This is a genomic window from Janthinobacterium breve (genome assembly GCF_051380895.1).
Classification (GTDB): domain Bacteria; phylum Pseudomonadota; class Gammaproteobacteria; order Burkholderiales; family Burkholderiaceae_D; genus Janthinobacterium.
The window spans coordinates 223,543-338,885 of the sequence record NZ_JBNYXY010000006.1 but is presented as its reverse complement, the minus strand read 5'-3'; the positions used below and the strand labels follow the sequence as shown (position 1 = coordinate 338,885).

Sequence of the window (115,343 nt, the reverse complement as noted above, 5' to 3'; positions counted from 1 at the left end):
GTAGCCCTGGTAGTCGCCCAGCGCGGCCTTGGCGGCGCGCGTGGAAGCCGAGGTGCCCGGATCACGGAAGCGTTCGCTGCGGTATTCGGCGCGCAGCCAGCCGTTCCACTCGCGCGAGATATCCCAGCTCAAGCGGGCGTTGACGGCGTGCTTGGGCGTGTCGCTCAGGGGCTTGCCGGCGTTGCTGCCGCTCTTCTGTTCGCTTTCCGTGTACGTGTAGTTGGCGCTGGCCGACAGCGTCTTGCCCAGCGGGAAACGCGTGTTCAGCTCGACGCCGCGCGTGACGGCCTCGTCCACATTGACCGACTGGCCAAACGCATCCACGTTGGGCCAGTTGCCGAAGCTGACGCAGCCGGGACGGTTCGGCGATGGACGGTAATCGCAGTTGACGAGGCCGGTGCCCGTGGTGATCTTGTCCTTGAATGTATTGTTGAACACGCTGCCGCTGGCGGTCCAACCGGCCAGGTTGTCGAAATACGCGCCGATTTCTGTTGTCGTGCTCGTTTCCGGCTTCAGGTTCGGGCTGCCGACGAGGGGAATCGTGCCCTGGCCGCCGAAACCGTTGATGCCTGGCGACAGTTGTTCCACGCGCGGCGTCTTGTAACCCTTGCTGACGCCGCCCTTGACGGTCCAGCTTGGCGTCGCGTTCCACACGGCATAGGCACGGGGGCTGGTCTGGCCGCCGAAGATGCTGTGATCGTCATAGCGGGCGCCGAAGGTTAGCGCGACATGCTCCAGCACCTGCCATTCATCTTCGAGGAACAGGGCTTTTTGCGTGAATTCGAAATTTTTCGGCGCCACGCCATCCGTCATTTCCGCTTTCCACCATTGCGCGCCGACGGTGGCCATGTGTTTGCCCAAAGGCATGACCAATTTGGTATCGAAGACCTGGCTTTCCACTTCCAGGGTGCGCGCGCTGCCGGTGACGGCGCCCGGCGTGCCTGGCGGGATCGTGCGGCCCAGGGTTTCCGTCTTGTTCACCATGTAGCTGCTGTCGAGCGTGCCGAAGCTGAAGCGGCCCGTGTGCGACAGGGTCCACTGGTCGCGCTTGTATTTCTGCTCGGGGCCGTAGCCGCCCTGCACGGTCTTGGTACCGAGTTGGCCGTTCGAATTGTCGTAGGTCTGGCGGCCCGCGTCGACGTCGAGGATGACGGTATGGAAACGGTTCGGCGTGTAGGCCAGGCGCGCGCCAAAGTTGGCTATGTCCGCACGCACGGGATTGGCGCCCATGGTGGCGGGAACCTGCACGCCGGCCGCGTTGCTGTAGCCGATGTCGGCCGCATCGCGGCGCTGCTTGCTGCCGCGCAGGGAGAGGCCCAGCAGGTCGGTGGCGATGGGGCCGCTCAGGTAGAAGCGGCCGCTTTTCACGTCGCCGAAGTCCGATTCTTCCTGCAAGGTGTAGTCGGCCGAGACGGAACCCATCCACTGCTTGCCCACCTTGCGTGTGATGATGTTGATCACGCCGCCCATGGCGTCCGAGCCGTACAGGGTGGACATGGGGCCGCGGATGATCTCGATGCGCTCGATGGCGGCCAGCGGCGGCATGAAGCTCGTCTGCGTGCCGCCGAAGCCGTTCGGCGTGACATTGCCGGCCGCGTTCTGGCGCCGGCCGTCGATCAGCACTAGCGTATAGTCGCTGGGCATGCCGCGGATGCTGATGTTCATGCCACCCGTCTTGTCGCCCGCCGCACCCACGTCGATGCCTTCCACGCTTTCCAGCGCCTGTGTCAGGTTGCCGAAGCGCTCCTTCGACAGCTCGGCGCGCGTCAGCACGGTGATCGATGCGGGCGCCTGCCTGATATCCTGTTCGAAACCGGAGGCGGACACGACCACTTCCGGCATGCTGGCAGGCGTGCCCGTCTGGGCGTAGGCCGGCAGGCAGGACAGGGCGGCCAAGGCCAGGGCCAGGGTGGTGGGGCGCGGCAAGCGCGGGTGGCGGGTGCTGTTGGACATGCAAACTCCTGGAGGGTTGATTAGTTATTGCTGTGTATTGTTTGGGTAATGGGAATCATGGGGGTAATAAGAATCATTTACAATTCTGGACCTGGCTTCCCAAAAAATATTTGGCTCCGGATCATGCGTAGAAGTTCTTAAGAGATTCTTAACAAGCTGGCAGGGAATGCGCGGCGCTGTGTCGTCGTCGGCTGCGGCGTCGTGCGCCTGGGCTGCGTGCCGTTGCCGGGCAAGCCGATAGCGATAAAACGTACAAGTGTCACGCGGAATGCGGTATCTTTCAGCTATGCACAGTCCAGACCAGCACATTTCTCCCGACCTCCCCCCTTTATCGCTGGCTGCCGCGCGCGCCTTGCACCTGGCCGCGCAGGGACTGCTGCAGGCGCGCCGCAAGAAGGCCGTGAAGGCCGACGTGCTGGCCGCCGTGCGCCAGATGGGCGTGCTGCAGATCGACACTATCCACGTGGTGGCGCGCAGCCCGTACCTGGTGCTGTGGAGCCGGCTGGGCGATTATCCGCAGCCGTGGCTGGAGCAATTGCTGGCCGAGGGCGCGCTGTTCGAATACTGGGCGCATGAAGCCTGCTTCGTGCCTATCGAAGACTATGGCTTGTATCGCCACCGCATGCTGGACCCGGCCGCCATGGGCTGGAAGTACTCTGTCAAGTGGATGGCCGAGCAGGGCGATGCCGTGGCTTCGGTGCTCGAACATATCCGCGCCAACGGCGCCGCGCGCTCGGCTGATTTTGAGCGCACGGATGGCCAGGCGGGCGGCTGGTGGAGCTGGAAGCCGGAAAAACGCTCGCTGGAAGTGCTATTTACGTCGGGCCTGCTGATGATCGCCAAACGCCACAATTTCCAACGCTATTACGATCTGGCCGAGCGCGTTTTGCCGGGCTGGCACGATGGTTTGCTGCCGCCCGAAGAGCAGGTGCGCCGGCGTCTGCTGCTGGCCAGCGTGAAGGCCCTGGGCCTGGCGCGGGCCGGCTGGATCAGCGATTATTTCCGCACCAAACAGTCGCGCGCCAGCCTGGCGCAGGATTTGCAGGCGCTGGTGGACGAGGGCGTGCTGCTGCGCTGCTCGGTGGCCGGCTGGATTGACGCCGTGTACGTGCATGCGGAACATGCAGAATTGGCGCGCGACGCGGCCGCCGGCAAGCTGGCGCCCACCCTGACGACGATATTGTCGCCATTTGACCCCGTCGTCTGGGACCGGCGCCGGGCGCTGGAATTGTTCGGCTTTGACTACCGGCTCGAATGCTACACGCCAGCCGAGAAGCGCCGCTATGGTTACTTTACCTTGCCGATCCTGCGCCGCGGCGCGCTGGTGGGGCGCCTGGACGCCAAGGCGCACCGCGCGCAGGGGCGCTTCGAGATCAAGTCGCTGGCGCTGGAAGAGGGCGTGCGCGTGAGTGCCCGCCTGGTGCAGGACGTGGCTGGCGCCGTGCAGCGCCTGGCGCTCTGGCATGCCTGCCCGGATATTGATATTGCGCAGGCGCAGCCGGCGCTATTTGGCGTGCAGTTGGCCGAGGCCCTGCATGACGGCGGCGCTGCCGCAAGGCGGGCCGCATGATGCTGCCACCGGCTCCGCCCGCGCTGCTCGACGCCGACGGCCAGCCCCGTTTCGGCCGCTACACGGGGCAATTGAACGCCTTCGACTGGGCTGCGCTGGCGCCGCCGCACGCGCGCGGCGCGCTCTGGCGCTTGTTCCACCACAAGCGCTGGCATTATGTGGCCTTGTCCACGCCCACGCTGTTCTGCGGCGTGGCCATCGTCGACCTGGGCTGGACCAGCACGGCGTTCGCGTATGCCTTCGACCGCCACAAGGGCAAGATCGTGGCGACCTTTTCGCAGGATGGCATTCCCGGCCTGTGCGCATCGGTGGCGCCGCATGCGGGCGCCAGCAGCTGCTTCCGCTTCCTGTCGCACACCATCGCCATCGAAGCACAGCCGCAGCAGCGTTACCGTTTGCAGCTCGACTGCGGCCATTTCGGCATCGATGCGGAATTCGGCCCGCCCGTGGCGCCCACCCTGCTGGCCGTGGGGCCCGTGGGCGAGGGCGGCAGCGTGCATGCCACGCAAAAATCGGGCGGCTTGCCCTTGTGGGGCAGCGTGCGCTGCGGCGCCGTGGGCTACAGCCTCGATGACGGCGTGGCCAGCTTCGATTATTCGAACGGGCTGCTGGCACGCGAGACGGAATGGCGCTGGGCCTCGGCGCACAGCCTGGACCTGGGTTTCAACCTGCAGGCCGGCTATTTCGGCGCGCATGAAAACGCGCTGTGGCTCGATGGCCAGTTGTATCCGCTGGGGCGCGCGCATTTCGACTTCAATCCCGACAACCCGCTGGCGCCATGGCATGTGTGGACCGATGACGATCTGCTCGACCTGCATTTCAAGCCCGAGGGTGCGCGGCGCGAAGATAAAAACCTGTGGATCGCCGCCAGCCGCTACATCCAGCCCATCGGCACTTTCAGCGGTTGGGTGCGTACCAGCGCCGAATCTCCCAAGCGCATCGTGGCGCAGCTGGCGGGCGTGACGGAAAGCCACCGCTCGCGCTGGTAGGTGCGCGCGGATTTTTTGCGAAACGCGCCACAAGGTCAAGTTTTTTTGGCAGCGCATCCTATACACTGGCGCGTAGCCGCTCCGGCAATCCATGAGGCCAGAACATGAGTATCCGTAATCTCGACAAGCTGTTCAAGCCGGCCTCGGTGGCCCTGATCGGCGCCACGGCGCGCGAACACAAGCTGGGCGCCATCGCGCTGGCCAACCTGCTGGGGGGCGGCTACCAGGGCGATATTTGGCCCGTCAATCCCAAGTACGACGAGTTGATGGGCCTGAAATGCTACCGCAAGCTGGCGCAACTGCCGAAAGCGCCGGACCTGGCCATCATCTGCACGCCGCCCGCTACCATCACGGCCCTGATCCGCGAACTGGGCGCGCTGGGCACGCGCGCCGCCATCGTCATGACGTCCGGCCTCGACCCCGTGCGCGAACAGTCGTTGCGCCTGGCCATGCTGAAAGCAGCCAAGCCGCATCTGCTGCGCATCCTGGGACCCAACAGCATGGGCTTGCTGGTGCCGAAACTGGGGCTCAACGCCAGCTTCGCCCACCTGGGCGCGACCAGCGGCAAGATCGCCTTCGTGTCGCAATCGGGCGCGCTGGTGTCGGGCGTGCTCGATTGGGCCAATGCGCACGGCGTGGGCTTTTCCAAGTTCATTTCTCTTGGTGGCAGCTATGACATCGATTTCGGCGACCTGCTCGACTACCTGGCCGGCGACATCGACACGGCCGCCATCCTGCTGTACATGGAAGACATCCAGGCGGCGCGCAAATTCATGTCGGCGGCGCGCGCGGCCGCGCGCAGCAAGCCCGTCATCGTCCTGAAAGCAGGACGCGAGGCGGAAGGCGCGGCCGTGGCGGCCTGGCACACGGGCGCGCTGGCCGGCTCCGACGCCGTGTACGACGCTGCCATCCGCCGCGCCGGCATGCTGCGCGTGTATTCGGCCGAGGAGCTGTTCGACGCCGTGGAAACGCTCACGCATATCCGCTCGCAGCGCGGCGAACGCCTGGCGATTTTGTGCAATGGCGGCGGCCTGGGCGTGATGGCCACCGATGCGCTGGTGGGCAGCGGCGGCAAGCTGGCCGAGCTGTCGCCCGATACCGTGATCGCGCTGGAAAAGGCCCTGCCACGGGGCTGGTCGCACGACAACCCCGTGGGCTTGCCAGGCGACGCGCCCGTGCAGCGCTATGTCGATGCCATCAAGCCTCTGCTCGACGAGCCGCAGGCGGACGCCTTGCTGCTGTTGCACGCGCCCACGGCCATGGTCTCGTCGATCGACATCGCCGAAGCCGTCACGCCGCTGATCAAGGCCACTTCGCGCACGGTGCTGTCGTGCCTGTTGGGCGGCACCACCGTGGCGCCCGCGCGCCAGGTCTTCAACCGGGCCGGCATTCCCACCTACGACACGCCGGAAAAAGCCGTGCATGGCTTCATGCAGATCGTGCAGTACCGGCGCAACCAGGAAACCCTGATGCAGGTGCCGGCGCAGCTGCCCATGTCGGCCACGCCGCGCCGCGCGCGCGTGCGCGAAATCGTCGCCGCCGCGCTGGCGGCCGGCCAGACGGTGCTGGGCGAATGCCGCTCGAAGGAAATCCTGGCCGCCTACGGCATTCCCGTGGCCACCACGCGCATGGCGGCCGACGTGGAAGAAGCGCTGGCCGTGGCGACGGACATCGGCTACCCGGTGGCGCTGAAAATCCATTCGCCCGACATCGCCCACAAATCCGACGTGGGCGGCGTGGCGCTTGACCTCGACACGCCCGACATCCTGCGCGCGGCCGCTGCCGCCATGCTCAAGCGCGTGCGCCGCATGCGCCCCGATGCGCTGATCGACGGCTTCACGGTGCAGCAGATGGCGCGCCGGCCGCAATCGCATGAATTGATCGTCGGCGTCACCACGGACGCTGCGTTTGGCCCCGTCATCCTGGTAGGGCAGGGTGGCATCGCCGTGGAAGTGACGGCCGACCACTCGATCGGCCTGCCGCCGCTGAACATGGTGCTGGCGCGCGACATGCTGGCGCGCACGCGCGTGTCGAAACTGCTGGCCGGCTACCGCAACCAGCCGCCGGCCGACATCGACGCCATCTGCTACACCCTGATCCAGGTGGCCGAGCTGGTGGCCGATATCGGCGAGCTGGCCGAGCTCGACATCAACCCGCTGGTGGCCGACGCCGACGGTGTGATCGCCCTCGACGCGCGCATCCGCTTGCAACCGGGCCAGAAGAGCGACCGCCTGGCCATCCGCCCGTATCCGCAGGAACTGGAAGAGCAGGTGACGTGGATGGACCAGTCCATCCTGTTGCGCCCCATCCGCCCCGAGGATGCGCCGCAGCACATGGACCTGTTCCACGCGCTGGACCCGGACGACGTGCGCCTGCGCTTCTTCACTTCCATGCGCGAGTTGCCCGTGTCGCAGCTGGCGCGCCTGACGCAGATCGATTACGACCGCGCCATGGCCTTCATCGCCACGCACACGGGCCCGGACGGCAAGCCGGAAACCCTGGGCGTGGTGCGCGCCGTGGCCGATCCGGACAATATCCACGCCGACTTTGCCATCGCCGTGCGCTCGGCCCTGAAAGGCAAGGGCCTGGGCCACATCCTGTTTGAAAAGCTGGTCGACTACTTCCGCAGCCGCGGCACGGAAGCGCTGGTGGGCGAGGCGATGGCGCGCAACAAGGGCATGCAGCGGCTGGTGAAAAGTTTTGGCGGCGAAGTCTCGCCGTCGGAAGAGCCGGGCGTGGTCAACCTGCATATCGGGCTGCGCACGCCCTGAAAGAAGCCGCTGCGGGTTTGTGCAGGATCAAACCCGACCCTGTCGGTAGTCTTTACACTTTCACTTCCAGGATGACACATCCAACGCGTTTTCGGGAGTGAGTACATGCTTACGGCAACATATATATTGGTTTCCCTGTCGGTGGAACAGGCAAGCATCCGCATGAGTTTGTTGGCATTTCAAAAATACATGCAGATGCAACTGCGCCAGCAAAGCAGGCTGAGCCTGGCGCAATTGCAGTACACGGGCGACTGGCTGAACCGGCTGTACCAGGGGGGCTACTGGCGCAAGGTGGAGATGTATCTTATCCCCGCCATTCGCCAGGCCACGCCGCATGCCGATGGCTTGCTCAATGAACTCAACGGCTTGAACCACGCGGCGCTGGAAAGCATCAATGTCGTGCAGCAGCGCGCAGGTGCCGCCCTCGACAGCTCCGAGCAGCAGGCCGAGCAGCTGTGCGCGGCCATCGACACGTTTTGCGCGGCCTTGCTGCAGCGACTGGAAAAAGAAGAGCGCGAACTGTTCGCGCTGGCGCGCAAGGTCATCGTGGGCGAAGCGTGGTTTGCCATCGCCTACCAGTTTCTCGCCCACGATGCGCGCGCGCAGGAAGCGCGCCGTGGCAAGGCGCAAGTGCTGCCCTTTGTTTTGCCAGTGCCCTTGCCGGCGCCGGGCACGCCAGCTGATGCCGCTGACACCACGGGCAGCGCCGGCACCGCTGCCACGGATGCCTTGCCTGGCGTGCCACAACCGCTGCGCGCGCAGGCTTGAACGGGTAGCGAGCGCACACCCCCGTGCGCCCGTTTGCGCCGGCTCCACGCCCCTGGTTTTGCGTTGGTGCCAGCATGGGAGACATGTTGCGTTACTCATTTGGTAACTTGTACAGACCTGTCCGATGCAATGCCCCGGCCTTTGTTATGATGGTGGTTTTGATCCACGCGAAACCCGTCATGTTCGAATTTCTTTTCAAGCGTTCTGCCAGCAAGCCTTCCGCACCAGACCCTGTCGTGGCAGAACAGGCCGCCGCCTCGGCGCAGAGCGCATCGCGCCGTGCCGAACAGGTTGCGCGTGCCCATGCCGTGGCGGGCGACGAAGCCGCCGCCGTTGAATTCATTGTGTCCAGCGAATTTGCCGATGCCCGTTTGATCGCCGCCGAACACGTCCATGCCTTGCCCCTGCTGGAAAAAGTCCACCAGGCCATGCGCAACACGGACCGCCGCGTCGCCAAGCTGATGCAGGGCCGCATCGACCTGATCCGTCACCAGGCGGCGGAAACCCAGCGCGCCCAGGCCAGCATCGATACCGCCCAGCGCCTGCTGAACGATGACAAGCTGAGCCCGAATCAGGTAGCCGAGCTGGACCGCCAATGGCAAGTCATCAAGGCCACGCCCGAACTGGCGGCCGCCTTTACCGCTGCGCGTGCCGCGCTGGCCGCTCGCCTGGAAGCGCAAGTGGTGTTGCAGCGCGCCGTGATCGACGCCGTCGCCGCCGCGCGCGCGCTGGCGAGCAATGGCCAGTCCGCCGGGGAACTGGCGCAGACGCTGGCCCGCCTGGATGCGGAACATGCGCAGCATGCGCAATCGCCCGAACGCGCTTCGCTGCCGAAACACCTGGAAAGCGATTTCATCCAGGCGCGCGAGCAGGCGCAGTCCGCCTTGCAAGCCTTGCAGCAGCACCAGGCCGTGTTCGACGCGCGCCAGGCCGCGCTGGCCGAATGGCAGGCGCAGGACGCCGCCACACTCGACGCGGAGACTCTGAAACGCGCGTGGCAATCCCTGCCGCGCCTGCCCGAGTCGCCGCTGTCCGACAGCCTGCAGCAGCAATTTGCAGTCGTGCTGGCCAGCGCCCCGGCGCCTGTCGCCACTGCCGCAGCTACGCCAGTGCATGCCGAAGCGGCGCCGCGCAAGCCGCGCCAGGAGCTCGCTCCCGTGTCGAAAGAAGCGACGGAGCAGTTCTTCAAGGTGCTCGACGCCATGGAAGTGGCGCTGCAGGATGGCTTATTGCACGTGGCTTCCGAGCATGACAAGACTTTGCGCGATAGCAAACACGGCCGCCTGACACCTGCGCAAGCGGATCGCCTGGCCCATGTGCGCGGAGAATTCAAGCGCCTGGCCGACTGGGCGCGCTGGGGCGGCAACGTGTCGCGCGAGGAACTGGTCAAGGCGGGCGAGGAATTGCCGGCGCAAGAATTGCCGATGGCCGAGTTGGCCAAGAAAGTGGGCAGCCTGCGCGAGCGCTGGAAGTCGCTCGATACCTTGTCCGGCCCCGCGCCCAAGTCCCTGTGGGAGCGTTTCGATGCGGCCTGCAGCCTGGCGTATGCACCGGCGGCCCAGCATTTCAAGCAACTGGCCGAAGAGCGCCACGGCAATGCGGCCAAGGCCCAGGAATTGATCGCGGAAACGGCGGCCCTTGCGGCCGAAGAGAGTACCGACTGGAAACACGTCGCCTCCGCCTCGCAGCGTTTGCGCCAGGCGTGGACGCGCCTGGGCACCATCGACCGCAAGGAAAAGAAACGCCTGGATACGGAATTTGGCGCCGCGCTGGACGCCCTGTCGAAGCCGCTGGACACGCAGCGCCAGATCGAGACGGCGCGCCGCGAACAATTGATCGTCGAAGTAGGTTTGCTGAAGCCGTCCGAGCGCAATACGGTCGACATGCTGAAAGCCTTGCAAGACAAATGGCAGGAACTGGCGAAAGCCTTGCCGCTGGAGCGCCGCGCGGAACAGGCACTGTGGCAGCGTTTCCGCGCCGCCTGCGACGATATCTTTGCCAAGCGCAAGGAAACGGCCCATGCGGCCGACCACGAGCGCCGCGATCACCTGCATGCGCGCGTAGCCCTGTGCGCTGCGCTGGAAACGGCCGTCGTGCCCGAGGGTGATGACAAAGCCCGCACGGCCTTCATCCACCACTTGCTGCGCGACACGCGTGCCGCCTGGAACGCCACCGGCCCCGTGCCGCGCGCCAGCGAAGCGAAGATCGAGCAGCGCTACCAAGAGGCTGTCGCCGGCGTGCAAGCGCAAGCGGACGCCATCGCCGAGCGCGCCGGTGCGGCCCAGGCCAATGCCCTGCGCGACAAGCTGCGCCTGACGCAGGCATTGGAAACGGCCTTGGTCGAAGGCGATGCTGGCGCCGATGCGGCGGCTTGGGTTCAGCGCTGGAGCGCATTGCCACCGCTCGACACCCAGTACGAACGCAGCCTGCAGCAGCGCTTTGCCGCCGCCCAAGCCGCACTGGGCGAGGGCAGCGCCGCCTACGTGCAGCAATTGCAGGCCAACCAGGAGCGCTTGCGTGATGAAGTGTTGCGCCTGGAAATCGTCGCCGGCGTCGACAGCGGCGCCGAATTTGCCCGCGACCGCCTGAAAATGCAGGTGGAAGTGTTGCAGTCGTCGCTGAAGTCGGGCCAGAAGCCGCTCACGCAAGTGTCGCAGCTGATGCAGCTGTGCGCGATTGCCGCCACCACCGATGCGCGCACGGCCAGCCGTATCGAAACCTTGCTGCGCCGCATCGGAGGCCACGCCAAATGAGCACTTCCGTCCGCGTCCAGCAGGCTGATTTTGACCTCAGTCAAGAAATTGCACAATTGCGTGCAGGCAACCCCAAGGTAGGCGCCGTCGTCGGCTTCGTCGGCACGGTGCGCGACATGAACGAGGGGCTGGACGTGGCCGCCATGGAGCTCGAGCACTATCCGGGCATGACGGAAAAGTCCATCGAGGCCATCGTCGAGCATGCGCGGGGCCGCTGGCCCTTGTCCGGCGCGCTGGTGATCCACCGTGTAGGGCCCCTGCTGCCGCAGGAACAGATCGTGCTGGTGGCCGTCTCGTCCGCCCACCGGGGCGAAGCCTTTGCCGCCTGCGAGTTCATCATCGATTACCTGAAGACGGAAGCGCCGTTCTGGAAGAAGGAAGACACGCCGGAAGGGGCGCGCTGGGTCGATGCGCGCGACAGCGATGAGACGGCGCTGGATAAATGGACGGCAAAAGCAAGCCCCATTTGAATCGTATCCGCCGCGCACGTTAGCATTTGCCCAAGTGCATCGGTTTTCTGCTTTGTGTATGCTTGAAAAGTACTGCCTCACCCCAATTTGGTTAACAACTAATTAACCGGGAGCGCTTTTCATGCGACAAGACAAACTCACTACCAAATTACAGGAAGCCCTGGCCGATGCCCAAAGCTTGGCCGTGGGCAACGACAACCCCTACATCGAACCAGTCCACCTGCTGACGGCCCTGTTGAACCAGGACGACGGCGGCGCCCGCTCGCTCTTGCAGCGGGCCGGCGTCAACGTGGGCGGCCTGTCCAAGGCCCTGGGCGCCTCGATCGAACGCCTGCCGAAAGTATCGGGCACGGGCGGCGACGTGCAGGTCAGCCGCGAATTCGTGGCCCTCTTGAATCTGGCCGACAAGGAATCGCAAAAAGCGGGCGACCAGTTCGTGTCCAGCGAAATGGTCTTGCTGGCCATGACGGACGACAAGTCCGACTGCGGCAAACTGGCGCGCGAAAACGGCCTGACCCGCAAGGCCCTGGAAGCGGCCATCGACGCCGTGCGCGGCGGTAACAAGGTCGATTCGCAAGAGGCCGAAGGCCAGCGCGAAGCCTTGAAAAAATACACGCTGGACCTGACGGAGCGGGCGCGCAAGGGCAAGCTCGACCCTGTGATCGGGCGCGACGATGAAATCCGCCGCACCATCCAGATATTGCAGCGCCGCAGCAAGAACAACCCCGTGCTGATCGGCGAACCGGGCGTGGGCAAGACCGCCATCGTCGAAGGCCTGGCGCAGCGCATCGTCAATGGCGAAGTGCCGGAGTCGCTGAAAGGCAAGCGCGTACTGTCGCTGGACATGGCCGCCTTGCTGGCTGGCGCGAAATTCCGCGGTGAGTTCGAGGAGCGCCTGAAATCCGTGCTGAAGGAACTGGCCATGGATGAAGGACAAACCATCGTCTTCATCGACGAGATGCACACCATGGTGGGTGCGGGCAAGGCCGAAGGCGCGATGGATGCCGGCAATATGCTGAAACCGGCGCTGGCGCGCGGCGAGCTCCATTGCGTGGGCGCAACCACCCTGGACGAGTACCGCAAGTACATCGAGAAGGATGCTGCGCTGGAACGCCGCTTCCAGAAAGTGCTGGTCGACGAGCCGACCGTGGAAGCGACCATCGCCATCCTGCGCGGCTTGCAGGATAAATACGCGCTGCATCACAAGGTGGAAATCACGGACGCGGCCATCATCGCGGCGGCCGAGCTGTCGCACCGCTACATCACGGACCGTTTCCTGCCCGACAAGGCGATCGACCTGATCGATGAGGCGGCGGCGAAGATCAAGATCGAGATCGATTCAAAGCCGGAAGTGATGGACAAGCTGGAACGCCGCTTGATCCAGCTGAAGATCGAGCGCGAAGCCGTCAAGAAGGAAAAAGACGAGGCATCGTTGCGCCGCCTGGGTTTGATCGAGGAAGAGATCGTCAAGCTGCAGCGTGAATACAATGATTTCGAGGAAATCCTGAAGGCGGAAAAAGCCGTGGTGCAGGGCAGTACGCACATCAAGGAAGAGATCGAGCAAGTCAAGTTGCAGATGGAGCAGGCCACGCGCGAGAGCAACTGGCAGAAAGTGTCGGAATTGCAATACGGCAAGCTGCCGCAGCTGGAAGCCCAGCTCAAGCAGGCTGACAGCGGCATCCCGAAACGCGATCCCGACCAGCCGAAATTGCTGCGCACGGAAGTGGGCGCCGAGGAAATCGCCGAAGTGGTGTCGCGCGCGACGGGCATACCCGTGTCGCGCATGATGCAAGGCGAACGCGACAAGCTGCTGCACATCGAAGAGAAGCTGCATGAGCGCGTCGTGGGCCAGGATGAAGCGATCACGGCCGTGGCTGACGCCATCCGCCGCTCGCGCGCCGGCTTGAGCGACCCGAACCGTCCTTATGGTTCCTTCATGTTCCTGGGACCGACGGGCGTGGGCAAGACCGAGCTGAGCAAGGCGCTGGCGACCTTCCTGTTCGATACGGAAGAATCGATGATACGCATCGACATGAGCGAGTTCATGGAGAAGCATTCCGTGGCCCGTCTGATCGGCGCGCCGCCCGGCTATGTTGGTTACGACGAGGGCGGCTACCTGACGGAAGCCGTGCGCCGCAAGCCGTACAGCGTGATCCTGCTCGACGAAGTGGAAAAGGCGCATGCCGACGTCTTCAACGTGCTGCTGCAAGTGCTCGACGATGGACGCATGACGGATGGCCAGGGCCGCACGGTGGACTTCAAGAATACCGTCATCATCATGACCTCGAACCTGGGTTCGCATAAGATCCAGGCCATGGAAAGCGATGATCCCGGTGTCGTGAAGCTGGCCGTGATGGCCGAGGTGCGTTCGCACTTCCGTCCCGAATTCGTCAACCGCATCGACGAAATCGTCGTGTTCCACGGCCTCGACGAGAAAAACATCGGCGCGATCGCGAAGATCCAGCTGAAGATCCTCGAAGAACGCCTGGCGCGCATGGACATGCAGCTGAGCTTGACGGACGCGGCCTTGCAGCAAATCGCCGAAGCGGGCTACGACCCGGTGTATGGCGCCCGTCCTTTGAAACGGGCAATCCAGCAGCAGATCGAAAATCCGCTGTCGAAGCTGATCCTGGAAGGCAAGTTTGGCCCGAAAGACGAGATCCGCATCGACGCCCGCAACGGCAACCTGGTGTTTTCGGGTGCGCAGGTGGGGCTGGACAAGGTGTAATGTTGGCAGGTCAGTCCCTGCTGGATTGGAAGCTACCCCATTGTGACCCCAGTTTTACGCTGTGGGCTGTTGGCGCAAGCTAACATCGGCATAATCTAAAGCAGGGCGCGATCAGGCTAGACCTGATCGCGCCCTTCTTGCTATCATCGTCACTATTTTCTGACTAATTCCGGAGGCGGTACGATGGCAAACACATGGCAAGCAGGGCGGCGCATTGGAGTGGGATTAACCTTGGCGGCGGCCATGCTGGCATTGCCTGCCCAGGTTCAGGCTCAGGAAGAAAAAGTACTGAACATCTATAACTGGTCGGACTATATCGGCGACGATACGATCAAGAATTTTGAGAAGGAAACGGGCATCAAGGTACGCTATGACGTTTTCGATAACAACGAAATCCTCAATGCGAAACTGGTGGCAGGCAAGTCCGGCTACGATATCGTCGTGCCGACGGCCCAGTGGGCGCGCCTGCAGATCGACGCGGGCCTGCTGCGCAAACTCGACAAGAGCAAATTGACGAACCTGGGCAACCTGGACCCCAACCTGCAGGCCAAGCTGTCGAAGATCGACCCGAACAACGATTACCTGGTCGACTGGCTGTGGGGCTACACGACGGTCGGCATCAACGTCAACAAGGTCAAGGCAGCGCTGGGCGGCATGCCCATGCCCGACAATGCCTGGGACCTGATCTTCGACCCGAAATATGCAGCGAAACTGAAGTCGTGCGGCGTGTCTTTCCTCGACTCGCCGTCGGAAGTGCTGCCGGCCGCCCTGCAATATCTGGGCAAGCCCGCGTACTCGAAAACGGCTGGCGACTACCAGGAAGCGGGCAAGGTGCTGCAAGCCATCCGCCCCTACGTGACCCTGTTCAGCTCGTCAGGCTACATTAATGACATGGCCAACGGCTCCGTCTGCGTCGCGCTGGGCTGGTCGGGCGACATCAATATCGCGCGCCAGCGCGCCATCGATGCGAAAAACGGCAATGTGATCCAGGTGCTGGTGCCGAAGACGGCCGCCCTGATGTTCGACACCATGGCCATCCCCGCCGACGCGCCGCACCCGAACAATGCGCACCTGTTCATTAACTACATCCTGCGTCCGCAAGTGCATGCCAGCCTGAGCAACAAGGTGTTCTACGCGAATCCGAATCCGGCCAGCATCAAGTATGTACGCAAGGACATCGGCGAGAACAAGGCTATCTTCCTGTCCGACGCCGACAAGCAGCGCATGGCCGCGCCGGAAGCGACCACGGCCGATATCCGCCGCCTGATGACGCGCATCTATACGAAGTTCAAAACGGGAGTATAAAAACAAGGATGGCGCGAGGGACGGGCTGGTGGCCGTCGCTGGCGCCATGCGATATTGCCGAAGTGAACACTACTCGTGGTAGCGGTCCATCAGCTTGTGGTGGCTGCCGCGCATTTCTTCGATCAGTTCAAAGGCGACGAAGCCGATGATAGCGGCGAAGATGGCGATGAATAGAAAAACGAGGACGGTTAACATGGTCTTTCAGCCGCCGTTGGACGGCTGTCCGCTGGGTTGCTCAAGGTGCCAGAGCAGAGCTCCAACACGTAGTTGATGCAATTAAACTCTAGCAGATCGGCAGCGCTTTGCAAGGCTGCCGAGTTGTAATTCATACTAGTATTTGTTCCAGCGCACTTTTTGCGCATATACCTGTTTCACCACCCCTATTTCACCACCAAGTCATGCGCCATCACGGCTTTTAAATAGACGCTGATCGGGTCGCCCGGCTCGCGCTGGGAGAACCTGTCCATTCTTGCACTGGCCTTGCGCATTTCGCTGCTTGAGCCCTTTTATTTCACCACCAGGTCATGCGCCATCACGGCCTTGAGATAAACGCTGATGGCATCGCCCGGCTCGCGCTGCGAAAACCACCACGCGCTGGCTTTGCGCATTTCCCACTCCTGCTCCTCGCCCGTCAACAGCAGGGCGGCCGCCTGTCCCAGCGTGGGCTGGTGGCCGACGATGAGCACGGTTTCCTTGCCGCCAGGCCAGTTGGCCGCCTTCAGGATGTCTTCCGCCTCGGCACCAGGCGCCAGTTCCGGCATCAGCTTGAACTTGCGCCCCAGCGCTTCCGCCGTTTGCAAGGTGCGCAGGGCGGGGCTGACGAGGATGCGGCAATTTTCCGGTAGTTGCGAAGCCAGCCATTCCCCCATGCGGCGCGCCTGTTTCTGGCCTTTGACGGTCAGGGCGCGTTCGAGGTCCGGCAGGCCCGGCTCGGCTTCTGCGTGTCGCCACAAGATGAGATCCATGCTGTGCTCCTCTGTGTAGAATTGCCTATTCGCCGACCTCCGCGCCCGGCGTGCCCAAGGTGTGCATCAAATACTGCTGGGCGCTGAACGGCGTTTGCTTGCCGCGCGGCTTGCGGCGCGCGTAGTGGCCTGTTGGTTCCAGTTCCCATGCATTCGTATTATCCTTCAAATACGGATTCAGGCCCTCGGCGATCACGCGCCGCTTCAGTGCCCGGTCCAGCACGGGGAAGGCCACTTCCACGCGGCGGAACAGGTTGCGGCTCATCCAGTCGGCGCTGGCCAGGTAGACATCGTGCGCCAGGTCGTTGCGGAAGTAATAAATACGACTGTGCTCAAGGAAACGGCCGATCACGGAGCGCACCTTGATGTTTTCCGACAAGCCAGGCACGCCCGGCTTCAGGGTGCAGGCGCCACGCACGATCAGGTCGATCTTCACGCCATCGGTCGAGGCCGCATACAGGGCGCGGATCACGGACTCATCGACGAGCGCGTTGACTTTGACGATGATGCGCCCGCGCCGGCCGGAGCGGGCGATCTTCGCCTCGTTGCGGATGGCCTTGATGATTTCGCTTTGCAGGCCGAACGGCGCCAGCCACAGGTGGTTCAGGTTGTGCGGCTTGGTCAGGCTGGTCAGGTGGATGAAGACTTCGTTCACTTCCACGGCCAGGTCCTGGTTGGCCGTCAGCAAGCCAAAATCCGTGTACAGCTTGGTGGTGGTGGGGTGATAGTTGCCGGTGCCCAAGTGGGCATAGAAGCGCAGCGCGCCTTCTTCGCGGCGGATAACGAGCGCCACCTTGGCATGGGTTTTCAGGCCCACCACGCCGTACACGACTTGCGCGCCCGCCTGTTCCAGTTTGTCGGCCCAGTTGATATTGGCTTCCTCGTCGAAACGCGCCATCAATTCCACGATGACGGTCACTTCCTTGCCCATCTTCGCCGCCGTGATCAGTGACTCCATCAAGTCCGAGTTCATGCCCGTGCGGTAGATCGTTTGCTTGATGGCGACGACGGACGGATCGTAGGCGGCGCTGCGGATGAAATCGATCACCGTCTGGAACGACTGGTAGGGGTGGTGCAGCAGGATGTCGTGCTTGTTGAGCGCGGTAAAGATGTCGCTGCCGATGGCTTTATGGGCCAGGCCGGGGAAGAAGGGCGGGAAGCGCAGCTCGGGCTGCTTGACATGGTCGATCATTTCCGACAGGCGCACCAGGTTCACGGGGCCGTTGACGCGGTACAGCCGGCTTTGATCCAGGCTGAACTGGTCCAGCAGGAACTGTGACAGTTCTGGCGGGCAATTGCGCGCCACTTCCAGGCGCACGGAGGTGCCGAACTGGCGCCCCACCAGTTCGCCCTTCAAGGCCTGGCGCAGGTTCTTGACTTCGTCTTCGTCCACCCACAGGTCGCTGTCGCGCGTGACCCGAAATTGCGAATAGGCAATTACTTCGCGTCCGGCGAACAGGTCCGAGATGTGGGCGTGGATGACGGAGGACAATAAACAGAAGGACACGCCATCGCCGGATATCTCGTCCGGCAACTTGATGACACGCGGCAAGACACGGGGCGCCTTGACGATGGCGATCGCCGTGCCGCGTCCGAACGCATCCTTGCCGCTCAGCGAAACGATGAAATTGAGGCTTTTATTGACCACTTGCGGGAATGGGTGGGCCGGGTCGAGGCCGATGGGCGTGAGCAGGGGGCGCACTTCGCGGTCGAAATACTGCTTGACCCACGCGCGCTGCGCCTCGTTGCGGTCGCTGTCGCGCAGCAAATGCACGCCCGCTTCGCGCAGGGCCGGCAAGACGTCGTTATTTAGTATCTCGTACTGGCGTTCCACCAGCGCATGGCATTCCTTGCCGATGCGCTCCAGATTGGCCGCCAGGGCAGGGTGGCCCGCCAGTGTACCGCCGATGCTGCCTGCCGCCAGCAGGCTGGCCACGCGCACCTCGAAGAACTCATCCATATTGCTGCTGACGATGCACAGGTAGCGCAGGCGCTCGAGCAGCGGAATGTTCGGGTCTTCCGCCTGGGCCATCACGCGCCGGTTGAAAGTCAGTTGCGACAGTTCGCGGTCAAGCAGGATGCCCGATTTGGTCACTTCCATGTGCAGTTCAGGTTTCATATTCTTTTGTCTTTGCAGATAGTTAATTCTAGCCGTATTTCATCATGTATGACGCGTTGTAAGTGTAATCATGAAATATGACGTAAGCGTGACATAAGCTGTCATAAAGCGTCGCCAGTCCTGTCATTTTTCGCCCCGGAAATGGCATTTCCCCGGGCGTAGGCAAATATTTCAGGAAAATTGGCGCATGTCATAAAGCTGTCATATTCGCTTGCTAGACTGCGCAGCATTCAACCGGGACTTTGAGCCCTAACAACCCTGAGGACTTGATATGCAAATGAAGCAAATGTTCAAATTTATCGTCGTGGGTGCTTCGGCAGCGATGGCATTTTCTTCCGCTTCCGTCATGGCGGCAGATATGACAGGTGCTGGTGCTACCTTCCCGTACCCTATCTACGCCAAATGGGCCGAGACTTACAAAGCCAATACCGGCAATGGCCTGAACTACCAGTCCGTCGGTTCCGGCGCTGGCATCAAGCAAATCAAGGCCAAGACTGTTGAATTCGGTGCCTCGGACATGCCTTTGAAGGCAGAAGAACTGGAAGAAGCTGGCCTGATGCAGTTCCCTGCCATCATGGGCGGCGTGGTCACCATCGTCAACCTCGACGGCGTCAAACCTGGCCAACTGAAGATGACGGGCAAGGTCGTTGCCGACATCTACCTGGGCAAGATCACCAAGTGGAGCGCGCCTGAGATCGCCGCCCTGAACACGGGCGTCAAGCTGCCGGACACGGAAATCACCGTGGTGCACCGTGCCGACGGTTCGGGTACGTCCTTCCTGTTCACCGACTTCCTGTCGAAAACCAACCCGGAATTCAAATCGAAAATCGGCGCTGGCTCGGCTGTGAAATGGGCCGTGGGCGTGGGCGGCAAGGGTAACGAAGGCGTCGCCGCCAACGTACAGCGTATCAAGGGTTCGATCGGCTACGTCGAGTGGGCTTATGCCAAGAAAAACAATATGTCGCACACCCAGTTGCAAAACAAGGACGGCAACTTCCTGCAGCCTGACGACGAAAACTTCAAGGCAGCAGCCGCTTCGGCACCATGGACGCAAACCCCAGGCTTCGGCGTGGTCCTGACCGACCAGGCTGGCAAGAACAGCTGGCCTATCACGGGCGTGTCGTTCATCCTGATGCACAAAGTCCAGGCTGACGCAGCCAAGGCTAAAGAAGTCCTGAAATTCTTCGACTGGGCCTACAAAAACGGTGGCGCCGCTGCTGTTGAACTGGACTACGTGCCGATGCCGGCATCGGTCATCAAACTGGTGCAAGAGTCGTGGAAAGCCAACCTGAAAGATGCTTCCGGCAAATCGATCTACTAATCGCATAGCCTGAGTCATTCATCCTTGTCCCCGCCAGCAGCACGGCGGGGCAGGGAGTTAGCCAGGACCGCCCGCAAGCCTTTGCAGGCGGTCCTGGCTAAAAAAGCAAGATAAAACAAGAGTTTCAAACAAGCAATACCTGCAGTACCACCCACATGGCACATTATGAGCGCACAATCTACCTCCTCCACGATCCCCATGCCAGGCGGCACCATGACCGATTCCATCAGTCACGCGCAAATGCTTTCCACCATGCGCAAGCAGCGTATCCAGGATTTCCTGTTCCACAAGGTGACGATGTTGTTCGCCCTGTCGGTGCTGGTCGTCCTGGTCGGCATCATCATTTCGCTGATCATGGAATCGATACCGGCCTTCAAGACCTTCGGCCTGCATTTCATCGTGTCGGCCGAGTGGGACCCCGTCAATGACCAGTACGGCGCCCTGATCCCCATCATCGGCACCCTGGTGACGTCGGTGATTGCCCTGCTGATCGCCTTTCCCGTCAGCTTCGGCATTGCCCTGTTCCTCACGGAAATCTGCCCGGCCTGGCTGCGCCGCCCGCTGGGCACGGCTGTCGAGCTGCTGGCCGGCGTGCCATCGATCATCTACGGCATCTGGGGCCTGTTTGTCTTCGCCCCCCTGTTTGCCGATCACGTCCAGCCCATCCTGAAAGCCACCCTGGGCAACGTGCCCGTCATCGGCCAGCTGTTCAGCGGCCCCATGATGGGCATCGGCTTGCTGACGGCTGGCCTGGTGCTGGCCATCATGATCATCCCCTTCATCGCTTCCGTGATGCGCGACGTGTTCGAGATCGTCCCTGCCGTGCTGAAGGAATCGGCCTACGGCCTGGGCTGCACGCGCTGGGAAGTGGTGCGCAAGATCGTCTTGCCTTACACCAAGACCGGCGTCGTCGGCGGCGTCATGCTGGGCCTGGGCCGCGCGCTGGGCGAAACCATGGCCGTCACCTTCGTCATCGGTAACGCCAACAAGCTGTCGTGGTCGCTGTTTGCCGCCGGTAACAGTATTACTTCCCTGCTGGCCAATGAATTCGGCGAAGCGCAATCCGAGTTGCACGTGGCTTCGTTGTTCTCGCTGGCGCTGATCCTGTTTGTCATCACCTTTATCGTCTTATCCGCCGCCAAGCTGATGCTGGCTGGCATGTCCCGCAAGGAAGGCACGAAATGAGCCAGCTCAGCCAAGTTAGCAGCCACGACGCTCCGGCCAAGCCGGCCATGAACCCTGTCTACCGCAAGCGTTTGCTGATGCACCGCATCGGCATCGCCCTGTCGGTGGCCGCCATGGCCCTGGGCCTGGCCGTGCTCGTGTGGATCCTGTTCACGCTGGTGGTCAAGGGTTTCGGTGCCCTGTCCGTCGACCTGTTCACGCAAACGACGCCGGCCCCCGGCAGCGAAGGCGGCGGCCTGATCAATGCCATCGTCGGCAGCGCCCTGATGGTGGGCCTGGCCACCGTCGTCAGCACCCCGATCGGCATCCTGGCCGGCATCTACCTGGCCGAATACGGCGAAGAAAACAAGTTTGCGCAAGTGACGCGCTTCGTCACTGACATCATGTTGTCGGCGCCGTCGATCGTCATCGGCCTGTTTGTGTATGCGCTGTATGTTTCCCAGGTAAAACATTTCTCCGGTTACGCCGGCGCCATCGCCCTGTCGCTGATCGCCGTGCCGGTGGTGGTGCGCACGACGGACAATATGCTGCGCCTGGTGCCGAACAGCCTGCTGGAAGCCGCGTTTGCCCTGGGTGCCCCGCGCTGGAAGGTTGCCACCCTGGTGCGTTTGCGCGCCGTCAAGGCCGGTGTCATCACCGGTGTACTGCTGGCATTGGCCCGCATCGCCGGCGAAACGGCACCGCTGCTGTTCACGGCCCTGAATAACCAGTTCCAAAGCTTCAACATGAATGCGCCGATGGCCAACCTGCCGTCCGTCATCGCATCGTTTGCCATGAGCCCGTACGACAACTGGCGCTCGCTGGCCTGGGGCGGTGCACTGCTGATCACTTTCAGCGTGCTGGCCTTGAATATCCTGTCGCGCACCGTGTTCAGCCAAAAAGTCCCTAATTAAACAGATATCGAGCGAAGCGAACCCATATGAATACGCAAATGAATCCAGCCCAAGACCTGGCACCAAAGAAAAAAACCATCGAGATTTCGGGCCTGAACTTTTTTTACGGCAAAACGCAAAGCTTGCATAACGTCAACCTGGACATCCACGAAAAGAAGGTGACGGCCTTCATCGGCCCGTCCGGTTGCGGCAAGTCAACCCTGCTGCGCACCCTGAACCGCATGTACGACCTGTACCCTGGCCAGCGCGCGGAAGGCTCCATCCTGTACCGCGGCCGCAATGTGCTCGACGCCGACCAGGATGTCAACATGCTGCGCGCCAAGGTTGGCATGGTGTTCCAGAAGCCGACGCCGTTCCCCATGTCCGTGTACGACAACATCGCCTTCGGCGTGCGCCTGTATGAAGACCTGTCGAAGGGCGAAATGGACGAGCGCGTCGAGTGGGCCCTGAAAAAGGCCGCGCTGTGGGGCGAAGTCAAGGATAAGCTGAGCAAGAGCGGCCTGTCGCTGTCGGGCGGCCAGCAGCAGCGTTTGTGCATCGCGCGCGGCGTGGCCGTGAAGCCGGACGTGCTGCTGCTCGACGAGCCGACCTCGGCGCTGGACCCGATTTCGACCTCGAAGGTGGAAGAGCTGATCAGCGAACTGAAACAGGATTACACGATCGCCATCGTGACGCACAATATGCAGCAGGCAGCGCGCTGCTCCGACTACACGGCGTACATGTATTTGGGCGAGCTGGTGGAATTCGGCGAAACGGACCAGATTTTCATGAATCCGGCGCGCAAGGAAACGCAGGATTACATCACGGGCCGCTTCGGCTGATCCGCCGCGCATCGCTATACACAAGACAACTGAATACGGAGAGACAGCATGATAGGCGAACATTCATCCAAGCAATACGACAACGAACTCGAAGCGATCCGCTCGAAAGTGCTCCTGATGGGCGGCATCGTTGAAACCCAGTTCCTCGACGCGATGACGTGCTTTCGCATCGGCAATCCGGAACGCGCCGACCGCGTGATGCGCGAAGACGACGTCGTCAACCAGCTGGAAGTGTCGCTGGACGATGCCTGCAGCCATTTGATCGTGCGCCGCCAGCCGGCCGCCAACGATTTGCGCACCATCATGGCCACCATCAAGGTGATTACCGACCTCGAGCGCGTAGGCGACGAGGCGACCAAAATCGCCCGCGTGGCGAAGAATCTGCACAAGCGGGGCAACGGCGTCGTCAACCATTACGAGATGGTGCGCGGCATCGCCAACACGGCCACCGACATGCTGCACGATGCGCTTGATGCATTCGCGCGCAACGATGGCAAGCAGGCCTTACAATTAATTGCACAAGATGCCATCATCGACCATGAGTTTCGGTCTATCATGCGCAACTTGATCACCTTTATGATGGAAGATCCGCGCACGATTTCGGCGGCGCTCGATACCCTGTGGGTGGCCAAAGCCATCGAACGGATCGGCGACCATGCGAAAAACATCGCCGAATACGTGATTTACGTGGTTGAAGGCAAGGACATCCGCCACACCAAGGTGGCTGCTCCCGCCATTTCCGAGGAGCTCCCTGAGTAAGCTTTATGGCATCTGATAAAACCACGGTATTGATTGTTGAAGATGAGCCGGCCATCGTTGAACTGGTGACCTATTCGCTGCGCGAATCCGGCTGGAATTGCTGTTCTGTACAAAACGTTGCCGATGCCTGGGAATTCATCCAGCACCGCACGCCGCACCTGATCCTGCTGGACTGGATGCTGCCGGATCAGACGGGCTTGCGCCTGCTGTCGCGCATCCGCGCCGACCGCAATTTCGCCGCCATCCCCGTCATCATGCTCACCGCCAAGAGCATGGAAGAAGACAAGCTGGCCGGCCTGAACAGCGGGGCCGACGATTACGTCACCAAGCCGTTCTCGCCGCGCGAGTTGCTGGCGCGCGCCAAGGCACTGTTGCGACGCAAGAGCCCGGAACACGCGCAGGCGCCCATGCGCGCCGGCAACGTGGCGCTGGATCCCGTCAGCTGCACCGTGATGATGGATGAACAGAAGATCGATATCGGCCATGCCGAATACAAGCTGCTGAAATTCCTGCTGGCCCATCCGGAACGCGTGTTTTCGCGCAGCCAGCTGCTCGACAAGGTGTGGGGCGACCATGTGGTGATCGAAGAACGCACGGTCGATGTCCACGTATTGCGCTTGCGCAAAGCCTTGAAAGAGGCGGAAAGCCTGATCAAGACGGTGCGCAGCGTCGGCTACATGTTGTCTGAAAAGTAAAGCCAGTCTCTTATGAATCCGAAATTGCTGTTCTGGGTACCGGCCGCCTTGCGCATGGTGCTGGCGCTGCTGGGCGTGGCCATCGTCTGGTATCTGTTTGGCGCCACGTATGCGCTGGGCATCGCCTTCGTGCTGATGGCCATGATGGTGTTCGTGCAGCTGTCGTATCTGTTCCAGCTGAGTAACTGGCTGGACAATCCGCAAAGCGCCAAGCTGCCCGACGGCTGGGGCGCCTGGACCAGCATCTTCGCGCGCCTGTACCGCATGCGCCGCGATGACGAGAAAAACCAGGCCGAGCTGACGGAATGGCTGGCGCGTTTCCGCCAGGCCATGCATCTGCTGCCCGACGGCGTCGTCATCATGGATGATGTGCTGTTCCTCGAATGGTGCAATCCGGCCGCCGAGAAACACCTGGGCCTCACGCACGAGCGCGACAAGGGCATGCGCGTGACTAACCTGATCCGCAGCCCCGAATTCATGGATTACATCATCCTGGGCCGCTACGACCAGCCGCTGACGATTACCTTCCGCAACCGCAAGCTGATCGTGCAGATCATTCCGTTTGAAAACCGCCGCCAGATCCTCGTCACGCACGATGTGACGGAAACGGAACGCATCGAAATGATGCGCCGCGACTTCATCGCCAATGCCTCGCACGAACTGCGCACGCCGCTGACGGTCATCGTGGGCTTCCTGGAAATCGCTTCAGCCGAGCTGGACCTGGATGCCACCACGCGCGCCGCCCACCTCAAGCTGATGACGGAGCAGGGCCACCGCATGCAGCATTTGATCGAGGACATGCTGACCCTGTCGCGCCTGGAATCGGTCGACTATCCGCTGCGTCCCGAGCCCGTGGATGTCAAAAAGCTCATGCAGCAGGTTTTGCGCGACGCCAAGGGTTTGTCGGCCGGCAAGCACGAGATCAAGTTGGAATGCAACGGCCCCGATGTGCTGGGCAGCTATGACGAGCTGTATAGCGCCTTCGGCAACCTGGCTTCGAACGCCGTGCGCTACACGCCGGCCGGTGGCAGCATCACGCTGCGCTGGCAGGATGGCCCGGCCGGACCGCAATTCATTGCGCAAGATACGGGCATCGGCATCAGCCCAGAGCATATCTCGCGCCTGACCGAACGTTTCTACCGCGTCGACAAGAGCCGTTCGCGCGAAACCCAGGGGACGGGCCTGGGTCTGGCCATCGTCAAGCACGTGCTGCTGCGCCACGGGGGCACTTTGGCCATCCAGTCCGTGGCCGACAAGGGCAGCAGCTTCATCGTCAGCATGCCCAAATCCGTCGTCACGCCGCTGCAGAGCGAATTGCTGGTCAAGTAGTCCGCAGGGGGCGATAGTTCCCCCTGGCGGCTGGTGCAATGTTGGCATAAGTCGTTACAATCAGGCCATGACTTTAATCAACGCCTCTTTTCGCCATGCCGGCGCGCAGCAACTGGCCCAGTCGCTGCAGGCTGCGCGCCAGGACACCCTGTCCCTGTTCGACTGTTATGTCAGTGCCGGGCTGGACGTGGTGGCGGGCCTGCCCCGCCATCCGCGCCTCAATCCGCCCTTATGGCAACTCGCGCATATCGCCTGGTTCGCCGAGTGGTATATCCTGCGCGAAGCCGCTTCCAGCCATCCGGCCGACGCCATCTACAATTCCCTGCTGACGCGCGGCGACGATCTGTTTGACGCCAACATGGTCGAGCACCGCGCGCGCTGGAAGCTGGAACTGCCCAGCCCGGGTGCCGTGAAAACGTATTGCCACGAAGTGCTCGACCGGGTCCTGGATAAACTGTCGCGCGAGCCCAATGTCGACACCGCCCTGGCGCCGTACCGGCTGGCGCTGGCGCATGAAGACTTGTGTGGCGAAGAAATGCTGGCCGGCTTGCAATGGCTGGGCCTGGAAGCGCCGGAGTCCCTGGCTGCCAGTCCCGCCTTGCCAGCAGCGGCGGGGGAGATCGCTTTTCCTGGCGGCACCATCGAACTGGGCTCGCCGCGCGGGGCCGGGTTTGCCTTCGACAATGAATCTCCACCTTATCGCTGCTACGTGCCGCCGTTTTCCATCGATGCTTGCGCCGTATCAAACGCCCAGTTTGCCGATTTCGTCGCCGATGGCGGCTACCAGAACCGCCAGTTCTGGAGCGTGGCCGGCAGCGCCTGGCTGATGCAGCAGGAGCGCTCGTCGCCTTTATACTGGTTGCGCGAAGCGACGCAGTGGCGCACCATGCGTTTCGGCCAGCGCACGACCTTGCCGCCAAATGAAGCCGTGCGCCACATCAACCTGTATGAAGCGCAAGCGTACTGCGCCTGGGCGGGGCGACGCCTGGCGACCGAGGCGGAATGGGAGTATGCTGCGCTGTCCGGCCATGCGCGCTTTCACTGGGGCCAGGTGTGGGAGTGGACGGCGACGCCGTTCGAGCCGTATCCGGGCTTTGCGCCCGATGCCTGGCGCGAGTATTCAGCGCCGTATTTCATGCAGCAGCAGGTGCTGCGCGGCGCCGCCTTCGCCACGCCGCCGCGCCTGCATTCGGCCCGCATGCGCGCCTTCCACGCGCCCGAGCGCGGCGACATCTTTGCCGGCCTGCGCACCTGCGCCTGGTAAGTCCGAGACAGCCAGCTGTTACCCTTTTCAGGAATACTTTTGAGTACAGATAACGCCCCGCAGTTCATTCCCAAACGCATCACGCCCACGTCGGAGCAGGTCGCCATCCAGACGGCGCAAAAGAAAGTGGTCTTGATTGACGCCAATGCCGGCGCGGCCAAGACGACGACCCTGGCCCTGCGTCTGGCCGAGGCGCTGCACCGCGGCCGCGCGCCCGAACGCATGCTGGCCCTCGTGTTTACCGAGGCGGCGCGCGTGGCCCTGCGCCAGCGCCTGCTGGAAGTGGGTGTGCCGCTGGGCGTCGTCAAGCGCCTGAGCATCGACACCTTCGACGCTTTTGCCGCCAAGGTGCTGCTGCAGCTGGAAAACATGCAGGTAGCATCCATGCGCAACGATGAAGAGCTGCGGCCCGTGGCCTGGGAAGCACTGGAAGTGGTCTCCGAGAAATATGCCGACCGTTACCCGCTGGAAATCAACACGACCAACGGGGCGATTGCCGAATTCCTGAAATTGCAATTGCGCACCAAGGCGCGCATGGATTTTCAGCATCCCGACTTCGAGAGCAACTCGCTGGACGACAATCTGGAAATGCTGGGCATGTCGCGCACGCATTATCTGTGGCTGCGCGAATACGAGGGCTTGCGCGGCGCCGACACGGGCGATATCCAGTTCCGCGCACCGTTCGACGCCACCTACGACCTGGTGCGCATGCTCGACGGCGACGAGCCGCTGCGCCAGCAATTGCCGGCCTTCCAGATCATCGTGGCCGATGAATTGCACGACTTGAACGAAGCGTCGTTCCGCCTGCTGACCATGCTGATACGCCGCGGCAACGCGTTTTTCTGCGGCGCCGGCGACAAGGATCAAGTGATCTACACGTGGTCGGGCGCCGACCACCGCTTTTTGCGCCAGCGCTTCGAGCAGGAGTTCCCCGCCTTGCAGCGCTTGCCGCTGACGGCATCCTACCGCTATGGCCCGCAGCTGGCGCAGGCCGTGGGCGTGCTGAAAAACAAGGCCAGCGTGTCGGCCCTGTCGCGCGCCACCCACATCGACGTGCTCGAGTATGACCATGCACAGCCGCAAGCGTGCAGCGCCCAGCTGATCGCCGCGCTGGAACACGCGCATGCGGGCACGACGGCCATTTTGCTGCGCGACCGCGACCAGGCGATCCGCGTGGAAACGGCGCTGTTCCAGAGCGGCATCGCGTATGGCCTGGTGGACATGAACAGCTATCTGCAGAGTCTGGAAGTGTTGATGCTGCGTGGCATGGTCGCCATCGCCCGCAAGGACTTGCACGCGATCAAGAGCGGCCCGCGCCGCGGCGAGATCCTCGAAGCCCTGGTGGCGTTTGCGGAAATCCCGTTTACGCGCGCTGAGCTCCAGCAAGCCAAGGCCGACGTGGCCAACTACCCGGACTTGCTGGAAGGCTTTTTGACGAATCAGCTGGCCAAGTCGCACAACCAGGACAAGGCGGCGCTGACCCTGGCCGCCGTCGACTACCTGCGTGCGCTACCCCCCGACGCTTTGGCGGGCGACGCCCTGCAGCACATCTTTGGCCTGATGCAGCTGGAACAGACGGCGCGCCGCATCTATGTCGACCCGGCCCAGGCGCGCGTGGTGGCCCGTTCCCTGCACGGCTTCATTGCCGTGTGCAGCGAAGCGGGTGTGGCGCTGGGCGGCTTTGCCGGCTGGCTGGGCGAGATGGAAGAGGCCGTGACGGTCTCGACCGGCAAGGCCAGGCTGGTCATCGCCTGCATCGACCAGATCAAGGGCCTCGAGTACAACCACGTGATCCTGCCTTACCTGGCCGTCGATGAATTCCCGCGCAGCAAGACTGATCCGCTGGAAGAAGAGAACCGTTTTTATGTGGCCGCCACGCGTGCGCGCGACAGGCTGACCTTGCTGACGCCGCAAGACCCCGCCTACCGGAGCCGCTACATCGCCGCCCTGCAGCTGAAAAACAAGATTGTTGCGCCCAAGGCATAGATCTTTTGCTGTGTGGCTGCTTTTTGCGAAAGACGAAAGCGGGCATACTTTGTTGGTGTGATTGATTGCAATCTGAACCAACAAAGGAGTAATGATGCGAGTATTTTTGACAGGCGCAGCAGGTTTCATCGGCAGTTCCATCGCGGCGGGCCTCGTGCGCGCCGGTCATCAGGTCACGGGCCTGGTGCGCAAACCGGAGCAGGTGGCCGAGCTGGCCACCATTGGCGTGCACGGTATCGTCGGCACCTTGAGCGAGCGCGAGTTGCTCATCGAGCAGGCGAAGGCGGCCGATGCCGTCATCAATGCGGCCAGCAGCGACCACCGGGGCGCCGTCGAAGCCATCCTCGAAGCGCTGGCCGGCACGAACAAAGTATTCCTGCATACAAGCGGCTCGTCCATCGTGGGCGACGCCTCGGGCGGCGAGGGCACGCAACAGATTTATGACGAAGACAAGCTGCCGGCGCCCACGGCCGACAAGGCGGCACGGGTCGCCATCGATGAGCTGGTACTGGCCAGCGCCGCGCAAGGCGTGCGTGCCAGCGTGCTGTGCAATACCCTGATCTACGGCCACGGCGCCTTGCCGCGCGACAGCGTGCAATTGCCCCGTTTGCTCAAGCAGGCGCGCAAGAGCGGCATCGTGCGCCACGTGGGGCCGGGCCGCAATATCTGGTCCAATGTGCATATCGATGATGTCGTCAGCCTGTATCTGCTGGCGCTGGAAAAGTCGCCCGCTGGCACCTTTTACTTTGTCGAGTCGGGCGAAGCGGCCTTCCGCGACATGACGGCCGCCATCGCCCAGGCATTGCAGCTGGGGCCTGCGCAGGATTGGCCGCTGCCCGAGGCGATTGCCGAATGGGGCTACGAGATGGCTTCCTACGGCCTCGGTTCCAACAGCAGCGTGCGCGGCCCCCGGGCGCGCACCCTGCTGGGCTGGCAGCCGCAGGGGCCATCGGTGCTGGAGTGGATCAGGAACGACATGCTCAATACACCGCACGCCATCGCCGTTTGATGCAGCTCAGCAAAGCCGCATCTGTGTGCGCTAGCGAACGGTGCTATGTGGTGATCAGGAGTATGATGGCTTTGCTTGGTTGAGACGCACTGCCGTGAAGTTGGCGGCATGTTCGATCTTCCAGCAGGTCAGCCGGTCGCCTCAAGGATCGGCACCAGATTTCCGCTGCCGGCGCGTTGGCGCCATGCGGCTGTGCACTGCAACTCCAGGTCGCGGTGTGTACTGCGAACCCCTTCAAGGCCGGCCTAGCCGGTCTTTTTTTGTCTGTTATTTCTGCCGCTGCGCCATTCACCGCTGCCGGTCCGCCATTCGCCGAAGCGGTGTTTTCGCGCGCCCGAAATCCGCGTATCTTTACGATCAACCAACTTCAAGGGGTGACCGTGAAACCTGAACCTGCTTATTGCCGCCGTACCCAGCTGCTGTGGGGCGTGCTGCTGATCGCCATCGGCTCCGTCGTCCTGCTGGACCGGCTCGATGTGATCTATCTCCACGATTACTATGCACTATGGCATTATTGGCCGCTGATACTGGTCGTTTTTGGCCTCAACAAGCTGCTCACGCCCGTCTCCGCCAAGCAGGTGCTGAGTGGCCTGTGGCTGATCTTTTTCGCTGCCTGGTGGTATGTGTCGTACGAAGAACTGTGGAATTTGACCTTCTACAATAGCTGGCCGGCCTTGCTGATCGCCTGGGGCGTGGGCCTGGTGCTGGAACCGCTGCTGAACAAACATTTTATTGCCTATCGGGAGTCCGAGCATGAAAAATAAACCGCCGCTGCACTCGCCATCGCAGATCGTGCTGGGTGTCATCGTCATCGGCCTGGGGCTGCTGTTCCTGCTCGATAACCTCGGTTTCATCAATGTGCGCTACACCTTCCGCTTCTGGCCCACGGCGCTGATCGTGTTTGGCTTGCTGAAACTGTCGCAAAGCCGCAGCGCGAACGGCTATTTGCTGGGCGGCATGCTGGTGCTGCTGGGCGTGGTCTGGACTCTCAAGCACATGGGCATCTTCTACCTGAACTGGGACTTGCTGTGGCCCTTGCTGATCATCGGCCTGGGCGTGGCCGTGGTGTCGAAGTCCTTGCCCGGCGCGCAGCAACGCCAGCGGCGCCGGCGTTTCGCCGCACAGCAAGACAGCACGGCAGCGCCTGATTCTTTCGGTCAGGCCAGGAATGGCGCCGTGTCGCTGGACAAGGACGCCGCCGATGCCACCGCAGCAGCCGGCGCAGACGGGCAGGCGGACGATGACAGCATCATCGAAGTGACGGCCATCCTGGGCGGCTATGTGCGGCGTGTGTCGTCGCAGCGCTTCAAGGGCGGCGATATCAATGTCATCATGGCCGGCTGCGAAATCGACTTGCGCCAGGCATCGATCGAAGGCGAGGCCGTGCTCAATGTGTTTGCCCTGTGCGGTGGCGTCACCATCAAGATTCCGCCCGACTGGAGCGTGGTGCTGCAAGGCACGCCCATCCTGGGCGGCTTCGAAGAAAAGACCATCGTGCCGCCGAACCAGAACAAGCGTTTGTACGTGACGGGCTACGCCATCATGGGCGGCCTGGAAATCCGCAACTAGGCGCGCATGTCCGGGCCCTTGTCTAAGCGGCGCGGCGCCGTGGCCGTGGTGGTGGTCTGCCTGGCGCTGGGCCTAGCCCTGGCCTTCATCCTGGCCAGGGTGGCCCATGCGCCCTGGCTCAACGCCGTCTTGCTGGTGGTGCCCGCCACGCTCGTGTATGCGATCGGTTCGGGTTTTTCCGCGTTTTACCTGTGCCGCGCTTACCCCCTGCACGCCCGCCATCCGCTCGCCATTGCCGGCGTGATGGGCGTGGCGGCCCTGTTTGCCGGCTTGCTGTGGGCCACCCTGCTGCAATTTTTGAACAGCGTCAGTCTGTTGACGGAGCTGCGCTGGCTGGGCGTGAACCTGACGCAATCGCTGCTGGCCCTGTTCTTCGGACTAGGCGTGCTGCTGTATTGCCTGGCTGCCGCCATGCATTATCTGTTGCTGGAATTCGTGCGCGCCAGGATGGCCGAGCAGCGGGGCCTGGAAGCGCAGCTGATGGCGCAGGAAGCGCAACTGCGCATGCTGCGCACGCAGATCGATCCGCATTTTCTGTTCAACAGCCTGAACTCCATCAGTGCCTTGACGTCCATCGATGCGGCGGGCGCGCGTCAGATGACGGTGCAGCTGGCCAATTTCTTCCGCCAGAGCCTGAGCCTGGAAGCGCACAAGCACATTACCGTGGAGCAGGAACTGGTGCTGATCCGCCACTTTCTCGCCATCGAGCAGGTGCGTTTCGGCGCGCGCCTGCAAGTGGCTGTAGCCATCGACACTGCCGCGCAGGCGTGTTTGCTGCCGCCCATGCTGATACAGCCGTTGGTAGAAAATGCCGTCAAGCACGGTATCTGCGGCTTGACGGAGGGCGGCCTGATCGATATCGAGGTGCGGCGCGCGGGCAGCCTGCTGCAGATTACCGTACGCAATCCCGTTGATGCGGATCAAGGATCCGCCCGAGGCAAGGGCGTTGGGCTGGAGAATGTGCGCCAGCGCCTGGCCGGCGCCTATGGCCACGAGGCCAGCGTGCACTGGGGCCGGCGCGATGGATATTTCGAAGTGATGATTTCCATGCCGGCGCAGACCGGCGACACGGAGGAGGCATGATGCAGGAAAAAATGCGGGTGGCCATCGTCGATGATGAATTGCTGGCACGTAGCGTGCTGCGCGAATACCTGGCGCGCCATGACGATATCGACATCGTGGCCGAGTGCGCCAACGGCTTCGAAGCCGTCAAGGCCATCGCGGACCTGGAACCGGAACTGGTGTTTCTCGACATCCAGATGCCGCGCCTGGACGGCTTCGAGGTGGCGGAGCTGATCGGCGCGAAGACGCGTTTGATCTTTGTCACGGCCTACGACCAATACGCCTTGAAAGCGTTCGAATGCCATGCCCTGGACTATCTGTTGAAACCGTTCAGCGAACAGCGCTTCGAGCAGGCGCTGGCCCATGCGCGCGCCAACCGCAGCACGCCCGAGACTGTGCTGACGGTGGCGCGCGAGGCGGCCACGCGCGCCGCGCCCCTGGACCGCGTGCTGATACGCGATGGTGCCAAGGTCCATGTGATCGCCAGCGCCAGGATCGATTACATCGAGGCGCAGGACGATTACATCAGCATCCGTTCCGAGGGCAAGTCCTACCTGAAAAGCCAGAGACTGTCGGAGCTGGAAACCCAGCTCGATCCTGCCAAGTTCCTGCGCGTTCACAGGTCGTATCTGCTCAATATCGACGGCATCCGCCGCATCGAGGCGGCCACCAAAGACAGCCACGTGGCCATCCTGCGCGATGACACGAGGATACCCGTGAGCAAGGCGGGGTATCAAAAACTCAAGATATTAGTTGGCTAGCTGCACATCCCACCAGGTGGGCAAGAGCTGGCGGATTTCCGGCCGCGAAAAACGGTCGTCGATCAGATACACGACGCCCTTGTCCGACTGCGTGCGGATGACCCGGCCGGCCGCCTGCACCACCTTCTGCATGCCCGGATACAAATACGTGTAGTCGTAGCCGGCGCCGAAGAGGTCGCCCATGCGCCGGCGGATCTGCTCGTTGACGGGATTGATCTGCGGCAAACCCAGGGTGGCGATGAAGGCGCCAATCAGGCGCGCGCCCGGCAAGTCGATGCCTTCGCCGAAGGCGCCGCCCAGCACGGCAAAGCCGATGCCGCGCGTGTCCAGGCCGAAGCGGCCCAGGAATTGCGCGCGCGCACCATCATCCATGCGGCGCGGCTGCTGCCAGAGGGGCACGTCAGGGTAGTGCTGGGCGAAGAGGGTGGCCGTCTTTTCCATGTAATCAAAACTGCTGAAGAAGGCCAGGTAGTTGCCCGGCGTTTCTGCGTACTGGCGCGCCATCAGCTGAGCGATGGGTAGCAGCGAGGCGGCGCGGTGCTGGTAGCGTGTGGAAATGGTGTCGGCCACGCGTACGGACAATTGTTCCGCCTGGAACGGCGATTCCACGTCGACCCAGGCCGTGTCGGCCGGCATGCCCAGGGTGTCGCTGTAGTAATTCCACGGACTCAGGGTGGCGGAAAACAGGGCCGTGCTGTGGCTGGCCGCGAAGCGTTCTTTCAAAAAGGGCGCGGGAACGATATTGCGGATGCACACGGTGGAGCCAGCGCTGGGTCCCGTATTCGTCTTGCTGACGTCGAACAGCGAATGCTCGCCAAAACTCTCTGCCAGGCGGTTGATCAGCAGTACGTCGAAATAAAAGCGCTGCAAGTCTTCATCGAGCGCCGCCGCGTGTTCGGCCAGGTAATCGCCGATGGCCGTGGCCACGCCTTGCAGGGCGCCAAAGAATTTGTCCGGCAAGGCCGCATGCACGTGATAGTCGCCATCCTGTTCCTTCAGCAAGGCCGTCCACTGGCGCGCGAGGCGGTCCAGCGGTTTCTTCAAGGCTTCCGGCGCGAACTTGCGCAGCAGCTTCAGATCGATCTGTGCCAGTTCGGCCGAATACATGCTGCGCGCGCGCGACACCATATTGTGCGCCTCGTCGACCAGCACATTGACTTTCCAGTCGTGGGCCAGGGTCATGCCGTACAGCATGGCGCTGAGGTCGAAGTAATAATTGTAGTCGCCGATGACGACATCGCTCCAGCGCGTCAGCTCCATGCCCAGGTAGTAGGGGCAGATACCTTGCTGCAAGGCGATGGCGCGTATGGCTTCCTTGTCCAAAATCAAGCCGCTGGCCAACGCGACTTCACGGGCCAGCGGCAAACGATCGTAAAAACCCTTGGCCAGCGGGCATGATTCGCCATGACAGGCCTTGTCAGGATGTTCGCAGGCGCTGGTCTTGGCGCTCAGTTCCAGCACGCGCAGGGGCAGCAGGGGCGCGCTATTTTTGAGGATGGCGCAGGCGTCGAGCGCCATTTGCCGGCCCGGCACCTTGGCGGCCAGGAAAAACAGTTTATCGAGACCATGCGCGGCCGTGGCCTTCAACATGGGAAACAGGCTGCCCACTGTCTTGCCGATGCCCGTGGGCGCCTGCGCCAGCAAGCCGCAGCCGCGGCTGCTGGCCTTGTACATGGCCTCGGCCAGCTGGCGCTGGCCCGGGCGAAAGTCGGCATGGGGAAAGGCCATGCTGGTGAGCTGCGCGTCACGGCTGGCCCGGTGCGCCATTTCCTGTTCGGCCCAGTCAAGGAACAGCGCGCAATGCTGTTCGAAGAACAGACGCAGCGCCTCGGCCGTGTATTCCTCGTGCATCACGGTTTCCTTCTGGCTTGCGATGTCGAAATACACGAGCGCGACGCGCAGCATGGGCAGGTTCAGTTGCTGGCACAGCAAGTGGCCGTAGATGCGCGCCTGCGCCCAGTGCAGCTGGCGGTGGTTGGCGGGCATGGCGTCCAGGTCGCCCCGATAAGTCTTGATTTCTTCCAGCTGGCGCCGCGCCGGGTCGTAGCCATCGGCGCGGCCCCGCACATGCAGGGGGCCGAAGTCGCCGGACAGGCTGATTTCGCGCTGGTAATCGTCGTCGCGCCGGCCAGTGACGGTAGCGTGACCTGCCATGCCTTCCTGCGCCGTGGGCGAGGGGGTAAAACGCAAGTCCAGGTCGCCCACCTTGGCGGTGAATTCGCACAGGGCGCGTACGGCGATCGTGTACTTCACGCGGCCTCCCACTGCAGGTAGCACACGCTGACGGGCATGGCGTGTTCGGCGCAATACGCGATCCAGCGCAGCTGGTTGTCTTGCAAGCGGTCGCCCGGACCCTTGACTTCGATCATGCGGTAGCGCTGCTCTGCCGGCCAGAACTGGATCAGGTCGGGCAGGCCGCTGCGGTTGCTTTTGATATCGAGCAAGATGCGTTCAAACGCCTTTTTCAGGTGGGCGGCGGGGATGCAAGCCAGCGCCAGATCCAGCAAGCCGCCGTCCAGCACGTCCCAGCTGACGAAGGGCGAGACGATGCCATGCTTGGCGGCATGCGTGGCGCGGATGGCTGCCTGATAGCTGCCGTCGTCCAGCTGCGCCAGGCAGGCGGCAAAGTCCAGGCTGCGGCGCTGGTAAAAGTCGGCGCTGTGCAAGTCGGCCGGGCCACGGTGGAATGGGTGGAAGAAGGCGCCCGGCATGGCTTTGAAAATGACGGGCCAGCACAGCAGGCCGAACAGCGAGTTGATCAGGGTGTTTTCCACGTAGTACACGGGCGCGTCATCCTGCATCAGGTGCTGCTGCACCACGCCTTCCACGTAGCACGCTTGCGCCGGATACGGCAGCAGCAGGTCGATGCGGTCCACGCTGGCCGCCGCGCTTGCCACCTGTTTTGCGTGGCCCAGCTTGCGCCGCAAACGGGGCGCCATGCGCAGCAGCAATTGCTGTTCCGCTTCGCTTTCCGGCGCGGCCAGGGCGATCATCAGGCGTTCGTAGGCCGCTTGCGGCTGCTCATCTTTTTCCAGCACGCGGATGGCGCGGCCCCGGGCGCCCGGATAGCGGCAATCGGCATAGGCGCGGTAGGCGGCGGGCCAGTCCTGGCATTTCTCCAGGTGCTGGGCGATCTGGAAGCGCAGCTTGTCGCGCCGGCTGGCCAGCCAGGTATTGTCCTGGGACAAGGGTAGCGCCGCCAGTTCCTGCAGCACTTCGTCTGCCGGCGCGCTGTCGTTGTAGCGTTCGCGGCACTGGTGCAGCACTTCGTAGTGCTCGATATCCTGGCGCGTGCGAAAGCCGCGCGATTGCGGCGAGAATTCCACTTTTTCATACTGGTACACACCGAGGTCGGACAGCACGAATTCCGACCAGTCCTGGTGATAGTTGCCAAAGTAAATCAGGCGTAGGCGGTCGCACAGGGGCTGCAGGCCGATGCGGTACAGCACGTCGGTGCAGGCCGGATGCCATACGGAAAATGGTTTCTCGTCCGCATGCTGTTCGCGCAAGGCGTCCAATTGCTCGGCCTTGCGCGCCGCCTTCAGGGGTGCGGCGAGGCGGAAGGCCTGGACGATTTCCCCTTTCAGCAATTGCTCGAACAGTGCATCGAGCGAGATGGCAGGATCGGCTACCACCCAGCCAGTGGCCAGCAAGGGCAGGGCGGCCGCGCGCGTGTCGCCGATTTCCGGATAATTGAGCTTGCTGGCGCGAAACAGACAGCCTTTGCGCATGACCAGGCGCACGAACAGCGCGCGCGAGGGTTGCGGCAGTGCGCCGAATCCGGCGATGAACTGTGTTTCCTCAAGACTCAGCAGATCGGCGTAACGGGCGCCTATCCAGCTCAGCACATCCTGGAAATTATCCAGATAATACAGGGGATTTTCCAGGACTCTCAGCATGGGGATGACAATAGGGCAAGTTGCAAGGTGATGGATTTTACTGTGTTTATATACAGTTTAAACCTTCATCCGCCGATTGCCCAGCGATTTATGTTCAGCCAGCCGTGCTGTAGGCAAAACAGCTGTCGAACTTTTCGTAAGGAATGAATTCCTCGCGCAGGCTGGCCAGTTCGATATCGGTCAGCAAGCCCCGGTGCGCCTCTTTTCTGCCTTTGGGCAGCACTACCTCGTAATCGACGATGTCCCTGGCCAGCAGCGCGGACAGGACCTGTGCCTGTTCCGACGAGAGGTAGCGCGCATGCGTGCCCAGGGTTTTTGCCAGTTGATCCTTGAAGTCCGCGTCGCTGACCTCGTTGTAGGTATCCTGGTCGGCCATGCTGTTCAACAACATGTGAAACATAAAATCTTGCAGATTTTTCGCCAGGTACTGGGCTTCATTCTGGTCGTGCCACAGCAGCACGATGGGCAGCTCGCCATCGTGCTGGCCTGACGCGAAAAAACAGTAGTGATCGCCCGCGCCCGTTTGCGCAAACGGGATGAACTGGAAGGCGGGGTCGTTCTGCCGGTAATCGTCCGCGTCCAGCAAGGTTTCCGCTGCTTCGGCAACGGCCTTGATATTGAGCAATTCGAAATCGTCCGCGTGCAGCAACAGGGTGGGCCGGTCTGTCAAGGTGGGATAGACCAGCTTGTACCAGTCGGGGCCATATTCGCCCACGGCCAGCATGCCGTCGCGCTCCAGTTGCCGGTACAGAGTGGGATAGGTAAAGCCGTGTTCGTGTTCAATTTCTGACAGTGTCATGTTTGCCCTGTTAAACGTGATTCATGGGGTAATGATAGCCGAGGCGATGGCTTGCACGGCAGCCATGAACAACGCAATTAATAAGCATTTTAGTTTACTAATGTGGCAGGGTCACGTAGTCTTGCCAGACAATATCCATCGAGCCCGCATGAAAAACATCATTTTAATTTCCGCCGCCTGTTTGCTGGCGCTGCTGTCGACCATCGGCGCCTCGCTGCCATACCCGATCCTGCCACCCCTGTTTGCCGCCGAGGCGCCGAAGGCCTTCAATAACTTCCTGGGCTTGCCGTCGAAACTGCTGTTCGGCCTGGCGCTGACCATCAACCCGCTGGGCTTGCTGATTGGCTCGGCCGTGCTGGGGCCCTTGTCGGACCGCTATGGCCGCCGTCCCTTGCTGATGCGCACGGCCGTGGGCGCCGCCATCGGCCACGCCATCACGGCCTGGGCGCTGGTGATCCAGTCCTATCCGCTGTTCATCGTGGCCCGTTTCATCACGGGTTTGCTGGAGGGAAACGGCGCCGTGGCGCGCGCCATGCTGGCCGACCAGTTGACGGGACCGCTGCGCCTGCGCGCCATGTCGTGGCTGAATGGCGCCTTTTACCTGGGCTGGCTGGTTGGCCCCATCTTGGCGGGCGCCACCCTGCATTGGGGCGTGACGGTACCGTTCTGGATCGCCGCCGCCGCCCTGATGCTCGTCGCCGTGCTGGTGGCCGCCGGTTTGCCGCGCGAAACGCCCTCGCTATTGACGACGTCGTGGTGGCAAGTGGCGCGCGACCGGCATTCGCTGAACCTGCTGCGCCATGAGGAGTTGCGCACCCTGTTCATCGTGCAGCTGGCGCTGACCTGCGGCGTGGCCAGTTTTTACGAGTTTTATCCGCTCTGGCTGGTCGAGACGGCCAGTTACCATGCGCAGGAGATTGCCTGGGTGAATGTGGGCCTGTGCGGTACGATGACCATCACTTCGCTGCTGGCGGGCGGTCCCAGCCGCCATGCGCCCTTGTTGCAGGCCAGCTGGTATGCCTGCGGCGTGGCGCTGGCCGTAGGGATTTTGGCGCTGGGCAATATCTGGGTGGGCATCGCCGCCATCGTGCTGTTCGGCATTCCGAATGCCTTGTACAACACGGTCATCCAGGGCTGGTGCGCCGAACGCTTCAGCGCGCACGGGCAGGGCGCCGTAATGGGCTTGCTGGCCACCACCTTTTGCATCGCCAACATCGTCGTCGCCCTGAGCGGCTCCGTGCTGACTCTGATCGACACGCGGCTGATCCTTGTTGCGGGCGCCGTGTCCGCCGCGTGGGCTGCCTGGCGCATGGCGGCCTGGCGCCGCCAGCTGGACGGCGCCGTTGACGCCAAGGCAGTGGCATGAACACGTCCGAGCAGACGCTGTTCCTGCTGAAGATGCGGGGGCCGCAGACGGCGCAGCAGTTGGCGACCTTGCTCGAGATCACCTCCATGGGTGCGCGGCGCCAGCTCGAAGCGGCGCAGGAGAAGGGCCTGGTGGCGCACGCGGACGTGGCCGACAAGGTGGGGCGTCCGTCGCGGCGCTGGGCGCTGACGCGCGAGGGCCATGCGCGCTACCCCGACCGCCATGCCGACCTGACCCTGGAATTGATTACGCAAGTGAAAACCCTGTTCGGCGATGAGGGGCTGGATAAATTGATCGGCGCGCGCGAGCGCAGCAGCGAGCTGGCCTACGGCAGGCTGGTCGACCCGCAGCTTGCGCTGGCGCAAAGAGTGGACAGTCTGGCGCGGGCGCGCGATGGTGAGGGCTACATGGCCCATGCCGAGCCGCAGGATGATGGCAGTGTCTTGCTGGTGGAAAACCATTGCCCGATTTGCGCGGCCGCCACGGCGTGCCAGAATTTCTGCCGCTCGGAGCTGGCCATTTTTCAGCGGGTATTGGGGGACGATTGCACGGTGGAACGCAGCGAGTATCTGCTGGAGGGGGGGAGGCGCTGCGTGTACCGGATCATGCCGCTGAAATGAACCCGGCAAAAAGCCGGGGTCGTACCCTGCTGGGTACGACCCCGGTCTCTGCACTTGGGGCTTGTTACTTTTTAGTCGCCTTCGGCTTGGCAGCCGGCGCCGCTTTTTCAGCCGCAGCGTGCACGCCTGCCGTGGCCTGTTCCGTGGCCTGCGCCACTTGTGCGCTGGCCTTGGCAATTTGATCTTCCACGGTTTTCACGGCTTGTTTGGTGGCCTTGGTGACTTGCTCGTAACCGAGGAAGGCATTGTCGATGGCGGCCTTGACGATGGCCACGGCGTTTTCCGAGCCTGGCGGCACGTTTTTCGTGACGTCGTATATCAGGGCGCTTAAATTGCTTTTCGCTTCGGCCACGTGGGCTTCGGCGGCCGTGGTGAATTCCGTGTGGATTTCCTTGATGATGTCGTCGAGTTGCTGTTTATACGCTTTTGCACCGGCCACGCCCGGTTGCAGCTGGGCGGCGGCGGCGGCCATGGCGGCCTTCGGATCCTTGGCCTGGCTGATTTCCTTGCCGGCGGCAAGGCCATCCTCGATGCCGGATTTGGCGGTGGCCATGTTCAGCGCCAGTACCTGTTCCACGCCTTGCACGGCCTTGGAGGTGAGGGTGTTGAAGGTCATCAGCTGGAATTCAAACAGGGCCTTGGTGGCCGATGCGAATTGTTCGGGATTCGTAAACATGTGGTCTCCTCGGTTTGAATAGATACGTTCTTATCGTTCCATACTCTTTCGACGCCGCAATGCCATCGCTTGATCTCAAGCCGGTGCCCCGTGTGGTCATGACCCCATTATTTAACAATCGCCGGTTTTTCGCAACGGCTATCTTTGTACGGTCCCGAGGCCAGTTCCCAGCCAAATCCCAGGGTGGACTGGGCGCACGACAGGGTGCCGTCGACCTTGCTGCGCCACTGGTACCAGGGCGCCGGTCCGGCCGAGGCGCACGCGCAGGCTGCCAGCAGGGCCGTGGCGATCAAGTATTTCATAAGTACTCCGAAAGAAAAGCCTGCGGGCATTGTAGCGCGCTTGCCGTTCAGGGAGGGGGCGATTGCGGCGCCGCAGCGGGCAGCTGCAGGGTGAAGGTGGTGCCGCTGCCGGCGCCGGTGCTGCTGGTGGCGTCGATATGGCCGCCCAGCACGCCCGTGACGATGTTGTGCGCCACGTGCAGGCCGAGGCCCGAGCCGCCCGAACCGAGCTTGGTCGTGAAGAAGGGGTCGTAGACATGCGCCAGGTCGTCGGCGGCGATGCCCACGCCCGTGTCGCTGATGGACAGGGTGATCGTCTGCCCGTCTTCGCTGCCGCGCGCGGAGATGGCGATATTGCCGCCGCTGCGGCCCTCGAAGGCATGGCGCTGGCAGTTTTCCAGCAGGTTGCTCAGCACCTGGCCCAGCGGACCGGGATAGCTGTCCATGGCCAGGCCGTCCGGCACGTCCTGCGTCAGGCTCAGGCCGGCGGCCTTGAGGGGCGTCGACATGGGCAGCATCAGTTCGGCGATGAACTGGCGTAGCAGGAAGTGGCGGCGCTGCGAGCTGGCGCGGTCGACGGCGATCTGCTTGAAGCTGGAGACCAGGTCGGCGGCGCGCTGCAGGTTGCGCAGCATGATGGCGTCGGCCTCGCTGGCCTGGGTCAGGTAGGCGCCCAGTTCGGAGCGGCGCAAGCCATCGAGGAAGCTGGCCTGGATTTCGCGCGTGCGTTCGGCCATGGTGGTGGCCACCACCAGACCGTTGCCGATCGGCGTATTGAGTTCATGCGCGATGCCGGCCACCAGCGCACCGAGCGCGGCCAGCTTGTCGCGGCGCACCAGTTCTTCCTGCGTGATGGACAGGTTTTCCAGCGCCGCGGCCAGTTCGCGGTTCGCCTGTTCGGAGTGTTCCTTTGCCTGTGTCAGAGCGGCCGTGCGTTCGTCCACCAGCTCTTCCAGGTGGGTGCGGTGACGCTGCAGCTCGCGTTCATGGCGCATGCGGCCGATGGCGATGCCGGCCAGGTCGGTGGCCGTGTCGATCAGCTCCAGGTCGCGCGCATCGGGCTTGCGCACTTCGCGGTAATACATGGCGAACGAACCGAGGACGGCGCCATCCTGGCCGAAGATGGGGCGCGACCAGCAGGCGCGCAAGCCGAACGGCGCCGCCAGCTCGCGGTAGGGTGCCCACAGCGGGTCGCGCATGATGTCGCTCACTACCACCGGTTCGCGCAGGAACATGGCCGTGCCGCAGGAGCCCACGCCGGGGCCGATGGCCACGCCTTCGAGCAGGGCCATGTACTCGGGCGGCAGGCTGGGACCGGCCGCGCTGTGCATATGGATGCCATCATCGTCGAGCAGCATGATGGAACAGAGCACGCCGCGCGACTGGCCTTCGATCAATAGCAGCAGCTGGTTCAGGGTGGGGATCAGGGGCGCGCCCTTGGCGACCATTTCCAGCAGGGTGCTCTGGCCCGCGCGCATGGCTTCGGCGAGGTTGCGTTCGGTCAAGTCGATGATGCGCGCATGCACGAGCTGGCGGCCCGGCACGGACAAGCGCATCAAGCGGATTTCGCAGGCGATCGGGTGGCGGTCGCGGTGGCAGCAGCTGGCGCGGAAGACGACGATCTTGCCTTGCAAGGTATCGCGGATCTTTTCTTCCAGCAATTGCGGCGAGGCGCTGCCATCGTCCTGATGCCTGGGGAATAGCGGCTCCATGCCGCCTTGCAGCAGCTCGGCCAGCGGCATGCCGAACAATTCTTCGGCCAGGTGGTTGGCGTCGATCAGCAGGCGGTTGTCGATATCGAACAGCAGCACGGCGTCGGGCGAGCCGGCCAGGATGGAATGGTAATTGACTTCCAGCGTTTGCGGATGCAGGGGCCGCGGTGGCGTGGCCGGAGTAGCGAAGGGGCTGGCAGCGGGCGCCTCGGCCTTGTGCAGCGCCAGTTCCATGAGGATTTTTTCCGCCACGTCGCGCGCATTGAAGGGCATCTTGATGTAGTCGCTGGCGCCGGCGCCCACGCTGCGGCCCTGTTCCTCCGCGCTGGGGGTGGCCGACATCAGCAACAGCGGCACGCCATGGCGTCCGCCCGCATTGCGCAGCCGCATGCAGGTGGCGCCGATATTCGTGCCGGCCAGGGCCGCGTCGAGCAGGATCAGGTCCGTGCCGCCGGCCGCCAGCTCCACGCCTTCGTCGATATCGCCCGCCAGTCCCGTGCCCAGGTTATGCCGGTCCAGCACATATAGCAGTTCGCGCACATCGTTAGGCGAATTGCTCACCAGTAGCACGTTGGCCCGGTCGGCGATGGAGGAAATCAACTGATTCATGGTGTCGCGCCCTTACGCGTATCGTGAGGCTAGTATTACATTAAGGCAAGTAGGAGTAAACGATAATTCTTGATGACCAAAAGCAATGCGTTTGCGCGCTGTTTTACGCTGCGTTTTGCATGTTCTGCGGTGCCAGTTCGGCGCGCGCCTGTTCGATGCGCGGATAATTATCCTCGATCCAGTCGACCAGCACGGCCAGGCGTTCGGCCGCTTCGCGTCCCAGCGGCGTGAGGCTGTATTCCACCTTGGGCGGTATCACCAGATACGCTTGGCGCAGCACGAAGCCATCGCCCGCCAGTGCTTCCAGGGTTTGCGCCAGCATTTTTTCGCTGACCCCGCCCACTTCGCGGCGCAGTTCGCTGAAGCGCCGCGTGCCGCTCAGCAGTAGTACCAGCACCAGCACGGCCCAGCGGCTGGTCAGGTGGCTGAGCACGGCGCGCGACGGGCAGGCGGCCGCCAGCAGTTGCGCTCCCTGGTTTTGCCGGGCGAGGGCGGCGCGCAGGCTGGCGCCGGGAGTGTCTGTGGACATGATAGTTGGCCTTCAATTTGAGTGTTGATTCATACTTACCAAAAGGTACGTACTTACAATAAGTAAGTAATAGTCCTATTATAGGGTCTTACTACCCACCCTCCAAGGAGAAATCATGATCGTCATCACCGGCGCCACAGGCAATCTGGGCCAGCACGTCATCGCCAGCCTGCTCACATCCGTCCCCGCAGCCAGCATCATCGCCGCCGTGCGCAATCCGGCAAAGGCCGCCAACCTGGCTGCACTGGGCGTGCAAGTACGCCAGGCCGATTACAACGATGGCGCCAGCCTCGACGCGGCGTTCAAGGGCGCAACGAAGATTTTGCTGATTTCGTCGAGCGAAGTGGGGCAGCGCGCGCAGCAGCACCAGAACGTCATCGATGCGGCCAAGCGGGCCGGCGTGGCCCTGCTGGCCTACACCAGCGTCTTGCGCGCCAACACGTCGCCGCTGGGCCTGGCTGCCGAGCACGTCATCACGGAAGCGGCCATCCGCGCGTCCAGCCTGCCATACACTTTCCTGCGCAACGGCTGGTATCTGGAAAACCATACGGAACACCTGGCGCCTGTGCTCGAGCATGGCGTCGTGCTGGGCGCTGCGCAAAATGGCCGCTTCTCGTCGGCCGCGCGTCTTGACTACGCCGCCGCCGCTGCCGCCGTGCTGACGGCGGCCCAGCCGCAAGCCATCTATGAACTCGCTGGCGACCAGGGCTTTACCCTGGCCGAGTACGCAGCCGAAGTGGCGCGCCAGTCGGGCAAGGCGATTGGTTATAAAGACTTGCCGCAGGCGGACTTCAAGGCGGCGCTGGTGGGCGTGGGCGTGCCGGAAGGCTTTGCCGACCTGCTGGCCGACTCCGATGCGGGCGCGGCCAAGGGTGGACTGGAAGACAATGGCAAGCAATTGAGCGCGCTGATTGGCCGTCCGACGACGACCCTGGCCGATGCCGTCAAGGCGGCGCTGGCCAAGTAAGGGAAGGGAGGGTGCCGTAAGCGGGAAGGCCGCGCGGCATCCGGAAATGAAAAAAGCCGCAAACTCGTGAAAGTTTGCGGCTTTTTTGCGAATTAGGTAATGGTGCCCACGAAGGGACTCGAACCCCTACACCCGAAGGCACATGGACCTGAACCATGCGCGTCTACCAATTCCGCCACGTGGGCACTGATGCTGCTTGCTGCTTATTACTGCTGTATCTCACTACTGTACTGCGGACTACAACGAAAACAACTCGTTGCTGGTGGTGCCCACGAAGGGACTCGAACCCCTACACCCGAAGGCACATGGACCTGAACCATGCGCGTCTACCAATTCCGCCACGTGGGCATTGTGCTGCTTATTTCAACCACTTACTGCTTTACTGCGGATCACAATGAAAACAACTCGTTGCTGGTGGTGCCCACGAAGGGACTCGAACCCCTACACCCGAAGGCACATGGACCTGAACCATGCGCGTCTACCAATTCCGCCACGTGGGCATTGTTACTGCTTCTTGCTTCACGCTGCGTGTTCTGCAGCGAGGACAAAATCATAAGGGCTGGCGCGCATTCGGTCAATCAACATTTTGCACTTTTCTTCAAGAAACATGTTTTTTCGCCTGAAAAGGGCTGTTCCCTATGAAAAAAGGTTAAATCTGCCTCATTTTTCAGCGTTTTTCCGCAGGTTTCTGTCCCTGGGCGAGCCGTGCGGCCTGGCTGCCGCAGTGCTGCCGACTTGCTGGGGAGGAGGGTATTTCGCCGCGGAAATGAAAAAAGCCGCAAACTCGTGAAAGTTTGCGGCCTTTTTGCGAATTAGGTAATGGTGCCCACGAAGGGACTCGAACCCCTACACCCGAAGGCACATGGACCTGAACCATGCGCGTCTACCAATTCCGCCACGTGGGCACTGATGCTGCTTGAGTACTTGTTGAAAGATAACTTCACAACAATTCTGCTATTATAGCGACTTGAAGAGTTTTGCGCCAGATGAGCTTTCGCTCCATACTGCACATCAACCCTGTACCGCTTTCCTGCAACTGCATTCCCGTGAAGGTTTGTCGCTGCAAGAGGGCTAGATTATAGAGCAATATTTGCCGAAGTCAAATGCATTGCGCAGCTTTTCTCCTTTTTTTCATCGGCGGGGCACTTGTTCGGTTTTCGCTACGCTGTCCGTTAGGCAAACCAAGGCGTCCTCCGGTACACTACTGGACATCACCGTGTCAATATTGACGGTGATGTCATCGGTCTTTGTATTCCGTTTGATCACTGTCAATAACAACTATAGAAATACTTTTGAGCCAAAATACCCACACCATCCCCAGCCGGGAGGACATTCTCGGCATATTCCGCAGCGTCAGCGCGCCTCTCGATCCGCAGTCTCTCGGGAAAACGCTGCAAGTGCATGCTGATTCCATGGATGTCCTGGTCCGTCGCCTGAAGGCGATGGAGCGCGACGGCCAGCTGAAGTCTGATGCCAGCGGTGTTTTCAGCCTGGCGGACCAGAGCGCGCTTGTCGCCGGTCGCGTCACCAGCCACCGCGATGGCTTCGGCTTCGTCATTCCCGACGACGCCAGCGCCGACCTGTTCCTGCCTGAGAAAGAAATGCAGAAAGTCCTGCATGGCGACAAGGTCATGGCCCGCATCGTCGGCACGGACCGCCGCGGCCGCCCGGAAGGCACGATCGTGGAAGTCACCTACCGCGCCAATAGCCACGTCATCGGCCGTTTGATCCAGGAAAACGGCACCTGGGTCGTGGCGCCGGAAGACCAGCGCATCGGCCAGGACATTTTAGTCACCGGTTCGGTGGGCAAGGCGAAGGCCGGTCAGATCGTCAGCGTCGAGCTGACCGAGCAACCGATGCGCTTCAAGCAGCCAGTCGGCAAGATCGTTGAAGTGCTCGGCGCCCTGGACGATCCCGGCATGGAAATTGAGATTGCCGTGCGCAAATTCAATGTGCCGCACATCTTTTCCGCCGCCGCCCTGAAACAGGCGGAAAAACTGCCGTTCGAAGTGCGTGACGCCGACCTGCAAGACCGTGTCGACCTGCGCGACGTGCCATTGGTTACCATCGACGGCGAAGATGCGCGCGATTTCGACGATGCCGTGTATTGCGAGCCCGTCAAGATCGGCCGCGCCAACTGCTACCGCCTGATCGTGGCGATTGCCGACGTCAGTCATTACGTGAAACCGAATGACGCACTCGATATCGATGCGCTCGAACGCAGCACCTCCGTCTACTTCCCGCGCCGCGTGATCCCGATGCTGCCGGAAAAACTGTCGAATGGCCTGTGTTCCTTGAACCCGGCCGTTGACCGCTTGACCCTCGTGTGCGACGCCGTCGTCAGCGACAAGGGCGAGCTGAAGGCATACCAGTTCTACCCGGCCGTGATCCATTCGGCCGCGCGCCTGACGTATGACGAAGTCGCTGCCGTGCTGGGCAACACCAAGGGACCCGAAGCGGCACGCCGCGCGGACATCCTGCCGCACCTGCAAAACCTGGAAGCCGTCTACCGCGCCTTGCTGAAAGCACGCACGGAGCGGGGCGCCATCGATTTCGAGACGACGGAAACGTATATCGTCTGCAATAGCGCGGGCAAGATCGAAAAGATCATCCCCCGCACGCGCAACGAAGCGCACAAGATCATCGAAGAGTGCATGCTGGCGGCCAACGTCTGCGCGGCCGACTTGTTGCTGCGCAACAAGCACCCGGGCACTTACCGCATCCACGCCAGCCCGACCAAGGAAAAGCTCACGCAAGTGCGCACCTTCCTCAAGCAGGTCGGCCTGAACCTGACGGGCGGCGACACGCCATCGGCATCCGATTACCAGACCTTGATGCAGCAAATCAAGCTGCGTCCCGACGCGGCCCTGCTGCAAACGATGCTGCTGCGTTCAATGCAGCAAGCCGTCTACAGCCCGGACAATATCGGCCACTTCGGCCTGGCGTACGAGGCGTATGCCCACTTCACCAGCCCGATCCGCCGCTATCCCGACTTGCTGACGCACCGTGCCATCAAGGCTATTTTGCAAGGCAAGAAATACGAGCCGAAGCTGTCCGATAAAGTCGTGTTGAACACCAACGTGTCGAACGCCACGCGCAAGCAGCAAGCCAAGGACAAGGCCGACGGCAAGCCGAAGAAGACGGACCTGACCATCTGGGACGCGCTGGGCGTGCATTGCTCGGCCAACGAGCGCCGCGCCGACGAAGCGTCGCGCGACGTGGAAGCGTGGCTGAAGTGCTACTTCATGCAAGATAAATTGGGCGAAGAGTTCACCGGCACCATCACGGGCGTGACCACCTTCGGCGTGTTCGTGCAACTCGACACCCTGTTTGTCGAAGGCCTGGTGCACGTCACCGAGCTGGGCACCGACTACTTCCAGTACGACGATGCGCGCCATGAATTGCGCGGCGAACGCACGGGAAAACGTTATCAATTGACCGACCGTCTTACGGTGCAAGTGGCACGTGTCGACCTGGAAACGCGCAAGATCGACCTGCGCCTGGTAACCGATGCGGAACTGGCGGGCGAAGAAGCGCCGGCCAAGCCGAACGGCGGCGGCAAGCGCAAGGGCGAGAAGAAGTCCATGGTCAAGCCCGGTCCTGCGACCGAGCAGCGCCACGAGATCAAGGCCAGCGCCAACAACGGCGGCAAGGCCGGCAATGGTTCAGGCGGTCGTTCCAACGGCGCCAAGGCGCAAGCCAAGCCTGCAGCCAAGGCAGCCCCGAAGGAAGCCCCTAAGGCGGCAGCCCCCAAGGCTGCCGCGTCGAAGCGCAGCAAAAAACCAGCCGCGGCACCCGTCGCGGCGGCACCACGTGCAGCAAAAACTGTATCAAAAACAAGCAAAAGCAAGCGTTAAAAGAAGCGATAACACATGAAGAATAAAATGATTTTCGGCTTCCACGCCGTCACCTCGCGTCTGCGTCACGAAGCGTCGTCCGTGGAAGAAATTTTCGTCGATGCCAGCCGCGTCGACGGCCGCATGAAAGACATGATCGCCGCCGCCAAGGCTGCCAACGTGCGCGTCATGCCCGTCGACTCGTCGCGTCTGGACAAGATCGTCGGCACGCGCCGCCACCAGGGCGTGATCGCCTTTGCGTCGCAGCTGTCGCTGGCGCGCAATCTCGATGAGCTGCTGGACGCCATCGATGGCCCGCCATTGCTGTTGATACTCGACGGCATCACCGATCCGCACAACCTGGGCGCCTGCCTGCGCGTGGCCGACGGCGTCGGCGCACATGCCGTCATCGTGCCGAAGGACCGCGCCGTGGGTTTGAATACCACGGCCGCCAAGGTCGCCAGCGGCGCCGCCGAAACCGTCCCGTACATCACCGTGACGAATCTGGCGCGCACCATGCGTGAATTGAAAGAGCGTGGCATTTGGCTGATCGGCACCACCGACGATGGCGAAAAAGGTTTGTACGAAGCCGATTTCACGGGCCCGACGGCCCTCGTCATGGGTTCCGAAGGCGAAGGCATGCGCCGCCTGACGCGCGATACCTGCGACATCCTCGTCAGCATCCCGATGTTCGGCTCCGTCGAGAGTCTGAACGTGTCGGTCGCTTCCGGCGTGTGTCTGTACGAAGCCCGCCGCCAGCGGATTGCTTTAGAAGCTTAAGTTAGCGTCATTTGGGGTCAGACCCGTCGGGTCTGACCCCTGCTTGCCGTTGAGGAGCCTCTCAACGGCAGCTCCCTCCAGCATTTCCCCGCCGAATACGCTACCATTTGCGTCTTGTCTCTTACCTATTCAGAAATCCGTCTTATGTTCCACCACCTGCGCGAAGACATCAACAGCATCATCGAACGTGACCCCGCCGCCCGCAATGGCTGGGAGGTGCTGACCTGTTATCCGGGCTTGCACGCCATCGTCATGCATGGCTGGGCGCACTGGTGCTGGACGCGGCACATGAAGTGGGTGGGGCGCTTCATTTCGTATATCGCCCGCATCATCACGGGCATTGAAATCCACCCGGGAGCCACCATCGGCCGGCGCGTCTTCATCGACCATGGTTTCGGCGTGGTAATCGGCGAGACGGCCATCGTCGGCGATGACTGCACCATTTACCAGGGCGTGACCCTGGGTGGCACTTCGCTGCACAGTGGCGCCAAGCGCCATCCGACCCTGGAGCGGGGCGTCATCGTCGGCGCCGGCGCGCAGGTGCTGGGCAGCTTCACGGTGGGCGAGTACGCCAAGGTGGGCTCGAACGCCGTGCTGCTGAAACCCGTGCCGTCCGGCGCCACGGCCGTGGGCAACCCGGCGCACATCGTGCAAAAGGATGTCAACGCCTTGCGCGAGGGCAGCACGGCCCACCTGTTCGCCGCGTATGGCGTCACGCCGAACGGCGACGATCCGCTGTCGAAAGCCCTGCAAGGCTTGATCACGCATGCCGTGGCGCAAGAGCAGCGCATCGAAACCATCCTCGCCACCCTGAAGGCGGCGGGCATATGCTGCCAGGCTGTGCCTGAGTGTGATAAATTTGATTCTGAGCAAATGAACAAGCTGGTTGATTAAGGATACAGGCATGACTACAGACGTAAACATAGCTGAAAACGCAGCAGAAAAAGGCAGTGACAATCCGAATCTGCTCGACCCCTTCGAGATCCGCGTGCTGGCCGTGCTGGCCGAAAAGGAAGCGCTGACGCCGGACAGTTACCCGCTGTCGCTGAATGCCCTGACCAATGGCTGCAACCAGCTGTCCAGCCGCGATCCCGTCATGGCCCTGTCCGAGGAAACCGTGTACGACGTGTTGCAGCGTTTGATGCAGCGCAAATTCGTCAACGGCATCACGCAGGCGGGGGCGCGCGTCGCCAAGTACGAACACCGCATGCGCATCAAGTGGTCGCTGGAACAGGATAAACTGGCCATCCTGACGATATTGATGCTGCGCGGCTTGCAGACGGCCGGCGAGATCCGCAGCCGCAGTGGCCGCGTGCATGAATTCAAGTCCGTGGCGGAAGTGGAATCCGGCCTGCAGTTCCTGATCGATAAATACCCGCCGCTGGTGGCCAAGCTGATGGTGGCTCCCGGCGCCAAGGAACCGCGCTACGGCCACTTGCTGGGCGGTGAAGAAGCACTGGCGCAGAGCGAGACGGCAGCCGGTTTTGCCGGCGCCGTCAGCGCGCCGCAGCAGGGCAGCCGCGTGGCCCAGCTGGAACAGGAAGTGCTGCAATTGCGCAGCGACTTCGATGGCCTAGCGGCGCAGTTCGAAGCGTTCCGCAAGCAGTTCGAATAGTTTTCCGAGCACGCGCCTATTGGGCCTGCGGGTCGAAATAGGCGGTCCAGGTCTGCCTGGAAGCGGCAAGGCTCCGCGCCTTGCCAAACTGCGCCATGGCCTTGCGGGGTTTTGCCAGTCCCGCCAGGGCCACCCCCAGGTTGTAATGGGTATGGCTGTCCGTCGAGCCCAGCTTGAGCGCCGTTTCCAGTACGTTGACGGCTTCCCTGTACTTACCCTGGTCACACAGCACGGCGCCCAGGCAAGTGATCAGGGCAGTGTCTTGCTGGGCCGCTTGCAAGGCGCTGCGCAACACGGCTTCAGCTGCCGCCATGTGCGCATCCCATTGCCCGGCATCGTCTTCGGCCAGCTTTATATGAGCCTTGCTTGCGGCGATGGCGTCCATTGCCGCCTTAGCCAGGCCAGGCGGCGGAATTGCTTCCGGTTTCATAGTCGACGCTGGCGGTAAAATCCCAGTCATCGGTGTCACGCCCTGTCTTCTCGGACCAAGCCTCGGGAGCGACGCTCAACAGTTCTTCCAGCCAGTCGTCTGTTTGATCGGGCATCAGTGTGGGGTCGGCCAGAACGCTGTCATAAGTGGCCTTGCCCGAGCCGACGACGAAACAGCGCGCATACAGGAAACCGTCATCCGACTTTCCTGATGCACCGGCATGATCCGCAAACACCTTGCCATCGAGCTTGTACAGTGCCTGAGCCAGGCACTCCTCGAAGCCCTTGATGTCCTTGACCGGCAACTCGGCGAGCGCTTCGGTCAATGGTTCCACCGCGGCATCGGCGTCGCCGTCTTCCAGGGCCTCGCGGTCGATTTGCTCTATCAGCCGCCAAAATTTTTCTTCGTTCATTGTTTATTCCTGGTAAATGGTCAATCGATACTGAAAGAGGCCAAGCATGCAATGCCGGTGGCGCGAGTCGTCGCGTCTGCGCATCTTGAGCTTGTTTAGAATATCATCTTGCCCGAATACTAAGCGCACCGTTTCCCTAAGTAACTATTTTGCATTCAACAAGGGGCCAGGCCATGTCCTCTACCATTCCTTCCACGCATGATGGACTTAGCCCCCGTCATGGAAGTGCTGCAATTGCGCAGCGACTTCGATGGCCTGGCGGCGTAGTCCGAGGCGTTCCGCAAGCAGTTCGAATGATGGCGCAGGCCGGATCAGGCGGCGTGCCCTTACTAATCCGACCTGCGTAACATCATTTTGGATCAGCCTCTCCCTGTCAGTCCGGTCACGTTTCCGGTATCATTCGGCATGAATAAGATTTCTTTCCAACCGTTTGTTATTGGTGTCGCTGGCGGAAGCGGCAGTGGCAAGTCCACCGTATCACAGCAAGTGCTCGCGTCGTTTGGCGCCGACATGGTCTCGGTCGTGATGCAGGACGATTACTACCGCGATCAAACCCATCTCTCCCCTGAAGTTCGCCGCCAGCAGAATTACGACCATCCGCAGGCGTTCGAGTGGCCACTACTGGTGCAGCACATCCAGGCCTTGCGCAACGGCGAGGCCATCGAGATGCCGGAGTACGACTTCACGCTGCACAATCGCTCCAGCAGGACCATTCCCGTCAAGCCGGCCCCGGTGATCGTGATCGAGGGCCTGTTTGCCTTGTATGACGAAGACTTGCGCGACATGATGTCGCTGAAGATCTTTGTCGATACGGCTTCCGACGTGCGCTTCATCCGCCGCATGCAACGCGATATCACCGAACGCGGTCGCTCGGTAGAGAGCGTCATCGAGCAGTATCTGGAAACAGTACGCCCGATGCACAAGCAATTCATCGAGCCCACCAAGCGCAATGCCGATGTCATTTTGCCGCATGGCGCCAATGGCCCCGCAGTCGACATGATTACCGCCAAGGTGGCGAGCGTCATCGGTCAGTTGAAGTAGCCCGCGACATCACCGCTCCCCCATCGACTCTGAAAACGTCTTGGTGATCGGTTTCGTCAGGTAGCGCAAGACCGTCTTGCGGCCCGTGTTGATTTCCACGGTGGCCGTCATGCCGGGCTGGATCAGAATCGGCTCGCCATTCTTGCCCATCAGCTTGCGCCCGCTGGTCTTGATCTGCACGCGGTAGTACGGCTGCTCGTTGCCCTTGTTGTCTTCACTTAAAGTGTCCGCGCTGATGTAGCTGACGGTGCCGCGCAAACGCCCGTAGATGCCGTAGTCATAGGCGTCGAGCTTCACGGCCGTGGGCAGGCCGGGCTTGATGAAGGCGATGTCAGCCGGCTTGACTTTCGCCTCGATGATCAGGTCGTCGTCCGTGGGCACGATTTGCAGGATTTCCTCGCCGGGCTTGGCCACGCCGCCCAGGGTGGTGAGCCGCACGTTGCGCACGATGCCGTCGGTGGGCGCGTAAATGTCCGTCGAACCCAGCTGCTCCTTGCGCTGCGTCACCGTCTGCAGCACGCCGGCCAGGTCTTCCTGTGCTTTCACCAGGTCCGTCTGACTGTCCTGCAGGTATTTGTTGCGCCGGTTGGTGATCTGCGCCTGGATGTCTACCACCTGGCGCCGCAGTTTCAGCACCTCGGCGCGGCTGACATCGCCCGTCTCCAGCAGCGGCAAGTTCATTTCCAGCTCTTCCCTGACCAGCTTCATGGCGCTGTCCAGCGCCCCCACTTCCGCTTGCACGGCGCCCTGGCGCTTGCTGAACAGGGCCAACTGGTTGGCGCGAAATTCCGGAAACGCCTGCAGTTCGGGCGGGAACTTGGGCGCGCCGCCAAACACTTCCGCCTGCAGGCGCGCCACGGCCGCTTTCAGTCCGGCCGCCTTGGCCGTGCTTTCCAGGTAGCTCGTCTCGGCCCGCGTGCGGTCGAAGCGGGCCAGCAGTTCGCCCTTTTTCACCACGCTGCCTTCATGCACGCGCAATTCGGCCAGCACGCCGCCGTCGGCCACCTGGATCACCTGGTTGCGCGAACTGGCGATCACCTGGCCGTTGGCGCGCGTGACCTGGTCCAGCTCCGCCCATGAAGCCCAGGCGATGACGCCAGCCAGCGCCGCCGTGCAGATCCAGATCAGCCGCCGGCCCCGTTTCGCTTCTTCCCGCGTTTCGACCTTGGCCAGTTTCATGCGACGGCTCCTTGCGCCACCGGCGCAGTTGCGGGACTGGGTACGGCCTGCGGCTTGCCCGACAGCTTGGCCAGGACAAAGTCGCGCGGGCCGTCCAGCAGCACCCGTCCCGCCTGCAGCACCACCAGGCGGTCGAGCAGCGGCAATAGGGCATTCTTGTGCGTGGTGGCGACCATGGTCACGCCTTCGGCCGCCAGTTCGCCCAATAGCCCCACGATGCGCGCTTCCGTCTTCGCATCCATGGCGCCCGTCGGTTCATCGAGCAGCCAGATGCGCGGCTTGGCCAGCAGCAGGCGCGTGACGGCGATCAATTGCCGCTGGCCGCCCGAGACGCCGCGCCCGCCCTCGGTAATGGCCAGCGCCAGCCCCCGTGGCTGGCCCAGTATCAGCTCGATCAAGCCCGTGCGTTTGGCCGCCGCCAGGATCGCTTCCTCGCCCGGGTCGGCCAGCCCCAATAGCAGATTGTCGCGCAGGCTGCCGCTGAACAGCCGCGTTTCTTGCGGCAGATAGCCGATCATTTCGCGCACCACGGCCGGCGCCAGCAGGGCCAGGTCGACGTCGCCCAGATACACCTTGCCTTCGGCCGGCTGGTACAGGCCCGAGGCCAGCTTCAGCAGCGTGCTCTTGCCCGAGCCGATGGCGCCCACCAGGCCGACGCGTTCGCCGGGGCGGATGGCCAGGCTTTCCACTTCCAGCGCCACCTTTTGCGCGCCGCCGTACGTAAAGCGGATGCGCTCGAAGCGCAATCCCGTATCGAGGCTGCGCGGCGTCAGCGCGAACTGCGCGTTGTCTGCCTCGTTGGGCAGGCTGATGACCTGTTCCAGACCGTCGATCGAGGCGCGCGCATGCGCCCACTGCACCATCACGGCGGGCAGCTGCACGATGGGCATCAGGGCGCGGTTGCTGATGATGGTGCACGCCATCAGCGCGCCCATGGTCATCTGGTTTTCCGCCACGAACCACGCGCCCATGGAGATCAGCGCCACGTTGGTCAGTTGCTGGAAGGCGGCCGTGATGTTTTGCGACAGGGCTGCGTAGTCGCGGATACTCTGCTCGGCGTGGCTGGTCTCGGCCACCAGTTCGGCCCAGCGCGCCTGCATCATCCATTCGGCGCTGCTGCCCTTGAGCGTTTCCACGCCATCGACGGTTTCCACCAGCAAGCCCGCCTTGCGGTTGCTGGCGTTGAGGTTTTTGCGCGTGTGGCCCTGGATGGCGCGCTGGAACATCAACCCGCAGACGAGGGCCAGCGGCAGGGCCACCAGCGGCACCACCACCAGCGGTCCGCCGATGATGGTGATCATGGCGAGAAAAATCAGGGCGAAGGGCACGTCCGTCAGCACGAACAGGGAGGTCGACGTGAGTACGCCGCGCACCATTTCAAAGCCTTTCACCTGCGCCGCCAGGGTGCCGACGGAGGCGGGGCGCGCTTCCATGCGGATGCCCAGCATGCGCTGGAAAAACCACTCGGACAATTCATGGTCGACATCGTTGCACGAATGGTCGACGATGCGGCTGCGCACCTGCTTGAGGATGAATTCCAGGCCGATCGACAGGGCCACGCCCACCACCAGCACCCACAAGGTGCTGAAGCTCTGGTTGGGAATCACTCGGTCGTACACCTGCATGGAAAACAGTGAGGTGGCCATGGTCAGCAGGGTCACCAGCGCGGTGGCCAGCACGGCGTCGATAAACACGCTTTTCTTCAGCCACAGGGCGTTGCGCACCAGGCCCAGCGCGCCGGGGCGGGCGCCGCTTTTTTCGCTGCGGCGCGGCAGGCCCACGCAAGCCAGGCCGGCCAGCGAGGCCAGTTGCAAGGCGCGCCCATCGACGCCTTCGCCACGCCAGGCACCGTCGGCGCCGCGCGACTGCAGCAAGCCCCAGCCCGTGCTGGCGCTGTAGACGGCGAACGGCAACTCGCCCGGCGTAGGCTCGTGCAGCAGGCGCGCCGCGCCTTCCAGCCCGGCCGCCTGCCAGATGGCGGTGAGGACCACGCCGGGCGCACCGTTGCCATCGATGTCATCGAGCTGGCGCTGCAGGTCGGCCAGGCGCGCGGCGGCCAGGTGCTGGCCCGTCAGCCGCGCGGCCCTGTCGATGAGTGTCAGCAAGCCATGTTTGATGGAGGTATCCACGTTGTCTCCTGTTGGCATCATGTCGGTGTCAATTCGGGCGCGCCAGGCCTGCCGGCGCCGTGCGCCCGGCCAGGGTGCCCGTCTGCGCGGCCAGGCGCAGGCTGGCGGCAATCGCTTGCGCACGCGTGTCTTCCAGTGAAAACTGCGCCTGGGTCGCTTCGCGCACGGCGTTGAGCACATCGTTCCAGCTCTTGCGGCCAATCACGTACTGGCGCGCATATGATTCGAACACCTGCGTCGAGGTGGTGCTGGCCTCGCCCGCGTTGCCCAGTCGCTGGCGGCTCGCTTCGGCCTCGTTCCAGTCCAGCGTAAAACGCTCGCGCACGTCGCGTTCGGCCGCATCGTGCGCGGCGCGCGCTCCTTCGCGTCGGGCGACGGCGGCGTCCACGCCAGCCTTGGCCGACAAGCCGGCGCCCGGCTGCGCCTGCAGCACCAGCATGGCGCGCGTGCGGTTGTCGGTATTCATGCCGCCCGTGGGTTTTTCCATGCGCAGCAAGATTTTCGGCATGTAGGCCGAGCGCTGCAGGGTGATGTCGGAATCGGCCGCCTGCGCCTCGAATTCGAGGCGATGCAGGGTCGGGGAGTAGGCTATGGCCTGGCGCATGACCCGCTCCAGGCTGGCGTCGGGCAGCGGTTCGCCCACGCCGATGCCCGTGGCGCTGACCAGGCGCACGGGCTTGCCGGCCAGTTGCGACAGCTGCGCCAGGGCGTTCTCCAGCGCCTGGCGCGCATTCGACACGTCGTTGGCCGCCTGGTAGGCGCGCGATTCGGCCAGGCGCTGGTCCGTTTGCGAACTGACCGACTGCACCACGCGGCGCTTGATCATGTCCAGCAGGCGCTGGTGTTCGGCCAGGCCTTCTTCGGCCGAGCGCACGCGCGCCGTCTGGCGCAGCGCCTCGGTGTAGGCGGCGATCACGCGCAGGGAGAGGCTCAGGCGCTCTTCTTCGATGGCCGCGCCGGCCGCGTCGACCCGGCTGCCGGCGGCATCGATGCCGGCGTCGATGCGCCCGCCGCTCCACAGGGGCTGCTCGATGCGCACCACGCCGCCCGTTTCCTGTGAACCCGTGGGTACTTCGGCCGACAGGCTGGGAAAGCGCTGCCACTGCGCGCCATCGAGGTCGGCGCGCGCGGCCGCCTGCGCCGAACGCTTGCCGGCGATGGTCGGGTGGCTTTGCAGCGCCTGCTGCAAGACTTGGTCAAAGCTCCAGGCCGTGGCGCCCTGGGCGCTGGCCAGAGGTGTAAATGACGCCAAGCTTGCGGCCGCCAGTACGGCTACGATGCAGGGCAGCATACCCGGCCAGGAGCGCGGGCGAGGTAGGAATGCTGGAAAACTGCGTAATCTCATCCCGTGTTTTTCCGGCCACGCGGCCTGAACAATTTCCATGCGCATCACCGTAGCCGCAGGAACGCGTCTGCATTTGCGCTCCTGCGGCCGTTTTTGCCTACGCTTCCATGGCCGTGGCCTCAGACATGAAAATTCGCTGCCGTCAGCTGCGTGATGTTCACGCCACTCAGCAGTACCAGGGCCGTGTCGATGGCATTGGCATTGCTCAGGTCACTCGAGTGATACACCGTCACGGCGCCGCTGTTTTGCGCATCGGCGATGACGATGTAACCCTGTCCCGACAAGACGCTGTTGTCGGCCGCGATGGCGCCGGCGGCGTCGTGGATGGACACGGCCGTGCTGTCGAAGATGAACAGGTTGTCGGCGCCAAAGTCCGTGCCCAGGTTGACGCCCACCGCTACCGCAGCCGTCAGGTGGGCAATGCCCGACATGTCGATCACGTCGCCGCCAGCGGCAGGCAGGCCGGTATGGAAGTCGGCCAGTGTCTGCGGGCTGTGCAGGGCTTGCTGACTGAGTACCAGTAAATGTGCTGCATCGGTCTGGTCGGCGATCGTCTGGGCATGTGCCGCCGCTGCAGCATCGGCATTGGACACGGCCGTCAGCGCTGGCGCATCCGTCAGGTCGGCATGCGCTTGCGCCTGGGCCGCTGCGGCGGCCGCTGCATCGGCGGCCAGCCCCAATGCATGGGCATCGGTCAGGTCTGCCGTATGGGCGGCAGCCGCGGCTGCGGCGGTGCTTGCATCAGACGCCAGGCCCAGGGCATGGGCGTCGGTCTGATCGGCGATCGTCTGGGCGTGGGCCGCTGCTGCTGCGTCGGCGTCCGAGATGACTCCCAGGGCATGGGCGTCGGTTTGATCGGCGATAGCCTGGGCATGTGCCGCCGCCACATCGGCTGCTTGCGCTGCCGCGGTGGCCTGGGCTGCTGCTGCATCGTCGGCATGGGCGGCGGCGGCATTGGCATGTGCTTGTGCAGCAAAGGCTGCTGCTTGCGCTGCGACTGCATCATCGGCCTGGGCCGCATGGGTTGCTGCGGCAGAGGCGGCGGCTGCTGCGGCGGCGGTTGCCGCCGCATTGTCTGCTGCCACGGCGGCATTGTAGGCCGCTTGCGCCGTCACGACGTTGGCAGCCGCTTGCGCTGCGGCGGCATCGTCGGCCTGGGCATGTTGCGCCGCTGCCAGCGAAATAGCCGCTTGCGTGGCGGCCACTGTTGCTGCCGCATCGTCGTTGTGCGCTGCTTGCGCCGCTGCCTGCGCGGCGGTGGCGGCAGCGGCCGTGGTGGCGACGGCCGCGTCGGCGGCCAGCGCTGCCTGGTAGTCTGCTGCTGCGTGGGCGGCGGTGCCGATGGCGGCAGCAGCGGCATTGTCGTCCTGCTGTGCGCTCATCGCTGCCGCCTGGGCAAGCGCGGCGGCGGCAGCTGAAGCGGCGGCGACAGCATCGGCATGCTGGGCGGCCGTGGCTGCATTCTGTGCGACCTGAGCTGCCGCTGCCAGGGTAGCGGCATCGGCATCGTCGGCCACGGCGGCGAGGTAGGCGGCATGTGCATTGGCAGCGGCCGTGGCGGCCACGGCGGCGGCGGCATCGTCCGCTTGTGCGGCCTGGGTCGCGGCAAGTGACAGGGCGGCCTTGGTGGCAGCGGCGGCGGCGGCGGCATCGTCGGCATGGGCTTGTTGCGCGGCCAACGCTGCTGCGGCAGCGGCCGTTGCAGCGTTGCTGGCAGCGTTGTTGTTGGCTTGCGCAGCCTGCAGGGCGGCCTGCGCGGCTGCCGCCTGGGCGGCAAGCTGGGCGGCATGCGCATCGTCAGCTTGTGCCGCTTGCGCGGCGGCCAGCGATGCCGCTGCGGTGGCTGCTGCCTGGGCGGCCGCAGCATCGTCAGCCTGGGCCTGCGCTGCGGCAGCATTGGCGGCATTGGCATTGGCATGCGCCTGTGCCGCTGCTGCATCGTCTGCCTGGGCCGCGTGCCAGGCGGCCAGTGCCTGGGCGGCAGCGGCGTCGGCTTGCGCGGCATTGCTGGTGAGTAGCTGGACATTGACGACGGCGTTCAGCGAAGTTTGCGCTGTCGCTGCTGTCGTACCCACGTTCAGGCCGAGAGTCAGGTGGTCCACGGCTACTTGTAGTGCCGCATGGGCGCTCTGAGCTGCCGCCTGGGCCGCCTGCGCAGCTGCCGCCAGCCCCTGTGCAGTCAGCGCTGCCGCTGCTGCAGCGGCAGCGGCAGCGTCATCGCTGGCTGCGTTGTTGGCAGCTGTCTGGGCAGCAGTGGCGATCGCTTGCAGGGCAGCCAGTGGACTACCGCTTTGCAGCGCCGCCAGGTATTGCTGAGCTGCCGCAAGGGCGTTAGTGGCATTGAATGCAGTTGTATCGTCATTCAGCGCCGCCTGGTAGGCGGCCAGCGCGTTTGCCGCGTTGGTAGCGGCGGTGGCTGCGGCGTTATCGGCGGCGTGCGCGGCGGCGGCCGCCGCTTGCGCCGCAGTCAGGTTGGCGGTGGCAGTTACCACTGCCACATCGTCTGCCAAGGCATGGTTAAAGTTGCTGAGCGCCGTGGTGGCGGCGGCAACCGCGTTGGCGGCGGCAGTCACCAGACCTTGTGCCGCATTAGTGGCAGCCAGCGAGGTAGCCGCTACTGCGGCAGCTGCGGCAGCTGCCGCATCGTCGGCCTGGGCGTGCTGGGTGGCTGCCAATGCGATGGCCGCTGCTGCATGTGCTGTCGCCGCCGCCGTGTCCGCGGCGAAGGCTGCCGCTGCAGCCGCTTGCGCATTGGTGGCGGCGAGAGCCGTGCTGGCAGCGTTTGCATCGTCGGCCAGAGCCGAGTTCAGTGCATTCAATGCATTCTGTGCGATGGCTGCCGTGCTGGCCGCTGTCGTATCGGCTACCTGCGCCGCTTGCGTGGCTGCCAGCGATGCTGCGGCCGTGACAGCGGCAGCCGCTGCGGCAGTATCAGCGGCCACTGCCGAAGTGTAGGCGCTGAGCGCGTTTTGCGCAGTGAGCGCAGTGGCCACCGCATGTGCGTCGTCGGCGATGGCCGCATTCAGCGCGCTGAGGGCGTTGGCGGCCGTGGCAGCGGTTGACGCTGCTGCCGCGTCGGCTGCCTGTGCCGCCTGGTATGCCGTTTGCGAGGTGGCGGCGAGATTATGTGCCGTGGTAGCCGCCGCGTCGGCCACCTGTGCAGCGGTGGCAGCCGCTTGCGAGGTGGTGGCCAGGGTCGCTGCTGCAGTGGCGGCACTGTCTGCTGCGAGGGCATTGTTCAGTGCCACCAGCGAGGCGGCGGCCGTGGCAGCCGTCGATGCAGCTACAGCGTCGTCAGCTTGTGCCGATTGGGCGGCAGCGTGCGACAGCGTAGCCGTGGTGGCCGCTGTGGTGGAAGCCAGCGCCGCCACCAGATCGAATGGATGCGCTTGTGAATAGCTTGCCAGGTTTGCTGCATTGGCAGCGTCGGTGTTGGCGATGGCGGTCAACGCGGCGGCGTCAGTCAGGGCGGCTTTGGTGGCGGCCACAGTGGCGGCCGTCACGTCCAGCGTATGCTGGGTGCCGAGCGCGACGGCATCGGTCAGTCCTGCTAACGTTGCTGCAGCGGTGGCAGCGAGCGCATTCGTGGTTGCCACCAGGCCCAGGGCGACGGCGTCCGTCAGATCGGCTGTTGCCTGTGCCGCGGTGGCCGCTGCCGCGTTGGTCGTCGCAGTCACGCCGAGGGCCACTGCATCGGTCAGATTGGCGGTCGCAGCGGCGACATTGGCCGCTTGCGTGGCGGCGGTAGAAACCGTTCCCAGGGCGACGGCATCGGTCAGGGCTGCGGTGGCCGCCGCTGCATTGGCTGCGGTGGTGGCGGCAGCCGATACGATGCCCAGGGCAACAGCGTCGGTCAGGTTGGCGGTCGCTTGCAAGGTGGCAACTGCGGCGGCATCTGCCGTCGAAATCAGGCCTAGCGCCGTGGCGTCGGTCAATGCTGCCGTTGCTGCTGCAGCGTTGGCTACCGCAGTAGCGGCGGTCCATGCTGTGCCCAATGCTACCGCGTCGGTCAGGTTGGCAATATTGGCGGCGGTGGTAGCAGCGGCGGTAGCGGCAGTAGCGGCGATGCCAAGGGCAGTGGCGTCGGTCAGGTCGGCTGTGGCCTGCAGCGCGGTGGCCGTTGTCGCGTTGGCTGTCGAGACCAGGCCCAAGGCCGTGGCATCCGTCAGGTTGGCGATATTGCTGGCCGTTGCAGCAGCCAGCGCATCGGCATTCGAGATGGCTGTCAGAGCTGCGACGTCGATACCATTGGCGGCTGTGGTGGCGGCGTTGGATGCTGTTACTGCCAGGTTATAGGCCAGCCCCAGCGCTGTAGCATCGCTCAGGTTGGCCGTGGCCGTGACGCTGGCCAGCACATTGGAGGCAGTGGTGACGGCGGCATCGAGCACGCTGGCATCGCTCAGGTTGGCCGCCGCTTGTGCGGCAGCAGCAGCGGTGGCTGCCGTTGCGGAAACCGCCCCCAGGGCGACCGCGTCGGTCAGCGCCGCCGTGGCATTGGCTGCTGCGGCCACACCGGTCTCAGTGGTAACGGCCGTCAGCGCATTGGTCAGCAGCAGGGCGCCATTGAGCGCCAGGTTTGCGACGGCATTGGTGGCTTGATTGGCCGTATTTTGCAGTGCGGTGGCGTCCGTCAGGTCGGCGGTGACTTGCGCCGCCACCGCTGCGCTGGCTTTTGCCAAGGCATCGCTGATCAGGGCCGCCGCATTCACCGGCACCGCGCCGTCGGCAGTATTGGCCGCCGTTTGTGCGGCGTTGACCGCCAATTGCAACAGAGTGATATCGGGCGCCGCGCCCAAGCCCGCCAGCACGGAGGCGTTGACTGCCAATGCCGCTGCAGCGGCATCGCTATTGGAGATGCCCAGGGCGACATTCAGATCGAGCAGGTTGAGCTGATTGTGTGCATTTTGCGCATTCTGTGCTGCCTGGTTATACGCCGTTTCCAGCGCAGCGGCATCTGTCATGTCCGCGACATTTTGTGCATTGCTGGCATTGGTATTGGCGGTGGCAGCCGTTGCCGCCAGGGCGGAGGCATCGGTCTGGTTGGCCGTGGTTTGCGCTGTTGCAGCGGCAGTGGCATCGGCATTGGCTTGCGCCGTCAGGGCGGCGGCATCGGTCTGGTTGGCTTGCGCCGTTGCTGCGGCCGAGGTAGCCGCCGCCGTGTTGTATGCTGCTTGCAGGGCGCCGACATCGCTTTGGGCAGCCAGGGCTGCGGCGGCGGTAGCGGCCGCAGCGGCGGATGTCGCTGTGGCATCGAGCGCAGCGGCATCCGTGGCGTTGGCCAGCGTTGCTGCTGCCTGTGCATCTGTGGCGTCTGTATTGGAAATGGCTGCCAGAGCAGCAGCATCTGTCAGGGCTGCATTGGCTGCGGCAGCATCGGCGAACTGCTGGGCAGCGGTATCAGCTTGACCGAGGGCGGTGGCATCAGTCGCTGCCGCCACCCCGGCGGCACTAGTGGCAGCGGCGGCCGCCGCATTGGCGGCCAGTTGCAAGGCCACGGCATCGGTGGCGTTGGCATTGCCTGCATCCCATGCGGCCACGGCTGCGGCCGCATCGGCAGCCCCGGTCAGCGCCACGGCATCGGTTTGCGCAGCCAATGCGCTTGCCGCATCGGCTGCATTTTGTGCCGCTGTCGCAGCCAGTCCCAATGCTGTGGCATCGGTGGTATTGGCCAGGGTGACGGCATTGCTTGCCGTAATGACGGCTGCGTTGGCAATACCATCGAGGACATTCGCGTCGCTCGCGTCGGCGATGGTGGCAGCGGCAGCGGCAGTGGCAGCATCGGTATTGGCTTGCACCGTCAGCGCTGCTGCATCGCTCAGGTTTGCCTGGGCCGTAGCAGCAGCGGAGGCTTGAATGGCGGCAGCCAGTGCGACGTTAAGGGCGTCGGCATCGGTAGCGGCAGCCAGGCTTGCCGCAATTGCTGCATTGGCGGCATCGGCATCGGAGATCACCGCCAGTGCGGCGGCGTCCGTCAGATTAGCTTGTGCCTCTGCTGCGGCTGCCGCGACATCGGCTGCAGCAGCGACAACGTCAAGGGCGTTTGCATCCGTCAGGTCGGCCTTGGCATTGGCCGCATCGGCTGCGGCATGGGCCTGGGTTGCCGCCTGGGCGGCTGCGGCTGCGGCCGCATCGTCTGCCTGGGCCGACGTTGTGGCGGCCAGCGAACTGGCTGCCGTGATAGCTGCCTGGGCCGCTGCATTGTCTGCATTTGTTGCGTCAGTAGCCGCTGCCTGCGCCGTAGCTGCTGTCGCTGCAGCCGTCGCGGCGAGGGCGTCGTCGTTGGCCGCCGAGCTGGCCGTTGCCAGCGCGGCGGCGGCGATAGCTTGTGCCTGCGCCGCCAGTTGATCATCATTGCTTGCCGAATTTGCCGCCGCCAGTGCGGCAGCCGCCGCAGCCGCCGCCGCCGCCGCAGCAGCGTCGTCCGCCAGTGCGGCAGCCGCCGCAGCCGCCGCCGCCGCCGCAGCAGCGTCGTCCGCCAGTGCGCTGTTGGCGGCGTTGAGCGCTGCAGCGGCTGCCAACAAGGCAGCGTCGGTAATGGTGGTAACAACCGAAGTGTGTGTGGGATCAGTGCCGCCCGTGCCTCCATTGCCACTGCCGTTGCCCTGTCCGCCTGTCGAGCCGCCTGTGCCGCCCGTGCCCGTGCCCGTGCCAGTACCAGTACCGCCGGTGCCCGTGCCTGTGCCGCCGGTGCCCGTGCCGCCTGTGCCGGTACCTCCTGTGCCGGTACCGCCCGTGCCACCAGTGCCCGTTCCACCCGTCCCTCCCGTACCCGTGCCGGAACCCGTACCCGTGCCGGAACCGCCGGCCGCGGCGCCGCCTCCGCCGCCACCGCCAGCTGCGGCGGCAACCAGGCCGAGGCCGCCGAGCGCGCCCAGCACGCCGAGTCCGCCCAGGCCGCCCGCAGCGCCCGCACCCGCACCCGCACCCGCGCCAGCCGAGGCGCCGGCAACGTCCACGACACTGCCGCTGGGGATGCCGGCGGCACCTGCGCCGGTGCCGGCCGCGCCAGCGGCGCCGCCGCCATTGTTATCGCTTTGCGGCGTGCCGAGGTCGGCGTTGCCGGTGCCGGCCTGGCCTGCGGCCGCGCCACCGCCACCCGCTGCCGCAGCGGCTGCAGCCACAGCGGCCGCTGCGCCCAGGGCGCCGGCATTGCCGCTATCGGCGCTGCCCGTGACTTCAACGACATTTTCAGGCGGCATGGTCTGGCTGGCATTGGCCCCTTGTATCAGTTCATCGTCGTCATACTGCTTGCGCTCGCCGGTTTTTGGATTGATGCCCTTTTTTGCAGGCACCGTGGTCTTGGCGGCAGCGCCATCGGCATTAACGGGAACTTGTGCTGGAGTGAGGGTGGTGGCCATTTGAAAGTCTCCGGATGAGGTTATATTCGTTCAATTTCTCAAGATATTAAAAAAATAATAATAAGTCGTTTCCTTACTTATTCCGGCGTGGCTTGGGCCGTGGTCGAACTTTTGTGTTCCCGATGTTGATAGTGGCAAGTAAAACATAACTGGAAAAAAATCGCTGGCGCAAAGGAGCGCTACCTCAGCAACATTAAAAATGCTAATTTTGCACTTGTTTTGTAGAGTGATTATTTCTTGTATTTTGTTTCGCCCGCAACTCGCTTACCTGGTGATGCTCGCTGGCAGAGCAGCGTATTTTCATGAGGCTCTCACCCGCTCTCACTATGAGGATAGTTTCAGTTTTGAAACTTTCAATTTTATTTTGATCATTTTTCATGCCACTATTTTGTCAAGTTATACACAAGGAAATAATCACGGATTGTCACGAAATGGAACTTTTCGGCTGAGTCTGCTGTCGTGTGCCAGCATTTCTGCGGTTTTCATCCAAAAAGCCATCTTGCTATCGAATTGCTAGTTGTTGTTTTTTTGACTGATGATTGTCAAATGTGATTGGTAATAAAATGCGATAGAAATAATTATTTATAATTTTTATATCTGTTTAATACTATCAATTGAATAGTCTTTTAATGCGAAGAGGGTTATTTATAATAACTATCGGTAAAGTAGTTATTGTTTCAGGGGGCTGAACGGGACGATAATGGAAAACGCCCCGACGGGCGGGGCGTTTTTGATGGTGCAGTGTTGTGCGCTGCGCTTGTCAGCCTTCCTCGCGCCAGCGGCGCAGACGGATGGCGGCGTAAATCAGCACCGCGCCTGCCGCCGCACCCAGCCAGACGGCTGGCAAGGCCAGGCTGGACCAGGAATTGCTGAACACATCGATGCGTGTCATGTGCGATCCACCTGCTGCCAGGGCGTGCATTTGCGGCAGCAGTTCCGGTTCAAACAGATACCAGCTGCCAGGGAGGGTGCCCAGCAGGGCGCGTCCGATGACATTCATCTGTATCCAGCTGAGGTCGCTTTCCGTCTGCGTCAGCTTGCCGGCCCAGACTGTCAGGATGAGCAACAGCAGCGGCAGGCCGACGGCCCACAGGAAGACTTTCGACTTGGCCCAGCTCGAGACCATCAGCAACCAGCCAACCGTCGGCAAGGCCCACAGGCAATACACGGGCAGCAAGCCGAACACGCGCAGCGGTCCCAGGTACAGGCCGGGAGAGCCGAGCAGTTCGGCAAACACGTGGATGCCGTTGGCCGCCAGCACGCCGCTCAGTATCAGGATCAGGGCCAGCGAAGTCAGGCTGGCGGCGGCGGCCACGATCAGCGGCGCGACCAGCAGGGCGATGGCCGCTTTTGACAGCACCGTCTGCGCATCCGAGATGGGCAGCGATTTCCAGAACAGCACGCTGCGGTCGCGGCGGTCGTCATGCAGGGCGCTCAGGCAATAGAAAAACACCAGGAAGCCCAGCGCCAGGAACAGCGGCGCAGCCGCGTACGTATAGTTGTTGGCGACGGCGTCGATCATTTCCGTGCGGCGCGGACCGAAGGTGCGGGTATTGAAGACGGTGCTCCAGGAAATTTCCTCGCCATTGACGATGAGCGCCGTGTGCATTTTGGTCCTGGCGATGGTCGCGGCCGCCATCAGGGTGCCCAGCACCGTCATGACGATGCCGATCAGGGCGGGCGTCCATACCAGCATGCCCTTGTGCTCCCAAAGTTCACGCCGGAGCAGCCATTGCAGCTTGTTTGCGGGGGAAATACTCATTGGTACGATCCTTTCATGGTCGCGACAAACAGGTCAGCCAGGCTGGGTGTGCGTACTTCGCCCAGGGCGGCCAGCTGGGTGCGGGCGACGCCGTCGAACAGCATCACGGACTTGCCGAACACGCTGCGTTCGCTGATCGGCTGCAGGGCGCGCGCCGGATTGACGTGTTGCTGGCCCACCATCACCTCGATATAGCGCTCGCCCACCTCTTCCATGGTCGAGGCCAGCACGATCTTGCCGTCGCGAATGAACATCAGGTCGCTGAGGATGTGCTCCACTTCCTCGATCTGGTGCGTGGTGATGACGATGGTCTTGTTTTCATCGAAATAGTCTTCCAGCAGGTTCTGGTAAAACTGCTTGCGGTACAGAATGTCCAGGCCCAGGGTCGGCTCGTCGAGCACCAGCAGTTTGGCGTCGATGGCCATCACCAGCGCCAGGTGCAACTGCACCACCATGCCTTTCGACATGGCCTTGACCTTCATCTTCGGCGCCAGCTTGGTGTGGGCCAGGTAGCGTTCGGCCTTGCTGCGGTCGAAACGTGGATGCACGCCGGCAACGAAATCGATGGCGTCGGCCACGCGCAGCCAGCCCGGCAGGATGGCCACGTCGGCGATGAAGCACACGTCCTCCATCAGCGCGTCGCGCTGTCCGCGCGGATCGCGCCCCAGCACCGACAGTTCGCCTTCGAAACCCGTCAAGCCCAGGATGGCTTTCAGGGTGCTGGTCTTGCCGGAACCGTTAGGCCCGATCAAGCCGACGATACGCCCAGGCGCGATATCAAAGCTGATGTCATCGATGGCCACCTGCTTGCCATACTGCTTGCGCAAGCCGCGCGCGCTGATGACGCTATCCTTGTTCAATGCATTCATGCGTTCTCTCCGTGTGCGCCACTGTCGCGGCTCGCTTGCAGTAGTTGCTCGAGGTCCAGACCCAGTTGCGTGATGCGTTCCAGCATCGCCGGCCATTCTTCGCGCAGGAAGCGCTCGCGTTCACTGGCCAGCAATTTGTCGCGGGCGCCTTCCAAGACATACATACCGAGTCCTCTGCGTTTTTCCACCAGGGCATCGTCGACCAGCTCCTGATAGGCGCGCGAGACCGTGATGGGATTCAATTGATAGTCGGCCGCCACCTGGCGCACCGAAGGCAGGGCGTCGCCGGACTGCAGCGCGCCATCGAGCATCATGCCCACCACCCTGGCCTTGAGCTGGCGGTAGATGGGGCTATTGTCATTCCATTCCGCGCTCATGGGATGCGCTCCGAAAAGGGCGGGGCGGCGCGGTGCGTGAAAAATGCTGTAGGCATCGAAGCTCCGTGATGTATTGAGTTGGTGTTGTAGTGAACTATAACAGTGATAAAATAAATGTCAACATATTCATGTTTTTCTATCCACAAGGAAACTATAATGTTGTGTTTTTGAGAATTTTACTTGATGACTTTTGGCGTACATCGTCGCCACAACCATGAAAGCAGAAATGATAAATTGCTTTGGAGAAGTACAAAACCTGTTCAGGCGCGCCGGCTGTGGCGTCGTGTTGGCCGTATTGAGCGCCTGTGGCGGCGGTTCCGGCGGCGGCACCTCCACGCCGCCACCGACGCCGGTAGCGCCGGTCGAGACGCCGCGCTATTTGCTGGGCGGCACGGTCAGTGGCTTGTTGCCTGGCGCCAGCGTCGTGCTGGCGAACGGCACGGACAAGCTGACCGTCACGGCCAACGGTCCCTTCAGTTTTGTCGGCAAGCTGGCGGCGGGCACCGCTTATCAGGGCAAGGTCGACAGCGCTTCCGCAGGCCTGGGCTGCAGCATTGCGCAAGGCGCGGCGACCATGGGCAATGCAGACGTCAGCACCTTGGCCGTGCGTTGCCTGCCCATCGTGCTGGCCGGCGTGCAGGAACGGATTCAGCGTATCGATGGCATGGTGCAGGATGGCGCGGGCAATTATTACTTCGCCGACGCTACCACGCAGGTGATTCACAAGCTCGCCCCTGACGGCAGCCTCAGTATTTACGCTGGCATGCCAGGCAAGGCTGGTGCCATTGACGGGCCTGCCGCCAGCGCGACTTTCTACATGGGAGGCGGTCGTGCACCGCTGGTGATCGACGGCAAGGCGAATCTGTACGTGGCCGATAGCTGCAATGGCCTGGTGCGAAAAATTACGCCTGCCGGCGTGGTCAGTACACTGGCCGGCAAACGACGCGCCAATTGCAATGCGACACCGGCCGAGCCGGATGGCGTACCTGTGTATGCCGATGGGCCGGGGACGCAAGCCCGGTTCGGATGGATCGCCAGCATGGCCATGGACCGTAACGGTGATGTGTTGCTTGTTGATGACGGACAGGTCCAGGTTCGCCGGTTGACGCCAGCTGGCATCGTCAGTTCCATCAATGTCCTGTTTTCCGAGCCAAATGGCCAGCCGCCGCGCGCAGGGAGGGTGGGCCAGATTGCGGTCGATGCCAATGGTGTCATTTATATGAGCAACAGTAACGGCAGCAAGATATATCGCCTTGATAATGGCGTGGCGGCCTTGGTTGCAGGAAATTTTATAAGCTCCGGCTATGACGGCAAGGGCACGAATGCCAGCTTCAGGGGCGTGCGCAGCATGGTGTTTGAGAGCAGCGGCAATTTGTTGCTGGCCGACCGCGATGCCATCCGCCGCATGACGCCCGATGGCGAAGTGACGACGGTGGTGGGGCGTTTGGTGCCTGACGCAACAGGGAAATCTGTCGACTGGAAAACCTTATCGCAGATGTGGCTTGAGGATTCAGGCGCCATGCTGGTCTTCGATGCCGGCCTGCAGCGCTTGAGCCGGGTGGATGCCGGCAACAGGATTGCGACCATTCCTGTCATGCTGGACAATACGGGGCCGGTGGATGGCGTGGGCGCTTCGGCCCGTGTGGGCAATGTCAAGGTATCGGACATGTGCAGCGACCCTGCCGGTAATGTCTATCTGCTCGATGCGGCCAGCAAGGTGCTGCGCCGGCTTGCCCCAAATGGCAAGCTGGAAGTCTATGCGGGTATTGCCGGCCGCGCCGGAAGCGACGACGGGGCGCGGCTTAGCGCCACCATGGCCGGCCCCGTGGCGATCGCTTGCGGCACGGATGGTGCCGTGTATGTGGCTGACAAGGCACCGAATGCCTCTTCATTTAATTTGCGCAAGATCAATGCTGATGGGGTCATGTCCACCATCGAGCAATTGCCGGCAGGCGGCTTTGGCCTTCAGCAGTATATCCTGGCCGTTGACAAGGATGGCTATATCACCTGGACGGAGGCTTTGGGCAAGGGGATTTATCGGCGCCCGCCCGGTGGCGTATTTTCCTTGTTTGTATCCTTTGAGACGCTCGCGCTCTCCCTGAGTGACAGCGATCTTGGCTACCAGGATATTCTGCCCTTCAGCATAGTGTTTGACAGCAAAGGGGAGATGTATTTTGATGACTATTATCATCAAGTGGTCTTCAAGGTGAATCGTTCCGGCGCCGTGACTGTGTTTGCCGGCACCATGTACTCGACTAAAAATGCCGACGGTGCGCCTGGCGTCGGCAGCCTGTCCTTTGCCGGCATGCCCAGCCTGGCCATCGACAAGGCCGACAACCTGTACCTGAGCGGCCAGGATGGCGTGAGTAAAATCGATACGGCAGGGGTAATTTCCACACCGCAGCTGGCATGGGGCAATCCCATCGTGGACATCGTTGCCTTTGGTAATGGTACGCTGTACGGTTATACCGCCCGTGCCATCGTCCAGACGCCTTTGCCTTAGGCGGGACTTCGGGCAGGCGCGGTTGGCAAGCCCATCAGCCGCGCCTGCAAGTCCAGCGCATTGAACAGGGCGGCGCCGGCCGCCGTGTTGTCGAAGATGCACCAGCTGCCTGCCTGCACCTGTGCGCGCAGGGCGGTGGCCAGGCTTGCCAGATAGTCGGCCGGATAGTCCGAGTAGTATATTTTCGGGCTGCCGTGCAGGCGCAGGTAGGCCACGCTCGTGGTCGGCACGTGTGGCCCCGGCTGGCCTGCGGGCGGATCGGCCCGCACGCGGGTGATGCACTGCAGCGTTAACAGCTCGGTCGCGGCCGCGTCAAACCAGCTGGGGTGGCGCGCTTCGCAAGCGAGCATGCCGTCGAAGCGCTGGCGCAGCGCACTGAAAAATGCGGTGACCACGTCTGCCTCGAAACGCAGGCTGGGCGGCAGCTGCACCAGCACGCAGCCCAGTTTATTCCCCAGTTGCATGACTTCCCCCGCAAAGCGATCCAGTTCGGCCTCGCCATCGCGCAGACGCCGTTCGTGCGTGATGCTGCGCGGCAATTTCACGCTGAAGCGGAAGTGTTCGGGTACGCTGGCGGCCCAGCGCGCGTAGGTGGCGGGTTGGTGTGGACGGTAGAAGGAGCTGTTGATTTCCACGCAGTCCAGTACCTGGGCATAGCGCTGCAGGTGGCTGCCATCGAGGGGGAAGTGGCTGGTGGCGGCGCTGGAAAGGCTCCAGCCAGCCGTGCCGATCAGGGGAGTGGACATGGCGCCATTACAACAAAGCTTGGCGGGCGCGGCTATCGGACAAACGCCCGTGGAGCGGTCGGCGCAGGCCTAGTCGATGACGTCGCCGTTGAGATCATGGCGCGTGATGTTGCCGCGCGTATCGATGGCGATCCAGCCGCCGCGTGGCTGTTCTGGCGGCGTCACGTCGCATTCCCAGTCGGGCAGGACATAGCGCAAGGTATTGTCGACTTTATGCAGGGCGGGGCGGTGCGTATGGCCGTGGATCATGACGGTGCTGGCATGTTCGGCAAATACTTGGGCCACGGCATCGGGCGTGACATCCATGATGTCCATGGATTTTTCGCCATTGTGCTCGCGGCTGCTCTGACGCAAACCGTCGATGATGGCCTTGCGCTGTGCCAGCGGCATGGACAGGAACTGTTTTTGCCACGCGGGTTGGCGCACCATGGCGCGAAACTCCATATATTGCACGTCTTTCGTGCATTCGGCGTCGCCATGGAGCAAGACGATGCGCTGGCCGGCAATGGTAGCCGCATGCGGCTCGCTGAGCAGGGTGGCGCCGGCGGCGGCGGCGAAGCCGGAGCCGACAAGAAAGTCACGGTTGCCGGCGATCCAGTACACATGCACTCCAGCATCGCTGACGGCGCGGATGGCAGCCGTCATGCGCGCATTGAACGGGTCTTCCAGGTCATCGTCGCCGGCCCAGTATTCGAACAGGTCGCCTAATAGATACAGTGCTTGCGCGTATTGCGCATGGTGTTCCAGGAAAGAAAGAAACGCCGCGCTGGTGCGCGGGTGCGAGCTCTGCAGATGCAGGTCGGAAATAAAAAGTGCGGCAGGCATTGTCATCGTTCAACGCTCCCAAAAAGTGAAGTGCATGGAGAGGCGAAAACGCTGCAATGCCTGTTATTCATGATGCCTGAGCCGTATTAAGCGGCTTCGACTTTCTCGATGACAACATCGGCCACTGGCACATCGGCAAACATGCCGGTGCGCGAGGTTTTTACGGCGCGGATGGCGTCGACGACTTCCTTGCCTTCCGTGACTTTACCGAACACGGCGTAGCCCCAGCCGTCCTGGCCTGGATAGTCGAGGAAGCTGTTGTTCTTGATGTTGATGAAGAACTGGGCCGATGCCGAGTGCGGGTCCGACGTGCGGGCCATGGCCAGCGTGTAGGTGTCGTTTTTCAGGCCGTTCTTGGCTTCGTTTTCCACGGTGGTGTCGGCAGGCTTCTGTTTCATGCCTGGCTCGAAACCGCCGCCCTGGATCATGAAGCCGTCGATGACGCGGTGGAAAATCGTGTTGTCGTAATGGCCGGCTTGCATGTAGGCCAGGAAATTGGCAACCGTTTTCGGCGCTTTTTCGGCGTCCAGTTCAGCGGTGATCTTGCCCAGATTGGTGGTGATGATGACGGAGGTCATGATGATCCTTAATAAATTAGATGAAGAATGATTCGACGGCCCCCGTGGTTCAGGGCCGCAAAAACGCTATTTTACAGTTTTGCGGGCGCTGATTTGAGTAAAGTCGCCGATTCGATCACCACGGGGGTGACCGGCACGTTCTGGTGCGGTCCCTTGTCGGCAACGGGCACGGCCTTGATCTTGTCGACCACGTCCATGCCGCTGACTACTTTGCCGAACACCGTGTAGCCGAAACCGTCGCGACCAGGGTAGTCGAGCGCGCCGTTATTGCCCACGTTGATGAAAAATTGCGACGTGGCCGAATGCGGGTCGCCCGTGCGTGCCATGGCGATGCTGTAGGTGACGTTCTGCAAGCCGTTTTGCGCCTCGTTCTTGATCGGCGCTTTTGTCGCTTTCTGCTTCATGTTCTTGTCGAAGCCGCCGCCCTGTATCATGAAGCCATCGATGACGCGGTGAAACACGGTGCCCTTGTAATATCCGCTTTTGACATACTGCAAGAAATTGGCCACGCTTTGGGGCGCTTTTTCCTGGTCCAGTTCCAGTACGATCTCGCCCAGGCTGGTTTTCAGGGCCACGTGCGGCGTGGGGTCGAGGGTGGCTGAAGGGGTTGCCGGTGCGGCCGCCACGACGGCGCCGCCCAGAGTGAGGCCGGCAAACAGGGTGCAAAAGCGGGCCAGGAAAGACAGGCGTTTCGATTTGATTTCTTGCATGAAGGTGTCCTTGATCGTTATTTTTCTCTAAACTTGCTTTAATTGTAAAGAAATGAAAATTTGCTTGAACAGCGTAAAAACCTGATTCATATCGGGCCAGTATGGTTTTTATCAATGTTATACTTGACCGCTAACGCCCTAATTCTAACAAACAAGAACAACACTATAGCGGCTCGACCAGTCTTGGCGCACACGGCAGTTCAGTGGCGCGGCACCCCCGGTGTCCGCGCCTGTCTGTCGTTTTGCCAGGCTGGCGGCAGCTCCACTTGCAAAGTACGATGAGCAATCTAAAGATTTACAACACCCTGGCTCGCGAGAAGCAGGTATTCGTCCCGATGGAAGCTGGCAAGGTACGCATGTACGTCTGCGGCATGACCATCTACGATTATTGCCATATCGGCCATGCGCGCATGATGATGGCCTTCGACGTCATCTACCGCTGGCTGAAAGCCTCCGGTTTCGACGTCACCTATGTGCGTAACATTACGGACATCGACGACAAGATCATCCGCCGCGCCGTGGAAAACGGCGAGACGATTTCCCAGTTGACGACGCGTTTCACCCGGTACATGGATGAAGATACGGCCGCGCTGGGTATTTTGACGCCCGACCACACGCCGCGCGCCACCGAGTACGTGCCGCAGATGCTGCGCCTGATCGAGCAGCTGGAAGCGAAGGATCTGGCCTACCAGGGTCTTGACGGCGATGTCAATTACGCCGTGCGCAATTTCCCCCACTACGGCAAGCTGTCGGGCAAGTCGCTCGACGACCTGCGCGCGGGCGAGCGCGTCGACGTGAACACGGGAAAGCGCGATCCGCTCGACTTCGTGCTGTGGAAGTCCTCAAAAGAATCCGAGCCGGAAGAAGTCAAATGGGACTCGAAATGGGGCAAGGGCCGCCCGGGCTGGCATATCGAGTGCTCGGCCATGTCGTGCGCCCTGCTCGGTGAACAGTTCGACATTCACGGCGGCGGCGCGGACCTGCAATTTCCCCACCACGAAAACGAGATCGCCCAATCCGAAGGCGCGTTCGGCCACACCAGCGTGAATTACTGGATACATAACGGTTTCGTGCGCCTGGACAATGAAAAAATGTCCAAGTCGCTCGGTAATTTCTTCACCATCCGCGAAGTGCTGCAAAAGTTCGATGCCGAAGTGATCCGCTTCTTCATCCTGCGCGCGCACTACCGCAGCCCCCTGAATTACTCGGACGTGCACCTGGACGATGCCCGTTTGTCGCTGACGCGTTTGTACACGGCGCTGGCCGACGTGGTGGTGGAAGAGGGCGCCATCGACTGGAGCGAAGCGCATGCCGCCCGCGTGGCCGAGGCGATGGATGATGATTTCAACACGCCGCTGGCCGTGGCCGCCCTGTTCGACCTGGCAACGGAAGTCAACAAGAGCAAGTCTCCCGCCCTGGCGCGTCAATTGAAGGGTCTGGCGGGCGTGTTTGGCTTGCTGGAGCGCACGCCGCAGCAATTCCTGCAAGCGACCGTCGGTGCTGCCGCTGGTGGCGAGGATGAAGCGGCCGGCATCGAAGCGGCCATCGCGGCGCGCAGCGCGGCGAAAAAGGCGCGCGACTTTGCCCAGTCCGACAAGATCCGCGCCGAACTGTTGGCGGCAGGCATCATTCTCGAAGACAAGCCTGACGGCTCGACCAACTGGCGCCGCGCATGATGGCTACGTCCAGGGAAAACGGGGAAGCCCCGGTGGAGGCGCAGGTGATCCAGGTGCCGCACTACTGGGAAGAGGCGAAGATCGAGCTGATGAAGCGCGACCGCATCATGAAAAAGCTCATCCCGCAATTTGGCGACCTGCACCTGGTCGGCCACAGCGACCCGTTTACCACCCTGGCCCGTTCGCTGGTGGGCCAGCAGATTACGCCCAAGGCAGCAGATGCTGCCTGGAAAAAGCTGCTGCTGGCTTGCCCGAAATGCACGCCGACGCAAGTGCTGAAGGCGGGCGCAGAGCAGCTGTCCGCCTGCGGCTTGTCCAAACGCAAGACCGAATACATCCTCGATCTGGCCGACCATTTCAAGGCCAAGCGCGTGCACGCCAGCCAGTGGGATCAGATGGATGACGAAGCGGTCATCGCCGAACTGGTGCAAATCCGCGGCATAGGGCGCTGGACAGCGGAGATGTTTTTGATATTTAATCTGCTACGGCCGAATGTCTTGCCGCTCGATGACCCCGGTTTGATCCAGGGTATCAGCGTCAACTATTTCTCCGGCGAACCTGTTTCCCGCAGCGATGCCCGCGAAGTTTCCGCCAATTGGGAACCGTGGCGCACCGTTGCCACTTGGTATTTGTGGCGCAGTCTCGACCCCGCAACTGCCGCTACCGCACCCGATGCAGTCCCCGGCGCAGCAGCCGGTACGGTAAAATAAACATAGATGACGCCGCGCGCCCTGGCGCCGTGGCCGGTAAAACCTGGAGGTACAATGACTAAAACGACTTTCCTCAATTTTGAACAGCCGATCGCGGAACTCGATTCCAAGATCGAAGAGTTGCGCTTCGTGCAAGACGATTCGGCCGTCGACATCTCGGAAGAGATCGACCGCCTGGCCAAGAAGAGCCAGCAGCTGACCAAAGATATTTACGCCAAGCTGACGCCCTGGCAAGTGGCGCAGATCGCGCGCCACCCGCAGCGCCCCTACACCATGGATTATGTGAATGAAATCTTTACCGATTTCCACGAATTGCATGGCGACCGCAGCTACGCCGACGATCTGTCCGTCGTCGGTGGCCTGGCCCGCTTCAACGGCCAGCCGTGCATGGTCATCGGCCATCAAAAGGGCCGCGACACGAAAGAGCGCGCCCTGCGCAATTTCGGCATGCCGAAGCCGGAAGGCTACCGCAAGGCCATGCGCCTGATGAAAGTGGCTGAAAAGTTCAACTTGCCCATCTTCACCTTCGTCGACACGCCAGGCGCCTTCCCCGGCATCGACGCGGAAGAGCGCGGCCAGTCGGAAGCCATCGGCCACAACCTGTACGTGATGGCCGAACTGAAAGTGCCTTTGATCGCCACCATCATCGGTGAAGGCGGTTCCGGCGGTGCGCTGGCGATTGCCGTGGGCGACGCCGTGCTGATGCTGCAATACTCGACCTATGCCGTGATCTCGCCGGAAGGCTGCGCTTCCATCCTGTGGAAGAGCGCCGAGCGCGCTTCCGACGCGGCTGAAGCGCTGGGCCTCACTGCCCACCGCCTGAAGGCCATGGGCCTGATCGACAAGATCATCAATGAACCGCTGGGCGGCGCCCACCGCGATCCGAAACAGATGGCGACCTTGCTCAAGCGCGCCCTGGCCGACACCTTGCGCCAGTTCCACGGCATGAAAACCAAGGACTTGCTGCAAGCGCGCCATGAAAAACTGCTGAGCTACGGCAAGTTCAAGGAAACCACGCCGAGCGAGTAAGCGTTATTGGCTACGCAGCAAAATGCTGGGGTCTGACCCTAGATTTTTGCCTGCAGTGAATAAGTATTTCCAGGGACAGTCCGCTAAACGACACCATCCGTTTAGCAGCCTGTCCCTCTTTGCATTCCCGGAGTCCACATTGAAAAAGCAACAAACCGCCACCGTGCCCGATATATTTGCCCGCGCGCTGGAGGCCTGTGCGCCGCCGGCCGGCAGCACGGTGGGCATTGCCCTGAGCGGCGGCCTCGATTCTGCGGCCCTGCTGCACCTGGCGCATGCCTGGGCGCAGGAGCAGGGCGTGACCCTGTACGCGTTTCACGTGCACCACGGTCTGAGCCCGAATGCGGATGCCTGGCTGGCCCACTGCGAGCAAACGTGCACCGGCATGGACATTGCCTTTGAAGCACGCAAGGTCACGCTGCAAACGAACGCGAAGACGGGCACGGAAGAGGCGGCCCGCAAGCGCCGCTACGCGGCCCTGGGCCAGTTGTGCGCCATGCACGGCGTGCGCCTGCTGCTGACGGCTCACCACCAGGATGACCAGGCTGAAACTGTGCTGCTGCAATTGCTGCGCGGTTCCGGCACGGCGGGCTTGTCCGGCATGGATGGCGCCAATAGCGCGCCCGAGTTGCTGGGCAATCCGGACCTGGTGATGGCGCGCCCTTTGCTTTCCGTGTCGCGCAGGCAGCTCGAAGCGTATGTGGCGCAACATGCGATCGCGCATATCCACGACGAGTCGAACGACGATCCCCGCTTTGCCCGCAATGCTTTGCGGCACCAGGTGATGCCCGTACTGGCGCAGGCGTTTCCCGGTTTCCAGGAGCGTTTCGCCCGCAGCGCCCAGCATGCGCAGTCGGCGCAGCGCCTGCTGACGGAACTGGCGACGCAGGATCTGGCCGCTTGCCTCGACGGCGACTGCATCGAACTGGCGAAATTGCGCGAGCTGAGCGCGGACCGCTGCTACAACCTGCTGCGCCATTGGTTTGGCACGCGCGGCTTGCGCATGCCGTCGACGGCATGGCTGGCGGAAATGCTGGCGCAATTGCTGGAGGCGCGGCCTGATGCGCAACTGCTGGTGACGCATCCCGAATGCCATGTGCGGCGCCACCGCGACCGTTTATATCTGACGCCGAAGCTCGATGATCTGGCGGGCATGCGCGACAGGAGCGACGCGAATATCCCCGGATTGGAAAAAGCCGGCCAGCAATTTTCCTGGCAGGGAGAAGCCAGCCTGGCGTTTCCCGCGTATGGCGGCGTGCTGCATTTCGACGCGGTGGAAGCGGGTGGCCAGGGCATCGATATTGCCTGGTTGCAAGCTCAAACCTTGACCATTGATTTCCGCCAGGGTGGCGAGCGTCTGAAGCTGGCCTTGAACCGTCCCACCAAGAGCTTGAAATACCATTACCAGGCCTTTGACGTGCCCGCCTGGGAACGCGAACGCCTGCCCCTTGTCTGTGCGGCGCAACAATTGCTGTTCGCGGCGGGGATTGGCCTCGATTGCCATTGCCTGAGTCTGCTGGATCGTCCCCGCGTGGCCTTGCGCTGGGTCTCCTGCTGAGCGTAAGGGCGGCCGCCATGGCCACTCTCGGGGTGGCCGGCAAGCGGCTGCCCATGCGCTCCCGACTGCATGGATTGGTTATTTCCATATGCGCAATCGGTATGAGCTAATGCGCTTTTTAGCTTGTTATTTTGCATTGCGGCATGTAGAGTAAAGCCCTCCTTTTTTATTCTTCTTGAGCGGAAACTTCACTCTTATGGCTTTAATCGTCCACAAATATGGCGGTACGTCGATGGGCTCGACTGACCGTATCAAGAATGTCGCCAAGCGCGTTGCCAAGTGGCACGACGCAGGGCATCAAATCGTGGTGGTGCCATCGGCCATGTCGGGCGAAACCAACCGCCTGATTGGACTGGCCAGGGAAATCATGGATCAACCCGATCCCCGTGAACTTGACATGATCGCCTCGACAGGCGAACAGGTGTCCGTCGGCTTATTGTCGATGGCACTGCTGGCGATCGGCAAACAAGCCGTATCCTATGCTGGCTGGCAAGTCGCGATCAAGACCGATTCCGCCTTTACCAAGGCACGCATCCAGTCGATCGATGACGAAAAAGTCAAACGCGACCTCGATGCAGGCAAGATTGTCATCATTACCGGCTTCCAGGGCGTCGACGAGAACGACAATATCGCGACCCTGGGTCGCGGCGGTTCCGATACCTCGGCCGTGGCCATCGCCGCCGCCATGAAGGCGGCCGAATGCCTGATCTTCACGGACGTCGACGGCGTCTACACGACCGACCCGCGCGTGGTCTCCGAGGCGCGCCGCCTGAAGACCATCACCTTTGAAGAAATGCTGGAACTGGCGTCGCTGGGTTCCAAAGTGCTGCAAACGCGTTCGGTGGAATTTGCCGGCAACTACCGCGTGCCCACGCGCGTGCTGTCGTCGCTGACCGACCCGATGTTGCCGCTGGAAATAGAAGCCAATTCAGGCACCCTGATTTCGTTTGAGGAAGATACAAACATGGAACAAGCAGTCATCTCCGGCATCGCCTTCAACCGCGATGAAGCCAAAATCACCGTGCTCGGCGTGCCCGACCGCCCAGGCGTGGCCTACCACATCCTGGGGCCGGTGGCGGACGCGAATATCGAAGTCGACATGATCATACAGAATCAGTCGGTCGACGGTAAAACGGACTTCACCTTCACCGTCTCGCGCGGCGAATACACGCGCGCGCTGGCCGTGCTGGAATCGAACCGCGAATCGCTGGGCGCGGCCAGCATCACGGGCGACGCGAAAGTGTCGAAACTGTCCGTCGTCGGCGTGGGCATGCGCAGCCATGTTGGCGTGGCATCGCAAATGTTCCGCACCCTGTCGGAAGAGGGCATCAACATCATGATGATCTCCACTTCCGAGATCAAGATCTCCGTGTTGATCGATGAAAAGTACATGGAACTGGCCGTGCGCGCGCTGCATAAAGCGTTCGAGCTGGAAAAAGCTTAAATATCCAAAAATATTGCCCCACGCCCTTGACCAAAGGGGGGGCAATCGATATTATGACGTTCGTTGCTGCAGCGCAGTTAGCTACAGCGACATAGTTGAGTAATCAGCTAGGAGACGTGGCCGAGTGGCCGAAGGCACATCCCTGCTAAGGATGCATACGGCTTATACCTGTATCGTGGGTTCGAATCCCACCGTCTCCGCCAGAATCAAACAAAAAAGCCTCCCCTGCGGGAGGCTTTTTTGTTTGTCTGGACGGAACGGTGGGATTCGAAGGGCTGGGCCGTGCCGGCCCAGCCCTCTCCGAATCGCCCAATCACCGCGCTCCGCGCGGGCCGTTGGCCGCGCAGCGGCCAACGCCGTCCCCTCACCTCAGGCACTAGCGGCCAGCTCCGCCGCCGGCCCCCACCCGCAAGCCAGAAATCCCAAAATACAACAAGTGACTTAGTGTGAGTATTGACTCTTTGTCATTATGGATAATAGCAATGTTACTAATAAAAAAATACGCATGCCCAGCCATGCTTCCATTGCCGAGTCCAATCAAGGAGTTGTCATGTCCTATCGTCTTCCCCGCAGGCACGCGTTGCTGTGCCTGGCTGCCATGCCGTTTGCCTGCAGTGCCGCGTTCGCTGCGGAAACCACGGTCGATCTCAATCTCGACCTCAATCTGAAGTCCGTGCCCAATGTCGAGCTGCGCCTGCTGCAGGAGCCGCCGAAACTGAAGGCGCGCGCCAGGCCCGCCAACCGCGCGGCGAGCAAGCGCGATGAGTACGAGAAGTCGTACGATCTGTACATCCGCTATGCCAACGGCACCATTTACAATCCGACCACGGCAAAGCATGACAAGGTGCGCCTGCGTTCCTACCAGCAGACGAGCGGCCTGGCGCTCGATGGACGCGACGAGAATGCGGCCACCTTCATGGCGCCCACCGTGGTGATGGCGCCGGGGCAGACCGTGCGCTTCAAACTGCACAACCAGTTGCCGGTGCTGCCGGCCGAGCAGTGCGCTACAAAAGATATCAATGCGGCGCGCCCGCCCGGCTGCTTCAACGACACCAATCTGCATTCGCACGGCCTGTGGGTGTCACCTTCGGGCAATAGCGACAACGTGTTGATATCGATCAAGCCTGATGTGGATTTCGAGTATGAATACAATATTCCCATCGACCATCCGGCCGGCACGTTCTGGTATCACCCGCACCAGCATGGCGCGACGGCGATGCAGGTGGCCAGCGGCATGGCCGGTGCGCTGGTGGTCGAGGGCGACCGTTATCCGACGGCCACGGCGAATGGCGATCTCGACGTCGTGCTGAAACACTTCCAGCCCGATGACGGCAGTGGCAGCGCCGGCGAAGTGATGCTGCTGCAACAAATTCCCTATGATTGCCCCAGCAACAGCCTGGTGTCGACGAAGCCGTGCGCCACGGACGGGGTAGGCGTGCTGGAGGATTTCGCTCAGGTCGACGATCCGAATGCCTGGCTGAAGTCGGGCCGCTATACCTCGGTCAACGGCAAGGTGCAGCCGGTGCTGAAGATGAAGACGCAGCGCCTGTATCGCTGGCGCATGATCGATACGGGTTTCCAGGCAACCGTGGTGCTGCGCATCCGCCGCGCGACTGATCCGCAAAAGCTGTTCAAGGCGCTCAGCGTGGCCAACCAGGACAAGGACGTGATGGAGTTATGCGATGGCGAGGACGTCACGCAGTTCGAGGTGGCCAGCGACGGCTTGACGCATGACAGAATCATCCCCAAGACGCTCAATTACCTGCAACCGGGCTACCGCAGCGATATCCTGTTTTCGCTGCCGAAAGCCGGCGCCTATTGCGTGTATGCGGAAACCAACGTCAACAATATGACCACAATGCATGACGTCAACAACACGCGCCTGATCGGCGTCATCGCCGCCAAGACCAACGCCAAGGCATCGGCGCGGGCCAGGGCAGGCGAGTCGCCGCGCGATTTCCTGCTGGCCGAGTTGCGCAATGCCGTCAAGAGCCTGCCCGGCGCCCAGTTGCCAGATAGCGTCAAGAGCACCATCCTTGGCGACCTGGGGGATGGTCTCAAGCTCGGCAAGTTCGTCCCGCATGCCAGCTTCAGCGAGGCGGCAAAGGACGCGATGCGCGACAAGAAGAAGGAGTATGCGACCTTCAACATTGCCAAGGTGGACGGCAAGACCCGTTTCATGGTGGAAGGCAAGCCGGAAGACGCGCCGACCCCCGAGATGAAGTATGTCTATGATCCGCACCGCGTGGACCACACGCTGGTGCTGGGCACCGAGCAGATTTGGGAACTCGCTTCGAAGAATGGCAACCATCCCTTCCATATCCACGTCAACCCCTTCCAGATCATCGGCATCACCCGCACCGACGGCGGCACGGTCGATGCGCAGTACAAGGAGTTGATCGGCACGTGGAAAGACACCTTGCTGGTGATGGAGAACCACAAGATCGAGATTGCCACGCGTTATCAGCGCTACATCGGCGAATACGTGCTGCATTGTCACATCCTCGAGCATGAAGACCAGGGCATGATGCAAAACGTCAAGGTAGTGCTGCCGGATGGCAAGGGCGGTGGCGACGTTGGCGGACACGGCCACTGATCGTTCCTGGCGCAAGCGCGCCTGCCGCGCTTGCGACCCTCACAACCTGTCTCTGGAGCATCTGCCCATGTTATGCATGAAAACCTTGACCTTTTCCCTGCTGGCGGGCTTGGCGTGCGCCGGCGCCCATGCCGGCGCCGACACGGGCGTGCTGGCTGTCGCCCGTTGCAGCCCCGCCTTGCTGGCCCAGGCGGAGCAGGGCGGCGCGCACCTTGTGCGCTACCGCAAGAACATCGATGAGCTGACTCCTGCCGAGCTTGATGCATTCAAGCATGCGGTGGGCGAGATGAAACGCAAGAGCCAGGAAAACGTGTATGACCGGCGCGGCTTCTTGTGGCAAGCCTGGGTGCACAACTGTCCGTCTGTCGATGTGTTCAATGACCGCCAGGCATCGCTGCCTGGCGATGGCTTGAAGTGGTTGTTGAGCGACCCGTCGCGCAACAGTTGCGATGTTGCCTATTTCCTCGACAAGCCGCCGACGGAGGCGAATTCCCATCTGGAATTTCCGGGCGAGTGCGAACACCAGAAAAATACCTTCCTGCAATGGCACCGGGCGCAGCTGTATTTCTATGAGCAAGCCTTGCAGGCCGCCGATCCGAATGGCGAGCGGGGACCGAGCACGCGCAATGTCGCGCTGCCGTACTGGAATTTCACCCGCAAGCCCAGCGGCGTGCGCTATCCGAAAGCCTTCGAGGACGTCGATTCGCCGCTGTATGACTCGACCCGCATCAAGGGCAGCCTCGACAGTTCCATGGCCACCGCCTCGCCGAACTTGCTGGGCTATCAGATCTATTACATGGACTGGAACGATTTTGGCGGCGACGAGTATGGCAGCGGCGGCGGTGGCAACCTGGAAACGCGCATCCACAATCACATGCACGCCTTTTACATGGGCGGCAACATGGGAGACAACATCACGGCAGGCCTGGACCCGCTGTTTTACGCCTTCCATAATTTTCTCGATTACAGTTTTGAAAAATGGCTGGACGAGCATGGCGACAGCGGCATCCGGGGCAGTGGCCGCAGCACCTTCCTGCGCAGCGAACAGGATGCCGGCCTGGCCAGGCCCGTCGGCTGGAGTGCGGGCGATGGCGATCCCCAGCGGACCGATTCGGGCAGCTATACGGCAAACATGGGGCAGGCCGAGATTTACTTCGACACCGTCAAGCAAGGGTATGGCTTCCAGCCCACCTATGGCGGCGAGTTCGTGCGGAAAAAGGACTTGCAAGCACTGATCGACCAGCGTCAGCAAGCCGGTTTCGCCTTTGGCGACAACCAGAAAAGCCTGTTCGCCGCCCTGTTGAGCGATGAGGCCAGCGATGGCACGGTCGCCCGGCCCGATATCGTCCTGAACGGCAGCTATACCATCGCCAGGGCGTCGGTCGCCAGGGACAAACGCGCCAACTTGCACCTGGATCGCGCCCATGCCATGGAAGACTACAGTTTCCAGGCCGATGTGTACATGCACCCTGCGAACGTGGCCGTGCGGCTCGGCGACAAGCAGTTCCGCGACCGTTACCTGATCACCAGTACCAGCCACTGGGCCCTGTCCGGCACGCATGCGCACAAGGCTTACGCCATCGACGTCGATATCACCGGCATCGTCGATAGCCTGGTGCCCAAAAAGCGCGGCCAGACCTGGCACATCACGACGGCCATTACCACCAATGACAAGGGGCGCGGCCTGATCCGGCAAAGCGATTTCTCCAAACCGTCGGTCGCCATCGTCGATCGCCGGCAGCCTCCCCAGCCCAGCTATGAAGGAGTGAAATGATGAGCGCGCCAAAAAGCTTCAAGCGCGATGTGCAAGGCCTGTTTTCCAGGTATGTCGCCGATATGAACAAGGTCAAGCTGAACAACCCCTCGTCCTCGGGCGTGCGCCTGCTGCGCCTGAACGAGTATGAGAGCGTGAAAGATTTTTACTACCAGATCCAGGTGGCCCTGCATGGCTACGACTATGACAGGGCAAGCGGGACGTGGCTGGTGAGCGCCGCGCAGCGCCTGCCGCAACGGGGTGGCAAGGAGGGCGAGTATGTCCAGTCTGCGCCCCATCCCATGCCGCCCGACGGGCGCATGCCGCAGGAAGGCATCGATATTTTCGACCAGTGGGTCCGGGACGGCATGCAGCCGTAAGTTTCGCGTGCCTGGCGGCACAGACATCTTCGATTACCAGGAGTTCAGCATGGCATACACCGCGTTAAGAATCCATCCGGCCATCGGCATCGCCCGTGTCGGCAACAGCGAAGAATACTATCTCGGGCCGGAAAGCATGGCGGGCATGGCGTTGCAGGGCAAGACCTGCACGGGAGGCTTGCCGATCCGGCCGGGCACGGAAGACACCACGATCCTCAGCACCGAACTGCGCGACGGCAGCGGGAAACTCAAGCGGCAGGCGGCCCGTTTCCGCATTTTTCAATATGCCTTCGATGACGCGGCGGGCGCTGAAACGTACCCGCTCGGCAAGCAGGGCACGCCCGTCGAAGTGGCCATCGGCAGTATGGTCGACGGCAAGCGCGTCAAGGACATCGTGTGGAGCGTGCACCTGGCCAACAAGAAAGCGAATAGCTGGCTGGGTGGCGACGGCGTCGCGCCCTTCGAGCATGGCCGCGAGCCGGACCTGCGCAACAAGAACTTCATCGGCGATGAGCTGCAGCGCCGCACACTGCTGGTCATCGACGCGGGGCCGCGCACGCTACTGGCATCGCGCCAGGCGGTGCTGCAGTTTGACGCCGCCACCGAGCCGTCCTGCGTGGACGCCGACAGCGGCGCCGTATGCGCCTTGCCCGCCTATCCCGTGTCGTTTCCCCGCAGCGGGCCGACTGGCGCGGATGGCCATGGACCTGGCGCCATCACGGGCGGCATCATAGCCTCGCTGGGCGCCATCACGACGGAAAAAAATGGCCGCCTGCTGGTGCTGGGCGGCTATGGCAAGGCGTGCGGCTTTGACGCGCAAGGCAATTATTCGGCCAGTGCCAGCCTGGGCGACAATGTCAACAACGATCACTGGTTCGATGACGTGGCCGATGGTCCCGTCACGGCCAGCCTGGTCTTCGCCGACGGCAGCAGCCGTGCCGTCGAGGGCAGCGCCTGGGTGATCTCCAGCGACCCGTCGTATGCGCCGCAAACGGCCAGCGTGGTGTCGCTGTGGGACGACCTGTATTGCACCTGGCTGGAAAAGATGGCGCTGCGTCCCGCCATTTATGCCGAGGGCAGCTATCAGGCCGGCTACCGCTGCGATTTCAGCACCGATGTGCAGCCGATCCTGCGCGCCGCCTCGCTGCAGAAGTGGACCACCAGCCTGCCGCCGCGCGCGATCAAGGAGCATGACCGGCTGGGCAAGATGGCGGCCGACGGCTTGCGGGGCTACCGCATCATGAACTTCATCCGCGATCCGGACCAGCCGGAGCTGGCGACGGCGACTCCGCAAATGCCCTTGTCGTTGGGCGACGCGGGCAGCGGCCTGCTGACGCTGACGCGGGCGCAGTACTTTTTCATAAAGCAGTGGGCGCACGAGCACTATGCGCCTGCCGGCAGCGATGCCGTGCTGGGTGCCGGCGAGGCGCTGGACCGCACGGTCCTGTTCAACTGCCTGGGCGGCCGTTACAGTCCCGGCATCGAAATGGGTTTTATCGTGCGCGACCCCGGGCTGTATCAGCAGGCATGGCAGCGCCACGACAGCGGCGGACCGTTCCGCATCAACGGGGAGCGCCTCGATTACCGCAAGGCCGTCAAGGATGCACCTTTTCTGACGGGCGGCTACACGCCGCTGCGTGGCGAGGCGGTGCAGCCTGGCGACCTGTCCAAGTTCATGGCCCTGCCGTGGCATACGGATTACAACTCGTGCGCCACCCATTTGCCGGAAACGCCGCCCGGTCGCCAGTTGCTAAATAATCAGGACGCGATCGACGCGGCCACGGCGACCCCTGGCAATGGCATCAATACGCTGCTGTACTCATCCTGGCCGGCGCAGCGGCCCGTGGCCGTCTACACCTACGATGACGTGGTGGCCAGCGGCACGGACTTGCCGACGCCGCGCTTTTCCGTGCGGGGCAAGGGCACGCGGGCCGATGACGTGCCATCGACCACGCCCGCCGACGCGGAAATCGACCGGCCGGCCATGCATGTGGGGCGCTATCAGGACCGCGCGCAGTTCCTGCTGAACTGGCAGCGCATCGGGGTGGTGGTGCAAAGCACGGCCATCCCGCAGGCGCAGGGGAACAAGAACATCTGCCACGACTACTACCTGGAAGTCGAGAGCCTGTTCGACAGCGATGAAAGCAATCTGGTCGAGTATTGGCGCAACACGGCCATCGACAAGGTGTACCGGCCGAAGCCGCAGCCGAAACCGAAACTCTGATGCCGGTGGCCGCAGACAGTCCCGGCGCGGCAGCGCCATCGCCATTGCGGCAGCGCTACCGGGTCGCCATCATCGGCGGCGGTCCGGCGGGCTGCGCCTGCGCGTTGGAGCTGGCCCGGCATGGCGTGCACGACGTGCTCGTCATCGAGGCGGGCGACTACACGTCGTTTCGCATCGGCGAGAGCATTCCGCCCGAAGCCAACCGCCTGTTCCAGGCGCTGGGCATTGCGCAGGATTTTTTCGCCGAGACGCACGCGCCTTGCCATGGCAGCTGTTCCTGGTGGGGCAGCGACAAGCGCGGTTACAACGACGCGCTGATGCATCCGCTGGGCCATGGCTGGCATCTGGAGCGTTCCCGCTTCAACCGCTTCCTGGCGCGGCAGGCGCGCTTGCGCGGGACGGAAGTGCTGGTGCGCGCCAGCCTGGCCGCGTCGGCCCCGGCGCAAGGCGGCGGCTTTGCATTGGAATTGATGCTGGGCGATTCTGTGCATCCTCGCCCGGCCCGCATCCATGCCGACCTGGTGGTCGACGCCAGCGGCACGCGTGCCGTCTTCGCGCGCCAGCGCGGCAGCCGCAAGGTCGAAACACTGCCGCTGGTATGCCTGGCCATGCGCTTTGCCGCACCAGATGGCGTCCGATCCGGCCTCACGCACCTGGAGGCGGTCGAACATGGCTGGTGGTATGGCGCCCATCTGCCCGACGCCACCTTGCTGCTGGCGTTTTACAGCGACGCGGCCACTGTCAAGGCGCGGCGCTTGCAGCAGGCCGGGCACTGGCTGGAACGGCTGGCAGCCGCGCCCAATACGGCCGCGCTGGCCCGCGGCGCGGTGCCGCTGGCAGGTGGCGTGCAGAGTTTCCCCGCGCCGTCCTACTGCCTCGATCAACTGCATGGCGATGGCTGGCTGGCGATCGGCGACGCCGCCTCGGCCTTCGATCCCGTCACCTCGCAAGGCATCGTCAAGGCGCTGGCCAATGGCATCGCGGCCGCTGGCGCCATCGCCGGCCACGCCACCCTGGGCGCGGTGGCGCATACGGTGGCGCTGCGCCATGCGCAGTACCTGGCGCAGCGCCGGCAATACTATGGATGGGAGCAGCGCTGGCCCGCTGCGCCGTTCTGGCGCCAGTTGCACGCGGACGCGCAGGTGCCGGCCTGATACAGCCGTCCCCACAGCGTGCCGCTGGTGCAGGAAGTGGCGGGCGCGTGCACGATGCCAGCGTCAATGCCGCCGCGTTTCCCGTTCCAGCGTATCCATGCCTGCGCCGAAGCACGCCAGCAAGCGTTCGACCAGCCCATCTTTGGCAAGGTTGTTGAAGTCGATGACGGGCGCCAGCCGTGGCAGCAAACTTCCCCAGACGAGCAAAATGCCGAGGTAGACGATCCGGTTGACCTGCTCGACGCCGTCGCCGGGCCGGGCGAGATGGCATATGACAGCCGTGGTTGCCTGCGCGAGGCCAAAAAATCATGTTCGTTCAGCGTCTGCATCCTTGTCCCTTGCTCACTATGGCTGCCGCCATGCAACTTCGCTGCTGTTGCGCTCTTCTTGCCATAATTTTTGCGCATAATCGACCAGCACCTTGGGATACGCCAGATGCTTGACCAGGCTGATTCGATTGAATCATGTACAGAAAAAAATGTACAAGATCGCTAATATGCGCAGGCATGATGGCATGCCGCAGCTGTTTTCGGCCGCCATCGACTTTCCACTCGAACAGGAGCAAGTATGAGTACGATGAAATACCCGATGCAATGCGCGGCCGCCGCGGTACTGTGTGCCAGCATGGCGCCCGCCATGGCGGGGTCCACCGCTGCAGCACCGCCGTTCCTTGATGTGCTCGTCTATCAGTACGCCAATTGCGTCCAGCCTGCCTATCACCAGGCCGACCTGCTGGTGCAGGATGGGGTGGGGCGCTACCAGATCGACGTCAAGGGCGAGGCGTACACGGTCGAACTGCAGGAACGCATGGGCTTTTCGCTGCAGGCGGGGATCGGCGGTCCCGTGGCGGCCGTCGTCAAGCTGGACCGGCCGCCAAACGGGCAATTCGAGGAGCAGGCGCGCTGGCGCGAACGTTGGCTGCGCGATGTGGCCGAGCGCAGTGGCGTGGCGCTGGACGAGCGGACGCTTGCGGGTGGCACGCGCCTGCTGACCGTCAACAAGGGCGAAATCAAGGGGAACTTTGTGGGGCAGTCCCTGCTGATCGATCCGGCACGGTTGTTGTTTATCGATATGGCCTGGCCGAACACCCTGGACATCTATCGCGGTGCCGAGGGCTTGCGGCAGGTGCGGCAAGTGCAGGACGACGTCTGGAAGCGCATGCTGTCTTGCCCGCCCGCCGCGTGATGCGACGGCGCTCGCATACCCCCCGCGCGCACGCGCACACACAAATAATAATGATTCTCATTTATAATGCGGAGCTATGAGGTAGCGATGGGCTGGCGCCACGGGTGGTGAAGGAGGGCATGATGGGCACTGTGTATGGCAACGAGGACATGATCGCGCGCGAGCATCGCGTGCTGATAGGCGAGTATGGGCGGGCGCAGGCCCGATGCAGTGCGCAGCTTGCCGCGCAGGCGGCCCGCATCGCGCAACTGGAGTCGGAATTGATGCGCGCGCGGGCGCAGGTCGTGATTCGCGATACGCAGCTGGCGCTGGCGCGCGACGCACTGGCTGAACTGGCGGCGGCCGCGCCGGGTTTGCCAACGCGGGCGCGGCTGGCGCGCAAGGTCGAATGGCTCAGCGAGCGGGTGCAGGATTTGATGCGCGAATTGCTGCGCCTGCAATGGGTGCCCGCGCCATCGGCCGTACCCCGCGCCGCGCTGCAAGCTGACTTGCTCGCTGGCGTGCGCGAAAAAGCGGTGCTGTATGTGGGCAACTATTTACACCAGGAATCGGGCCAGGACGCGGACGGCGCCCACGCGGCGCAGCAAGCCATCGAGCAGGCTGGTGGACGCTTCCTGCACCACGCGGGCGGCGATGCTGGCGCCGACGATGCGGCGGCGCTGGAAGCGGGTCTGGTGGCGGCCGACCTGGTGATTTGCCAGACGGGCTGCGTCAGCCACGATGCCTATTGGCGCGTGCATGACCATTGCAAGCGCACGGGCAAGCAGTGCGTGCTGGTAGACCAGCCGCAAGCCATGCATTTCGTGCGCAAGGAGGCGCTGGCCGCTTCTTAACGTCCGCTTAATCCCCATGGGGCAGAATGGCCGTCCATTCAACGCCGCTGAAAGCGCCCATGCTGTCCCTGCAAATCGGCCTCCTGGCCCTGCCTACGGGCCTGGTCCTGCTGTTCGTTTCCCTGTGCGTCGCCTATGGCGTGGCGTGGTGGCTGCGGCGGTACCGCCAGCTTCCGGACGCCGGCCCCCTCGTGTCCGACCTGCTGATCGCAGGCCTGCTGGCTGCGCGCATGGCTTTCGTGCTGCGCTGGCACGAACGATACCTGGCGGCTCCCTGGTCCATTTTGAATATCCGCGACGGCGGCTTCATGGCGCCAGCCGGCATCGCTGCCGCCCTGGCCATGGCCGCGTGGCGTTGCCGGCGTCCCGCCATGGCGGCCATGCGCCGGCCCCTGGCCATCAGCGTGGCGTCCGGCGCGCTGGCCTGGGGCGTGTTGAGCGCAGGGATGGGACTGGCGTATGACAAGCCGGCGGCCTTGCCAGCCGTAGCCTTGCAGGCGCTCGACGGCGCGCCAACGACCCTGGCGGCGCTGGCCGGCGGCAAACCGATGGTGGTCAACCTGTGGGCCAGTTGGTGCCCGCCATGCCGGCGCGAGATGCCCGTGCTGGCGGCGGCGCAGCAGGCGCGTGCCGATATCGTCTTCGTGTATGCGAACCAGCGCGAGGATGCGACGGCCGCCAGCGCTTTCCTGGACAGGAGCGGCGTGACCCTGCGTAATGTGGTGCTCGACAGCGAGGCGGCGCTGGGCAAGGCGGCCGGTTCCTCGGCCCTGCCCACCACCCTGTTTTATGACGCCCAGGGGCGCCTGGTCGATACGCACCTGGGCGAATTGTCCGATGCTTCGCTGGCCAGCAAGCTGCAAATGATTGCGCCCGTTCCCTGACGCGCGCACGCCTGGTTGACCTAGCCGCCATCGTTTGCGATGCGCGGCTTTTTTACGCCTTGCCGCCGCCCGCTTCTCTCTGATAGTATACCCCCCTATAGTATTTATTAAGGTGGACTCATGGGACACACGGCGCATAACAAGACCAAGCTGCTCAATCGCGTGAAGCGCATCCGCGGGCAGGTGGAAGGCCTGGAGCGGGGTCTGGAAGAGGGCCGCGACTGCGGCGAAGTGCTGCAACTGATCGCCGCCGTGCGCGGCGCCGTGAATGGCCTGATGGCCGAAGTGATCGAAGAGCATTTGCGCGAGCATGTGGCCAGTCCCGACCTGGCCAGCGATGAGCGTACCAGGGGCGCGGACGACATCGCCGCCATCCTGCGCACCTACCTCAAATAATCCATCGGAGAGACCAGCATGAAACTGCAACATATCGAGGAAGACCTGTCCGCCTGGCAGCACGAACACGTCTTTGGCGGGGCCAGCGACAAGGCGGAGCGCCGCGCGCGCATCGTCATGTGGATCACCCTGGCTACCATGGTGCTGGAAATCGTCGCCGGCTGGTGGTATAACTCCATGGCCCTGCTGGCCGATGGCTGGCATATGAGTTCGCACGCGCTGGCCATCGGCCTGGCCGCGTTTGCGTATGCAGCGGCGCGCCGCTATGCGCGTGACCCCCGTTTTGCCTTCGGCACGTGGAAGATCGAAGTGCTGGCCGGCTACACCAGCGCCATCTTGCTGCTGGGCGTGGCGGTGCTGATGGTGGCCGCTTCCGTCGAGCGCCTGTTCTCGCCGCAGCCCATCCACTATCCGCAGGCCATGGCGGTGGCGGCCTTCGGCTTGGCTGTCAACCTCGTGTGCGCGCTGATCCTCGGCGGGCACCACGACCACGAGCATCACCATGGTCACGATCACCATGGCCATGATCACCATGATCATGGTCATGGCGAAGACCTGAACATGAAGGCGGCGTACATCCATGTGCTGGCCGACGCCGCCACATCCGTGCTGGCCATCGTTGCGCTGGGCGGCGCCTGGCTGTACGGCTGGCGCTGGCTCGATCCCGTGATGGGCATCGTCGGTGCCGTGCTGGTGGCGCTGTGGGCGAAAAAGCTGATGCAGGAGACGGGCAAGGTCTTGCTGGACCGCGAGATGGACCACCCCGTGGTGGATGAAATCCGCGAGGCCGTGGAAGTGGAAAGCGCCGGCGACACGCCGCGCATCGTCGACCTGCACGTGTGGAGAGTTGGCAAGCAGCTGTATTCATGCGCCTTGTCCGTCGTCAGCCGCGACCCCTCGCTGACAGCGGCCGAGCTGCGCGCGCGCATCGGCATACACGAGGAAATTGTCCACAGCACCATCGAGATTAATCATCGTCCTTGACAAGGATGGCGAAAAAAGCCCGCTGATGCGCGGCGTAGGCAGTATACTGTCGGCTTTTACAGCACGCGCTGTTCACCAGACAGAGAAAAAAATGAGCACATTACCACCTTGCCCGCAATGCAAATCCGAATTCACGTACGAAGACGGCAGCCAGTTGGTCTGCCCTGAATGCGCGCATGAGTGGTCGGCCACGGCTGGCGAAGCAGCGGAGGAGGGCGCCAAGGTGTACCGCGATTCGGCCGGCAATATCCTGCAGGATGGCGACACAGTCAGCGTCATCAAGGACTTGAAATTGAAGGGCGGCGGCGGTGTCGTCAAGATGGGTACCAAGGTCAAGAACATCCGCCTGGTCGACAGCGACCACGATATCGACTGCAAGATCGACGGCTTCGGCTCCATGAGCCTGAAAACCGAGTTCGTGAAAAAAGTCTAAGCCTTTTATTGCCATCCGCGGCGCGCCTCGCATTTTTGCCGGCGCGCCGTTCTTTATTCAGACGCCATGCAAATCGACCATCTCCGCCAGCGCCTGCGCGCCCTGGGCGCCAAGCCCCTGCACGAACAACGCGTGCTGCGCGACTGGATACAGGGGCAGCCGCACGACCAGGGCCGGCGCCGCGCCGAAGACTTTTTGCCGCTGCCCGTGCGCGAGGCCCTGCCTGCGCTGGACTTTGAGTTGCAGGGCATGCTGAAATTGCTCAGTAGCCATCCGGGCGCCGACGGTTCCGCGCGCCTGCTGGTGGGGCTGCACGACGGTCAGACGGTGGAAAGCGTGCTGCTGCCGCGCGACGGCCTGTGCGTGTCCAGCCAGGTGGGCTGCGCCGTGGGCTGCCAGTTCTGCATGACGGGCCGCGATGGCTTGATACGGCAAGTGACCAGCGGCGAGATCGTGGCGCAGGTGGTGCTGGCGCGTACTCTGCGCCCCGTGAAAAAAGTCGTCTTCATGGGCATGGGCGAACCGGCGCACAATCTGAACAATGTGATGGAAGCGATCGAACTGCTGGGCACCGAGGGCAATATCGGCCACAAGAACCTGGTGTTTTCCACGGTGGGCGACCCGCGCGCCTTCGAGCGCCTGCCGCAAGGGCGCGTCAAACCGGCGCTGGCGCTGTCCCTGCACACCACCAAGGCGGACTTGCGCGAACAGCTGCTGCCGCGCGCGCCAAAGCTGTCGCCGCGCGAACTGGTGGACTTCGGCGAATCGTATGCGCGCCTCACCAACTACCCGGTGCAGTATCAATGGACCTTGATGGAAGGCGTCAACGATGGCGACGACGAGATGGATGGCATCGTGGCGCTCCTGAAGGGCAAGTACGCCATGCTCAACATGATCCCGTATAACACCATCGACGACTTGCCGTTCCGGCGCCCCAGCTGGGAAAAGGCGCGCGCCATTGCCGCCGCCCTGCACGAGCGGGGCGTGCTGACCAAATTGCGCGATTCGGCCGGGCAGGATGTGGAGGGCGGCTGCGGGCAGTTGCGCGCGCGTGAGGCCAAGGGCAAGAAAGTGATCGAGATACACGCAGCGTAAAACCGGGGTCAGACCCCCGGATACGTTGGCACTGAGCTTGACGCTCACAGTGTTGAAGGTCTGACCCCAGCCTTTGCCTTGGGGTTAAACGCCACCCAGCAAATCGTTTTCATTCAAGATCGCAAACGCGATCTCGGGATGCGCGGCCAGGCAGCGCCGCACGGCGGCCGGAATGGCGGCACGCGTCTTGCGGCACAGGCCAGGCTGCTCTTGCAGGCGGATCTGGAAGCCGCGCACGGTGCGCACTTCGCCGCTGCCCGGCGCGATCTGCAATTCCACGCCCAGGTTTTTCTTCAGCAGCAGCTGCAGCTTTTGTAGCTGCGCATGCGTGGCGATGCCCTCGATGTGCGCCAGCAGGCGCTTTTCTTCCGTCAGGTTCAGGCGCAGGATGGCAACGTCCGCTTGCGGATCGTGCAGCAGCCGCTCGCGCTCGCAGTCGCACAGCTGCGGCGGGCACTCCTTGCGGACTTCAAAATCAACGATGCGCATGCTGGTGCTCCAGTGACGTTCCAATGGCGATCCCGGATAAATCAAGTATCGTCCGCCACCTGGCGCGTGTCAATCAGCGCGGGCTGACGATCAGGCGCCAGCGGATGGCACCTTGCTCGCTGCTGTGCTGATGGTGGTTTTGCGGCGGCATGACGTGGCCTTCCGTCGACACGATCTCGTGCGCGCAGCCGTCGCAGCGGTAGATGCCCGAATACGGCACGGCTTCGCCGGGCGAGGTCAGTTCATCAAAGCGCGGGTGCATGGAGCGGGCCACGTAGCTGGGGTTTTTGTAGTCGGCCATGGATTCCTCTGGATGTGGGCAATGCAGCCATTCTGGCACACTATCGTGCGTGGCCTTGACCGCGTGTCTTGGCGTGCGTGCCGCCCTGTGTTGTAATGTTGATCATCCCGATTGAGTACGCAAGGCCATGAGAACCCGCATCAAGATCTGCTGCATCGCTTCCATAGACGAAGCGCAACTGGCGATTGCCGCCGGCGCCGACGCGCTGGGCCTGGTGGCTGCCATGCCGTCCGGCCCCGGCCCGATTCCCGACGCGCGCATTGCGCAGATTGCCGCCTGGACGCCGCCCCCAGTGGCCACGTTCCTGCTGACGTCCGAGACGACGGCGCAAGCCATCGCCGAACACGTGCGCGCCACGCAGCCATCCACCGTGCAGATCGTCGGCCATATCGAACCGGGCGAAGTGGCGCAGCTGGCGCGCTTGCTGCCCCATGTGCGGCGCGTGCAGGTGATCCACGTGGAAGGGCCCGAGGCTTTGGCGCTGATTCCCGCCTACGCGCCCCATGTGCATGCCTTTTTGCTCGACTCCGGCCGCCCTGGCGCGTTGGTCCCGGAACTGGGCGGCACGGGCCGCACGCACGACTGGTCCGTCAGCGCGCGCTTCGTGCGCGCCAGCCCTCGTCCCGTCTTCCTGGCCGGCGGCCTGGATGCACACAACGTGATGGAGGCGCTGCGCCAGGTGCGCCCCTACGGCATCGACCTGTGCTCGCGCGTGCGCACCGATGGCAAGCTCGATGTCATGAAGCTGGCCCTGCTGATGGCGGCCGTGCGCGACGTGGATGCGGCGCTGTATGCGGAAGGCTGAACATCGGTGACCATGGAATGGCGGTACAGACGCCGGTGCTGCCTTAGGTGTATTGCCAATACGTAATGGTGATAGACTCCTGCGGCAATATTTCCCCCTTTCATAGCTATGGAGCCACTTCGTATGCATTTGCTCTTTCCCTGCGATCCTTTCAATAAGTCCTCCGTTGACGACAACTATGTCGAGGAGTGGCAAGCCGCTACCGACATGGGCATGGCCTGCTCGCTGTTTTCGTTCGAGGATTTCGAGGAGGGCGTGTTCCGGCCCCGGCCGGCACTGGCTGCGGGCGAGTCTATCGTCTATCGTGGTTGGATGTTGCGGCCAGAACGGTATGCGGCGCTGTTCGATGCGTGCGCCGCACAGGGAGCGCGCTTGGACACGGACACGGCTCAGTACCGCCGCTGCCATCATCTGCCCGAGTGGTATGCCGCCTGCGTCGATGATACGCCAGAGACCGTCTTCGCCGCGCGCGATGCGGATTTTGTCGCCGCCGTTGCTGGCAAGGACTGGCCGGCCTTTTTCGTCAAGGACCATGTCAAGTCGCTGACCAGCACGCGAGGCTCCATCGCCGCCACGGCATGCGAGATCGCATTGGTGGTCGATTTGATCGAACAGTATCGCGGCGCGGTCGAGGGGGGAGTGTGCATTCGGCGCTACGAAACGCTGCTCCCGGACACGGAGGAGCGCTATTTTTCTTGGCACAGCCGGGCCTATGGACGCCATGGTAGCGTTCCCGCCATGGTGGCTTCGATTGCAGCGCGCATCGACAGTCCATTTTTCTCCATAGACATTGTCAGTTCTGACAAAGGGCAGTTGCGGCTGATCGAACTAGGGGATGGCCAGGTATCGGATCGCAAGCAATGGACGGCGCCACAATTCATGGCGATGCTGGCGCAGGTTTAATCAGCCGTCTGCAAGTCGGCCATCTCGCGCACGAACGCTTCCGTAAAGGCGGCCACCATGTCGCTGGCCGCGCGGGGCGAGATCAGGCCCACGACGGAATGCGACTCCTCGTCCGGCAGCATGATAAAACGCACGCCGGGCGGCGCCACCAGGCGCATGCTGTCGGGGACGATGGCGATGCCCATGTTGGCCTCGATCAGGTTCAGCTGCGAGGTTTTGCGCGACAGGGCGCGCGCCGCCTTGGGAAAGAAGCCCTGCGCCAGGCACAGGCCCGCCACCAGGTAGCTGAGGCCACCGCGGTCCTTGTGCGGGATCGAGACGAACGCCTCGTCGCGCAGGGCGGCAATCGTCGTGCGCTGCAGCGCGGCCAGCGGCGAGACCGATGACACGGCCACCACCAGTTTTTCCGCAAACAGTTCGCGCACGACGATATTGGCGTGCTTGCGCAAGGTGGGCAGGCGCACGAGGCCCAGGTCGGCGCGGCCTTCCTCGATATCGGCTGCCTGGTTTTCCGACGAGCCTTTCGATACGTCCAGCGAAACGCCGGGAAACTGCGCCAGCAGCCGGTTCAGCACGGCGCCGATGGCGGGCGTGAGGGTCACGGAGCTCGAATGCAGCAGACGGATGATGCCTTGCGCCCCTTGCCCTACATGGCGCGTCTGGCGCACGGTTTCCTCGATATCTTCGAGGATGCGCCTGGCGCGTTCATAAAATATCTGTCCGGCCGGCGTCAGTTCGATATGGCGCGCGTCGCGCGTCAGCAGCAAGGCTTGTACTTCGGTTTCCAGCTCCTTGATCTGCCGGCTCAGGGCTGATTGCGCGATGTACAGCTTTTCCGCTGCGCGCGAGTAGCTGCCTGCATCGACGACTTCGACAAAGTAGCGGAACTGTCTGATGGAAATCAATCGTATGCCTTTTCGAGATCGGTGACTGCCTGATTTGATATTAGCCTTGCCCCGGCGTTCAGGCTACAGTGGCCTGGTCTGCTGTCACTGCAAAGGAAAGACCATGCTGGAATTGATCGGGGTGCTGGGCCTGCTCGTCAGTATTATCGTAAAACTGATTTTCGTCCAGATCGGTCGAGCTGATGACGGTAAAGAGGATTAATAGGGAATCAACCCAACGGCGTAAAGCTGGAGTCAGACCCGTCGGGTCTGACCCCGGATTGTCGCTAACATAGCCACGAAATTTTGCGGCGTCTCCACAGCTTGCAAATGACAATTCAGTGCTGCCCTATCCCACTCCATCAATTGTAAACCCGTGCACTTGAGCGCCGCCTCGCGCGCCGTCCATGCCTGTGCCAGCGCTGCGGGGCGCAGGGCGGCAGGGCAGGCGGCCAGCTCCTGCGCCACCTGCGGCCCCAGGTAATCGCGTGCCAGATTCGCCCAGTCGGGAATCTCTTGCACGCGCATCACGTCGATGCCGACAGCGCCATGCAGGCTAATGGCGGCCAGCGACAGTCCTTCGTCGTGGCTGAACGACAAACCCGCCGCGCGGCCGGCCAGCAGCAGGCGGGGAGGCTGGCCCGGCATTGATTCCAGCGTGATGGCGTCGATAGCGAGGTTCAGCCACTGCGCCGCCGCTGCCCGCATGGCGGCGCGGATGCGCTGGCGGGCCTCGGTGCGCGGCAGGACGGCGGCGACGCCGATCACCAGCACGCCGTCGCCCGAGCAGAGCACCGTAGAATCCATCAGCTGCGATCAGCTACGCAAAGGTGCCGCCGGGCAGCCGGCCCAGTTGCTGCCGGCGGGGATGTGTTCGCCCTTCATCACCAGGGTCAAGGGCCCCAGGCGCGCATTGTCGCCCACCTTGGCGCTGTACAGCACGGAACTGCGCGGGCCCATGTAGACGCGCTGGCCGATTTCCACATGGTCGATCTTCATCACGCGGTCTTCGAACAAATGCGTTTGCGGGCAGGTGAGCGCGTTCAATTCGCTGTAGTCGCCGATGTGCACGCAGTCGAATTCCGTGATGTCCGTGGTGTCCATGTAGACGCCGCGGCCGATCTTGCAGCCGAACAGGCGGAAGGCCAGCGGCAGCCACGGCGTGCCGCGCAGGTAACGCATGAAGTTGGGCACGGCGATGCCTTCATACAGGTTGGTCACGCCTTCCGAAATCCACACGAATGGCGTCCACATGGGCGCCGCGTGCTTGCGGTAGCGTCCCAGCAGCAGCCACTTGAACAGCACCACGACGAGGAAATTTCCGATGCCGTAGGCGATGCCGGCAATGGCCAGGTCGCCCACCACTTCGCCCCAGCGTCCGGCGCCCGCGATCGGCATCACGTCCAGCACCAGGGTGTAGCCGACGGCGATCACCACCGCGTGCGGCGCGACGATGCGGAAGGCTTCGATCAGGCTGCGGCCCAGGCGGCGCAGCAGCGAGGGTTTGAACGTCAGGTGCTCGGCAAAACCGCTGACCTGTTCGCGCGCGGGCAGGTGCATGGGGGGAGAACCCAGCCACGTGTCGCCGCTATGCATCTGCTCATTGCGTGGCGCATGCGTGTGCACGCCGATCAGCACGTGTTCGGGCAGCACGGTACCGTCCGGGATATAGCTGCCGTTGCCGACAAAGCTGCGGTGCGAGATGATGGTGGGGCGCATGGTCATCCAGCCGCCGTCGATCTGTTCGTCGCCCAGCATGACGGCGTCGGCGATGAAGGTGTCGTCACCCAGGGTCAGCATGTCGGGCACTACGCCCAGCGCCGTGGAAATCTCGGCGCCCTTGCCGACCTTGGCTCCCAGCAGGCGGTACCAGTAAGGGGCGTACACGGTAGCGTAAATGCCATGCAGGACATTCAGGCTCGACTCCTGGATATGGCTGACCAGCCACTTGGCGCAATAGATATTGCTGTGCACGGGCGAGCTGCCCGGCTTCAAACGGGGCAGCGCGCCCCAGCGGATGGCGGCCGACAGCAGGGCGGTCAGCACGATCAGCACGGCACTGGCGGGAAAGGCCAGCAGGAAGTAGCGGGCCAGCTGGGTCGTCACGTCGCGGCCCTGCAGCCACGGCATCATTTCGCGCTCGTCGAACCAGTCGATCAGCACGAAGCTGGGGAAGACGGGCATGAAGAACAGCACGGCGATCAAGACCATGCCAAAGCAGAAGAACAGGGTTTCGCCCGTCAGGCGCAAGCGCGACACGGCGGGGCGCGGAGGTTGGCTGGCCGTGTCGTAGGGGCCGATGTCGCGCGCGGGCGAACCGGTCCAGACCCTGCCAGCCGGCACGCTCACGCCGTCGGCCAGCGCGGATTGTCCCTCCAGGTGGCCGTAGGCACCCACTTCGGTATTGCCTTCCAGGATGGCGTAGGAACTGATGCAGGCGTCGTCGCCGATGCGGATGCGGCCCAGCAGCAAACAGCCTCGTTCCACGCGGGCGTTTTCAAAGTTGACGGCATTGCCCACGCTGACGTTGTCGCCGATGTCGAGCAGGTCGGGCGCGCGCAGGGTCATCGAGCCAATGACCACTTCCTTGCCCACTTTCGCGCCCAGCGCGCGCAGCCACCAGCTGTTCAGCGACGAGCCGCTGAGCAGATACGCGGGCGCCGATTCGACCAGGCGGTCGGCCAGCCACCAGCGGTAGTAGGTGATGCCCCACAGCGGATAGCTGCCCGGTTTCAAACGCCCGGCGATCAGCCACTTGCCGGCAATCGCGATGGCAAATTCGGCCAAGGTCGCCAGCAGGAACACGCCGATCGAGGCGGCGATGGCGCGCGGCACGGTATCTCCCGTGTCGCCCGTGAAGAAGTGATACGTGAAGAAGGGCGCCATCCACTGCGCCATGCGCAGGGTGACGAGGCCCGGCACGGCCGCCGCCTGGGCGGCGCCGCAGATCCAGCGCTTCAGGGCCGATGGCGGCGTCCAATCGGCTTCCGGCGTGGCCAGCGCGGGCACTTCGTTCAGCACGGCGGCGATCTTGCCGATTTGCCGGTTCTGGTAAATGTCGCGCACCGTCATGTGGGCGTAGGCCGGATCGGCGCGCAGGGCGGACGCCAGGCGCGCGGCCAGGAAGGAGTGGCCACCGAGGTCGCTGAAGAAATCGAGCTGGCGCAGGATGGCCTGGCCCGGGAACAGCTTGGACAGCGCCGCGAACAGGGCCGCTTCGGCCGGCGTTTCCGGCACGTCCGATTCGCCCGCCTCGCCTGCCGGCGGGGCGGACAGCGGCATGGCTTTCAAGGCCTTCCTGTCGATTTTTCCCGAGGTCAGGCGCGGCATCAGCGGCAGCAGCTCGAAGCGGCCAGGCACCATATACGGCGGCAAATGCAGGTTCAGGGACGCGCGCAGGGTTTTTGCGGCCAGGGCGTCGTCGCTCGCATCGTCGCTGCCGACGATGTAGGCCACCAGCTGGTCGATGCCATCATCCTTGCGCAACAATACGGCCACCGTGCCCACGCCCGCCTGCTGCGCCAGCACGGCTTCGATTTCGCCCAGTTCCACGCGGAAGCCGCGTATTTTCACTTGATCGTCGGCGCGGCCCAGGCACAGCACCTGACCGTCGGCATCGATGCGGGCCAGGTCGCCCGTGCGGTACAGCCGTGCGTCATCCTCGCTTGTCGCCCATGGATTGGGCAGGAATTTTTCCACCGTCAGGTCGGGCCGGCCCAGGTAGCCTTCCGCCAGGCCGGGGCCGATGATGCACAGCTCACCCGTTTCGCCGCGTGGCAGCAGAACCAGGGGACGGTTTTCTCCCGGCTCGGCCACCTGCAGCACCAGCAAGCCATAGTTGGGCAGCGGCGTGCCGATGGTGACGGATTCACCGGGCCGCAGGCGCGCCAGGCTGCACGACACGGTCGCTTCGGTTGGGCCATAGGTGTTGAACATGGCGCGGCCCGGGCGCGACCAGCGCTCGACCAGGGATTCCGGGCACATCTCGCCGCCCAGGTTGATCAGGCGCAGGCTCGGTACTTCCTCGGCGAACAGGGCCAGCAAGGTCGGCACTGCGTGGAGAACGGTGACCTTGTTCACGGCCAGCGCGCGCGGCAAGGCTTCCGGGTCGCCCGAGATATCCTTGGGGCCCAGCCACAGGGTGGCGCCCACCAGGTAGGCGATCCAGATTTCCTCGAACGACATGTCGAAGGCGACGGAAAAACCCTGGTAGACGGTGTCGGATTGCGCGACTTCCAGCACGGCGTTTTCGCTGCGCAGGAAGTGGCAGATGCTGCGCTGATTGATCAATATGCCCTTGGGCTTGCCCGTGGAACCCGACGTGTAGATCACATAGGCTGGGTGTCCGGGCAGGACGGCGCCGCGCGCGGGCAGGTGTTCGCCCGGCGCGGCGGGGGCCAGCAGACTTTCCGCCGTCCACACGGGGCGCTTGATACCGGCATCAAACAGGCGCGGCGCGAACTGTGCGCAGCTGACGACCCCAGCGCCATTGGCGTCATCGAGGCACACTTGCAGGCGTTCCACGGGCGTGTCTTCATCGACGGGCAGCCAGGCGGCGCCCGCCTTGGCGATAGCCGCCTGCATCAGCAGCAGCGGGGCGCCGCGCGGCAGCCACAGGCCCACGATGTCGCCAGGCTTGACGCCGGCCGCCACCAGGCGCGATGCGGCCAGGCCCGCCTGAGCATCGAGTTCGGCGTAGCTGATGCGGCGCTCGCCGTCGATCAGGGCGATCTGTGCGGGGCAGCGGCGGGCCGTCGCTTCGAGCAGGTCGGCCAGCACTTCCTCGCGCAGCAGATCCGGTCGCGGCGGGCCGTACAGGATGTCGGCGTGGGTGGAAGGGATGCCTGGGCTGACTGCGGTGAAATCGTTCATGGATGACGCTTATCTGTAATGCTGTGTGAGGAATCTGACGGGCTGCGCATGGTGCGCAGCACAGTTGATACATTACAGCACGCAAGACATTTCAGCGTTGTAGAACGGGTAATTTTGCGGGGCTTTGCGAAATTATGTGGTTGCAGGCTCAACTGCCGTGATTATGGAATGTAAAACGGGGAAACATGGCGCCGATTTGCGCCACAGTGCTCGCCGCCGGATAGCCGTGCAGGGGGCGGCCGGCCAGCGCCGCATCCAGGCAGCCTTCGGCCCGGAACTGCTGCAGCACATAGTTGTCGACGCCCTTTGCGGCCAGGGTGGTGGCCAGGGCCAGCAACTGCTCGTCCGGCAGCAGGTCCGGGTGGGTGGTGGTGCGGCATTCGTAGGCGACGCCGCTGGCGAGGATGGCGTCCAGGCAGGCGCGCGCCGGGTCGCCGCTGCCGGCCACGCGGGTCACATGACGATAGTCGGCAAACGGCGCCTTGATGTCGAAGCCCACCCAATCGACCAGGGGCAGCACTTCCTGGAGGCGCTGCGGATAGATGCAGGCCGTGTGCAGGCCGATGCCGAAACCCAGCGCCTTGACATCGAGCATGGCGCGTTCCAGGGCCGGGTCCATGCAGGCTTCGCCGCCGCTGAAGACGACGGCGTCGACCAGGCCCACGCGGCGGCGCAGCCAGGTCAATACGTCGCGCCAGGGCATGGCGCCATCCGGCGTGCGCACCTGCAAGTGCGGATTGTGGCAATAGCCGCAACGCCAGGGGCAGCCCTGCACGAACACCACGGCCGCCAGCTTGCCCGGATAGTCGGTGGCGGAAAAGGGCGTCAGGCCGCCCACTTTCAGTTCAGCTGCCATGGCAGGCGGGCTGGCCAACCCGGGCGCTCGCTTCCGTAAAATACTGGCGCTCGTGGAATTCGCCCTGCTTGCCGATGTTGAACGAGGCGACGGGGCGGTGATAGCCCATCACGCGGGTCCAGATTTCGCAGCGCTGGCGTTCGGTGTCGAGCAGGGTGATGGCGGGAGTGAAGTCGGGACGTGCATTCATGGTGTTTCCTCAAGTGATGGAACAGGGTTGGCCTGCTTGCGGGCGATCAGTTCCGCGTCGCAGGTGGGGCAGAATTCGTGTTTTCCGGCCAGGTAGCCATGGCGCGGACAGATGGAAAACGTGGGCGTGACGGTGATGTAGGGCAGCGAGAAGCGGCTCAGCGCGCGTTTCACCAGTTCGCGGCAGGCGTTGGCGTCCGACAGCGCTTCCGTCATGTACAGGTGCAGCACCGTGCCGCCTGTGTACTTGCGCTGCAGCGCGTCCTGCAATTCCAGCGCCTCGAACGGGTCGTCCGTGTGGCCCACGGGCAGCTGCGACGAGTTCGTGTAATACGGGTTGTCCGGCGTACCCGCCTGCAGGATGGCCGGATAGCGCTTGCGGTCTTCGCGGGCGAAGCGGTAGGTGGTGCCCTCGGCCGGTGTCGCTTCCAGGTTGTACATATGGCCCGTCTCTTCCTGGAAGGCCACCATGCGGGCGCGCACGTGGTCGAGCAGGCGTATCGCCAGCGCATGGCCCTCGGCGGACGTGATGTCGTAGGCGTCGCCGCTGAAATTGCGGATCATCTCGTTGATGCCGTTCACGCCCAGCGTGGAAAAGTGATTGCGCAGGGTGCCCAGGTAGCGCTTCGTGTAGGGGAACAGGCCTTGCTGCATCAGTTCCTCGATGGTGCGGCGCTTGATTTCCAGGCTGATTTTGCCCAGTTCCAGCAGGTGGTCCAGGTCGGCTAGCAGCGCTGCTTCGTCGCCGCGCCACAGGTGGCCCAGGCGCGCGCAGTTGATGGTGACCACGCCCAGGGAACCTGTCTGTTCGGCGGAACCGAACAGGCCATTGCCCCGTTTCAGCAGTTCGCGCAAGTCCAGTTGCAATCGGCAGCACATGGAGCGGATCATGTTCGGCTTGAGTTCCGAATTGATGAAATTCTGGAAGTAGGGCAGGCCGTAGCGGGCCGTCATCTCGAACAGGCGTTCCGCATTCTCGCTATGCCAGTCGAAATCTTCGGTGATGTTATAGGTGGGGATGGGGAAGGTGAAGACGCGGCCCTTGGCGTCGCCCGCCATCATGATCTCGATATACGCACGGTTGATCATGTCCATCTCCGCCTGCAGCTCGCCATAGCTGAAGTCCATCTCCTGGCCGGCGATGACGGGAATCTGCTCGCGCAGGTCGTCCGGGCAGACCCAGTCGAAAGTGAGGTTGGTAAACGGCGTCTGCGTGCCCCAGCGCGATGGCACGTTGAGGTTGAAGATCAGCTCCTGCATGTACTGGCGCACGTCTTCGTAGCGCAGGCTGTCCTTGCGGATGTAGGGCGCCATGTAGGTGTCGAAGGAGCTGAACGCCTGCGCGCCGGCCCATTCGTTTTGCAGGGTGCCCAGAAAATTGACGATCTGGCCGATGGCGCTCGACATGTGTTTCGGCGGACCCGACTCGATCTTGCCCGGCACGCCATTCAAGCCTTCATGCAGCAAAGTGCGCAGCGACCAGCCGGCGCAATAGCCGGCCAGCATGTCGAGGTCGTGGATGTGCAGCGCCGCTTCGCGGTGCGCCGCGCCCACTTCCGGCGGATACACCTGGTCCAGCCAGTAATTGGCGATGACCTTGCCCGACACATTGAGGATCAGGCCACCCAGGGAATACCCCTGGTTAGCGTTGGCGTTCACGCGCCAGTCGCGCCGTTCCAGGTATTCATTGATGGACGCGGCGACATCGACCTGGCCGCGTGTGGGGGAAACTGCATTCGTCGTCATGAAACCTCCAATAAACACAACATGCGGTGTTTTTATGAAGGTTATCTACTAAATGTAGTGTAGTCAAAGGTGGCGTGCAAGCGATTCGCGTATCCTTGATCCAGGTGAAAAAACCACCTCAGCCGGTTTTGTTCCAGCGCGTTTCGCGCAGGATCAGCCAGCTCGCGCAAAAGAACGCGGCGCCGCAGGCGGCGATGCTGGCGACGGAAGCGGGCAGGACCTGGGCCCAGATTTCCAGCGGCGAATAGGTGCTCCAGCTGGCCACGCGCGCATCGAAGGTGGCGTAGTTCGCCAGCAGCCAGTAGATGGCCAGCAGGCCCGTGCAGATGGCGGCCTGACGCAGCAGCGGCAGTTGGCGGCGCGCGAACACGGCCAGCAGGAACAGCAGCAGCACGCCCGGATAGGCGCCCAGCACTTCCGGCGACAGCACCGAGAGGGTCCCTGCGTCATAGCCATCGTTCGGGCCGGCCCACTGCACTTGCAGCGCGGTGAGGAACAGTGTCAGAAGAAAAATCAGCAGCGGTTTGCGGGTCATGGTGGACAATCGAAGAGGGAGAAAAGTGGGGCATTTTACAGCCAGGTCAAGCAAGTTGAAGGTGCGCCCGCCATGCATGCATTCCTTCACCTGCGTCAACGACTGGGCAGCATGGGAGGGGCTATAGTCTGCACCCTGAGCCGATACAGGACTGTGAATATCATGATGCTTGAATCAACTACCGCCACCCGCGTGGCCGGACCGCTGGAACTGGTCTGCCCCGCCGGCAGCCTGCCTGCCTTGAAAGCGGCCGTCGACAATGGCGCCGATACCGTTTACCTGGGCTTTCGCGACGCCACCAATGCGCGCAATTTCGCCGGCCTCAATTTTGACGAGAAGGCCATCGCCGAGGGTGTGCGCTATGCCCACCAGTACGGGCGCAAGGTGCTGCTGGCGCTGAACACCTATCCGCAGCCGCACAACTGGGCCGTGTGGCGTAGCGCCATCGACCGCGCCGCCGCGGCGGGCATCGACGCCATGATCGTTGCCGATCCGGGCCTGATGGCCTACGCGGCCCAGCACCAGCCACAGCTGCGCCTGCACCTGTCCGTGCAGGGCTCGGCCACGAATTATGAAGCCATCAACTTCTATCACGAGCATTTCGGCATCGCCCGCGCCGTGCTGCCGCGCGTGCTGTCGATGACGCAGGTGGAACAACTGATCAGCAAGACGGAGGTGGAGATCGAAGTGTTCGGTTTCGGCAGCCTGTGCGTGATGGTCGAAGGGCGCTGCGCCTTGTCTTCGTATGCGACGGGCGAGGCGCCGAACACCCACGGCGTGTGCTCGCCGGCCAAGGCCGTGCGCTGGCTGGAAACGCCGAACGGTCTGGAGTCGCGCCTGAACGGCGTGCTGATCGACCGCTACGCGCCCGGTGAAAACGCCAGCTATCCCACCCTGTGCAAGGGCCGTTTCGAAGTCAATGACGAAGAGTATTACGCGATCGAGGAGCCGGCCAGCTTGAATACCCTGGCGCTGCTGCCGCAACTGATCGCCATGGGCGTGCGCGCCGTGAAAATCGAAGGACGCCAGCGCAGTCCCGCCTACGTGGCCCAGGTCACGCGCGTGTGGCGCGAAGCGATCGACGCCTGCCGCGAAGGCAATCCGCGCTACGCCGTCAAGCCGGGCTGGATGGCGGCCATGGACAAGCTGGCCGAGGGCCAGCAGCACACATTGGGTGCCTACCACAGATCTTGGAAATAGAGGATGAACATGCTGAAGCTTTCACTGGGCCCCTTGCTGTACTACTGGCCGCGCGCCACCGTCTTCGAGTTTTACCAGCAGATCGCCGGCAGCGCCGTCGATATCGTGTATCTGGGCGAAACCGTCTGCTCGCGCCGGCATGAGCTGCGCCTGGCCGACTGGCTCGATATCGCCGACATGCTGACCGCTGCAGGCAAGGAAGTGGTGCTGTCGACGCAGGCGCTGATCGAGGCGGGCGCCGAACTGGCGAGCCTGCGCCGCATCACGGGCAATGGCCGCTATACGGTCGAGGCCAACGACATGGGCGCCGTGCACTGCATGGAAACGGGCGCGTCCTTTGTCGCCGGCCCCCATTTGAACCTGTTCAATGGCCCCAGCCTGCAACTGCTGGCGCGCCTGGGGGCGCGGCGCTGGGTGATGCCGCTGGAAATGGGGCAGGCGGCGCTGGCCGAGATGCAGCGCCAGAAACCGGAAGGGCTGGAGACGGAAGTGTTTGCCTATGGCCGCATGCCGCTGGCGTTTTCCGCGCGCTGCTTCACGGCGCGCAACCGCAACCTGCCGAAGGACGACTGCGGCTACAGCTGCCTTGAAGAGCCGGACGGCCTGCTGCTGCGCACGCGCGATGAAGTGCCGTTCCTCGTACTGAATGGCACACAGACGCAGTCGGCGCTGGTCTACAACCTGGTGCGCGAACTCGACGCCATGCGCGACATGGGCGTGGCGGTGGCGCGCATCAGCCCGCAGGCCATGCATACGGAACAAGTCATCGCCATCTTCGACCGCGCCCGCCGCGGTCAGGTCAGCGGCGTGGGCGCCCAGGCCCAGCTGGCGGCCTGCCAGCCGGCCGGCGCCTGCGACGGCTACTGGCACGGCCAGCCCGGCATGGAACAGCACGCCGCTCATTGAACGCATCGAAAGGAAGCACCATGCAAGATCAATTGGAAAGATTGCCCATCCCGGCCAAGCCCGCCATGAGCAAGCCCGCCATGAGCAAGCCCGCCATGTCGTACCGGCTGCCCGAACCGCTGGCCGACTTGCTGTCCAAGCTGCCGCCGTATCCCGCCTCCTGGCTGTTCGTGCAAGGCTTGAACCGCCTGTTGGCGCCGCAATTGCCCGACGATGTGCGGCGCAGCCTGGAGGGGCGCAGCCTGCGCCTGCGCTTGCTCGATGCGGGCATCGCCTTCGATTTCGAGTGGCAGGGCACGGTGTTCGTGGCCGAGCGCTATGTGGACGTGCCGGACCTGTGCATCGCCGCCAGCGTGCATGACCTGATGCTGATGGCGCGGCGCCAGGAAGATCCGGACACGCTGTTCTTCAGCCGTCGTTTGAGCCTGGAAGGCGATACGGAGCTGGGCCTGCTGTTCAAGAATACGCTCGACGCCATCGAGCTGCCGCCGTTCGACTTGCAGGCGCTGGGACCGCGCCGCGTGCTGGCGCATCTGCGCGACCGGGGCGCGCGGGAAGGCTGAGCGGAGCAGGGGGAACGGAGAAGGGCTGGAGCAGGCGTTCAGTGGCGGCAGTGACCGCAGGCGCCGCTGCAGGACGGCAGTTGTTCCTCATCGGAGGTCTCGCCCATGAAGCCTGCGTCGTTGACGGCCGCCAGCAGGCGCTCCTGCGTGGCCAGCCGTTCGTCAAATTGCACCGTGGCGCCGTGGCGCGCCAGCGAGACGCAGACGGTGGCCACGCCCGTGACGGCTTCGAGCGCGCCCGTGAGCCTGTCGGCGCAGCCTTCGTGATCCATTCCAATAATATTCAAGCGCGCTGTCTGCATGGGTTCCTCTTGTTTTTCAAATAAAAAAACAGCGTAGGCGAGGGGCGCGCATGCCGTCCAGAGCAGCACGCAAGATTTATTTTCTATTTGCGGTTTTATTGATCTGGATTAATTCACTCTCTCCGGGCCAGCCTGAAACTGCTGTTGTTTTATACACAGTTTCCTTATTCCAGTCGACAAGCGTGGCCTGCTGCGCGATACTGTCATTCTGATAAGAACGCTGATGAAAGCGCTGGAAAGGAGGGGCCATGCAACGCCGCCCCCTGCTCATGCTTGCCGGCCTGTGGCCGTTTGGCGCGGCCGCCGGCACGCCGCTGCCGCTCGTGTATCCGCGCCACCAGGCACTCAATGATCCGCAGCAAGGCTACGTGACGGCTTTGCTGCAACTGGCGCTGGCGCGTTCGGGCCAGGCGTATGCATTGCGCCGTTCCGAACTGCGCATGGTGCAGACGCGCGCCATGCAGGAAATCGCCACGGCGTCGGGTAGCGTCGATATCGTATGGGCCATGACGAGCCGCGCGCGCGAAACGCAATTGCTGCCGGTGCGCATCCCCATCGACCGTGGCCTGATCGGCTGGCGCGTGGCCCTGATCCAGGCGCGCCAGCCGCAGCTGCTGCGGGCCGTGCGCAGCATCGCGGCGCTGGCGCGGCTGTCTGCCGGCCAGATGCGCGACTGGCCCGACTCCGCCATCTTGCAAGCGAATGGCTTGCGCCTCGATACCTCGAGCACCTACGAAGGCCTGTTCCAGCAACTGGCGGCAGGGCGCATCGATTACTTTCCCCGTTCCGTGATCGAGGCGCAAAGCGAGCTGGCCAGCCATGCGCAATTGCCGCTGGCGCTCGATGCCCACCTGGTCATCCGCTACCCGGCCGCGCTGTATTTTTTTGTCGGCAAGCACCGGCCGGAACTGGCACGCCACATTGAAATCGGGCTGGAAACCATGCTCGCCGATGGCAGTTTCGCGCAGTTGTTCCAGCGCCATTTTGGCCGTCTCGCGGACGGTCTGAAGCTGTCTCATCGGTACGTGCTGGAGCTGGCCAATCCTGACGTGCCGGAGGAGACGCCGCTGGCGCGCAAGGCACTCTGGTATCGTCCAAATCATTACTAGTGGTTTTGTTGATCGGTGTCAAACCACCTCTTCAATCGTGCGCAGGATGTTTGATGAAAAGCAAGGCGAGTTCAATAGAACAGCTGTTGACACTTATAAATTTTTCACCGAACATGATTCCTCGTAACAACATTTCCCCGACACGGGCCTTCAGGGCTGGTGCTGCGCGGGACCCTGTACGCCCGTTCAACCGCCAGCGCCTGCCAGCCCGAGAACGGGTAACCAACCGTCTCTTTTCGAAGGTTTTCTCATGCTCGATTCGATCGCGTCGGTATTGCACCAGGTTCCGGAATTGGCCTTGTTCCTGGCACTCGCCTTGGGCTACGCGGTAGGGCAGATACGCTTCGGTCCCATCCAGCTGGGCGGCGTGTGCGGCACCCTGATCGCCGCGCTGCTGATCGGCCAGCTGGGCATCACTCTGGACGCCAGCGTCAAGAATGTCTTCTTCATGCTGTTCATCTTTGCCCTCGGCTATGCGGGCGGTCCCCAGTTTTTTGCCAACCTGAATGCCAAGGGCTTGCGCTTAGGGCTGCTGTGCCTGATCGAAGTGGTGGTGGTGCTGACACTGGTGCTGCTGGCCACGCGCTTCCTGGGCCTGGACCAGGGCACGGCGGCCGGCATGATGGCGGGCGCAGCGACGGAATCGGCCGTCGTCGGCACGGCCACGGACGCCATTTCCAAGCTGGCGCTGCCGGCGGCGCGCATCGCCGAGCTGCAGGCCAACGTGGTCACCGCCTATTCGATCACCTACATCTTCGGCCTGATCGCCATCGTCATCGTCACCAGCCAGATTTTTCCGCTGTTGCTGCGCGTCAACCTGCGTGAGGAAGCGGACAAGCTGTGGGAGAAGATGGGCGGCGCGCAGACCGATGGCGACGGGGTGCAGGCGACGCCGGAAATGGTGGGCCGCGCCTACCGCATCAGCCGCGGTGCGGGACGCCGCCTCGATGCCTTGCAGCATATTTTCGCGGGCCGCGCCAGCATCACGCGCGTGCGCCGGCATGGCAAGGTGCTTGCCCTGGAGCCGGCATTGCGCCTGCGCAACAACGATGAAGTGCTGGTGATCGGCCACCGGCCCGCGCTGGTGGCGGCCGAAGCCATCCTGGGCGAGGAATTTGCCGATACGACGGGCTTGAACATGGCCGTCTCCGCCGTCGAAGTGGTGCTGCAGCAGGCGGCCCTCGTGGGCCAGCCCCTGCGCCAGCTGGCCTTGCCTTCCGGCGTGCATGTGGCGGCCGTCGTCCGTGGTGAGCACAGCATGCCGCCCCTGCCGGACCTGGCCTTGCAGCGCGACGACGTGCTGCGCCTGTATGGCACGACGGAAGGGCGCGAGCTCAACACGGCGCTGGGCGCCATCGGCAAGCGCGTGCCCTCGGGCGAGCGCAGCAACATCGTCTACGCCAGCATCGGCATCGTGCTCGGTGTGTATATCGGCGGCTTTACCGCCAAGCTGGGCGGCATTCCCTTTTCGCTGGGCACGGGCGGCGGCGCCTTGTTGACGGGCCTGGTGTTCGGCTGGTACCAGGCGCGAAAGCCGGGCATGCCGGGCATCCACCCCAGCGCGCTCGACATGATGAAGGATATCGGCCTGGCCACCTTCATCGCCTGCGTGGGCCTGGCGTCGGGACCGCAGGCGATCGATTTGATCCGCCAGTACGGGCTGTCGCTGCCGCTGATGGGCGTCTTGATCGCCGTCATCCCCGCCTCGCTCTCCTTGCTGGTAGGCCACTTTTTCCTCAAGCTGGAAGCGCCCGTGTTACTGGGCGCTATCGCCGGCCAGCAGTGCAGCACGCCGGCCCTGTCGGCCGTGCAGAACGCTGCCGGCAACTCGACACCCCTGCTGGGGTACACGATTACGTATGCCATTTCGAACGTGGTACTGCCTCTGCTGGGACCGCTTATCGTGGCCCTGGCCGGCTCGGTGCATGTGTAAGCCGCCCGCAAGGACGGACGTAGTAAAGAATTCCTTCAACACGAAAGGCGGTCTGTATGGAATGGTTGCATGAGTTATTCAAGAAGTCGCCTGAAATTGCCTTGTTTCTCTCCCTGGCAGTGGGTTACTACATCGGCAAGATCAAGTTCGGCTCGTTTCAGCTGGGCGGGGTCGCCGGTTCACTCCTGGTGGCGGTACTCGTCAGCCAGGTAGGCGTCGCCATCGATCCGGGCGTCAAGGCAGTGCTGTTCGCCCTGTTCATTTACGCGGTGGGCTATGAAAGCGGGCCGCAGTTCTTCAACTCCCTCGGGCGCCAGTCGGTGCGCGAAATCATCCTGGCCGTGGTGCTGGCCGTGACGGCGCTGCTGACGGTGGTCATCATGGCCAAGGTCTTTGGCCTGGACAAGGGCCTGGCGGCCGGCGTGGCGGCGGGTGGCTTGACGCAGTCGGCCATCATCGGCACGGCCGGCGACGCGATCACCAAGCTGGGCCTGGCGGCCGACGAGGTGGCGCGCCTGCAGGGCAACGTGGCCGTCGGCTATGCCGTGACGTATGTGTTCGGCTCGTTTGGCGCGATCATCGTCTGCGTCAATATCTTGCCGAAACTGATGGGGCGCACCATCCGCGAAGATGCGATCAAGGCGGAAACGGCGCTGCAGGCTGGCGTGCAGGTGCTGGGACCGGGCCAGACGCCGGCTGCGCCTGACCTGATCGGCCGCATCTACGACGTGGGCCCGGGCGCCGGGCGCTCCGTGGAGGAAATCGAAAGTGCCCATCCGAACACGGCCATCACCATCGAGCGCGTCAAGCGCAATGGCCAGATCATCGACGTCAGCCCGGACCTGGTGCTGGCGGCCGACGATATCGTGCTGCTGGTGGGGCGGCGCGAAGCGATGCTCAGCGTCTCTTCCCAGCTGGGCAAGGAATTGCTTGCCGTCGAAGGCATGGAACTGGTCATGCAGCGCCGCGACATGGTGCTGACCAACAAGGCTTACCACAACAAGACGGTGGGTGAAATCCGCAGCGCCACGGCGCCGGGCGTGCGTCACGGCATCTTTGTCGTGCAGCTGAGCCGCATGGGCAAGATATTGCCCATGCAATCGGAAACCGTGGTGCAGACGGGCGACGTGGTGACCATTTATGGCGCCGAGCAAGATGTCAAGCGCGTGGCGGCCGAAGTGGGCTACATGATCGTGCCGAGCGCCAAGACGGACTTTGTCTACATGGGCGCCGGTCTCGTCGTCGGTTTGCTGGTGGGTTTGCTGGTGGCGCGCATCGGCTCGATTCCGCTGACCCTGGGCAGCGGTGGCGGCGTGCTGCTGTCGGGCCTGGTATTCGGCTGGTTCCGCGCCAAGCGCCAGACCTTCGGCTACATGCCCAGCGGCGCCGTGCAAATCCTGAAAGACCTGGGCCTGGCCGGTTTCGTCGCCGTCGTCGGCCTCACGTCCGGCCTGCAAGCCGTACAAACCGTGCGCGAACATGGCCTGACCCTGTTTGGCGTAGGCGTCGTCGTGACCATCTTGCCGATGATCCTGACCATGCTGATCGGCCGTTACATTTTGCGTTATGACAACGTGGCCATCTTCGCGGGCGCCTTGTCCGGCTCGCGCAGCGCCAACCCTGCCTTCGGCGAAGTGCTGAACGCGGCGCAAAACTCGATTCCCACCGTGCCGTTTGCCATCACGTATGCCTTGGCCAACGTATTCCTGACCTTGCTGGGGCCGCTGATTGTGGCCTTCGTCTGAGTCTGCATGAATTTGCATGAACCTTTGCAAGAACCTTTGCAATAACCCTGAACATTGTCAGTCATTTTAAGGAGTAGCAAAAATGGATTTCAGTAACCCTGCCAAACTCGCCCTGTTGAGCCCCTTCGAATTGAAGGATGCGCTGATCCAGACGGCCAAGCAAAGCAACCGCCTGATGCTGAATGCAGGTCGCGGCAACCCGAATTTCCTGGCAACAACGCCACGCCACGGCTTCTTCCAGTTCGGCCAGTTCGCCATGACGGAAGCGGAACGTTCGTATGTGTACATGGACGACGTGGGCGGCTTTCCCACGCGCGAGGGCATCGAGGCGCGCTTTGAAATTTTCGTGCGTAAACACGAGGGCAACCCGGGCGTGCATTTCATCGAGGCGGCCGTGTCGTATGTGCGCGACCAGCTGGGCCTGAGCGCGGGCGATTTCATCTATGAAATGTGCGAAGCCATCCTCGGCTGCAACTATCCCGTGCCGGACCGCATGCTGCGCCTGTCCGAGAAAATCGTCGGCCAGTATATCCACCGCGAAATGGTCGGCGACCATCCCTTCGTCGGCAACTTCGACATGTACGCGGTCGAAGGCGGCACGGCGGCCATGACGTATCTGTTCTCCAGCCTGAAGTCGAACCACATCATCCAGGAAGGCGACACGATCGCGCTGGGCATGCCGATCTTCACGCCGTACATCGAGATTCCCCAGCTCAATGATTACAAGCTGAACACCGTGCACATCGATGCGCCGCAATCGAACAACTGGCAATTCACCAAGAAAGAGCTGGACAAGCTGCTGGACCCGAAAGTGAAGGCTTTCTTCCTCGTCAATCCCAGCAATCCGCCATCCGTCAAGATCGACGATGAAACCCTGGAATACATCGCCAAGATCATCAAGAAGCGCCCCGATCTGATCATCCTGACCGATGACGTGTATGGCACGTTTGCCGACAATTTCGTCTCGCTGTTCGCCATTTGCCCGTTCAACACCATCCTCGTGTATTCGTTCTCGAAATACTTCGGCGCGACGGGCTGGCGCATGGGCGTGGTCGCCACGCACGAAAACAATGTGCTTGACGACAAGATTGCCAAGTTGCCGGAAACCATCAAGAAGCAGCTGGACGCGCGCTATCACTCCATCACGACCGAGCCGCGCCAGCTGAAATTCATCGACCGCCTGGTGGCCGACAGCCGCACGGTGGCGCTGAACCACACGGCCGGCCTGTCCACGCCCGTGCAGGCGCAGATGACCTTGTTCTCCCTGTTCTCGCTGATGGATGAAGAGCAAAAGTACAAGCAGTCGATGAAGCGCATCGTGCTGCGCCGCAAGGAAGCGCTGTACCGCGAACTGGGTTTGCCGATGGTGCACGACGCCAATTCCGTGCGCTACTACCATCTGCTGGACATGGAGTCCCTGGCCGCGCAGATGCATGGCGTGGAGTTTTCGCAGTGGCTGCTGAAAAAGCTGAAACCGAACGAAGCGCTGTTCCGCCTGGCCGAGGAAACGGGCGTCATCCTGCTGCCGGGCCGCGGCTTCGGCACCACGCATCCGTCCGGCCGCGTCTCGCTGGCCAACCTGAACGAATACGATTACGCCAACATCGGCCGCGCCATCCGCAACATGGCGTCCGAGTTCTTTGCCGTGTTTGAAAAGGAAAAGGGCGGCAAGAAGGCAAAGAAGTAAGCCGCTAGCCGCTTACGCTGAATAAAACGGGCGCCCCGCAAGAGGCGCCCGTTTTTGCATGTCAGCTTTCGTAACCAACAGTGCAGGCTGGAATAGACATCCGTAGATATAATTGCTATTGTGAAAGTATAAACATGGCAACCCCGTGCTTTCCCCTCATTTATTGACTGGACGCTACATGGGCAGATTGCAAGGACACCTATCATTATTGCTGGCGGGCGCGCTGGGCGCGGCCATGCCCGCCCTGGCGGAACCGCTGACCTTCGGCGAAGCGCTGCAGCAAGCGGCAGCGGCCTCTGGCACGGTGCAGGGCGCCGCGCTCGACGTGCGCGCGAAAACATTAAAAGCCGAAGCCTTGTCGAATATCGACGGCCCGTCGGTGGACTTGACGGCGTTTCGCGGCCGCTTGTCGACGGATTTGAGTATCGATACGAGCGGCCTGTCCGGCGTGGTGGGCGGCATCGAATCGGTGCTGCCACCGATTCCCGGCTTGCCCACGCCGCACATTCCCAATTCCCTGAATCGCGAAGTAGTGACGGACCTGACCTCGTTCGGCTTGCTGGGCATGTGGCCCATCTACACGGGCGGGCGCCTGGACGCCGTCAAGGGCCTCGCTTCCAGCCTGACCCTGGCTGCGCAGGCGGAGCGCACGGAGGCGGAAGAGCAGCTGGCCACCCTGGTGGCGCAGCGCTATTTCCAGTTGCTGCTGGCGAAAAGAGTGGTGGCCGTGCGGGCCGAAGTGACGACCGGCGTGACGCAGCACCAGCGCGACGCGGCCAAGCTGGAAAAGGGCGGCCTGATTTCGCGCGCGGAACGCCTGCGCGCCGACGTGGCCCTGGACAGCGCCCGCAGCGACGAGGCGCAGGCGCGCAGCGACGAGGAAATCGCGCAAGTGGCGCTCGACCGTTTGCTCGCCGTGAATACGCAAGTGCGCCCCAGCACGCCGCTGTTCGTCAACAGTTTGCCGGTCGGCACCTTGCAATCGT

94 protein-coding genes and 5 tRNA genes (2 of these 99 only partly in view) are annotated in these 115,343 nt (G+C 62.9%); 60 read left to right on the top strand and 39 right to left on the bottom strand.

The features are described 5' to 3' along the window. Positions 1–1,953: the 5' portion of a TonB-dependent receptor domain-containing protein gene (locus ACQ4W0_RS14000; RefSeq protein ID WP_436577267.1), read on the bottom strand. 201 nt of this gene lie to the left of the window's left edge; the window shows 1,953 of its 2,154 coding nt (coding positions 1–1,953); it begins with the start codon at positions 1,951–1,953; its stop codon lies off the left edge, out of view. Positions 1,954–2,239: 286 nt separating this feature from the next. Between ACQ4W0_RS14000 and ACQ4W0_RS13995 the strand changes: the two genes are divergently transcribed. The 8 genes from ACQ4W0_RS13995 (at position 2,240) to ACQ4W0_RS13960 (ending at position 15,307) form a co-directional block, all read left to right on the top strand. Next, positions 2,240–3,523 carry a winged helix-turn-helix domain-containing protein gene (locus tag ACQ4W0_RS13995; protein WP_436577266.1) on the top strand — a complete coding sequence of 428 codons (1,284 nt, stop codon included), beginning with the start codon at positions 2,240–2,242 and terminating at the stop codon, positions 3,521–3,523. Then, positions 3,520–4,512 (top strand): DUF2804 domain-containing protein, encoded by a 993-nt coding sequence (locus ACQ4W0_RS13990; protein ID WP_436577265.1) that lies wholly within the window; start codon positions 3,520–3,522, stop codon positions 4,510–4,512. The genes ACQ4W0_RS13995 and ACQ4W0_RS13990 overlap by 4 nt, the downstream gene beginning before the upstream one ends. Before the next feature lie 104 nt (positions 4,513–4,616). Next, the gene (locus tag ACQ4W0_RS13985; protein WP_436577264.1) at positions 4,617–7,283 is read left to right on the top strand and encodes a bifunctional acetate--CoA ligase family protein/GNAT family N-acetyltransferase; all 2,667 of its coding nucleotides are present in this window, start codon (positions 4,617–4,619) and stop codon (positions 7,281–7,283) included. A gap of 105 nt (positions 7,284–7,388) precedes the next feature. Beyond that, positions 7,389–8,051, top strand: a complete 663-nt coding sequence (locus ACQ4W0_RS13980) for a hypothetical protein (RefSeq protein ID WP_436577263.1) — start codon at positions 7,389–7,391, stop codon at positions 8,049–8,051. A gap of 179 nt (positions 8,052–8,230) precedes the next feature. Then, the gene (locus ACQ4W0_RS13975) at positions 8,231–10,804 is read left to right on the top strand and encodes a DUF349 domain-containing protein (RefSeq protein ID WP_436577262.1); all 2,574 of its coding nucleotides are present in this window, start codon (positions 8,231–8,233) and stop codon (positions 10,802–10,804) included. Continuing rightward, positions 10,801–11,274 (top strand): molybdopterin synthase catalytic subunit MoaE, encoded by a 474-nt coding sequence (moaE, locus tag ACQ4W0_RS13970; protein WP_436577261.1) that lies wholly within the window; start codon positions 10,801–10,803, stop codon positions 11,272–11,274. Before ACQ4W0_RS13975 ends, moaE begins: the two co-directional genes overlap by 4 nt. 121 nt (positions 11,275–11,395) lie before the next feature. Next, complete coding sequence (gene clpB / locus ACQ4W0_RS13965; RefSeq protein ID WP_436577260.1) at positions 11,396–14,002, top strand: ATP-dependent chaperone ClpB; 2,607 nt, start codon at positions 11,396–11,398, stop codon at positions 14,000–14,002. A gap of 243 nt (positions 14,003–14,245) precedes the next feature. After that, positions 14,246–15,307 (top strand): polyamine ABC transporter substrate-binding protein, encoded by a 1,062-nt coding sequence (locus tag ACQ4W0_RS13960; RefSeq protein ID WP_436577259.1) that lies wholly within the window; start codon positions 14,246–14,248, stop codon positions 15,305–15,307. 69 nt (positions 15,308–15,376) lie between these two features. Here the strand turns inward: ACQ4W0_RS13960 and ACQ4W0_RS13955 are convergent, their stop codons facing one another. The 3 genes from ACQ4W0_RS13955 to ppk1 form a co-directional block, all read right to left on the bottom strand. After that, positions 15,377–15,502: a hypothetical protein gene (locus ACQ4W0_RS13955; protein ID WP_436577258.1), complete on the bottom strand. Its 126-nt coding sequence runs from the start codon at positions 15,500–15,502 to the stop codon at positions 15,377–15,379. A 311-nt stretch (positions 15,503–15,813) separates the two neighbouring features. Then, entirely contained in the window at positions 15,814–16,272 is a 459-nt protein-coding gene (gene sixA / locus ACQ4W0_RS13950) for a phosphohistidine phosphatase SixA (protein WP_436577257.1), read from the bottom strand. Between the two features lie 25 nt (positions 16,273–16,297). Next, on the bottom strand, positions 16,298–18,391 hold the full coding sequence (gene ppk1, locus ACQ4W0_RS13945) for a polyphosphate kinase 1 (RefSeq protein ID WP_436577256.1): 2,094 nt from the start codon (positions 18,389–18,391) through the stop codon (positions 16,298–16,300). A 286-nt stretch (positions 18,392–18,677) separates the two neighbouring features. Between ppk1 and pstS the strand changes: the two genes are divergently transcribed. The 14 genes from pstS to ACQ4W0_RS13875 all read left to right on the top strand — a co-directional run bounded on the left by pstS (position 18,678) and on the right by ACQ4W0_RS13875 (position 33,045). Next, a complete protein-coding gene (gene pstS / locus ACQ4W0_RS13940) occupies positions 18,678–19,712 on the top strand; it encodes a phosphate ABC transporter substrate-binding protein PstS (protein WP_436577255.1) in 1,035 nt (344 codons plus the stop codon). Positions 19,713–19,925: 213 nt separating this feature from the next. Next, positions 19,926–20,897, top strand: coding sequence for a phosphate ABC transporter permease subunit PstC (gene pstC / locus ACQ4W0_RS13935; RefSeq protein ID WP_436577254.1), 972 nt, complete (start codon positions 19,926–19,928; stop codon positions 20,895–20,897). Continuing rightward, positions 20,894–21,790, top strand: a complete 897-nt coding sequence (gene pstA, locus ACQ4W0_RS13930; RefSeq protein ID WP_436577253.1) for a phosphate ABC transporter permease PstA — start codon at positions 20,894–20,896, stop codon at positions 21,788–21,790. Before pstC ends, pstA begins: the two co-directional genes overlap by 4 nt. A 38-nt stretch (positions 21,791–21,828) precedes the next feature. Further along, positions 21,829–22,611 carry a phosphate ABC transporter ATP-binding protein PstB gene (gene pstB / locus ACQ4W0_RS13925; RefSeq protein ID WP_010396817.1) on the top strand — a complete coding sequence of 261 codons (783 nt, stop codon included), beginning with the start codon at positions 21,829–21,831 and terminating at the stop codon, positions 22,609–22,611. Positions 22,612–22,659: 48 nt separating this feature from the next. Beyond that, positions 22,660–23,370, top strand: a complete 711-nt coding sequence (gene phoU / locus ACQ4W0_RS13920) for a phosphate signaling complex protein PhoU (protein WP_034778131.1) — start codon at positions 22,660–22,662, stop codon at positions 23,368–23,370. A gap of 5 nt (positions 23,371–23,375) precedes the next feature. Next, positions 23,376–24,065, top strand: coding sequence for a response regulator (locus ACQ4W0_RS13915; RefSeq protein ID WP_034755074.1), 690 nt, complete (start codon positions 23,376–23,378; stop codon positions 24,063–24,065). Between the two features lie 12 nt (positions 24,066–24,077). Continuing rightward, on the top strand, positions 24,078–25,394 hold the full coding sequence (phoR, locus tag ACQ4W0_RS13910) for a phosphate regulon sensor histidine kinase PhoR (protein ID WP_436577252.1): 1,317 nt from the start codon (positions 24,078–24,080) through the stop codon (positions 25,392–25,394). A gap of 67 nt (positions 25,395–25,461) precedes the next feature. After that, entirely contained in the window at positions 25,462–26,658 is a 1,197-nt protein-coding gene (gene senA, locus ACQ4W0_RS13905; protein ID WP_436577251.1) for a selenoneine synthase SenA, read from the top strand. Positions 26,659–26,697: 39 nt separating this feature from the next. Next, a complete protein-coding gene (locus ACQ4W0_RS13900; protein ID WP_436577250.1) occupies positions 26,698–28,644 on the top strand; it encodes a UvrD-helicase domain-containing protein in 1,947 nt (648 codons plus the stop codon). A 94-nt stretch (positions 28,645–28,738) separates the two neighbouring features. Continuing rightward, positions 28,739–29,653 (top strand): NAD-dependent epimerase/dehydratase family protein, encoded by a 915-nt coding sequence (locus ACQ4W0_RS13895; RefSeq protein ID WP_436577355.1) that lies wholly within the window; start codon positions 28,739–28,741, stop codon positions 29,651–29,653. Between the two features lie 380 nt (positions 29,654–30,033). After that, positions 30,034–30,417: a LiaF transmembrane domain-containing protein gene (locus ACQ4W0_RS13890; protein ID WP_436577249.1), complete on the top strand. Its 384-nt coding sequence runs from the start codon at positions 30,034–30,036 to the stop codon at positions 30,415–30,417. Beyond that, the gene (locus ACQ4W0_RS13885) at positions 30,407–31,222 is read left to right on the top strand and encodes a LiaI-LiaF-like domain-containing protein (RefSeq protein WP_436577248.1); all 816 of its coding nucleotides are present in this window, start codon (positions 30,407–30,409) and stop codon (positions 31,220–31,222) included. Before ACQ4W0_RS13890 ends, ACQ4W0_RS13885 begins: the two co-directional genes overlap by 11 nt. 6 nt (positions 31,223–31,228) lie before the next feature. Next, the gene (locus tag ACQ4W0_RS13880; RefSeq protein WP_436577247.1) at positions 31,229–32,305 is read left to right on the top strand and encodes a sensor histidine kinase; all 1,077 of its coding nucleotides are present in this window, start codon (positions 31,229–31,231) and stop codon (positions 32,303–32,305) included. An 11-nt stretch (positions 32,306–32,316) separates the two neighbouring features. After that, positions 32,317–33,045 carry a LytR/AlgR family response regulator transcription factor gene (locus ACQ4W0_RS13875; protein ID WP_436577354.1) on the top strand — a complete coding sequence of 243 codons (729 nt, stop codon included), beginning with the start codon at positions 32,317–32,319 and terminating at the stop codon, positions 33,043–33,045. On the opposite strand, the gene ACQ4W0_RS13870 is transcribed toward ACQ4W0_RS13875, so the two are convergent. The 3 genes from ACQ4W0_RS13870 to ACQ4W0_RS13860 form a co-directional block, all read right to left on the bottom strand. Further along, complete coding sequence (locus ACQ4W0_RS13870; protein WP_436577246.1) at positions 33,034–35,298, bottom strand: ATP-dependent DNA helicase; 2,265 nt, start codon at positions 35,296–35,298, stop codon at positions 33,034–33,036. The genes ACQ4W0_RS13875 and ACQ4W0_RS13870 overlap by 12 nt on opposite strands. Continuing rightward, positions 35,295–36,944: a VRR-NUC domain-containing protein gene (locus ACQ4W0_RS13865; protein ID WP_436577245.1), complete on the bottom strand. Its 1,650-nt coding sequence runs from the start codon at positions 36,942–36,944 to the stop codon at positions 35,295–35,297. Before ACQ4W0_RS13865 ends, ACQ4W0_RS13870 begins: the two co-directional genes overlap by 4 nt. A gap of 94 nt (positions 36,945–37,038) precedes the next feature. Beyond that, on the bottom strand, positions 37,039–37,743 hold the full coding sequence (locus ACQ4W0_RS13860) for an SMI1/KNR4 family protein (protein WP_436577244.1): 705 nt from the start codon (positions 37,741–37,743) through the stop codon (positions 37,039–37,041). 148 nt (positions 37,744–37,891) lie between these two features. Between ACQ4W0_RS13860 and ACQ4W0_RS13855 the strand changes: the two genes are divergently transcribed. Next, the gene (locus ACQ4W0_RS13855) at positions 37,892–39,109 is read left to right on the top strand and encodes an MFS transporter (RefSeq protein ID WP_436577243.1); all 1,218 of its coding nucleotides are present in this window, start codon (positions 37,892–37,894) and stop codon (positions 39,107–39,109) included. Then, positions 39,106–39,729: a helix-turn-helix transcriptional regulator gene (locus ACQ4W0_RS13850; RefSeq protein WP_436577242.1), complete on the top strand. Its 624-nt coding sequence runs from the start codon at positions 39,106–39,108 to the stop codon at positions 39,727–39,729. The genes ACQ4W0_RS13855 and ACQ4W0_RS13850 overlap by 4 nt, the downstream gene beginning before the upstream one ends. Before the next feature lie 64 nt (positions 39,730–39,793). Here ACQ4W0_RS13850 and phaP read toward each other — a convergent pair whose 3' ends face one another. From phaP to ACQ4W0_RS13830, 4 genes are all read right to left on the bottom strand, one after another. Next, a complete protein-coding gene (gene phaP / locus ACQ4W0_RS13845; protein WP_436577241.1) occupies positions 39,794–40,405 on the bottom strand; it encodes a TIGR01841 family phasin in 612 nt (203 codons plus the stop codon). A gap of 107 nt (positions 40,406–40,512) precedes the next feature. Next, a complete protein-coding gene (locus ACQ4W0_RS13840; RefSeq protein ID WP_436577240.1) occupies positions 40,513–40,707 on the bottom strand; it encodes a hypothetical protein in 195 nt (64 codons plus the stop codon). Between the two features lie 47 nt (positions 40,708–40,754). Beyond that, positions 40,755–43,007 (bottom strand): ATP-binding protein, encoded by a 2,253-nt coding sequence (locus ACQ4W0_RS13835; RefSeq protein WP_436577239.1) that lies wholly within the window; start codon positions 43,005–43,007, stop codon positions 40,755–40,757. A gap of 103 nt (positions 43,008–43,110) precedes the next feature. Continuing rightward, positions 43,111–43,536 carry a winged helix-turn-helix transcriptional regulator gene (locus ACQ4W0_RS13830; protein ID WP_436577238.1) on the bottom strand — a complete coding sequence of 142 codons (426 nt, stop codon included), beginning with the start codon at positions 43,534–43,536 and terminating at the stop codon, positions 43,111–43,113. 115 nt (positions 43,537–43,651) lie between these two features. Here ACQ4W0_RS13830 and ACQ4W0_RS13825 point away from each other — a divergent pair, with 115 nt between their 5' ends. Then, the gene (locus ACQ4W0_RS13825; protein WP_436577237.1) at positions 43,652–44,503 is read left to right on the top strand and encodes an SDR family oxidoreductase; all 852 of its coding nucleotides are present in this window, start codon (positions 43,652–43,654) and stop codon (positions 44,501–44,503) included. 100 nt (positions 44,504–44,603) lie between these two features. Here the strand turns inward: ACQ4W0_RS13825 and ACQ4W0_RS13820 are convergent. The 4 genes from ACQ4W0_RS13820 to ACQ4W0_RS13805 form a co-directional block, all read right to left on the bottom strand. Then, a tRNA-Leu gene (locus ACQ4W0_RS13820) sits at positions 44,604–44,688 on the bottom strand. 78 nt (positions 44,689–44,766) lie between these two features. Next, positions 44,767–44,851: transfer RNA gene (locus ACQ4W0_RS13815), tRNA-Leu, on the bottom strand. 67 nt (positions 44,852–44,918) lie between these two features. Next, positions 44,919–45,003, bottom strand: a tRNA-Leu gene (locus tag ACQ4W0_RS13810). A gap of 320 nt (positions 45,004–45,323) precedes the next feature. Continuing rightward, positions 45,324–45,408: transfer RNA gene (locus ACQ4W0_RS13805), tRNA-Leu, on the bottom strand. A gap of 387 nt (positions 45,409–45,795) precedes the next feature. On the opposite strand from ACQ4W0_RS13805, the gene rnr reads away from it, so the two are divergent. The 4 genes from rnr to ACQ4W0_RS13785 all read left to right on the top strand — a co-directional run bounded on the left by rnr (position 45,796) and on the right by ACQ4W0_RS13785 (position 50,734). Beyond that, positions 45,796–48,360 (top strand): ribonuclease R, encoded by a 2,565-nt coding sequence (rnr, locus tag ACQ4W0_RS13800; RefSeq protein WP_436577236.1) that lies wholly within the window; start codon positions 45,796–45,798, stop codon positions 48,358–48,360. Between the two features lie 15 nt (positions 48,361–48,375). Then, on the top strand, positions 48,376–49,119 hold the full coding sequence (gene rlmB / locus ACQ4W0_RS13795) for a 23S rRNA (guanosine(2251)-2'-O)-methyltransferase RlmB (protein ID WP_071078185.1): 744 nt from the start codon (positions 48,376–48,378) through the stop codon (positions 49,117–49,119). A gap of 144 nt (positions 49,120–49,263) precedes the next feature. Further along, the gene (gene cysE, locus ACQ4W0_RS13790; protein ID WP_436577235.1) at positions 49,264–50,013 is read left to right on the top strand and encodes a serine O-acetyltransferase; all 750 of its coding nucleotides are present in this window, start codon (positions 49,264–49,266) and stop codon (positions 50,011–50,013) included. A 10-nt stretch (positions 50,014–50,023) separates the two neighbouring features. Beyond that, positions 50,024–50,734 carry a YceH family protein gene (locus ACQ4W0_RS13785; protein ID WP_436577234.1) on the top strand — a complete coding sequence of 237 codons (711 nt, stop codon included), beginning with the start codon at positions 50,024–50,026 and terminating at the stop codon, positions 50,732–50,734. A gap of 16 nt (positions 50,735–50,750) precedes the next feature. Here the strand turns inward: ACQ4W0_RS13785 and ACQ4W0_RS13780 are convergent, their stop codons facing one another. Together ACQ4W0_RS13780 and ACQ4W0_RS13775 are read right to left on the bottom strand one after the other, a co-directional pair. Next, positions 50,751–51,119 (bottom strand): tetratricopeptide repeat protein, encoded by a 369-nt coding sequence (locus ACQ4W0_RS13780; protein ID WP_436577233.1) that lies wholly within the window; start codon positions 51,117–51,119, stop codon positions 50,751–50,753. 7 nt (positions 51,120–51,126) lie between these two features. After that, positions 51,127–51,576 (bottom strand): DUF4240 domain-containing protein, encoded by a 450-nt coding sequence (locus ACQ4W0_RS13775; protein ID WP_436577232.1) that lies wholly within the window; start codon positions 51,574–51,576, stop codon positions 51,127–51,129. A 405-nt stretch (positions 51,577–51,981) separates the two neighbouring features. Between ACQ4W0_RS13775 and udk the strand changes: the two genes are divergently transcribed. Then, complete coding sequence (gene udk / locus ACQ4W0_RS13770; RefSeq protein ID WP_436577231.1) at positions 51,982–52,617, top strand: uridine kinase; 636 nt, start codon at positions 51,982–51,984, stop codon at positions 52,615–52,617. A 9-nt stretch (positions 52,618–52,626) separates the two neighbouring features. Here the strand turns inward: udk and ACQ4W0_RS13765 are convergent, their stop codons facing one another. The 7 genes from ACQ4W0_RS13765 to ACQ4W0_RS13735 all read right to left on the bottom strand — a co-directional run bounded on the left by ACQ4W0_RS13765 (position 52,627) and on the right by ACQ4W0_RS13735 (position 67,636). Then, positions 52,627–53,796 carry an HlyD family type I secretion periplasmic adaptor subunit gene (locus ACQ4W0_RS13765; RefSeq protein ID WP_436577230.1) on the bottom strand — a complete coding sequence of 390 codons (1,170 nt, stop codon included), beginning with the start codon at positions 53,794–53,796 and terminating at the stop codon, positions 52,627–52,629. Next, a complete protein-coding gene (locus tag ACQ4W0_RS13760) occupies positions 53,793–55,925 on the bottom strand; it encodes an ATP-binding cassette domain-containing protein (protein WP_436577229.1) in 2,133 nt (710 codons plus the stop codon). The genes ACQ4W0_RS13765 and ACQ4W0_RS13760 overlap by 4 nt, the downstream gene beginning before the upstream one ends. A gap of 28 nt (positions 55,926–55,953) precedes the next feature. Beyond that, the gene (locus ACQ4W0_RS13755; RefSeq protein WP_436577228.1) at positions 55,954–57,177 is read right to left on the bottom strand and encodes a TolC family protein; all 1,224 of its coding nucleotides are present in this window, start codon (positions 57,175–57,177) and stop codon (positions 55,954–55,956) included. A gap of 212 nt (positions 57,178–57,389) precedes the next feature. Then, on the bottom strand, positions 57,390–64,628 hold the full coding sequence (locus ACQ4W0_RS13750; protein WP_436577227.1) for a hypothetical protein: 7,239 nt from the start codon (positions 64,626–64,628) through the stop codon (positions 57,390–57,392). Between the two features lie 760 nt (positions 64,629–65,388). Continuing rightward, positions 65,389–66,390 (bottom strand): hypothetical protein, encoded by a 1,002-nt coding sequence (locus tag ACQ4W0_RS13745; RefSeq protein WP_436577226.1) that lies wholly within the window; start codon positions 66,388–66,390, stop codon positions 65,389–65,391. Beyond that, the gene (locus ACQ4W0_RS13740) at positions 66,387–67,259 is read right to left on the bottom strand and encodes an ABC transporter ATP-binding protein (RefSeq protein ID WP_436577225.1); all 873 of its coding nucleotides are present in this window, start codon (positions 67,257–67,259) and stop codon (positions 66,387–66,389) included. Before ACQ4W0_RS13740 ends, ACQ4W0_RS13745 begins: the two co-directional genes overlap by 4 nt. Then, on the bottom strand, positions 67,256–67,636 hold the full coding sequence (locus ACQ4W0_RS13735) for a GntR family transcriptional regulator (protein WP_436577224.1): 381 nt from the start codon (positions 67,634–67,636) through the stop codon (positions 67,256–67,258). Before ACQ4W0_RS13735 ends, ACQ4W0_RS13740 begins: the two co-directional genes overlap by 4 nt. 226 nt (positions 67,637–67,862) lie before the next feature. Here ACQ4W0_RS13735 and ACQ4W0_RS13730 point away from each other — a divergent pair, with 226 nt between their 5' ends. Further along, the gene (locus ACQ4W0_RS13730; RefSeq protein WP_436577223.1) at positions 67,863–70,139 is read left to right on the top strand and encodes an NHL repeat-containing protein; all 2,277 of its coding nucleotides are present in this window, start codon (positions 67,863–67,865) and stop codon (positions 70,137–70,139) included. On the opposite strand, the gene ACQ4W0_RS13725 is transcribed toward ACQ4W0_RS13730, so the two are convergent. The 4 genes from ACQ4W0_RS13725 to ACQ4W0_RS13710 all read right to left on the bottom strand — a co-directional run bounded on the left by ACQ4W0_RS13725 (position 70,136) and on the right by ACQ4W0_RS13710 (position 72,998). Beyond that, positions 70,136–70,885, bottom strand: a complete 750-nt coding sequence (locus ACQ4W0_RS13725) for a DUF72 domain-containing protein (protein ID WP_436577222.1) — start codon at positions 70,883–70,885, stop codon at positions 70,136–70,138. The two genes, ACQ4W0_RS13730 and ACQ4W0_RS13725, sit on opposite strands and share 4 nt — an antisense overlap. Positions 70,886–70,954: 69 nt before the next feature. Next, on the bottom strand, positions 70,955–71,710 hold the full coding sequence (locus ACQ4W0_RS13720) for a UDP-2,3-diacylglucosamine diphosphatase (protein ID WP_436577221.1): 756 nt from the start codon (positions 71,708–71,710) through the stop codon (positions 70,955–70,957). An 86-nt stretch (positions 71,711–71,796) separates the two neighbouring features. Next, positions 71,797–72,288, bottom strand: a complete 492-nt coding sequence (locus ACQ4W0_RS13715) for a peptidylprolyl isomerase (RefSeq protein ID WP_436577220.1) — start codon at positions 72,286–72,288, stop codon at positions 71,797–71,799. Positions 72,289–72,359: 71 nt separating this feature from the next. Then, positions 72,360–72,998, bottom strand: a complete 639-nt coding sequence (locus ACQ4W0_RS13710) for a peptidylprolyl isomerase (RefSeq protein WP_436577219.1) — start codon at positions 72,996–72,998, stop codon at positions 72,360–72,362. Positions 72,999–73,276: 278 nt separating this feature from the next. On the opposite strand from ACQ4W0_RS13710, the gene cysS reads away from it, so the two are divergent. The 19 genes from cysS to ACQ4W0_RS13615 all read left to right on the top strand — a co-directional run bounded on the left by cysS (position 73,277) and on the right by ACQ4W0_RS13615 (position 93,332). Beyond that, positions 73,277–74,674, top strand: a complete 1,398-nt coding sequence (gene cysS, locus ACQ4W0_RS13705) for a cysteine--tRNA ligase (protein ID WP_436577218.1) — start codon at positions 73,277–73,279, stop codon at positions 74,672–74,674. Beyond that, the gene (locus ACQ4W0_RS13700; RefSeq protein WP_436577217.1) at positions 74,671–75,384 is read left to right on the top strand and encodes a DNA-3-methyladenine glycosylase family protein; all 714 of its coding nucleotides are present in this window, start codon (positions 74,671–74,673) and stop codon (positions 75,382–75,384) included. Before cysS ends, ACQ4W0_RS13700 begins: the two co-directional genes overlap by 4 nt. A gap of 54 nt (positions 75,385–75,438) precedes the next feature. Then, positions 75,439–76,413 carry an acetyl-CoA carboxylase carboxyltransferase subunit alpha gene (locus ACQ4W0_RS13695; RefSeq protein WP_436577216.1) on the top strand — a complete coding sequence of 325 codons (975 nt, stop codon included), beginning with the start codon at positions 75,439–75,441 and terminating at the stop codon, positions 76,411–76,413. Between the two features lie 139 nt (positions 76,414–76,552). After that, the gene (gene tilS, locus ACQ4W0_RS13690) at positions 76,553–77,971 is read left to right on the top strand and encodes a tRNA lysidine(34) synthetase TilS (RefSeq protein ID WP_436577215.1); all 1,419 of its coding nucleotides are present in this window, start codon (positions 76,553–76,555) and stop codon (positions 77,969–77,971) included. Positions 77,972–78,167: 196 nt separating this feature from the next. Then, positions 78,168–79,415, top strand: coding sequence for an aspartate kinase (locus ACQ4W0_RS13685; protein WP_436577214.1), 1,248 nt, complete (start codon positions 78,168–78,170; stop codon positions 79,413–79,415). 110 nt (positions 79,416–79,525) lie between these two features. After that, positions 79,526–79,618: transfer RNA gene (locus tag ACQ4W0_RS13680), tRNA-Ser, on the top strand. Positions 79,619–79,965: 347 nt separating this feature from the next. Then, positions 79,966–82,011: a multicopper oxidase family protein gene (locus ACQ4W0_RS13675; RefSeq protein WP_436577213.1), complete on the top strand. Its 2,046-nt coding sequence runs from the start codon at positions 79,966–79,968 to the stop codon at positions 82,009–82,011. Positions 82,012–82,078: 67 nt separating this feature from the next. Beyond that, complete coding sequence (locus ACQ4W0_RS13670) at positions 82,079–83,785, top strand: tyrosinase family protein (protein WP_436577212.1); 1,707 nt, start codon at positions 82,079–82,081, stop codon at positions 83,783–83,785. After that, positions 83,782–84,144: a hypothetical protein gene (locus ACQ4W0_RS13665; protein WP_436577211.1), complete on the top strand. Its 363-nt coding sequence runs from the start codon at positions 83,782–83,784 to the stop codon at positions 84,142–84,144. The genes ACQ4W0_RS13670 and ACQ4W0_RS13665 overlap by 4 nt, the downstream gene beginning before the upstream one ends. 49 nt (positions 84,145–84,193) lie before the next feature. Next, positions 84,194–86,368: a LodA/GoxA family CTQ-dependent oxidase gene (locus tag ACQ4W0_RS13660; RefSeq protein ID WP_436577210.1), complete on the top strand. Its 2,175-nt coding sequence runs from the start codon at positions 84,194–84,196 to the stop codon at positions 86,366–86,368. Then, positions 86,368–87,522, top strand: coding sequence for an FAD-dependent oxidoreductase (locus tag ACQ4W0_RS13655; protein WP_436577209.1), 1,155 nt, complete (start codon positions 86,368–86,370; stop codon positions 87,520–87,522). Before ACQ4W0_RS13660 ends, ACQ4W0_RS13655 begins: the two co-directional genes overlap by 1 nt. Positions 87,523–87,588: 66 nt before the next feature. Next, entirely contained in the window at positions 87,589–87,918 is a 330-nt protein-coding gene (locus tag ACQ4W0_RS13650) for a hypothetical protein (RefSeq protein ID WP_436577208.1), read from the top strand. A gap of 171 nt (positions 87,919–88,089) precedes the next feature. Beyond that, positions 88,090–88,707, top strand: coding sequence for a hypothetical protein (locus tag ACQ4W0_RS13645; protein WP_436577207.1), 618 nt, complete (start codon positions 88,090–88,092; stop codon positions 88,705–88,707). A 119-nt stretch (positions 88,708–88,826) separates the two neighbouring features. Then, positions 88,827–89,540, top strand: coding sequence for a DUF2325 domain-containing protein (locus ACQ4W0_RS13640; RefSeq protein ID WP_436577206.1), 714 nt, complete (start codon positions 88,827–88,829; stop codon positions 89,538–89,540). Positions 89,541–89,599: 59 nt separating this feature from the next. Then, positions 89,600–90,424: a TlpA family protein disulfide reductase gene (locus ACQ4W0_RS13635; protein ID WP_436577205.1), complete on the top strand. Its 825-nt coding sequence runs from the start codon at positions 89,600–89,602 to the stop codon at positions 90,422–90,424. Positions 90,425–90,544: 120 nt separating this feature from the next. After that, the gene (locus tag ACQ4W0_RS13630) at positions 90,545–90,820 is read left to right on the top strand and encodes a metal/formaldehyde-sensitive transcriptional repressor (RefSeq protein WP_196856798.1); all 276 of its coding nucleotides are present in this window, start codon (positions 90,545–90,547) and stop codon (positions 90,818–90,820) included. Between the two features lie 18 nt (positions 90,821–90,838). Further along, positions 90,839–91,804, top strand: coding sequence for a CDF family Co(II)/Ni(II) efflux transporter DmeF (gene dmeF / locus ACQ4W0_RS13625; protein ID WP_436577204.1), 966 nt, complete (start codon positions 90,839–90,841; stop codon positions 91,802–91,804). Between the two features lie 91 nt (positions 91,805–91,895). Next, entirely contained in the window at positions 91,896–92,237 is a 342-nt protein-coding gene (locus ACQ4W0_RS13620; protein WP_436577203.1) for a zinc ribbon domain-containing protein YjdM, read from the top strand. A gap of 66 nt (positions 92,238–92,303) precedes the next feature. After that, the gene (locus ACQ4W0_RS13615) at positions 92,304–93,332 is read left to right on the top strand and encodes an RNA methyltransferase (RefSeq protein ID WP_436577202.1); all 1,029 of its coding nucleotides are present in this window, start codon (positions 92,304–92,306) and stop codon (positions 93,330–93,332) included. Positions 93,333–93,416: 84 nt separating this feature from the next. On the opposite strand, the gene ACQ4W0_RS13610 is transcribed toward ACQ4W0_RS13615, so the two are convergent. Together ACQ4W0_RS13610 and ACQ4W0_RS13605 are read right to left on the bottom strand one after the other, a co-directional pair. Continuing rightward, positions 93,417–93,821 carry a hypothetical protein gene (locus ACQ4W0_RS13610; RefSeq protein ID WP_436577201.1) on the bottom strand — a complete coding sequence of 135 codons (405 nt, stop codon included), beginning with the start codon at positions 93,819–93,821 and terminating at the stop codon, positions 93,417–93,419. 73 nt (positions 93,822–93,894) lie between these two features. Next, complete coding sequence (locus tag ACQ4W0_RS13605) at positions 93,895–94,122, bottom strand: hypothetical protein (protein ID WP_070218305.1); 228 nt, start codon at positions 94,120–94,122, stop codon at positions 93,895–93,897. A gap of 127 nt (positions 94,123–94,249) precedes the next feature. On the opposite strand from ACQ4W0_RS13605, the gene ACQ4W0_RS13600 reads away from it, so the two are divergent. Beyond that, on the top strand, positions 94,250–94,927 hold the full coding sequence (locus ACQ4W0_RS13600) for a phosphoribosylanthranilate isomerase (RefSeq protein WP_436577200.1): 678 nt from the start codon (positions 94,250–94,252) through the stop codon (positions 94,925–94,927). Between the two features lie 123 nt (positions 94,928–95,050). After that, the gene (locus ACQ4W0_RS13595; RefSeq protein ID WP_436577199.1) at positions 95,051–95,830 is read left to right on the top strand and encodes an ATP-grasp domain-containing protein; all 780 of its coding nucleotides are present in this window, start codon (positions 95,051–95,053) and stop codon (positions 95,828–95,830) included. Here the strand turns inward: ACQ4W0_RS13595 and ACQ4W0_RS13590 are convergent. From ACQ4W0_RS13590 to ACQ4W0_RS13560, 7 genes are all read right to left on the bottom strand, one after another. Beyond that, on the bottom strand, positions 95,827–96,735 hold the full coding sequence (locus ACQ4W0_RS13590) for a LysR family transcriptional regulator (RefSeq protein ID WP_436577198.1): 909 nt from the start codon (positions 96,733–96,735) through the stop codon (positions 95,827–95,829). The two genes, ACQ4W0_RS13595 and ACQ4W0_RS13590, sit on opposite strands and share 4 nt — an antisense overlap. 234 nt (positions 96,736–96,969) lie before the next feature. Further along, entirely contained in the window at positions 96,970–97,521 is a 552-nt protein-coding gene (locus ACQ4W0_RS13585) for a 4'-phosphopantetheinyl transferase family protein (RefSeq protein WP_436577197.1), read from the bottom strand. Between the two features lie 9 nt (positions 97,522–97,530). Continuing rightward, positions 97,531–101,586, bottom strand: coding sequence for a Pls/PosA family non-ribosomal peptide synthetase (locus ACQ4W0_RS13580; RefSeq protein WP_436577196.1), 4,056 nt, complete (start codon positions 101,584–101,586; stop codon positions 97,531–97,533). Between the two features lie 148 nt (positions 101,587–101,734). Next, on the bottom strand, positions 101,735–102,442 hold the full coding sequence (locus ACQ4W0_RS13575) for an anaerobic ribonucleoside-triphosphate reductase activating protein (RefSeq protein ID WP_436577195.1): 708 nt from the start codon (positions 102,440–102,442) through the stop codon (positions 101,735–101,737). Then, positions 102,432–102,632, bottom strand: coding sequence for an anaerobic ribonucleoside-triphosphate reductase (gene nrdD / locus ACQ4W0_RS13570; protein WP_436512675.1), 201 nt, complete (start codon positions 102,630–102,632; stop codon positions 102,432–102,434). Before nrdD ends, ACQ4W0_RS13575 begins: the two co-directional genes overlap by 11 nt. Next, complete coding sequence (locus ACQ4W0_RS13565; RefSeq protein ID WP_436577194.1) at positions 102,629–104,377, bottom strand: ribonucleoside triphosphate reductase; 1,749 nt, start codon at positions 104,375–104,377, stop codon at positions 102,629–102,631. The genes nrdD and ACQ4W0_RS13565 overlap by 4 nt, the downstream gene beginning before the upstream one ends. 118 nt (positions 104,378–104,495) lie before the next feature. Then, positions 104,496–104,912 (bottom strand): hypothetical protein, encoded by a 417-nt coding sequence (locus ACQ4W0_RS13560; protein WP_436577193.1) that lies wholly within the window; start codon positions 104,910–104,912, stop codon positions 104,496–104,498. Positions 104,913–105,074: 162 nt separating this feature from the next. Here ACQ4W0_RS13560 and ubiU point away from each other — a divergent pair, with 162 nt between their 5' ends. The 3 genes from ubiU to ubiT are packed head-to-tail and all read left to right on the top strand — an operon-like array spanning position 105,075 to position 107,581. Further along, positions 105,075–106,112, top strand: coding sequence for a ubiquinone anaerobic biosynthesis protein UbiU (ubiU, locus tag ACQ4W0_RS13555; RefSeq protein ID WP_436577192.1), 1,038 nt, complete (start codon positions 105,075–105,077; stop codon positions 106,110–106,112). 9 nt (positions 106,113–106,121) lie between these two features. Further along, positions 106,122–107,018, top strand: a complete 897-nt coding sequence (gene ubiV, locus ACQ4W0_RS13550) for a ubiquinone anaerobic biosynthesis protein UbiV (protein WP_436577191.1) — start codon at positions 106,122–106,124, stop codon at positions 107,016–107,018. A 20-nt stretch (positions 107,019–107,038) separates the two neighbouring features. Then, a complete protein-coding gene (gene ubiT, locus ACQ4W0_RS13545) occupies positions 107,039–107,581 on the top strand; it encodes a ubiquinone anaerobic biosynthesis accessory factor UbiT (protein WP_436577190.1) in 543 nt (180 codons plus the stop codon). Between the two features lie 38 nt (positions 107,582–107,619). On the opposite strand, the gene ACQ4W0_RS13540 is transcribed toward ubiT, so the two are convergent. Both ACQ4W0_RS13540 and ACQ4W0_RS13535 read right to left on the bottom strand, forming a co-directional pair. Beyond that, positions 107,620–107,883, bottom strand: a complete 264-nt coding sequence (locus ACQ4W0_RS13540; protein WP_436577189.1) for a heavy-metal-associated domain-containing protein — start codon at positions 107,881–107,883, stop codon at positions 107,620–107,622. Positions 107,884–107,959: 76 nt separating this feature from the next. Beyond that, the gene (locus ACQ4W0_RS13535) at positions 107,960–108,133 is read right to left on the bottom strand and encodes a hypothetical protein (RefSeq protein WP_436577188.1); all 174 of its coding nucleotides are present in this window, start codon (positions 108,131–108,133) and stop codon (positions 107,960–107,962) included. Between ACQ4W0_RS13535 and ACQ4W0_RS13530 the strand changes: the two genes are divergently transcribed. The 5 genes from ACQ4W0_RS13530 to ACQ4W0_RS13510 all read left to right on the top strand — a co-directional run. Further along, entirely contained in the window at positions 108,132–108,992 is an 861-nt protein-coding gene (locus ACQ4W0_RS13530; RefSeq protein WP_436577187.1) for a substrate-binding periplasmic protein, read from the top strand. The two genes, ACQ4W0_RS13535 and ACQ4W0_RS13530, sit on opposite strands and share 2 nt — an antisense overlap. Positions 108,993–109,242: 250 nt before the next feature. Next, positions 109,243–110,925: an aspartate-alanine antiporter gene (gene aspT / locus ACQ4W0_RS13525; RefSeq protein ID WP_436577186.1), complete on the top strand. Its 1,683-nt coding sequence runs from the start codon at positions 109,243–109,245 to the stop codon at positions 110,923–110,925. Positions 110,926–110,981: 56 nt separating this feature from the next. After that, complete coding sequence (gene aspT, locus ACQ4W0_RS13520) at positions 110,982–112,670, top strand: aspartate-alanine antiporter (protein WP_436577185.1); 1,689 nt, start codon at positions 110,982–110,984, stop codon at positions 112,668–112,670. Between the two features lie 82 nt (positions 112,671–112,752). After that, the gene (locus tag ACQ4W0_RS13515) at positions 112,753–114,357 is read left to right on the top strand and encodes a bifunctional aspartate transaminase/aspartate 4-decarboxylase (RefSeq protein WP_436577184.1); all 1,605 of its coding nucleotides are present in this window, start codon (positions 112,753–112,755) and stop codon (positions 114,355–114,357) included. Between the two features lie 178 nt (positions 114,358–114,535). Further along, positions 114,536–115,343: the 5' portion of a TolC family protein gene (locus ACQ4W0_RS13510; protein WP_436577183.1), read on the top strand. 605 nt of this gene lie beyond the right edge of the window; the window shows 808 of its 1,413 coding nt (coding positions 1–808); it begins with the start codon at positions 114,536–114,538; its stop codon lies off the right edge, out of view.

Coding starts and splice junctions, on each gene's coding strand:
- ACQ4W0_RS13995 (WP_436577266.1), top strand. CDS start 2,240: ATGCACAGTCCAGACCAGCACATTTCTCCCGACCTCCCCCCTTTATCG.
- ACQ4W0_RS13990 (WP_436577265.1), top strand. CDS start 3,520: ATGATGCTGCCACCGGCTCCGCCCGCGCTGCTCGACGCCGACGGCCAG.
- ACQ4W0_RS13985 (WP_436577264.1), top strand. CDS start 4,617: ATGAGTATCCGTAATCTCGACAAGCTGTTCAAGCCGGCCTCGGTGGCC.
- ACQ4W0_RS13980 (WP_436577263.1), top strand. CDS start 7,389: ATGCTTACGGCAACATATATATTGGTTTCCCTGTCGGTGGAACAGGCA.
- ACQ4W0_RS13975 (WP_436577262.1), top strand. CDS start 8,231: ATGTTCGAATTTCTTTTCAAGCGTTCTGCCAGCAAGCCTTCCGCACCA.
- moaE (WP_436577261.1), top strand. CDS start 10,801: ATGAGCACTTCCGTCCGCGTCCAGCAGGCTGATTTTGACCTCAGTCAA.
- clpB (WP_436577260.1), top strand. CDS start 11,396: ATGCGACAAGACAAACTCACTACCAAATTACAGGAAGCCCTGGCCGAT.
- ACQ4W0_RS13960 (WP_436577259.1), top strand. CDS start 14,246: ATGCTGGCATTGCCTGCCCAGGTTCAGGCTCAGGAAGAAAAAGTACTG.
- ACQ4W0_RS13955 (WP_436577258.1), bottom strand. CDS start 15,502: ATGTTAACCGTCCTCGTTTTTCTATTCATCGCCATCTTCGCCGCTATC.
- sixA (WP_436577257.1), bottom strand. CDS start 16,272: ATGGATCTCATCTTGTGGCGACACGCAGAAGCCGAGCCGGGCCTGCCG.
- ppk1 (WP_436577256.1), bottom strand. CDS start 18,391: ATGAAACCTGAACTGCACATGGAAGTGACCAAATCGGGCATCCTGCTT.
- pstS (WP_436577255.1), top strand. CDS start 18,678: ATGTTCAAATTTATCGTCGTGGGTGCTTCGGCAGCGATGGCATTTTCT.
- pstC (WP_436577254.1), top strand. CDS start 19,926: ATGACCGATTCCATCAGTCACGCGCAAATGCTTTCCACCATGCGCAAG.
- pstA (WP_436577253.1), top strand. CDS start 20,894: ATGAGCCAGCTCAGCCAAGTTAGCAGCCACGACGCTCCGGCCAAGCCG.
- pstB (WP_010396817.1), top strand. CDS start 21,829: ATGAATCCAGCCCAAGACCTGGCACCAAAGAAAAAAACCATCGAGATT.
- phoU (WP_034778131.1), top strand. CDS start 22,660: ATGATAGGCGAACATTCATCCAAGCAATACGACAACGAACTCGAAGCG.
- ACQ4W0_RS13915 (WP_034755074.1), top strand. CDS start 23,376: ATGGCATCTGATAAAACCACGGTATTGATTGTTGAAGATGAGCCGGCC.
- phoR (WP_436577252.1), top strand. CDS start 24,078: ATGAATCCGAAATTGCTGTTCTGGGTACCGGCCGCCTTGCGCATGGTG.
- senA (WP_436577251.1), top strand. CDS start 25,462: ATGACTTTAATCAACGCCTCTTTTCGCCATGCCGGCGCGCAGCAACTG.
- ACQ4W0_RS13895 (WP_436577355.1), top strand. CDS start 28,739: ATGCGAGTATTTTTGACAGGCGCAGCAGGTTTCATCGGCAGTTCCATC.
- ACQ4W0_RS13885 (WP_436577248.1), top strand. CDS start 30,407: ATGAAAAATAAACCGCCGCTGCACTCGCCATCGCAGATCGTGCTGGGT.
- ACQ4W0_RS13880 (WP_436577247.1), top strand. CDS start 31,229: ATGTCCGGGCCCTTGTCTAAGCGGCGCGGCGCCGTGGCCGTGGTGGTG.
- ACQ4W0_RS13875 (WP_436577354.1), top strand. CDS start 32,317: ATGCGGGTGGCCATCGTCGATGATGAATTGCTGGCACGTAGCGTGCTG.
- ACQ4W0_RS13865 (WP_436577245.1), bottom strand. CDS start 36,944: ATGCTGAGAGTCCTGGAAAATCCCCTGTATTATCTGGATAATTTCCAG.
- ACQ4W0_RS13860 (WP_436577244.1), bottom strand. CDS start 37,743: ATGACACTGTCAGAAATTGAACACGAACACGGCTTTACCTATCCCACT.
- ACQ4W0_RS13855 (WP_436577243.1), top strand. CDS start 37,892: ATGAAAAACATCATTTTAATTTCCGCCGCCTGTTTGCTGGCGCTGCTG.
- ACQ4W0_RS13850 (WP_436577242.1), top strand. CDS start 39,106: ATGAACACGTCCGAGCAGACGCTGTTCCTGCTGAAGATGCGGGGGCCG.
- phaP (WP_436577241.1), bottom strand. CDS start 40,405: ATGTTTACGAATCCCGAACAATTCGCATCGGCCACCAAGGCCCTGTTT.
- ACQ4W0_RS13840 (WP_436577240.1), bottom strand. CDS start 40,707: ATGAAATACTTGATCGCCACGGCCCTGCTGGCAGCCTGCGCGTGCGCC.
- ACQ4W0_RS13835 (WP_436577239.1), bottom strand. CDS start 43,007: ATGAATCAGTTGATTTCCTCCATCGCCGACCGGGCCAACGTGCTACTG.
- ACQ4W0_RS13830 (WP_436577238.1), bottom strand. CDS start 43,536: ATGTCCACAGACACTCCCGGCGCCAGCCTGCGCGCCGCCCTCGCCCGG.
- ACQ4W0_RS13825 (WP_436577237.1), top strand. CDS start 43,652: ATGATCGTCATCACCGGCGCCACAGGCAATCTGGGCCAGCACGTCATC.
- rlmB (WP_071078185.1), top strand. CDS start 48,376: ATGAAGAATAAAATGATTTTCGGCTTCCACGCCGTCACCTCGCGTCTG.
- cysE (WP_436577235.1), top strand. CDS start 49,264: ATGTTCCACCACCTGCGCGAAGACATCAACAGCATCATCGAACGTGAC.
- ACQ4W0_RS13785 (WP_436577234.1), top strand. CDS start 50,024: ATGACTACAGACGTAAACATAGCTGAAAACGCAGCAGAAAAAGGCAGT.
- ACQ4W0_RS13780 (WP_436577233.1), bottom strand. CDS start 51,119: ATGGACGCCATCGCCGCAAGCAAGGCTCATATAAAGCTGGCCGAAGAC.
- ACQ4W0_RS13775 (WP_436577232.1), bottom strand. CDS start 51,576: ATGAACGAAGAAAAATTTTGGCGGCTGATAGAGCAAATCGACCGCGAG.
- udk (WP_436577231.1), top strand. CDS start 51,982: ATGAATAAGATTTCTTTCCAACCGTTTGTTATTGGTGTCGCTGGCGGA.
- ACQ4W0_RS13765 (WP_436577230.1), bottom strand. CDS start 53,796: ATGAAACTGGCCAAGGTCGAAACGCGGGAAGAAGCGAAACGGGGCCGG.
- ACQ4W0_RS13750 (WP_436577227.1), bottom strand. CDS start 64,628: ATGGCCACCACCCTCACTCCAGCACAAGTTCCCGTTAATGCCGATGGC.
- ACQ4W0_RS13745 (WP_436577226.1), bottom strand. CDS start 66,390: ATGAGTATTTCCCCCGCAAACAAGCTGCAATGGCTGCTCCGGCGTGAA.
- ACQ4W0_RS13740 (WP_436577225.1), bottom strand. CDS start 67,259: ATGAATGCATTGAACAAGGATAGCGTCATCAGCGCGCGCGGCTTGCGC.
- ACQ4W0_RS13735 (WP_436577224.1), bottom strand. CDS start 67,636: ATGAGCGCGGAATGGAATGACAATAGCCCCATCTACCGCCAGCTCAAG.
- ACQ4W0_RS13730 (WP_436577223.1), top strand. CDS start 67,863: ATGATAAATTGCTTTGGAGAAGTACAAAACCTGTTCAGGCGCGCCGGC.
- ACQ4W0_RS13725 (WP_436577222.1), bottom strand. CDS start 70,885: ATGTCCACTCCCCTGATCGGCACGGCTGGCTGGAGCCTTTCCAGCGCC.
- ACQ4W0_RS13720 (WP_436577221.1), bottom strand. CDS start 71,710: ATGCCTGCCGCACTTTTTATTTCCGACCTGCATCTGCAGAGCTCGCAC.
- ACQ4W0_RS13715 (WP_436577220.1), bottom strand. CDS start 72,288: ATGACCTCCGTCATCATCACCACCAATCTGGGCAAGATCACCGCTGAA.
- ACQ4W0_RS13710 (WP_436577219.1), bottom strand. CDS start 72,998: ATGCAAGAAATCAAATCGAAACGCCTGTCTTTCCTGGCCCGCTTTTGC.
- cysS (WP_436577218.1), top strand. CDS start 73,277: ATGAGCAATCTAAAGATTTACAACACCCTGGCTCGCGAGAAGCAGGTA.
- ACQ4W0_RS13700 (WP_436577217.1), top strand. CDS start 74,671: ATGATGGCTACGTCCAGGGAAAACGGGGAAGCCCCGGTGGAGGCGCAG.
- ACQ4W0_RS13695 (WP_436577216.1), top strand. CDS start 75,439: ATGACTAAAACGACTTTCCTCAATTTTGAACAGCCGATCGCGGAACTC.
- ACQ4W0_RS13685 (WP_436577214.1), top strand. CDS start 78,168: ATGGCTTTAATCGTCCACAAATATGGCGGTACGTCGATGGGCTCGACT.
- ACQ4W0_RS13675 (WP_436577213.1), top strand. CDS start 79,966: ATGTCCTATCGTCTTCCCCGCAGGCACGCGTTGCTGTGCCTGGCTGCC.
- ACQ4W0_RS13670 (WP_436577212.1), top strand. CDS start 82,079: ATGTTATGCATGAAAACCTTGACCTTTTCCCTGCTGGCGGGCTTGGCG.
- ACQ4W0_RS13665 (WP_436577211.1), top strand. CDS start 83,782: ATGATGAGCGCGCCAAAAAGCTTCAAGCGCGATGTGCAAGGCCTGTTT.
- ACQ4W0_RS13660 (WP_436577210.1), top strand. CDS start 84,194: ATGGCATACACCGCGTTAAGAATCCATCCGGCCATCGGCATCGCCCGT.
- ACQ4W0_RS13655 (WP_436577209.1), top strand. CDS start 86,368: ATGCCGGTGGCCGCAGACAGTCCCGGCGCGGCAGCGCCATCGCCATTG.
- ACQ4W0_RS13650 (WP_436577208.1), top strand. CDS start 87,589: ATGCCGCCGCGTTTCCCGTTCCAGCGTATCCATGCCTGCGCCGAAGCA.
- ACQ4W0_RS13645 (WP_436577207.1), top strand. CDS start 88,090: ATGAGTACGATGAAATACCCGATGCAATGCGCGGCCGCCGCGGTACTG.
- ACQ4W0_RS13640 (WP_436577206.1), top strand. CDS start 88,827: ATGATGGGCACTGTGTATGGCAACGAGGACATGATCGCGCGCGAGCAT.
- ACQ4W0_RS13635 (WP_436577205.1), top strand. CDS start 89,600: ATGCTGTCCCTGCAAATCGGCCTCCTGGCCCTGCCTACGGGCCTGGTC.
- ACQ4W0_RS13630 (WP_196856798.1), top strand. CDS start 90,545: ATGGGACACACGGCGCATAACAAGACCAAGCTGCTCAATCGCGTGAAG.
- dmeF (WP_436577204.1), top strand. CDS start 90,839: ATGAAACTGCAACATATCGAGGAAGACCTGTCCGCCTGGCAGCACGAA.
- ACQ4W0_RS13620 (WP_436577203.1), top strand. CDS start 91,896: ATGAGCACATTACCACCTTGCCCGCAATGCAAATCCGAATTCACGTAC.
- ACQ4W0_RS13615 (WP_436577202.1), top strand. CDS start 92,304: ATGCAAATCGACCATCTCCGCCAGCGCCTGCGCGCCCTGGGCGCCAAG.
- ACQ4W0_RS13610 (WP_436577201.1), bottom strand. CDS start 93,821: ATGCGCATCGTTGATTTTGAAGTCCGCAAGGAGTGCCCGCCGCAGCTG.
- ACQ4W0_RS13605 (WP_070218305.1), bottom strand. CDS start 94,122: ATGGCCGACTACAAAAACCCCAGCTACGTGGCCCGCTCCATGCACCCG.
- ACQ4W0_RS13600 (WP_436577200.1), top strand. CDS start 94,250: ATGAGAACCCGCATCAAGATCTGCTGCATCGCTTCCATAGACGAAGCG.
- ACQ4W0_RS13595 (WP_436577199.1), top strand. CDS start 95,051: ATGCATTTGCTCTTTCCCTGCGATCCTTTCAATAAGTCCTCCGTTGAC.
- ACQ4W0_RS13585 (WP_436577197.1), bottom strand. CDS start 97,521: ATGGATTCTACGGTGCTCTGCTCGGGCGACGGCGTGCTGGTGATCGGC.
- ACQ4W0_RS13580 (WP_436577196.1), bottom strand. CDS start 101,586: ATGAACGATTTCACCGCAGTCAGCCCAGGCATCCCTTCCACCCACGCC.
- ACQ4W0_RS13575 (WP_436577195.1), bottom strand. CDS start 102,442: ATGGCAGCTGAACTGAAAGTGGGCGGCCTGACGCCCTTTTCCGCCACC.
- nrdD (WP_436512675.1), bottom strand. CDS start 102,632: ATGAATGCACGTCCCGACTTCACTCCCGCCATCACCCTGCTCGACACC.
- ACQ4W0_RS13565 (WP_436577194.1), bottom strand. CDS start 104,377: ATGACGACGAATGCAGTTTCCCCCACACGCGGCCAGGTCGATGTCGCC.
- ACQ4W0_RS13560 (WP_436577193.1), bottom strand. CDS start 104,912: ATGACCCGCAAACCGCTGCTGATTTTTCTTCTGACACTGTTCCTCACC.
- ubiU (WP_436577192.1), top strand. CDS start 105,075: ATGATGCTTGAATCAACTACCGCCACCCGCGTGGCCGGACCGCTGGAA.
- ubiV (WP_436577191.1), top strand. CDS start 106,122: ATGCTGAAGCTTTCACTGGGCCCCTTGCTGTACTACTGGCCGCGCGCC.
- ubiT (WP_436577190.1), top strand. CDS start 107,039: ATGCAAGATCAATTGGAAAGATTGCCCATCCCGGCCAAGCCCGCCATG.
- ACQ4W0_RS13540 (WP_436577189.1), bottom strand. CDS start 107,883: ATGCAGACAGCGCGCTTGAATATTATTGGAATGGATCACGAAGGCTGC.
- ACQ4W0_RS13530 (WP_436577187.1), top strand. CDS start 108,132: ATGCAACGCCGCCCCCTGCTCATGCTTGCCGGCCTGTGGCCGTTTGGC.
- ACQ4W0_RS13535 (WP_436577188.1), bottom strand. CDS start 108,133: ATGGCCCCTCCTTTCCAGCGCTTTCATCAGCGTTCTTATCAGAATGAC.
- aspT (WP_436577186.1), top strand. CDS start 109,243: ATGCTCGATTCGATCGCGTCGGTATTGCACCAGGTTCCGGAATTGGCC.
- aspT (WP_436577185.1), top strand. CDS start 110,982: ATGGAATGGTTGCATGAGTTATTCAAGAAGTCGCCTGAAATTGCCTTG.
- ACQ4W0_RS13515 (WP_436577184.1), top strand. CDS start 112,753: ATGGATTTCAGTAACCCTGCCAAACTCGCCCTGTTGAGCCCCTTCGAA.